Genomic DNA, 87263 nt, shown 5'->3' with positions numbered 1-87263 from the left:
ACCAGGGGAACGATCCCCGTCATGCTCCTGCGCCGCTGGCCGAATCAGCGCCGGGGCGCCGGTGGGGCGGGGGGGGTGGGGCCGGGGGACCCCCGCGGCGGGCGGGCCCCCCCCCCCCCGCCCCCTCACACCCGTCACCCCGGGGTGCGCCCACCCCACAGCGGTCCGAACCGCGCCCACTCGTAGCCCCACCGGTCGATACGGCGGCTCTCCAGGCGGCTGCGCAGGGCCCGGCCGCCGACGAAGGGCACGGACGCCGCGAACACGCCGACCAGGCCACCGACCAGGGCGGCGCGTGAACGGGCCTCCGACTCGGTGGCGGGCCTGGTCACGAGGCGGCCCTGGGCATCCGTCCAGACGGTGACCGGTGTGCCGACGCCACTACCGGGCCGGACTCGGGCCTGGCCGGTGCGCGAGGCGCCGTCGGGCGTGCTCCAGCGGACCTTCCCCCACACGCTCGCGCCGCTCGGCGTGCCGGGCCGCGAGGTGCCCGGCGCCTGCTCGCTGAGCAGGGCGACGACGGGCCGCCACTCGACGCGCTCCCGGGCCATCCCCCGTTCCACCGTGCCGGCCGTCGCGAGGCCGGTGAACACCCCGGTGAGGAGGGTGAGCGCCCACGCGGCGAGCAGCACCCAGGCCTCCACCGCATCGGCCCGGCGCTTGAGCGGGTTGCGCCGCCACCGCCACAGCCACACCTTCGGACCTCGGAACGCCATCGAAGGCTTCCTCCTCATGAGCGCACGAACCTGCCGGATGGACTCGCCCTCCCATACGGCGGACGGCCGCTGGATGCTCACGGCATCTACCCGGCCTCGACGGTGGCACGCGTCCTGCGGGCCCCGCGGGCGTTTTGGGGAAAGCGCCTCGCGGCTCCCGGCAGCGGTCCATCATCGCCGCGCTGACCTGCGACGCCAGCCTTTGCGGGGGTGACTGTCAGTGCCGGGGTGCAGACTGGCCGGTGTCTGGGACAAGGACGTCGCGGAGGTGATCGGCATGACCGAGGTACTGCTCGCCGTGGGCACGCGCAAGGGACTGTTCATCGGGCGAAGGCGAGGTGGCACCTGGGAGTTCGACGAGAGCCCCTACTTCAACGCGCAGGCCGTGTACTCGGTCGCCATCGACACCCGGGGCGAGCGACCGCGGCTGCTGGCCGGCGGTGACAGCGCGCACTGGGGCCCGTCGGTGTTCCACTCCGACGACCTGGGCCGGACCTGGACCGAGCCCGCCCGGCCGGCCGTCAAGTTCCCCAAGGACACCGAGGCTTCCCTGGAGCGGGTGTGGCAGCTGCACCCGGCGGCCGCGGAGCCGGACGTGGTCTACGCGGGCACGGAACCGGCCGCGCTGTACCGCTCCGAGGACCGCGGGGAGTCCTTCGAACTGGTACGCCCCCTGTGGGAGCATCCCACGCGCTCCAAGTGGGTGCCGGGCGGTGGCGGTGAGGGACTGCACACCGTGGTCACCGACAGGCGAGACCCGCACGCCGTGACGGTCGCCGTCTCGACGGCCGGAGTGTTCCGGACGACCGACGGCGGGGCGAGCTGGGAGCCCGCCAACTCCGGTGTCTCGGCGGTGTTCCTGCCGGATCCGAACCCGGAGTTCGGCCAGTGCGTGCACAAGATCGCGCAGGACGCGGTGACTTTGGACCGTCTCTATCTCCAGAACCACTGGGGCGTGTACCGCAGCGACGACGCGGGCGCGCACTGGACGGACATCGGTGAGGGTCTGCCGTCCACCTTCGGCTTCGCGGCGGCCACGCACCCGCACCGCGGCGAGACGGCGTACGTCTTTCCCATCAACGCGGACTCGGACCGCGTACCCGCCGACCGGCGGTGCCGCGTGTTCCGTACGGCGGACGCGGGCAAGAGCTGGGAGCCGCTGTCGGCGGGACTGCCCCAGGGCGACCACTACGGCACGGTGCTGCGTGACGCGATGTGCACGGACGACGCGGACCCGGCCGGCGTGTACTTCGGCAACCGCAACGGCGAGGTGTTCGCGTCGGCCGACGACGGCGACAGCTGGCGGCAGTTGGCCTCGCATCTGCCGGACGTGCTGTGCGTGAGGGCCGCGGTGGTCGGATGAGCCGTCCCGGCTCACGGGCCCGCCTCGGCCACCGGTGGATCGCAGCCGCCGACACGGCAGTAGGGTGACGCCCGTGCCACCACGACCCTTGCATGAAATCGTCGAACCGGGCTGGGCGAAGGCCCTGGAACCCGTTGCCGAACGGATCGCCGCGATGGGCGACTTCCTGCGTGCGGAGATCGCCGCGGGGCGCACCTATCTACCGGCCGGAGCGAACGTCCTGCGGGCTTTCCAGCAGCCCTTCGACGAGGTGAGGGTCCTGATCGTCGGTCAGGACCCCTATCCGACCCCGGGGCATGCCGTGGGCCTGTCGTTCTCCGTCGCGCCGGACGTCCGCCCGCTGCCCGGCAGCCTCGTCAACATCTACCGTGAGCTGAACACCGACCTCGGGCTGCCGCAGCCGTCCAACGGCGATCTGACGCCATGGACCCGCCAGGGTGTGCTGCTGCTCAACAGGGCGCTCACCACGGCCCCGCGCAAGCCCGGCGCCCATCGCGGCAAGGGCTGGGAGGAGGTCACCGAACAGGCCATACGCGCCTTGGCGGGACGCGGCAAGCCGCTGGTGTCCATCCTGTGGGGCCGCGACGCCCGCAACCTGCGGCCGCTGCTCGGCAACCTCCCGTCGGTGGAGTCGGCCCACCCCTCGCCCATGTCCGCCGACCGGGGCTTCTTCGGTTCCCGCCCCTTCAGCCGGGCCAACGACCTGCTGATCCAGCAGGGAGGACAGCCGGTGGACTGGCGCCTGCCATGACCGGCGTCCCGGGCCGGGTGGCCGGGGCCGGAGCAGCCGTGGGGCCGGTGGACACGGCCCCCGGATTCCTCGCCGTCGACTCGGGAGGATCCGGCCTGCGGGTGGCCGTCGGCACCGTCGGTCGTGGTGTGGCTGCCCGGCGGGAGTCCCCGGAGCCGGTGCGTACCGGCGAGCGGGGCATCGATCCCGGGCATCTGATGGAGCAACTGGTGCCTCTGGTGCGGGCGTCGATGGCCGAGGCGGGTGTCGCCCGGCTTGGTGCGGCGGCGGTGGGTGCCGCCGGACTCGCCACGCTGGGTGATGCCCTGCGGGCCGAACTGCCGCAGGCCCTGGAGCGTGAGTTCGGCGTCGGCCGCCTCGCGCTGGCCGCCGACGCCGTCACCGCCTATGTCGGCGCTCTCGGGTCCCGTCCCGGTGCCGTGCTCGCCGCCGGTACGGGACTGGTGGCGCTGGGCACCGATCTGACGCGCTGGCGCCGTGCGGACGGCTGGGGGCATCTGCTCGGCGACTGCGGCAGCGGAGCCTGGATCGGGCGGGCCGGGCTGGAGGCGGCGCTGCGGGCCCACGACGGGCGGCCCGGCGGGTCGGCCGGGCTGCTGGCCCGCGCCGAGGAGGTGTTCGGTCCGGTGCGGGACTTGCCCGGCAAGCTCTATCCCCGTCCCGACCGATCGGCCGTCCTCGCCTCCTTCGCGCCCCATGTGGCCGCCCGCGCCGACAGCGACCCGGTCGCCGCGGGCATCCTGCGCGCCGCCGCTCGGCACATGGCCGAGACGGTGGCCGCCGTGTGCCCCACCGAGGGTGAGCCCCAAGTCGCGCTCACCGGTGGCCTGTTCAAGATCGGCGCACCTCTTCTCGTGCCCTTGGAGGAAGAGTTGTCCGGGCTGCTGCCGCGGGCGCGACGGGTGCCCGCCTCCGGAGACCCGCTGGCGGGGGCGGTGGACATCGCGACCGAGTTGGCGGCCGGACCGCTGACACTGCCGGGTGACGAGGCACTGCTTTGCGTACTGACCCGAACGGGTGACAGATAAAACGGACTGATCCCCATACGTTGATCGGTTCTGAACCGCACGTAACTCATCAGACAAAACCGGACGGATACCGCTCACCTGCACCCTCCCCGAACAGGGGAGCCCAAGAAACCAGTAACATGCGGCGCCATGAGCTCCCCCACTGGGCCCGCGTCCGGCCTGCCAGTACGAATGCCGCGCCCCCGCCAGCCCGGGCGGCACCGCCGACCCGAGCCGCTGGCGGCTCCCGAGGGCGCGCCCGCGCTCGTTCTCGCGGTGCCGGGCACGCCGAGCGCCGCCACTCGCGGCCTCGCCGAGGAGGTCGTGAGCATCGCGCGCTCCGAGCTCCCAGGCCTCGACGCCCGGATCGGGTACGTCGACGGCGACGACGTGGAGTTCCCCACGCTCCAGTCCGTGCTGGTGCGCGGCGCGGAGGAGCGCATCGCCCGCTATGAGCAGGCGCTCGCCGCGGGTGTGGAGGCCAAGGAGCCCGAGGGTCCCGTCGCCGTCGTGGTGCCGCTGCTCGCCGGCCCGGACAGCGCGCTGCTGCGCGTCATCCGCCAGGCCGTGATGGACAGCCGGGTCGCGGCCGACCTGACCGATGTGCTGGGCCCGCACCCGCTGCTCGCGGAGGCGCTGCACGTGCGTCTGTCGGAGGCCGGTCTGGCCCGCGCCGACCGCGCGCGGCTGTTCACCGTGGCGACCGCGGCGGACGGCATCATCCTGGCCTCCGTCGGCGGCGAGGAGGCCGTTCAGGCGGCCGGGATCACCGGCATGCTGCTCGCCGCCCGCCTGGCCGTTCCGGTGATGGCGGCGGCCCTGGACCAGGAGGGCTCGATCACGGCCGTCGCCGAGCAGCTGCGCTCCTCCGGCTCGCAGCAGCTGGCGCTGGCGCCGTACCTGATAGGGCCGGAGATCGACCCGAGCCTGATCGCGGAGGCCGCCCGGGAGGCCGGCTGCTCCGCCGCCGAGGCGCTCGGCCCCTACCCGGCGATCGGCAAGCTCGCGCTGTCCAAGTACACGACGGCTCTGGGCATCGCCCCGCAGCAGCCGCAGGGCTCTGCGGTGCGCTGACCCGCACGTCGCAGCCGTAATGCCGAGGGGCCCGCTCCGCACCGGAGCGGGCCCCTCGGCGTTCGGTCACCTGCTGGCCGGCTCCGGGCCGATGACCACGCAGGACGCGGCCGGGACCTCGATCGAGCCCTCGTAGCGCGGAAGTCCGGTGTCCGGGTCCAGGGCGAACCAGGACACATCACCGGAGCGCTCGTTCGCGACGTACAGGAACCCTTCCGACTCGGTGATCGCGCGGGGCCAGTGGCCGGCGCAGGTGACGGTTCCCGTCAGCCGCAGTTCCTCGCCCTCGACGGCGAACGTCGACAGCACGTCCTCGCCGCGGATCGCGGTCCGGACGAAGCGGCCGTCGGGTGAGGCGACGATCCCCGACGGGTAGGCGTCGCCGTCCGGGGGGCCCGGGAGCACCGGTGTCTCGGCCAGGGGCTTCAGCGTGCCGTCGTCGGCGTCCCAGTGGCAGACGGTGACCGTGGGGGTGAGTTCGTTCAGGACGTAGGCGTACGGGGCGAAGGGGTGGAAGGCGAGGTGGCGTGGGCCCGAGCCGGGCCGCAGGGCGATCTCGCGGTGGACTTCGAGGGTGTTCCCGGCCGACGTGTAGACCCGCACCGAGTCGGCGCCGAGGTCGACGCCGACAGCCCAGCGGCCCCCTGGAGCGGGCAGCACCTGATGGGTGTGCGGGCCGAGCTGGCGGGGCGTGTGCGGGCCGGAGCCGGTGTGCCGCAGGACGGCCGACGGGGCGTCCGCCAGGGTGCCGTCGGGGCGGACGGGGACGGCGGTGACACTGCCGGATCCGTAGTTGGCGGTCAGGACGTGGCCGTCGAACAGGCTGAGGTGCACGGGCCCGCTGCCGCCCACCGGCACCGGCGGCCCCGCGAGCTCCGGCGTGTCCGCGCCCAAGCGGTACGCGGCCACGGTGCCCTCGGCCGTCTCGCTGACGGCGTAGAGCCTGTCGCCGTCGGGCGACAGGGCCAGGTACGCGGGGTCGGGTACGCCGGCCACGCTGCCGAGTACGGTCAGCGCGCCACTGCCCGGGGCCACGGATGCCGTGGTGATGCCCCGGCCGCCGGCCGCCGTGAACGATCCGATGTAGGCCCGTGTGCCCCGCCTGCCTGCGTCTGCCACCGCTGTCCCCTTCCGGTCGGGTGCCGTCGGCGGTGACGGTAGCAGCGAACGGCCATCGGTCTAGACCAAGTCGTTAGACCAAGTCGGCCGAGGAGAGTTCCGTGGCCCCGTCCCTGGGAGGACAACGCGCGGGCCGCGCGCCGATCGGTCCGCATGCCGCGAAAGACCTGGACGTGACTGAAGTCCCCGGACGACCAGCTCGCTCCTTGACCTGGGAGCCAGGAGCGGGACTTGCCACCCACCGCGGGAGCACCGGCGCCTGATCGCGTCCGGCGCCGTACCGGCCGTGTCCTTCCTGCCGGTCATGGGCGAGGGCTGGACGGCGGCACCGGGCCTTCCACGCCCTGACGCACCTGGAGGTGGCGGCCGGGCTGCTACCCACGGCGGCCGGGCCGGAGCGCACTGTCCCACGAGAGGCGACAGCAGCGCCGTCGTCACCGACCGCCCTCCTGGGCGTCCGGGGGCGGTCACCCGCCGGACGCGGAGCCGGCACGTCGGCCGCGGTCCCGGCGGCGAGGGCCCGGCTGCGGCCTCACTCCCCCACGCCGACCAGGGGCGATCGGGTCGGCGTGCGCAGGGGGTGGGCCAGTTCGGCCAAGGCCCGTTCCAGGCCGTGCAGGTGGGCGAGGGCGGGGTGCGACGCGGTCGGCCGGTCCGTGGGGACGGTGACGTCCGTGCCGCCGGTCAGCGCCTCGACGGCGGCCTCGACGCGCCAGCACGCGGCGGCCAGGCGGGCGTCGTGCGAGGCCTCCGGGTCGGCGGCGACGGCGACCAGGCCGCGGATCTCCCGGGCGCAGTCGTCGAGCAGGGCCAGCACACGACGGGCCCGGCGCTTGCGGGCCGGCATGGGGTTCAGCGGGTGGACGAGCGGGGCGACGGAAAGCCGTACCCGGCCGAGCAACTGCTCCAGCTCGGCCACGCGCGCGGCCGGGTCGGCGGTGCCGTCGCCGGCGAGGCGGGCGGCGGCCTCGGCGGTGGCCGCGTGGACACAGCGCAGGGCCCGCTGGATCCAGGCGTCGGTGATGGCATGGGTGGTGACGGGCAGCACGAACAGCACCGCGAGCACGGCGCCGAGCGCCCCGACACCGGTCTCGGCCAGCCGCAGTGCCAGCAGGGCGGGGTCGAGGACGCCGAGGAGGCCGTAGAGAAGCTCGGCGAGCACCGTGACGCACAGCATCATCCAGGTGTACGAGACGGCCGCCGTGTAGAAGATGCCGAAGACACAGAGGGTCAGGAGCGCGGCCGTCGGGAGGCCGGCCCCCTGCAGGGGGACGGCGACGAGCAGGCCGAGTCCGATGCCGATCACCGTGCCGAGGACCCGGCGGAAGCCGCGGACCAGGGTCTCGCCGCGCGAGGTGGTGTTGACGAAGATCCACCACGTGGCGCCGACGGCCCAGTACCAGCGCTGCCCCGACACCAGCTGCCCCACCACCAGGGCGAAGCCCGCACCGGCGGTGGCCTGGACGGCCTGGCGCGTGGTGACCCGGGCGAGGCCGCTGCCGCCCGGCGGTGCGGGCACGGGTGCGGGGGGCGTGCGGCGCTCGTAGCACCACAGCCCGAAGCGCACCGCGGCAGCGGTGAGCAGGGACAGCAGGACGGCGGCGTAGAGCTCGGGGAGCTGCCCCGGGGTCGCCTGCAGGAACTGCGCCACGAAGAAGGTCATGAACGCGAACACACCGAGGCTGTGCCCGCGCGGCCCCCAGCGGCGGGCGTACACGCCGGCCCCGACGACGGCGAGGAAGGTGAGGTCGCGGGCGACCGGGTGGTCGTGCAGCTCGGCCGCCGCCGCGAGGACGGGGAGGCCGACGAGCGGCAGCAGCGCGGTGGTGACCGCCTGCCCGCGGACCGTGGCGTCGGTGACGGTGAACAGGGCGAGCAGCGCGGCGAGGCCACCGGTGACGGCGCCCACGAGGGAGTGCCCGGCGAGGCCGCAGACCGCGACCGCCGCGCCGATGCCGAGGACGGCCCGCAGGGCGAACCGCAGCCGCGTCCGCCCCGGATCCGGAGCCATGAACACCCTCTTCAGCACCGCTTACCGCCCCCTCGCACTCTGGCTGGAAACCGACATGAAAAAGGCGCCGCGGGGTCCGCAGCGCCATCGACGCCTCCATATCAGCATCACCACCGCCACTGGCTCAAGCGGCTCCTTCTACACTGGTCCATTGGTACAGCACGGGCCGCCTCAAGGCGGTCACAGGAGAGCCAACGGACGAGGAGACCGGGCGGCATGGCCGTGGACGAGCTCGACACCCGCATCCTGCGACTGCTGCTGGAGCGGCCCCGTACCAGCGTGCGGGAGTACGCCCGCATCCTCGGTGTCGCACGCGGCACCCTGCAGGCCAGGCTGGACCGGCTGGAACGGGACGGTGTGATCACCGGCACGGGCCCCGCCCTCTCCCCCGCCGCCCTCGGCCATCCCGTGCTGGCTTTCGTGCACATCGAGGTCACCCAGGGCCATCTCGACGACGTCGGCGACGCGCTGGCCGCCGTACCGGAGATCGTCGAGGCCTTCTCGATCACGGGTGGCGGGGATCTGCTGACCCGCGTGGTGGCCCGCGACAACGCCCACCTGGAGGATGTGATCCAGAAGCTGATCAGCCTCCCCGGCGTGGTCCGCACCCGTACCGAGGTGGCCCTGCGTGAACGCGTCCCGCACCGGCTGCTGCCGCTGGTGGAGTCGCTCGGGCGGGCGGCGGCACGGAGATGACCTTTGACATGCTGGGGCCATGAGCGGTCTCGGCGGCATCTCGGTCATCTTCGATCTCGACGGCACGCTCGTGGACAGCGAGCCCAACTACTTCGAGGCCGGCCGCCAGGTCCTCGCCGAACACGGGGTCCCCGACTTCGCATGGACGGATCACGAGCGGTACGTGGGCATCAGCACGCTGGAGACGGTGACGGCCTGGAAGCGGGATTACGCCCTGCGGGCCTCCGTCGGCGAACTGCTCGCCGCCAAGAACCGCCGCTATCTGGAACTGGCCCGCGCCGGTACGCGCGCGTACCCCGAGATGCGCGCGTTCGTGGAGCTGCTGGCCTCGGAGGCCGTACCGATGGCCGTGGCGTCGGGTTCGTCGCGCGAGGCCATCGCGGCGATCCTCGCCGGTACGGGCCTGGACGGCCACCTGCGCACCGTCGTCTCGGCCGAGGAGGTCGAGCGCGGCAAGCCGGCTCCCGACATCTTCCTGGAGGCGGCCCGTCGGCTCGGCGCGGCACCCGGCGACTGCGTGGTCGTGGAGGACGCGGCCCCGGGCGCCGCCGCAGCGCACGCGGCGGGGATGCGGTGCATCGCGGTCCCCTACGTGGCCGCGCAGGCGGACGCCGCGGAGTTCGCGACGGCCGGTCTGCTGCTGCCGGGCGGACAGGCCGAGTTCACGGCACGGGGCGCGTACGACTGGCTCGTGCGTTCGGCGTCGCCCCGCTGACGCTCCCCACCCCCGCCGCCCCGTACGAGGCCCCCTACTCCTCTGGACGAGACATGGGCCGGGGGTGACGTTCAGCGGCAAGGGTGCGCTGAGGTCGCCTGTTGTGCTGGTGTCGTCGCGTGTTGCCGTCCACCGTGGTTGCGTGGGCGACCGCGGGCCGGGGCGGCCGGCCGCTACGACCGGCGGCGGGGCTTGCCCCGCCGTACGCCCTTCGCGCCCTTCGCTCCCTGCCCGCCCTTGGCGCCGCCGGAGCCGCCGCGTTGGCCGCGACCGGTTCCGGACTGCCGGCGCGGGCTGCCTCCGCCCTCGGGTCGTCTGCGCTTGGGCTGCTCCGCCGCGGCCTGGGGCTGGGACGGGGTGCGGCCCCGGGTGCTGTTGACCGTGCGGCCGCGGACGACGCCGATGAAGTCCTCGACCAGGTCGGTGGTCGCCTCCTCCGGCCAGGACAGCGCGACGCTCGACTGGGGGGCGTCGACCAGCGGCCGGTAGGTGAGGTCCTTGCGGTGGTGCAGCCGCGCCAGCGACTGCGGCACGACCAGCAGGCCGACTCCCGCGGCGACGAGTTCGACGGCGTCCGCGGTGGTCGCGGGACGCTCGAAGGCGGGCTGCCCCGGGGGCCGCTCCCAGCCGAGGACGTCGTCGAGGGGGTGGAAGACGACCTCGTCGGCCAGGTCCTCGACGGTCACCTCGTCGACGGCCGCGACGACGTGGTCCTTGGGGACGACGACGACCGTGGTCTCGGTGTAGAGGGGGATCGCGCTGAAGACCGTACGGTCGACCGGCAGCCGTACGAAACCGGCGTCGGCGTCACCGGCACGGAGCATGTCCGGCACCTCGGCCGCGGTCACCGGCACAAGCGTGACGGGGACGTCGGGATAGCGTTCGTCCCAGATCCGCGCCCACTTCGACGGGGTCACCCCCGGGACGTAGGCAAGCCGGAAGGACGGGGGTGCCGCCGGGGCTGGAGGGGCTGCTTCCGGGGACGACGGGGGTACTTCCGAGCCTGTCACCAGGCCAGGCTACCGGCCGTGGTCGCCGCGCCCGCGGTTGCGGTCGTGGTGGGCAGGGTGCGCCCGGTGCGCAGCGGTGAACGAGACGGCAGGCGCCCCCCGGCCCCCGCTCTCTTCGTGAGGATCGGCGCGCGCGGCACGTCGGCCCCGGCCAGGCAGTGCGCCTGATGGGGCACGGACAAGGCGTAGGACTACGCTCGGCGCGCGGGCCTGCGGTTTCGCCGCGGGGGCGGACCGGCGGGCGGATCGGTGCAGTCGTTACCCTGGACGGCATGACGTCGCACCAGAGCACCCAGACCATGAAGCCCGCCACCGCGGCGAAGAAGCTGGGTGTGTACCTCGAGGCCACCCCCGCCGAGTTCCGTGAGGGTGTGGTCTCGCGTGCCGAGCTGAGCGCGCTGCAGGCGGACCCGCCGGAGTGGCTGCGGGAGCTGCGGCGCAACGGTCCGCATCCGCGGCCGGTCGTCGCGCAGAAGCTGGGCGTGTCGATCGCGGGTCTGGCCCGCGGCGGCGTCACGGAACCGCTCACCACCGAGCAGATCGAGACGCTGAAGGCGCAGCAGCCCGAGTGGCTGCAGAAGGAGCGTGCCACCCAGGCCGAGGTCCGCAAGGAGGCGAACCGCCTCAAGGAGCGGGACGCGCAGCGCGCGGACCGAAGCGCCTGAGCCCGTCCTCACCGGGTCCGCGTCAGCAGGTTCCGCTGCCGGCGCGGGCCGCCCGCGAACGGTTCGGTGCGTGCCGGGCCGTCGCGGAATCGGTTCCAGGAGCGTGAACGGGCCGAAGTTCCGCGCCTCGCGGGAGTGCGGCCGATGACGAACGCCTGGTCTCGGGGCGGAAATGGGCATGCGTCCACGCGTCGCGCTCTGGGATCATCCCGGCATGGTCCACCGTCTGGAACCCCTGGTCGTCCGGCATGCCCACCGCCTCCCCGCCCCTAGCGGACCCGCCGGTGACGGCGCCGTCGCGGCACGGCAGTTCGACGCCGCGCTGATGTCGGTGGGCTTCAAGCTCTCGGCGCGGCTGCTGGCGCACCTGTCGGGGCTCGCCGAGGGCACGGTCGTCGGCACCGCCACAAGGACGCTGCGCACGGTCCGCGAGATGGTCGGCGATCACGTGCAGCACAACGCGTACTTCATCGACTTCCCGGCCAACGTGCTGGACACGTACGAGTTCTGGACGCGGTGCATCGCCGAGGCGCTCGCCGACGACGCGACCCGGCCGAGCGTGCTGGAGCAGTTGAGCACGGGCGTCGTCGACCTGCTCACCCTGCCGCCGTACGGCCGCTACCAGCACACGTACGCCCAGATGCTCGACCACCACGAGGAACTGATCGCTGCGGCGGGCGACCGGATGACGGTGCTGCACCTGGGCGGCGAAGCGCAGGACGAGGTCACCGGCCTCTACCTGGCGTTGGCGGGCAGCGGCACGCCGCTCGGTGAGGACGCCCTGCGTGACCTGGAGGCGCTCGCCGAGGCCTGTGCCGACGGGCCGCAGCCCGCGGAGATACCGGTCCGGGAGAACCGCGCGGTCCTCAACCGGGCTCGGCTGCGGACCGGTTCGGAGCTGCTGCTGGACACGGTCACGGATGTGCTGCGGCTGGCATGCGCGGTGTCGGGTGGTGATGTGACCCTGGTGGAGGCGACCCGGTTCCGGGGGCTGTCCCGTCCGGTGCGCCGCGCTCTGCTGGCGGGTCTGGACGCGGTCGTCGCCGCTGCACCCGCCAAGCTGGCGGACGTCCACGCCCATCGCGAGGACTTCAAGCGGCTCGGCGAGCGGCTGCACCCGCACGAGTACCCGCAGTGGCCGCACGCCGCCGACGTGTTCGCCGTCGCGCGCGGCGAGAAGCAGGCACGTTCCTTCGACAGTGTGGTCGAGGAGCTGCTCGGGAGGCACGACGTCATGGGCGCGGCGAAGCTCCTGAAGTCGGCGCCGGGCAAGTTGTTCCGCTGTCTGGACCGGCTGCTGCGCATGGCACTGGACCAGGAGGAGCGCGACGGCGTCACGGCCGCCGCCGAGGAGGTCGTGGCAGACGTCTCCGGCCGGGTCCTGCTGGCGGTGCGCGAACACCTCGCCAACCGTGCCCAGGAGACGGGCGAGCCCCGCGTGTTCGTGAACCGGCTCGGCCGCGCCTGGGTCACCGAGGACGAGCGTCCGCCGGTGCTGCCGCCGGAGCGGGAGCGCCTGATCGCCGCGGTCGACGCGGAGATACGGCGCCGGCTGCCCGACCCGGGCCATCTGCTGATCGACCCGGACGTCCTGGACGTCGCGCTGCCGCTCAGCGGCCGGACGGCACCGGCCGGGCTCGGCGTGCTGCCCCGCGGTTCGGTGTCGCCCGTGGACGGCGAGCTGCTGCGCTTCTTCGTGTACTGGAAGCAGTCCGGGAAGCGCACCGACTACGACCTGTCGGCGCTGATGCTGGACGCCGACTACGCGACGGTGTGCTGGCTGGCGTACACCAACCTCAAGGATCTCGAAGGCGAGCATTCCGGTGACATCACCGAGGCGCCCTGCGGTGCCTCGGAGTTCATCGACCTGCGCCTCGGCGCGGTGCGCGGCGAGTTCGTCGTCCCGCAGGTCAACATCTTCGCCGGGGAGGGGTTCGAGGAGGTCGAGGAGTCGTTCTTCGGGTTCATGCTGCGCGAGGCGGAGCAGCGGGGCCGGCCCTTCGAGCCGCGTACCGTCCGGATGAAGTCCGCCCTGCGCGGTCCGGGCCGGGTCGCGCTGCCGCTGGCGTTCCGGCGCGCTGCCGACGGCCGGTGGCACGCCAAGTGGCTGCACCTGTATCTGAAGGGTGCTCCCGCCGCCAACCGGGTCGAGGCGAACCAGGTGTCGGTGGCGACGCTGCTGCGCGGCATCGTGGAGCGCGAGCAGCTGACCGTGCGCTATCTGACGGGCCTGATGGACGCCACGACGACGACCCTGTGGGACGGTGAGACGGTTCCGGAGGGTCCCGTCACCTACATCGGCCTTCAGCGGCCCGACGGGTTGCACCCGGGGTCGCGGATCGTCGTCCCCGAAAATCTGCGCGACCTGATCCCCGCGTGACTGTTAGAGTCGGCCGTGGCGAGGCCATGAAGGGACTTCCTTCTCAACTCCTTCTTGAAATAGTCCTTTCGCTCTCCTCGCCACTCAAGCTTTCGGCGGCTCAGCTGTCGTAGTCCACCGTCAGCGTCTCCGACACCGGGTACGACTGGCAGGTGAGGACGTAGCCGGCGTCCACTTCCCCCGGCTCCAGCGCGAAGTTGCGCCGCATGTCCGCCTTGCCGTCGGTGACCAGGGCCCGGCAGGTGCCGCAGACGCCGCCCTTGCAGGCGAACGGCAGGTCGGGGCGGGTGCGTTGGGCCCCGTCCAGGATGGTCCGCTCCCTGGGCAGGGCTGCGGTGGTGGACCGGCCGTCCAGGGTGATGGTGACCTCGCTGACGGGTCCTCGGGGCCCGCTCTCCTCGTGGTGCGTCTCGCGTACCGGCTCGTCGTCGGCGTAGAACAGCTCCTGGTGCACCCGCTCGTCGGGGACGCCGAGGCCGCCGAGAACCCGCTGAGCGTCCCGGACCATGCCGTGCGGGCCGCACAGCCACCAGTGGTCGGCGGTGCGTACGTCGACCAGCGCGTCGATCAGCGTGGACAGCCGGTCGGCGTCGATGCGTCCGGAGAGCACCTCGGCCTCGCGCGGCTCGCGGGAGAGGACGTGGGCGAGCTGGAAGCGGCTCGGGTGGAGGTCCTTCAGGTCGGCGAGCTCGTCGGCGAACATCACCGTGTCGGTGCGGCGGTTGCCGTAGAAGAGGGTGACCGTCGAGCGGGAGTCGGCGGCCAGGACGGACTCGGCGATGGACATCATGGGTGTGATGCCGGAGCCCGCCGCGATCAGCACGTGGTGGCCGGGGGCCGTGAGGTCGGGGGTGAAGGCGCCGGTCGGGGCCATCACCTCGACCATGTCGCCGGGGCGTACGTCGCTGACCAGCCAGGACGAGAAGATGCCGCCGGGCACGACCCGTACGCCGATGCGCGGGCTCGTCCCGACCGGCGAGCAGATCGAGTACGAGCGGCGCTCGTCGCGTCCGTCGATCTCGCGCCGCAGTGTCAGGGACTGCCCGGGTGCGAAGGCGAACTCCTCGGTCAGCTCCGCGGGGATGTCGAAGCTCACGGTGACCGCGTCCGCGCACAGGGGCTGCACGGCGGCGACGCGCAGGGTGTGGAAGGCCGGACGGCGGCGGGTGCGCGGGGGCACCGCGGCGGCCGTCCGTGCTTCCCTCAGGCCTTCCATTCAGATCTCCTTGACGTACTCGAACGGCTCGCGGCAGGCGCGGCAGCGCCACAGCGCCTTGCAGGAGGTGGCGGCGAAGCGGGAGGTCTCCTCGGTGTCCGCCGAGCCGCAGCGCGGACAGCTCACCGCGTGCCGGGTGGGTGACAGCACGAGCGGAACCGGGCCGCCGCCGCGGGGCGCGGGGCCGGGCGGGGCGATGCCGTGCTGGGCGAGCTTGCGGCGGCCGGCCGGGGTGATCCAGTCGCTGGTCCAGGGCGGGTCGAGGACCGTGCGGATCTCCACGCGCGCGTATCCGGCGTCCCGCAGCCGCGCGGCCACGTCCGCCCGCATCTCGGCCATGGCCGGGCAGCCGGAGTACGTCGGCGTCAGGCTCGCCACGACCGTGCCGTCCTCGGTGGCCGTGACGTCCCGCAGGACGCCCAGGTCGGCCAGGGTGAGCATGGGCAGCTCGGGGTCCGGCACCTGTGCGGCGATGTGCCGGGCACGCCGGGCGTCGGACAGGGTGGTCGGCATGGTCACCACCTGGCCTCCGGGTGGGCACGGGCCACGCCCTGCAACTCGGCCAGCAGGGGCGGGAGATGCGCGGTGTGCTCGCCGGTGCGGCCGGAGCCGGGCAGCGGCCGGTAGACGGGCATGGGCAGTCCGGCCGCCTCGGTGACCTGCTTGAGCACCGCGACGACGCCGTCCCGTTCGTCGTGGGCGGTGAACAACTCGCCCACGTACGGGGCGACCTGCTCCAGCGCCCTGCGCGTGCGGCGGTGCGACTCGTCCGTGCCGTCGCCCAGGCGCACCGTCCACTCGGCGGCGTACTGCCGGTGGTAGCTCAGCTCCTTGACGCCCTTCGCGGCGATCGCCGCCAGCACGGGGTCGGGGTGCGACGCCAGCCGCTCGAAGTGTGCGAGGCGCCAGCTGGACAGGACGAGCAGCCGGACGACGCAGAACGCGAAGTCGCCGTCCGGGAGTTCGGCGAGGCGGACGTTGCGGAACTCGTCGGCGTCGCGGAAGTAGGCGTAGGCGTCCTCGTCGCGGCCGGTGCCGTCGACCTGGCCGGCGCGGGAGTACAGCAGGCGGGCCTGGCCGAGCAGGTCGAGGCCGATGTTGGCCAGCGCCACCTCCTCCTCCAGCTCGGGGGCGCGGGTGATCCACTCGGCCAGGCGCTGGGCCGAGACCAGGGCGTCGTCGGCCAACGCCACGCACAGGTCGGCCAGTTCACCGGTGTCGACGCCCTCGGGCACGGTGGTGTCGACGCCGTGCAGCGGGTCCTCGAAGCCGGTGCCGTACGCCCAGCGGGTGTCGTCCTCGTGTCCCTCGGCGAGGGTCAGGTAGACGTGGTCGTCACTCATGCCCTCTCCTTCAGATGTGCGGGACGTCGTCGGGGATGTCGTAGAAGGTCGGATGGCGGTAGACCTTGTCGGCGCTGGGCGCGAAGAAGGGGTCCTTCTCGTCGCGGGTGGAGGCCGTGATGTGCTCGGACCTCACCACCCAGATGGAGACGCCCTCGTTGCGCCGGGTGTACAGGTCGCGGGCGTGGGTGAGCGCCATCCGGTCGTCGGCGGCGTGCAGCGAGCCCACGTGGACGTGGTTGAGGCCGCGCTTGCCCCGTACGAACACCTCGTACAGCGGCCAGTCCTGCTTCCCGGCGGTCATGCCACCGCTCCCTTCTTCGCACGGGCGGCCTGCTTGGCGGCGTGGGCGGTGGCCGCCTCCCGGACCCAGGCGCCCTCTTCGTGGGCGCTTCTGCGCCGCTGCATCCGCTGGGCGTTGCACGGGCCGTCGCCCTTGATGACCCGCATCAGCTCGTCCCAGTCGGGGGTGCCGAAGTCGTGGTGGCCGCGTTCGGCGTTCCAGCGCAGCTCCGGGTCGGGCAGGGTGACGCCGAGCTTCTCGGCCTGCGGGACGGTCATGTCGACGAAGCGCTGGCGCAGTTCGTCGTTGCTGTGCCGCTTGATCTTCCAGGCCATCGACTGCGCCGAGTTGGGCGAGGCGTCGTCGGGCGGGCCGAACATCATCAGGGACGGCCACCACCAGCGGTTCACCGCGTCCTGCACCATCTCCCGCTGGGCCTCGGTGCCGCGCATCATCGTCATCAGCAGCTCATAGCCCTGCCGCTGGTGGAAGGACTCCTCCTTGCAGATCCGCACCATCGCGCGCGCGTACGGACCGTACGAGGAGCGGCACAGCGGCACCTGGTTGCAGATCGCCGCGCCGTCCACGAACCAGCCGATCACACCGACGTCGGCGAAGCTCAGCGTCGGGTAGTTGAAGATCGACGAGTACTTCTGGCGGCCCTCGATCAGCCGGTCGGTCAGCTCCGCGCGGTCGGTGCCCAGGGTCTCCGCCGCCGAGTACAGGTAGAGCCCGTGGCCGGCCTCGTCCTGGACCTTGGCGAACAGGATCGCCTTGCGGCGCAGCGACGGGGCCTTGGTGATCCACTCGCCCTCGGGCTGCATGCCGATGATCTCCGAGTGGGCGTGCTGGGCGATCTGCCTGATCAGCGTCTTGCGGTAGCCCTCCGGCATCCAGTCACGCGGCTCGATGCGCTGGTCGCGCGAGATCGTCGCGTCGAAGTGCTCCTGGAGTCGCCCCTCGGGGGGCGCCTCGGCGGCGTGTGATGTCGTCATCGGTACCAGCTTCCCCAACCGACCATTCGTTCGGTATCAGTGTGGCCTGTTTCCCCCGACGTAGGCAAGACCTTTCGAGCCGACGAGACCCGCCGACGACACCCCTGGGGGGTACCCATGCGCCTGCGCATCCCGTCCATGGTGAAGCCGCGCGGGCCCGTCCTGCCCGGCCGCTGCGGCAGCCACTCCCCTCCGCGACCGGGACCGCGCCCCCATCAGCGCGGTCGTACGGCCTTGGCGCCGCGGTCCCTCGTGGGGGCCCGGCGGCGCTGGACGAGGTTCAGGTGGGGCAGGCGTCCGACGGCGGGGGCGGGTTCGGCCGGCAGGCGCACCCTGCGCCCCGGCGGGTCCAGTTCCTCGACCCTCGGCAGGTGGCTTGAAGGTGGCGTGGCGATGCGCCCGGTACGCGACTAGCGTGATCGCCCGACTTCCGCACGGGACAAGGAGCGAGCGTGGGCACAGAGAGGTCGACGGCCGTGCTGGTGACCGGCGGCAGCGGTTTCGTCGGCAGCCATCTGGTCAGGCGGCTCCTGGAGCGGGGCTACGAGGTCCGCACCACGGTGCGCAGCACCGCCGACGCCGCCAAGGTGCGCCCGCTGTGGGAGTTGGACGAGGAGTTCCCCGGCCGACTGTCCTTGTTCGAGGCGGACTTGCTGACCGAGGGCTCCTTCGACGCGGCGATGAGCGGCTGCCGGGTGGTGTTCCATGTGGCGTCACCGTTCCTCATGCCGGAGCGGATCAAGGACGGCCGGCGGGACCTGGTCGAACCGGCCCTGCTCGGCACCCGCAATGTGCTGGCGGGCATCGAGCGGACACCGTCGGTCCAGAGGCTGGTCCTGACCTCCACGGTCGGCGCGATCTTCGGCGACTACACCGACGTCCTCGACATGACCGACCACGTGCTGTCGGAGCGGTACTTCAACACCACCAGCACGGTGGAGAACAATCCGTACCACTATGCGAAGACGCTCGCGGAACGCGCGGCATGGGAGGCGGAGGCCGCTCAGCAGCGCTGGCGCATGGTGTCCGTCAACCCCGGCCTGATCCTCGGCCCTTCGCTGACCCCCGCCTCCCGATCCGGCAGCCTCTTCCTGCTGGACGAGCTGTTCAAGGGCTACTTCTGCTACGGCGCCCCTGACTTCAGCTTCACCACGGCGGACGTGCGCGACGTGGCCGACGCGCACATCGCGGCGGCGGAGAAGCCGGAGGCGGAGGGGCGTTACATCGTCGCGGAACGGACCATGACGTCCTTGCACGACATGGCGCGCATCATCCGGAGCCGGTACCCGCGCGACCTCCGCCTTCCGCGCACCGAGCTCCCGCACTGGCCGGTAAGGATCCTGGGCCCCGCCTTCGGTCTGACCCAGGACTACATCCGCAAGCACCTCGGCATCCGGTTCCGGGTGGACAACAGCCGCAGCGTCAGCGAACTCGGCATCACCTACCGCCCCGTCGAGCGGACGGTCCTGGATCACTACGAGGTGTGGCGGAAGCATCGCAGCGCGAAGTGAATCAGAGGCCCCCCACGCCCGGGCGTCGAAGGTCACAAAAACGTATCGGACATTTCACACGTCAATCTTCACGTAGGGCACACAAGTTCGTTAGGTTACGGCTCAGGCCGCACGACGATCTCCGGCGAACCCCGCCGGGACGTGCGCCCTCCGCCGAGTCCGGTGCGCCCACGCGGGCCAGCGGAGCCGGGGACCCACCGAACTTGGGGTGAATCGACCCAACCGCCCTTCGGGGCAAGGGCCGTAGGGCACACCTTCCGGAGACGACCGCCCGATCCCTCCCCCGGAGCCTGAACGGCCTCGGGGTACCCCCATCGCTGACCCGGTAGGCGGAGCACGGAAGGAGTACGTCGCCCATGGCGCCGGAACGCACGGCGGGTCCGGGGGCTCTGAGCCTGCCCGGCATGCGCAATTCCGCACTCGCATCGGCGGCCCTCACCTCTGTGGCCCTCCTCGCGCAGACGGCCAATGCCGCCCCCTCCCTCGGGGATGAAGCGCCGAGCCGCGAGGAGGTCAGCCGAAAGGTCAGCTCCCTCTACGACCAGGCCGAGTCCGACACCGGCACCTTCAACGCCACCCGCGCGGCGGCGGGGGCGCGGGGGCGCGCCGACCGTCCGGCCGACGCCGGACGCAGACCGGCCGCGCCGCCCCGGAAGGACGAGGCCGGACGGGGTGACCCCGCGCTCGACAGCGTCGCCCGGCAGTGGTTCGACGCGGCCCGCTCGAAGCTGGGTCCGACGGTTCCGGCGATCCTGCCGAGGGACCGTGTGCCGGAGCGCCCTTCCGGCACACGGTCCGCGCGCACCGCCGAGCGAGCGCCGGGGAACCTCGCCGAGCTCGGACGGTCCACGTCGGACCGGCCGCCCCTGGAGTTGCCCGCCGCGCCGGTCGCCGAACCGACGTCCGCCGCCACCGGGACGTCACCCGTGGCGGAGCTGACGGCGGGCCCCCTCGCCGCCCTGCCGGCCGCTGCGGAGACCTCGCCGGAGACCACCGGGGCTCTCCCGGCCTTCCAGAACTCCCGGACCGCACAGTCCGCCCTCGCCCTGCCTGCGCCGACCACGCCGTCCGCCGAGCGGGCGGTGGAGGTGACGGCCGGGGCCACGGACGAGTCGCGACAGCGGTCCGCGCTGAAGGCGTCCAAGGAGCGGAACCAGCGCAAGATCGAACAGGCCCGGGCCCTGCTGTCCGCCCACACCGCACAGCGGACCGACCCGCCGACCGCGATCGAGCCGGCACCGACGACACCTCCGGTCTCACAGACCTGGGACTCCGCGGCGGCCCTGCCCGCGGACACGTGGAGCACCACGCAGACACCGGCCGCGGACATGGGGAGCAGCAGGCAGACACCGGCCGTCGGCACGTGGAGCAGCACGCAGACCCCGGCCGCCGGCACGTGGACCACCACGACTGCGCCCACGGACATGTGGACCACCACCGAGGCACCGGCCACGGGCACATGGGCCACCACCGAGACCCCGGCCACGGGCACATGGGCCACCACCGAGGCCCCGGCCACACCCGCCGACACCTGGACCACCACCCAGACCGCGGCCACCGACACCTGGACCACCGCCCAGACCCCGGCCACCGACACCTGGACCACCACCCCGGTCACCCCCGCGGACACGTGGGCCACGCCCCAGGCGCCGGCCGTCGAGAGCTGGAGCACCACACAGACATCGGCCGCCCTCGACACCCGGAGCACCACCCCGACCCCGAGCGAGTCCTCGACCGGCACCCAGTGGCAGGTGCTGCAGGACCTGCGCTCGGTCGAGGACCTCGCTCCCACCGCCGCCGCCACGTCGACCTGGTCCAGCACGGCGAGTCGGCCCGCCGAAACCCCGGTCGCCACTCCCGCGTCCGTTCCCCCGGTCACCACGAGCCAGACCTCCACCACGAGCCAGGGCCTGACCGCGGGCGCCCCCGCCCCAGCCCCCTCAAGCGCGCAGCAGGACAGTCGAGCCACCCGCGCCCTCGACTTCGCGCGGGCCCAGCTCGGCAAGCCCTGCGTCTGGGGCACGACCGGTCCGGAGGCGTTCGACGCCGCCGGGCTCACCCAGGCCGCATGGAAGGCCGCCGGGATCACGCTCCCCCGCACCCCGCAGGAGCAGGCCACCGCCGGTCGCGGCATCGCCGTCCTCTCCGCCGAACCCGGCGACCTGGTCCTCTTCCATGCCGGCCACGTCGGCATCTGTTCCGGGAGCGGCATGATGATCCACGCCCCCGGACCGGGCGCGGTCATACGCGAGGAGTCGATGCACTACGCCGGGGAGTCCGCGATCCACAGCGTGGTTCGACCCGCCTGATCCGCCGCTCGTCCGCCGCCACCCCGCCCTGTCAGGGCGGGGTGGGCGCGGGCTGCCCTCGATGGCATCGCCCCGCATCCGCGAGGAGCCGGCCGCGTAGAGGTGCTCAGGCGGCCTTGAGCGCGAGCGGCAGCGTCCCCAGGCCGCTGAGGAAGTTGGAGTAGACCGGCTTCGCGGGGCCGGTCTGCTCCATCTCCGCCACGAGGTCGCGCAGGCCCGCCAGCACGGCCCCGATCTCCGCCCGGGCCAGGTGGGCGCCGAGGCAGAAGTGGGGGCCGTAGGCGAAGGTGACGTGCTTGTTCGGGGTGCGGTCCAGGCGCAGTTCGCCGGGGGCGTCGAAGAGTTCCTCGTCGTGGTTGGCGGAGGCGTTCCATACGGTGATGATGTCCCCCGCCGCGATCGGCCGGCCCCCGATCTCGGTGTCGGTCGTCGCGGTGCGCCCGGCGTGCAGGGCGGGGGTGGTCCAGCGCAGGATCTCCTCGACGGCGGTGCCGATGCCGGCGTCGCCCCGCTTGAGGGCCCGCCACTGGTCGGGGTGTTCGAGGAGGGCGAGGGCGGCGCCCACCATGGACAGCCGGGCGGTCTCGTCGCCGCCGAGGATCAGGCTGTAGCAGTCCCTCCCGGGTGCGCTGCTCCCGGCACGTCGTGCCCTCGTGAGGCTCGTCGAACACGTGTCGGTCCAGTGCTGCTCAACGTAGTGCAGGACGTAGTGCAGGCGGCACCGCCGGTGTGACACCGCTCAGCGGCGGCTGTCGCCGGCGCGCCGGTCGGGCCTGCGCTGGGCGAGCCACAGGGCGACCGCCTCCGCGATCGGCAGCCCCGTCTCCAGCTCGACGAAGCCGAACTGGCCGCCCTGGTTGCACTCCAGGAACCACCAGATGCCGTCCTCGTCCTCGGCGAAGTCGAAGGCCGCGTACGCCAGTCCGGCGAGGTTGACGTACTCGTGCACCGACTTGGCGATGCGTTCCGGGGCCTGGACCGGCTCCCAGCCGTGCCCCGTGTCGCCGTAGCGTCCGTCGACCTGGCCGGGTTCGGCGGTCTTGCGCGCGGTGAACAGCCGGGTGCCCACGCAGGTCAGGCGGATGTCGGCCCGCTTGGGCACATACCGCTGGAGCAGCGCCGGACCGGCCGCGACGGCGGTGAAGTCCGCGTCGGGCCCGACGAGGGTGGTGGGCAGGGTCAGCCCGTCACCCGGTGGCGGTCCCGAGGCGGACTTCACCACCACCTGCCGGTACTCCTCGGCGAACTCCCGCGCCAGCCGGGGCGCCGTGGTGAAGACCGTCGGCGGTACGGCGAAGCCGCTGAGGTGGGCGACCCGCAACTGCCACGGCTTCAGGCGGGCCTGGTCGGCGTTGCGCGGGTGGTTCATCCACCGTGCGGCGGCGGAGTGGAGCATCCCGTAGAGCGCCTGCCGGGTCTCGGCGGTCAGCCACGGTGAAGTGTGCGCGGCGTGCGCGGCGGGTTCGCCGGGTCTGCGCACCCAGATGGAGCGCAGCCCTCCCATGCTGAGCACATGGCCGTTGACCGACAGGTGGCCCTCGAAGTCCCCGTGGGCGTAGTCGGCGGACAGCACGGCCTTGCCCGGCAGGTCGGCGGGGTCCAGCCGCATCACGGCCGTCCCCGTCCCGTGCAGGGCGGCCACCACCATGTCGGCGGTCACGTCCTCTTCGGACGTCAGGATCAGTACGGTCATGCGCGGCCGTTCGTCAGTCGTCGAAGTGGGTCGCGGAGCCCGCGGTGGACGTCGTCGTGCCGACCGCGAGCAGGAGGTCCGGGTCACTGACCGCCGGGCGGCCGTCCGGCAGCACGTTCAGCTGGCGGGCCGGGTCGAAGTGATACGGCGTCACCGCTTGGGAAAGTCCGCTGGGAAGCGTGTAGTTGAGGGTGAACGGACGCATGGGAACCTCCACGGTCGCAAGTCGATTGCGTTACCGTCCCTTACGGGCTCCTTGCGTAACGAATTCATCACTTGCCGCCACATCGGGGTGAAGGTCGTCACACCACGCACCCCGTTCTGCACCTCTTCCGCACATCTGTCGGCGTCCGTTCGAGGCACGTTCACCTTCGGTGGTGGCCTGGCTTCTCAGGGTGCAGGCATGCCTCCGCCCTGGAGACGTTCGAGGTCGGAGGGGCGGACCTGGATGACCAGGAGGGCGATCACCGCCGCGATGGCCGTGAAGATCGCGGCCACGACGAAGGCGGCGGAGACCCCGGCGGTGAGGATCTCGTCGGCGTAGGGCGGCGGGAGTTGGCCCGTGCGTTCGAAGCGCAGCCGCTCCAGGGGGGTCGCCTGCTGCAGGAAGGCGGGGACCTGTTTCTCGGCTTCGTTGTCGCTGGCCGTACCGAACATCGTGACCAGGATGGACAGTCCGAGGGAGCCGCCGACCTGCTGGGTGGCGTTGAGGAGGCCGGAGGCGGCGCCCGTCTCGTGGACGGCCACATTGGACAGCGCCATCAGGGTCAGGGACACGAACTCCATGCCCATGCCGAGGCTGAAGACGAGCATCGGGCCGAGGACGCTGCCCGCGTACGTGGAGTGCACATCGGTCAGGGTCAGCCAGGCCAGGCCCGCGGCGGCCAGGATCGCACCCGTCACCATGAAGGGTTTGGGGCCGTACCTCGGCAGGAGCTGGGAGGCCAGTCCCGCGCCGATCGCGATGACGGCGCTCACCGGCAGGAAGGCCAGCCCGGCCTGCAGGGGGCTGAAGTCCAGCACGTTCTGCACGAAGAGGGTGAGGAAGAAGAACATCCCGAAGATCGCCGCGGCGAGGCTCAGCATCATGCCGTACGTGCCCGCGCGGTTGCGGTCGGCGAACATGTGCAGGGGCGTGATGGGCTGCCGCGAGCGCCGCTCGACCAGGATGAACGCCAGCAGGCAGACGACGGCCGCCCCGAACGCGGCCAGCGTGAGCGCGTCCCGCCAACCGTCCTGCGCCGCCCGGATGAATCCGTATACGAGCAGCACCATGCCGATGGTCGAGGTCAGCGCACCGGCCACGTCGAAGTGCCCGGGATGGCGCTCGGACTCCCGGATCCAGCGGGGCGTGGCGAGCACGATCAGCAATCCGATGGGCACGTTGACGAACAGCACCCAGCGCCAGTTGAGCCACTCCACGAGCATGCCGCCCGCCAGCAGGCCGATCGCCCCGCCACCAGCCGAGACCGCGGCGAAGACGCCGAACGCCCGGTTGCGTTCGGGGCCCTCACGGAAGGTGGTGCTGATCAGGGCGAGCGAGGTCGGGGACGCGATGGCGCCGCCGACCCCCTGCAGGGCACGGGCGGCCAGGAGCTGCCAGGAATTCTGGGAGAGTCCGCCGAGGAACGAGGCGAGGACGAAGAGCAGGACGCCGAAGACGAAGACACGGCGTCTGCCGAGGATGTCGCCCATCCTGCCGCCGAGGAGCAGCAGTCCGCCGAAGGTGAGCGTGTAGGCGTTGACCACCCAGGACAGGCTCTCCGTGGAGAAGTCCAGCGAGCGCTGGATCTGGGGCAGGGCGATGTTCACGATCGTGATGTCGAGCACCACCATCAGCTGGCAGGACGCGATGACGAACAGCGCCATACCGCTGCCCCGGCCCGCACTCCGCTCCGTCTCCTGCGGGGTGGTGGCCCGTGCTTCGGGTGTCGGCTCGGGATTGCTCATGCCATCGTGCCGTCGGCGGGGGGTCGGTGCTGGTTCCCGCCACCATTCGACCGTACGCCGCCCCCGTACCGCCCTCCAGTCGATCACGGCGCCGACGGGGCGCTCCAGGTCAGCGGCGGATCAGGCCCGTGAGACAGCGCCACAGTAAGGAGCGCTGCCGGGCGGAGGCGTCGGGCAGGACCGGCTGCGGGGTGTCCGGTTCCGGTGCGGACGCTCGCTGCGGGGCCGGCGCCGGCCCAAAGGCCGAGGACCGCGCGGGCGGCGAAGCCGGTGCGTACCGTACGGGCAGGGAACTCAGGCCGCGCATGAAGGGCGATGAACGTCAGTAGCCAACGGCGCCCGCGGCCTTGTCCCAGGCGCCCGGCGCCGCCTGCCGACGGGTGGGGCGGACGTCAGCCGGGCGCCGGCGGGATGTTCTGGTTGGCGTGGAAGAAGTTGTACGGGTCGTAGGTGCGCTTGACCGCGGCCAGCCGGTCGTAGTGACGGCCGTAGGTGGCCCGGACGCGCTCCGTGCTCTCCGCCTCGCCGAGGAAGTTGACGTAGGAGCCGCCCATCGAGTGCGGGTGCAGGTCGCTCCAGTACGCCACGGACCACTGCCGGATCAGCTCGGCGTTGGCGGGATCCGGGTCGACCCCGGCGATCACCCCGGACCACACGGCGTCCCGGTACGACCAGGCGGTGTCGTCGGCGCCGACCTGGTGGGCCGCCCCGTCCACCGGGTACAGGTGCATCAGCGACAGCCCGGTGGGGAGGTTCTCGCCGTACTCGTGGTGCACCTCGATCGCGGCGTCGGAGATCGTGTCGAAGAAGTCGCCGCGCCAGTACCACTGGTAGCCCTTGGGGATCAGGGTGTCGAACAGGCCCTGCAGGCCCGGGTAGGGCAGGGGCGTGGTGAAGTGGAAGGCGGGCGGTGCCGGATCGTTCACCGCGGTCAGCGCCTGGTCCAGGCGGTCGGCCGCCAGGTCGCCGGTGTGGCACCAGACGACACCGCACATCTTCTGTCCGTGGATCGGCTCGGGGAACGGCGGTCCGGGCGGGATGGTGAACACGGTGAAGAAGCCGTAGAGGTCGTGCGGCGCGGCGGGCAGGAACTCCCGGTACCAGCGCAGCACTTGCGGTGTGCGGTCGATCGGCCACACCGTGACGGCGACCCCGACCGTGTCCACCGGGTGCAGCCGGAAGGTGAACGACGTGACGACGCCGAAGTTCCCGCCGCCGCCCCGCAGCGCCCAGAACAGGTCGGGGTGCTCGTCCGCGGAGGCGGTGACGAACGTTCCGTCGGCGAGGACGACGTCGGCGGACTGCAGGCTGTCGATGGTCAGGCCGTACGCACGGGTCAGGTAGCCGTGGCCGCCGCCGAGGGTGAGGCCGCCCACGCCCGTCATCGAGATGATGCCGGTCGGCACGCCGAGCCCGAAGGTGTGCGCGGCGTGATCCAGGTCGCCGAGCTGTGCGCCGCCCGCGACCTGTGCGGTCATCGCGCCGGGGTCCACGCGCACCCCGCGCATCGCCGACAGGTCGAGGACGAGCCCGTCGTCCACCAGGCACAGCCCGGGTCCGCTGTGACCGCCCCCGCGCACCGCAAGTTCCGCGCCGCTGTCCCTGGCGCAGGAGAGCACGGTTCGCACGTCCGCCACGTCCACGCACCGGGCGATGGCCGCGGGGCGTCGATCGATCATGGCGTTGTAGACGCTGCGGGCCTCGTCGTAGCCCGGGTCCTGCGGGGTGATGACCGGGCCCCTCAGCGCCTCGCGCAGCCCTTCGACAACCGTTCCGTTGATGCCGCCCATGACCGGCCCCTCTGTGTGCAGACGGTGAACCGCGGACGGAAGACGGCGCATGACGTCCGGGCGGTCTGCGGGGGCGCGGTGCGCGGTTTCCGTTCGCACCTCGTATGGATGTCGGCAAGGCTCACCGGCCCGCCGGGTCCCAGTCTTCACCCCCGGGTCGGCGGGCGCATGTCGGCCTCGGGCGCGCCCCGAGCCCCCGTGTCCGGCCCCGGGCCGGCTTCCGCCGCCGACTTCGCGCCCTGCGCGCGCAGCCACGCGACCAGCGCGGGGTGGCCCGAGCGGTGGGCGGCGTCGACCGCGGTCAACCGGTCGTATCCGATCCAGTTGATGTCGCCGCCCCGGCGCAGCAGGTAGTCGGCCGTCTCCTGCTGCCCCCCGTGGCAGGCGCACCACAGCGCGGCGGTGACGTCCCGCTCGGTGGGCTGCCCGGACGTGAAGCAGGCGGCGACCCGGTCGGCGTCGCCGAGGGCCGCCGCCTGCCACAGGGTGGTGCGGGCACCGCGCTCGACCAGCCGCCGCGCGCTGTTCCACTGCCCGAAGGCCACCGCGTCCGCCAGCGGTGTGCCGTCGGCGATGACGGCGCCGTCGGCCTCGATGTCCGCGCCCAGATCGAGCAGGGCGTCCAGAACGGGCACGTCGTCGCAACTGGCCGCCCAGTGCAGCGGGGTCTCGCGGTGGGCGCCGGTGAACCGCGCGTTCACGTCCGCGCCCGCGGCGACCAGCGCGGCCACCGTCCGTGGACCGTGCGGCAGATGCCCGGGCCAGTCGGTCACGACGTGGAGCAGCGTGCGCGTGGTCTCGATGGTGCCCAGCCGCGCGGTCGCCAGCGCCGGATGCGCGGTGAGCAGGTCCCGCAACGCGTCCACGTCGCCGGTCCTGATCGCCTCGACGGCGGCACGGGCCAGTGGGGCGGTCGTGTCGATCAGCATCGGGGCACCTCCGGAACTGCCTTCCTGGACGACCACCTGGATAACACGGCCCACTGACAACGCCCTTTCCCTGCGCGCTCTCCCCGCGCCCTCTCCCTGCGCGCTCTCCCCGCGCGAGCGCCTGTGCCGCCCTCGCCCACGGCCCGCGAAGGCCCGTCTGTTAGGCTCCCCGGGCCTCCCGCGGGGGAAGTCCGGTGAGAGTCCGGCGCTGACCCGCAACGGTGTGCGTGAGGACCGGTGGTCCGTCGCGCGAGCCCGATCGCCCGTGGTGGTACGACCCGTTGACTGCTCGCCGTGGACTGCGAGAGGGGACCACACGACCGGCACGGTCGTGCGGGCGGCCTCCCTGCTCGACGTCCGCAGGGGGCCCCAGGCGAAGGACCGCCCGCCCGTGCACCGAACCGCGACACGCAGACCGGTACCGAGTTCCGGTGCGTCACAGGTGTCCGTCGTCCCCCTCGTCCTGGGGCTGGGGCTGCTCCTGCTCGTCTCCCTCGTGTGCGGCGTCGGGCTCGGGGCCGCCGGGATCCGATGGCCGGACGTCCTGCGGCTGCTCGCGGCGGGGCTGACCGGCGGCAGCATCGACGCGGGGGACGTCGCCGCGTACACCATCGTCTGGGAGATACGGCTGCCGCGCGTCGTCCTCGGCGCCGTCGTCGGGGCCGGGCTCGCCGCCGTCGGGGTGGCCGTGCAGGCGATGGTGCGCAACGCGCTCGCCGATCCGTTCGTGCTGGGCATCTCCTCGGGCGCCGCCGTGGGCGCCAACGCCGTGATCCTGCTGGGGGCGTTGGCGGGGCTGGGCGTCTGGGCGCTGTCCCTGTCGGCCTTCGTCTCGGCGCTCGCGGCGACGGCACTGGTGTACGCCGTGGCCCGCTCCCCGCACGGGCTCACCCCACTGCGGCTGATCCTGACCGGGACGGCACTGGCGTACGGCTTCGAGGCCGTCACCACCGTCATGGTGTTCGGTGCGGCCCGGGGCGAGGCGGCCCGGTCGGCGATGATGTGGCTGCTGGGCAGCCTGGGCGGGGCGACCTGGGCACAGGTGCCGCTCGCCGCGGTGACCGTGGCGGCCGGGTGGGCGTGGCTGCGCCGACGGGCCGAGACGCTGAACGCGCTCGCGATGGGCGACGAGACCGCCGCCGCGCTCGGGGTGCAACCGGCGCGGCTGCGCAGGGAGTTGTTCCTCGTCACCGCCGCGGTCACCGGGACGGTGGTGGCGGTCAGCGGGGCCATCGGGTTCGTCGGACTGATGGTGCCGCACGTCGTACGGATGCTGGTCGGCGCCGACCACCGGCGGGTGCTGGCCGTGGCACCGCTCGCCGGGGCCGTGCTGCTGGTCTGGGCCGACCTGCTCTCCCGGCTCCTGCTCGCCCCCGCGGAACTGCCCGTCGGGGTGATCACGGCCGTCGTCGGGGTGCCCGCGTTCCTGCTGCTGATGCGGCGCGGCGGTTACGCGTTCGGAGGTCGGTGACATGCGGCTCGACATCGACGGCGTCTCGGTCGACGCGGCCGGGGCGAGGCTGGTCGACGACATCCGGCTGACCGTGGACAGCGGGGCGTTCGTCGGGCTCGTCGGCCCGAACGGCAGCGGCAAGTCCACCCTGCTGCGCTGCGTGTACCGGGCGCTCCGTCCGGCCCGGGGCGTGGTGCGGCTCGACGGGGAGGACGTGCACACCCTCCCGCCCCGGGCCGCGGCCCGGGTGCTGGCGGCGCTGCCGCAGGAGTCGTCGGCGGAGTTCGACTTCACGGTGGCCGAGGTGGTGGCCATGGGAAGGCTGCCGCACCGCGACCGTACGGCCGCTTCCGACCGGGAGATCTGCGCCGCGGCGATGGACCGGACCGGTGTCGCCCACCTCGCCGGCCGCGGGTTCCTCGCCCTGTCCGGCGGTGAGAAGCAGCGCGTGCTCATCGCCCGCGCGCTCGCCCAGCAGCCGGAAGTCCTCGTCCTGGACGAGCCCACCAACCACCTCGACATCGCCCACCAGCTGGACGTGCTGCGCCTGGTGCGCGGGAGCGGCCTGACCGTGCTGGCCGCCCTGCACGACCTCAACCTCGCCGCCGCCCACTGCGACGTCCTGTACGTCGTCCAGGGCGGCCGGATCGTCGCCTCCGGCGCCCCGCACGACGTCCTTCGACCCGACCTGCTCGCCGACGTGTTCGGGGTCCGTGCCCATCCGGTACGCCACCCCGGGACCGGCACCGTCCAACTCCTGTTCGACCTCCTGTCTGAAGGATCCTGATGCGCAAGCTCATTGCAGCGGCCCTCTGCCTCGCCGCGACCGTCACCGCGACCGGCTGCGGAGCCACCGTGGAGCCGGCGGACTCCAAGTCCTCCCGGTCCTCTGCGATCACGCTCACCAACTGCGGCCGCCAGGTCACGTTCGACAAGGTCCCCGAGCGGGTGGTCACCAACGACGTCGGTATCACCGAGCTGATGTTCGCCCTCGGTCTGGAGGACCGCATGGCCGGGTTCGCCATGCCCGACGACAAGGGCGATCTGAGCGGCGTGCCGTGGAAGGACGGCTACGACAAGGTGAAGTGGCTGTCGAAGGACCAGCTCACCAAGGAGAACGTTCTCGACGCCCGCGCGGACCTCGTCTTCGCCGGCTGGAACTACGGTTTCCGTGAGGACGGCGGCTTCACCCCGCAGGCGCTGAAGAAGCTCGGCATCCCCTCGTACATCCTCACCGAGTCCTGCCGCAACGGCCGTACGGACTCCTCCCGCGGCATCATGCCGCCCCTGGACGCCCTGTACGCCGACCTCACCAATCTCGGCAGGCTGTTCGGCGTCGAGAAGCGGGCCGCCGCGCTGGTCGCCGACTTCAAGAAGCGGATCGCCGAGGTGCGGGCGAAGGCCCCCACGGGCGCCGACCGGCCGAAGGTCTTCCTCTACGACAGCGGACAGGACCAGCCGTTCACCTCCGGCCGGTACGCCGCCCCCGAGCAGATCATCAGCGAGGCCGGCGGCGTCAACGTCATGCACGACGTGCCGGACTCCTGGACCACGACGGGCTGGGAGAGCGTCGTGGAGCGGAACCCGGAGGTCATCGTGATCTGCGACTACGGCGATGTGAGCGCCGAGCAGAAGAAGAAGTTCCTGCTCTCCTACCCGCCGCTGCGCAACGTCTCCGCCGTCGAGCACAGGCGGATCTTCGTCCTCGACTACGTCGACCTGGTCGAGAGCCCTCGCAACCCGTCGGCCGTCGCCCGGCTCGGCGCCTACCTGCGGACGGTGGCCGCGCAGTCGTGACCGCCGGCGTCCGGCCGCTCGAAGTGGCTGGGCCGGCCGTCGCGGTGGACGAGACGGCCGAGCCGCTCCGCCCGGGCCCGCGGCATCAGCGTCCAGCTGCCGTCGGGGCCGCGCAGGGCGGCCGAGTGCCAGGGTGTCGTCCAGGCGTCGGGGGCGTCCAGGAGGCGGATGCCGAACTTGGGGGCGCCGGCCGGTTGGGGGTGGATCGACAGGCGTACGGCGCGCGGATGGTGGTCGGCGATCAGCTCGCCCCAGGCCCGGCTGCGCCGGATGACGCCGTACGCCCGTCTGCGGCAGTCGCGTTGCAGGGCGGAGCGGGTGCCGGGGAACGCGACGGTGTCCTCGACGAGGAACCGGGTGATGCCCCGGTAGAGGGCGAGGCTCGGGCCGTCGGCGCGGACCTCGGCGCGCAGGGCGTCCAGGGTGGGGGCATAGCGGTCCTGGACGTAGGCGCGTCCGGCGTCCGGGGGCAGGTCGCCCAGGACGTCTCGCAGGTCGAAGACGCAGAGGTGGCGCAGGTCCGACTGGTCGATGAGGGTGCGCAGTTCGTCGGCGTAGGCGTCTATGTGCGCGTCGGGGACGCCGATCAGGTCGCCGAAGACATGGCCGTCGGAACAGATGACGACCCTGGCGCCGGGCGGGTGGATCCGCTCGATCCTCGCGCACAGGGTGTCGAGGAAGGTGAGGGAGAGCCGTTCGCCCATGTCCGGGAGGTGGCCCAGGGTCTTGGCCGGATTGGGGGACTTGCAGGGGAAGCCGGGCAGGGTGAGGACGACGGGCGCGCCCTCGCGCACGAAGGCGGTGATCCGGCGCAGTTGGTGCGGGAAGGACTCGGCCGGGGCGGGAGCCCGGTCGGTGGTGCGGTGGTACGGCAGGAGCAGGTTCAGGATCTGCGCGCCGGTGCGCTCGGCGAGGGTGTCCGGCGCGGTCGTCAGCAGCATCTCGTTCCTCCGGTGGGCATGGCTGCGTGGCGCCTTGGCGGGACAGGCGCCGGTGGCTCGGGTGAGCGGGTCGGGTCAGGGCGGGCGGGTGACGGTGGCGTCGGCGTGGCCCTTCCTCACAGCCGCCGGTCGTAGCCGACGGGCAGGTGCTGTGTGCCGCGGCCCAGGACGGACGGGATCCATGCGAGGTCCGCGTCCCTGATCGCCAGGCGCAGCCCGGGCAGGCGGGCGAGCAACGTACCCAGCGCGGTCTGGAGTTCGGCGCGGGCGAGGGCGGCACCGGGGCAGAAGTGGATGCCGTGCCCGAAGGCGAGGTGGGGGTTGGGGCTGCGGTCGAGGTCGAGGGTGTCGGGGTCGGGGAAGCGGCGCGGGTCCCGGTTGGCCGCGCACAGGGACACGATCACGGAGTCCCCGGCCGGGACGTCGGCGCCGTGCAGGTCGCTGTTCCGGTCGAAGAAGCGCCAGGTGGTCAGCTCGAAGGCGCTGTCGTAGCGCAGGAGTTCCTCGACCGCGCGAGGCAGGAGGCCGGGATCGTCGCGCAGACGGGCGAGCCGGTCGGGGTGGCGCAGCAGCGCGACCAGGGCCGTGGTGATCTGGTTCGTGACCGGCTCCTGGCCCGCGACCAGCAGCTGGAAGACCATCGAGTCCAGCTCCTGCGGGGAGAGTTCACCCCGGTCGCGGGCGGCGACGAGCCGGCCGAGCAGGCCGTCGTCCGCGTGCTCCCGCTTGTGGGCGACGACCTCGGCGATGTAGCTCTGCAACCCGTGCAACCGGGACTCGTACAGCGGCCGCCCCGGATCGGTCGGCCCGACCGGCTGGACGACCTTGCCCCAGTCGCGGTCGAAGTGTGCGGCCAACTCCCCGGGCAGGCCGATGACCTCGGCGAGGACTCGGAAGGGGAAGAGGGCGGCGAAACCGGTGACGAGGTCGGCCGGTCCGGTCTCCGGGAGCGCGTCGACGAGCGCGTCGGCCGTGTCCTGGAACCGGGGCCGCAGTCGCTCGACCCGGCGCGGTGAGAAGGCGTCCGTCAGCAAGCGCCTCATATGCGTGTGCTTCGGCGGGTCCTGGTGCAGGAGATGCACCTGGAGCCGGGAGTGCTGCGGCTCGGGCATGATCGAGGCGCGGGCGCGCCAGCGGTCGTTGCCGCGGTCGTGGTCCTTGCCGAGACGGTCGTCGTTCAACGCCGCGTGCGCTGCGTCGTATCCGGTGACGAGCCACGCCCGTACCCCGCTCGGGAAGAGGACGCGGTGCACCGGTCCGGCTGCGCGCATCCGCTCGTACAGCGGGTAGGGGTCGGCCTTGTAGGGGCAGCCCTTCAGCGGGACCGGGTCGGGGAGCTGCTCCGGGTCGGCGGCCGCGAGGGGTTCCTCGGTGGTCATGGCGGGGCTCCTCAGAGGGCGAGTTCGGGCCGGTGGTGGTCCAGCCACAGAGCGAGGTCGACGACACGTTCGAGGCGCAGGCGGTGTCCCCACTCCAGCCGCTCGGGCGGGATGTCGAGGAGGGGCTTGACGCGGGTCTCGTCGGCCAGCGCCCGGACCTGCTTGGCGGACAGCGCTTCGCGGGCCATGTCCTGCAGGCCCCGGTTGTAGCCGGGGTGGTGGGTGGCCGGGTAGTGGTTCTTCGGGCGGTGCAGCACCGAGTGGGGGGCCAGCCCGGCCCCGGCCGCGCGCAGGAGGCTCTTCTCGCGGCCGTCGAAGCTCTTCAGCGTCCAGGGCGTGTCGAAGGCGTACTGGACGAGCCGGTGGTCGCAGTAGGGGACGCGTACCTCCAGTCCCTGGGCCATGCTCAACCGGTCCTTGCGGTGCAGGAGCTGGCGCAGCCACCGGGTCAGGGACAGGTGCTGCATCTCGCGCTGCCGGTGCTCGGTGGCGGTCTCGCCGTCACGGTGGGGTACGGCGGCCAGGGCGGTGCGGTAGGTGTCGTCGCGGAACTCGCCGATGCGCAGGTCGAGTTCGGGGTTGAGCGGCATGGCGGCCTCGTCCTCGGTGACCAGCAGCCAGGGGAAGGTGTCGGCGGCGAGCGCCCGGGGGTCGTGGAACCAGGGGTATCCGCCGAAGACCTCGTCGGCGGCCTCGCCGGACAGGGCCACCGTGGAGTGCCGCCGTATCTCCCCGAACAGCAGGTACAGCGAGGTGTCCATGTCGCCGACCCCGATCGGCGAGTCCCGGGCCGCGACGACGGCACGCCGGTGCTCGGGGTCGAGGAGGACGAGCGGGTCCAGGACGACCGTGCCGTGGTCGGTGCCGATGAAGGCGCCCGCCTCGGTGGCGTACGGCGTGTCGTGGCTGGTGCGCAGGATGTCGCCGGTGAACCGTTCGGCCTGGTCGCTGTAGTCGACGGCGTAGGAGCGAAGGCGGGCGTCCGGGCCCTCGCGCAGGCGCAGTTCGTCGGCGAGCAGGGCGGTCAGGACGGTGGAGTCGAGGCCGCCGGACAGCAGGCTGCACAGCGGGACGTCGGCCTCCGACTGGGAGCGGACGGCCGTACCGAGCAGGGCGCCGATACGGTCCACGGTCGTGTCCCGGTCGTCCTCGTGCGCACCGGCCTCCAGCCGCCAGTAACGTCGCTCACGGACGCCGTCGCGGTCCAGGACCAGCAGGCCGCCCGGCTCGACCTCCCGTACGCCGGACCACACCGTCGGCCCGGTGTTGAACAGCAGGCTGTACGCCTCACGCAGCCCGTCCGCGTCCACCCGGGGCCGTATCCCGGGGTGGGCGAAGAGTGCCTTGGGCTCGGAGGCGAAGGCCACGCCACCGTCGACGGCCGCCCAGAACAGCGGCTTGACGCCGAGCCGGTCGCGCACGAGCAGCAGCCGCTGGACGCGTTCGTCCCATACGGCGAAGGCGAACATCCCGTCCAGGTGGTCGGCCACCGACTCGCCCCACTCCGCGTAGGCCCGCACCACCACCTCGGTGTCGCTGCGGGTGCGGAACTCGTGTCCGCGGGAGCGCAGTTCGGCTCGGAGTTCGTGGTGGTTGTAGACCTCGCCGCTGTAGCTGAGGACCACGGTCGGCGTGTCAGGCCGGTCGGTCATGGGCTGAGCGCCGCCCGCGAGGTCGATGACAGCCAGCCGGCGATGGCCGATCGCGGCCCGTTCACCGAGCCACACACCGCCCGCGTCAGGCCCACGAGGAGCGAGGGTGGCGGTCATGGCCTCGATCACCGGGGCCTGGGTGCGGGCGTCTTGGTGGAAGGACGCCCAGCCGGTGATTCCGCACATGAGGACTCCTGGATCGGTTCGGACGGTGTCGGTGGCCCGTTCGGGCACGGAGGCGGCACGTCGGCCAGGCAGGCGAGCTGGCGAGCAGGCGAGCTGGCGAGCAGGCGAGCAGGCGAGCAGGCGAGCAGGCGAGCAGGCGAGCAGGCGAGCAGGGCCACGGTGCGACAGGCCGCCAGGCGGCCAGGCGGCCGTGGTCAGCCCGGCCGACGCACCCGAGCCCGGCGCCCTGCCAGGGCCGGGCCGAGCGCGAAGTCGAGGCTGCGGGCGCCCCCGCATGAGCGGCGGCGGTACGGCGGCCTCGTTCCAGAGGTCGGGGGCGGAGGGGGCCGAGTTCCCGGGCATGACCGGAAATCAGAAGAAACGTGGAGTCGACGCCCCTGACGGCGCCGACTCCCGCCCCGCTACGGCGTCACGGCGCGCCGATGCCGTCCAGCTTGCCGGACTTGGCGTCCGCGACCAGCGACGAGAACTGGTCGGCGCTCATCTGCACCCGCTGCCCGAAGTCGTCCGTGAGGACGACCCGGCGCTCGGCCGGGGCGGCGGGATCGATGAACAGCTGGGGGCAGCCGCAGTCGCAGTTGCCGCAGAAGGTCGCCACCGGGTCCAGGCCCTCGGTGCCTGCGATGTCGCTCATGGTTCACAGCCTTTCGCGATCGTGGGCGCTCACCGGTGTGACCGCCCGGGACCAGCCCCCGAGACACCGCTCGGGGCCGACAGTGGGATACCCGCGCCATGCGGCCGGTCGGAGGTTCTCGGGCCGTCGACGCCGTCCGGACCGTCGACGCCGTCCGGACCGTCGACGCCGTCGGGACCGTCGACGCCGTCCGGACCGTCCGGCTGGTCCGGCCCCGCCGGCGCACGGTGATCGAAGGCGATCAGCGCATCGCCGGTCAGCGGATGGTCCACCACGGTCGCCCGTACCCCGAACACCTCGGCCATCAGGGCGGGTTGGAGCACCTGGCGCGGGGTGCCGGAGGCGACCACGTGACCGTCGTGCAGGACGTGCAGGCGGTCGCAGACGGAGGCGGCGGCGTTGAGGTCGTGCAGGGACACCAGGGTCGTACGGCGCCCGGCCCGGAGCAGGGCGAGCAGTTCGACCTGGTGGCGGATGTCGAGGTGGTTGGTGGGCTCGTCCAGCACCAGGACGTCCGGCTGCTGGGCGAAGGCACGGGCCAGCAGCACGCGCTGGCGTTCGCCGCCGGACAGTTCGGTGAAGCGGCGTCCGGTGTGCCGCTCCATGCCGACGTCCGCGAGGGCGCCCGCGACGACGTCCCGGTCGGTGGCGTCCTCCCCGGCGAAGGCCCGTTTGTAGGGCGTACGGCCCATGGCGACGACCTCGCGGACGGTCAGCTCGAAGTCGCCGCCCCGCTCCTGCGGGAGGGCGGCGACATGCCGGGCCGTCGCGAGCGGGCTCAGCCGGCGCAGGTCGGTGCCGGCCAGCAGCACCCGGCCGGCGGCCGGCTTCAGATGCCGGTAGACGGTGCGCAGAAGGGTGGACTTGCCACTGCCGTTGGGACCGACGAGGCCGGTGATCTCGCCCTCGGCCGCGATCACATGGGCGCCCGCGACGACCGTACGCCCGGCGTAGGTGACGTGCAGGTCCTCGATGTCGATCCTCAACTTCCGCTCCTCGCACGACGGTCGAGCAGGTACAGCAGGGTCGGCGCCCCGAGGAGCGCGGTGACCACGCCGACCGGCAGCTCCTGGGTGTCCATCGCCGTGCGGCAGACGATGTCCACGATCACCAGCAACAGCGCCCCGAACAGCGCGGAGAGCGGCAGCAGACGGCGATGGTCACCGCCGGCCACCAGTCGGCAGACGTGCGGCACCATCAGCGCGACGAAGGCGATCGCGCCCGAGACGGCCACCAGGACGCCGGTCAGCACGCTGGTCACGGCGAACAGCTCGCGCCGCAGCCGGGTGACGTCGATGCCGAGCCCGGCCGCGGTCTCGTCGCCCATCAGCAAGGCGTTCAGGCCGCGGGCGCGTGCTTGGAGGCACAGCCATCCGGCCGGTACGGCGACCGCCGGTGCGGCCAGCAGCTCCCAGTTCGCCCCGCTGAGGCTGCCCATGAGCCAGAACAGCACGCTGTGGGTCTGCTGCTCGTCGCCCGCCCGGAGCACCAGGTAGCTGGTGAACCCGGACAGGAACTGGCCGATCGCCACGCCGGCCAGCACCAGGCGCAGCGGCGCGAACCCGCCGCCCCTCCGGGCCACGGCCCACACCAGCGCGAGGGTGACCAGGGCACCGGCGAAGGCCGCCGCGGACAGCCCCAGGCCCAGTGCTGCACCGGCCCCGAACCCGAGTACGATCGCGGCGACCGCGCCCAGGGAGGCGCCGTTGGAGATCCCCAGGAGGTACGGGTCGGCCAGCGGGTTGCGCACCAGTGCTTGCACCGCCGTACCGACGACACCGAGCCCGGCGCCGACGAGCGCGGCCAACAGGGCGCGGGGCACGCGCAGTTGCCAGACGATGAGGTCGCTGGTGCCGGGACGGGGTGCCTCGCCGGACAGCCGCCGCCCCACCGCGCTCCACACCTCCGTGAGTGGGACGGACGTCGACCCCCAGGACACGGCGGCTGTCAGTGCGGCGAGGAGCGCCACACCGAGGACCGACGCCGCCACTCCTGCGGGCAGCGCGCGTGCCTCGGTGCCGGTCCCTTCCCCTCGGGCGGCCCGCCCTCGGCCGGCCGTTCCGCGAGCGGCTCGCGCGCCGGTGGCCGTGTCGCTGCCGGCTCGCGCGCCGGTGGCCGTGTCGCTGCCGGCCCGCGTGCCGGCAGCCGTGTCGCGGGGGGCCGTCTCGGGCCGCGACAGCGAGGAAGTCACGGCCGGCCGGCCTTGCCGGGGTGGATCGTCCTGGCGATCTCCTCGACCGCGTCGGCGTTCCGGACGCCCGCGATGGTGGTCCGCTCCGATCCGATGCGCAGGAAACGGCCCTCCTGGACCGCCTTCAGGCCCTTGGTCGCCGCGTCGGACCTCAGCCACTGCTCCGCCTCGTCGAACGCCTTCTCGTTCGCGGCCTCACTGCCCCGGTCACGCACGCCCAGCTGGATCCAGTCCGGGTTTTTCGCGATCACGTCCTCCCAGCCGACCTGTGTGAAGTCGCCGTCGCAGTCGGCGAAGACGTTGCGGGCGCCGGCGAGCGAGATGACCGCGTTGGCGATCTGGCGGTTGCAGACGGCCATGGGCTGCTTGGTGCCGGCGTCGTAGTCGAAGAAGAAGTACGTGGGCCGCTCGCCCTGCGGCACCCCGCCGACGGCCTTCCGTACGGCGCCCAGCTTCTCCTTCATCCCGGCGACGAGTTCCTCGGCCTTCGCGCCCGTCCCCGTGACGGCGCCCAGCGAGCGGATGTCGTCCTGGACTGCGGACAGGTCCGTGACCGGGCCCTTGCCCATGGCGGCGCAGGCCGTGGACTTCAGGTACGTGTGCTTGATACCGGCCGCCCGGAACTCCTCCTCGGTGGGCGCGTCCCCCATGCCGCCGCCCATGTTCATCGAGGCGAAGGTGTCGATGTACAGGTCGGCGCCGGAACCGAGGAGCTTCTCCTTGGGGATGACGCTCTCGCCGAGCACCTTCACCCGCTGTGCCCGGGCGTCGAGCCCGCCCGGCAGAGTGCCCTTGCCCGGCGGGAAGCCGGTGCCGATCACCTTGTCCCCGGCGCCCAGCCTCAGCAGCAGCTCCAGGGCGGAGGCGTTGCTGGTGACGATGCCCCTCGGGGCCGCGGTGAACGTGGTCTTCGCGCCCGCGCAGTCCGTGACGGTGACCGGGTAGCCGGTGGAGTCGCCCTTGCCCTTGCCCGCGGCGGGGCTCGACCTGTCACCGGCGCCGCTGTCGCAGCCTGCGGCCAGCAGGCCACCGAGCACCACGGCGGTCGTACTCCGCCACACACGAGAACGCATCGAAACTCCCCACGATCCACTGGACGCACGGGCTGATCCCCGTCATCCGATCCAGTAGTCGGGGCGAACGCGGTGTCAGTTCCCGGCGGCGGAACCGACACCGCGTTCCCCGTCAGGCGGCCACGGCGGCCGCTTCCGCCGGGGCGGCGGCACCGGCCCGGACTTGGGGGTGGGCCCCGGCCTCGGCGTCCGCGTCGGCGTCGGCGTCGGCGTCGGCGTCGGCGTCGGCGTCGGCGTCGGCGTCGGCGTCGGCCAGCAGTTCGACGAGCGTGGCCCGGGCGCGGGCCACGCGTGAGCGGACCGTCCCGACGGGACAGTCGCTCCGCTCGGCCGCCTCCGCGTACGGCAGGCCTACCAGCTGGGTCAGCACGAACGCCTCGCGGCGCTCGTCGGGAAGCGCGTCCAGCAGGTCCAGCAGGGCGATGCCGTCGTCGAAACCGGGCAGGTCGGTCGGCTGGGCGCGTTCGGCCAGCAGCGTCCAGTCGTCGGTGTCGCACAGCCGCGGGCGGGCGGCGGCGTACCGATGGCTGTCGATCACCGCGCGGCGCGCGATGGACAGCAGCCAGGCGCGGGCCGAGGAGCGGCCCTCGAACCGGTGCAGGCTGCCGAGCGCCCGCAGGAACGTGTCCTGCGCGAGGTCGTCGGCGGCCTGCGGATCGGCGGAGAGGTGCGCCACGTACCGCACGACATCACGGTGCAAGGAGCGGACGAAACGATCGGCCGCGTCCGGGTCGCCGCCGCGTGCGGCCAACGCCCACGCGGTCGTCGACTCGTCGCACGAGGCCGTTCTTGAGCTGTTGTCCGCCGTCGCTTGCCTCACGCGCGGCGCGCGTGAGGAGGGCAGGGCAGGAGTGATCACCTGAGTCCTTCTCGGGTAGTCCGGACTCCGGGGCGGCGGGCACGAGGGCATGCACGGCAGGCGCAGCGGGGTCGCCGCAGGGCGCCGGGGCACGCGAGGCGCGCGGAACGCCGTACCGGAGCGTCCGGGAATGCGGGACACGGCCGTACGGCAGGTACGGCCGCGGGCCCGAGGCACGGTCGGTGTCGACGTGTCGGTGTCGACGTGTCGGTGTCGATGTGTCGGTGTCGATGTGTCGGTCTCGACACGACGTCCGGCGCCGTCGACTAGTCGACATTCGCGGACGTCCGTTCGGCCTCGGGGAACCGGCTGTCTCAGACGACAGCGGTCCCCGCCGGAGGACCCCGAGAGGTGATCGTGTGGACGAGCGGGAGAAGCCGCGGCGACCGGTCGCAACGACCGCGACGTGGCCGTAGACGCGGACGGTGCGGCGGTGCGGGCAGCGCGAGCACCAGCCGCAGGGGGGCGGCCAGCCATCCGGCGACGGCCCGCAGGATGCGGAACGCGGCACGCTCACCGTGCCCCAGCCACAGACCGCACAGCAGCGCGGCGAGGGTGTGGGCGGCGAACATGCCGAGCGATGACGTGCCTGCCATGTCGTGGCCCATGCCCATGTGGCCCACGTCCATGTGGCCCATGCTCATGTGGCCGGAGTCCATGTGCCCCGCGGCCACATGACCGGCATCCATGGGGCGCACGCCCATGTGTCCCATGTCCATGGAACTCATGGCCGTGGAACCCATGGAACCCGTGGAACCCATTTCTTGGGAGCCCAGGGAGTACCTGGAGCCCATGTGTGTGGCGCCCATGTGTGTGGAACCCACATGTGTGGACAGGGCGCCTGTTCCACGCCAGGGCGAGGCCGCGGACTGGGCGAACTCGAAGGCCGCGTGCAGCCCGCCCTGGGCGACGACCACGACGGACACGACCAGCGGGAGACCGCGTTCCCGGCCCGCGAGGCACCAGCCCGCCCCTCCGGTGACGAGCGCACCGGCGGCGAGCGTCCACCACGGGACGGTGTCGCCCGACATCAGGACGTGGCCGAGGGCGGCGAGCAGCACGCACACGGCCGCGAACACCGCGGCCCGTATCGTGCGCACACCCCACCCAGCAGTCATGACGGCCCTCATCCTCGCATCCTGGGCCCGCTCGTCACGGAGGGGTACGCGCAACACCCCCACCCCACACTCAAGCCCAGAAGAGTGATACAGGACACATCGACGCGAGGGAACCTGGCGCGCACGCAGCCCGACTTCTAAGGGAGTGGCGGTGCCCTCATCCGACCCCGCCGGGGCGGACGACGAGCGCCTCCACCTCGATCCGTCCGGCATGCCGGAAGTGCAGCGTGAACGGCACGAACGTGCCCTCCTGCCACTCCGGCCGCGCCCGCAGCGTCACGTCCAGCCCGTACGGGGACATCACGAGGCGACCGCCGGCGGGGACGCGGGCCGAGTCCACCGTCCGCGCGGACGCCGCACTGTCGTTGACCATGCGGTGCCGGCTTAGTTCCGCGCCGTCCTCGGCCGAGGTCGAGGTCACCTTCAGCAGCCGGTCGTCGCTACCACCCGAGTTGGTGATCCGGAAGAAGGCGGCGGTGTCCCGGACCTCGCCGTACGGCAGGAAGACCCGCCCGTCGGTGACGGTGATCCGCGCCGGGGTGCCCGCGGCCCCGGTGCTCACCCACGTGGTCAGGCCGCCCAAGGCGACGCTGCACGCGGCGACCGGGGCGAGCGCGGCGCGCAGCCCATCGGCGACACGGCGGCGGCTGGGACGCCAAGGGCCTGGAGCGGCCGTTCGCTGGGCCGTGGGTGCGGTCATCGCGTACGTCCCTCCCGGCCCGCGCCGGTGCCACGCCGCGGGCCCCGGGCGGGCCCCGGCTGCCAGGCCCGCAGCCGCAGGCTGTTGCCCACGACGAGCAGGGAGCTCACCGACATGGCCACCGCGGCGACCATCGGGTTGAGCAGGCCGACCATGGCGAGCGGCACGGTGACCGCGTTGTAGCCGAAGGCCCACAGCAGGTTGGCGCGGATCGTGCGCAGGGTGCGCCGGGCGAGCCGTACGGCGTCCCCGAGGGCCTCGATGTCGCCGCGCACCAGGGTCACGTCGGCGGCCCCGATGGCAACGTCCGTGCCGGTGCCCATGGCGATCCCGAGGTCGGCTCCGGCCAGCGCCGCCGCGTCGTTGACGCCGTCGCCGACCACCGCGACCCGGCGGCCCCGCGCCCTCGACTCGCGCACGAGGTCGGCCTTGTCCTCGGGTGAGCAGCGCGCGTGGAACTCCTCGATGCCCAGGGCCGAGGCCACCGCCCGGGCCGGGGCCTCCCGGTCGCCGGTCGCCAGCACCGGCCGCACCCCGAGGCGCCTGAGCCGGTCCACGGCCCGATAGGCCCCGGGGCGTACCACGTCGCCGACCTCGATCAGTGCCTCCGCCACCCCGTCGACCCGGACGAGGACGGGCGTGTGCGCGGCGGCCTCCGCCTCCGGCAGCGCGTTCGCCAGCGGGGCGGGGATCTCGTCGTCGGGCGCGTGGACTTCGACCACTCGGCCCTCGACCAGACCGCGCACCCCCCTGCCCGCCTCCGCTCGAAAGTCGCGCACCTCGGGCAACGGCCCCTGTTCGCCCAGGGTTCGGCGGGCGTGGGCGACGACCGCGCGGCCCAGCGGGTGTTCCGAGCCCTGTTCGACGGCGCCGGCCAGCCGCAGTACTGCCTCCTTGCCGAGCCCGCCCGGCACGGCGGTCACGCGGCTGACGCTCATGTGCCCGGAGGTGAGGGTGCCGGTCTTGTCGAGGACGACGGTGTCGATGTGCCGGAGCCCTTCCAGGGCCTGCGGCCCCCGGACCAGGACGCCGAGTTGGGCGCCGCGTCCGGTGGCGGCCATCAGAGCGGTCGGGGTGGCCAGACCGAGGGCACAGGGGCAGGCGACGACGAGTACGGCGACGCACGCGGTGATCGCCGCCTGCGGTTCCGCCCCGGCCCCGAGCCAGAACCCGAGCACGGTGACCGCCAAGGCCAGCACGGAGGGTACGAAGACCCCGGCCACGGCGTCGGCGAGGCGCTGCGCCCGCGCCTTGCCCGCCTGTGCCTCGGCGACGAGCCGGGTGATCCGGGCCAGTTGGGTGTCCGCTCCGACGGCCGTGGCCCGTACGAGGAGCAGTCCGCCCGCGTTGACGGCGCCGCCCGCCACCGCGCTGCCGGGTCCGACCTCGACGGGTTCGCTCTCCCCGGTGACGAGCGACAGGTCCACGGCGGAGTTGCCCTCCACCACCTCGCCGTCGGTGGCGACCCGCTCGCCGGGGCGTACGACGAAGACCTGCCCGGCCGTCAACTCCTCGATGGGCAGGAGGCGTTCCGCGCCGTCCTCCCGTACCGACACCTCCTTGGCGGCGAGCCGGGCGAGCGAGCGCAGCGCCGCCCCGGTGCCGTGCCGTGCCCGCGCCTCCAGGAAGCGGCCGGCCAGCACGAACAGCGGGACGCCGACGGCCGCTTCGAGGTACACGTGTGCGACACCGTCGGAGGCGGAGGGCAGCAGGCTGAACGGCATCCGCATGCCGGGCGTGCCCGCGCCGCCGAGGAAGAGCGCGTACGCGGACCAGCAGAAGGACGCCGCCACGCCCAGGGAGACCAACGTGTCCATGGTCGACGCCGAGTGCCGCAGCCCGCGCAGGGCCCGCACGTGGAACGGCCAGGCGCTCCACACGGCGACCGGCGCGGCCAGCACGAAGCACAGCCACTGCCAGTTGCGGAACTGCCAGGCGGGCACCATCGACAGTACGAGGACCGGCAGCGCGAGCAGCGCGGTGATGAGGAGCCGGTCACGCTCGGAGGGGGGTTCCCCGGCCGGCCGGCGGTCGTCGTCCCGGCGTTCGGGTGGCTGCGGCGGCTCGGGCAACGCGGCCGTGTAGCCGGCCTGTTCGACGGTGGCCACGAGGTCCTCGGCCCGGACGTCCGGCGGGTGGCTGACCCGGGCGCGCCCGGTGGCCAGGTTGACCGTCGCGGTCACACCTTCCAGCTTCGCGAGCTTCTTCTCCACCCGCCGCACGCAGGCCGCGCAGGTCATGCCGCCGACGGTGAGGTCCGTGGTGGTCATCGGGGGTGCGGACTCGGTGGTCATCAGCCGCCGCTCCGCTGCCGCACGCCCATGTCGTCAGCGTCCGTCCGGCCCATGTCCCGCCGGCCCATGTTCGTCCGGCCCATGTTCGTCCGGCCCATGTCCGTCTCGCCCATGCCCATGTCGCCCATGTGCATGTCGCCGTGGTCCGCGTCCTTCTCGTCCGTGCCCGTGCCGTCGCCGCCCGTTCCGGAACGGTGCATGCCGGGCGCGACGGGACCTGTGGCGGCTCCGACGGCGTACGACACGGTGAAGATCAGAGCGAGCAGAACCAGGAACCCGCAGAGGGCGGGCGGCACACCTGGGGGTGGTTTCATCAACGGCCTCCTGACGCACGTACCGCTACAGGAGTCGGGCGCCCGGGGCGGAGAGTTCCCGCCGTCGTCGGTTCAGGAGGCTTTGCCGCTACGCCTTTTCAGCCACCACGCCCCGGCGCCGAGCACCACGACGGTCGCGCCGATGCCGAGCGGGAGGGCGACCGGCATGCCGTCGTCGTCCTCGGTGCCGTCCGCCGCCGCCTCGGCCGACGGGGCGGGGGGCGAGGGGGCCGACGGCGTGGCCGTCGTCGGCTGCTCGGTGGGCGTGGGGCTCACGGCCTTCGCGCCGGAAGCAGGCGGCTTCAGCGCGAGACGGGGCGCGGGGTGGCCGTGACCGTGGCCGTCGCCGCCGTTCTCCTGCTCCAGTTCGATCCAGCGGTCCACGCGGCCGTCGCCGTAGGTCTGAAGGGTCTTGAAGACCAGCGTCCTGACGTCGGGCAACTGCCGTACGGCGACGACGTATTCGGCGTCCTCGCCGACCGCGAGTTCGGGCCCCGACACGGTGTAGCCGCGGCTGGTGGAGGCGAACTTCCAGCCGTCGGGGCCGTTCTTGTAGGTGATGTCCGCCGGGGTGATGCCCTCGGGCAGGATCACTTCGAGTCCGCTGATGCCGGCGGTGCCCGACTCCGACTCGGCGGTGAAGGTCACCGCGACGTCCTGGTCGAGCGCTCGGGCGCCCTCCGCCTCGACCTCGGTGTGCGCCGCGGCCGGTACCGCGAGGGCTACGGCGGCCGCGCAGACGACCGCGGTGAGGGCGCCGGTGCGGCGCAGGCTGCGGAGCAGGATGGGGCGGGGCACGTGCGACTCCCTCGTACCGGTGATGTGGTCGGTGCATTCAAGCGCAGGGCAGGCCTCAAGGCGAGGGGCCCTCCGGCGGCCGCCGGCGCGGGCAGGAGGCGACGACCACGAAGGGCCACAGGGACTGAACGGCCGTCACCAGGCGTTCGGCGGCTCCGGCGGCCCGGCCCTGGTGCATCTCCACCATGAACCAGGCCGCGCCGAACACCATCACAGCGGTCGCCGCGAAGGAGGGCGCGGGCCGCAGTCCCCAGGGTGCGGTGCCCTGGCGGTCGGCGGCCAGCACCGGCCACACGGCCAGCAGAGCGAAGCCGACCGCGGCCACCGAACCGTGACGCAGGGAGCCCCCGCTGCTCGGAGGCGGGACCAGCGCGACCACGCACGCGGCCACCCCGCCGGCACCCAGCGCCACCCGTCCGGGCAGAGCGGCCGGCCGCAGCCCCCAGGCGGTGAGCATATGGCAGACCCCCAGTGCGGCCAGCGCCCCCGTCATCACCCCGGAACCCGGTGCTCCGTAGGCCGCGAGGACACTGATCGTCTGTGTGGCGGAGTCGTAGGCCGGTCCTTCGAGCAGCGCCGCGATCGTCCAGCCCGCGATCAGCACCACAGGCGCGCACCCCGAAGAAAGCAAGGCCCATCCAGGCACAAGTCGCATCAAGCCACCGTAGAACGCGCGAATCGGAACGCCGGTCAGGTACACACAGACGGCGCGACCGCCGTTCCGCAGCCTCCCCGGGCCGGACCTGCGAACTGCCGTGCCCGTCTCGCACACATCGACCGAAAGCGCCACCCTGCGCCAGACTGCGCCACCCCTTCCGGCGCATAGAAATATCCACCAGCATGAATGGCTCCGACCTGTTCGGCAGGGCCGAAAATGCTGGGGGTAGGGACATGCAGCGCACCATGGGGAAGCAGGCCGTCGAGTGGCTCGCCGCGGCTGCCAGGGATCCTCGGACGTGCAAGGAGCAGTGGGATCAGGGGGCGGACGCGGTGCTGTTGGAGGCCGGGCGGCTGTGGGACGTGCTCAGTGTTCCCGAGCATCTAGGGCTGGGCGCCGTGGACGTCCTCAGACGTACGCGGGCACGGGCGTCCGGCCCGGTGCTGGTGAACTGCGGGGCGCGCAGAGTGGGTTTCTTCCTTCCGCCCGACCCGGCTTCCGAGTGGGTCGGGCCCGGCGTACGGCATGTCGGCCGGGGCTCATGGGTCGCTGTGCCGCCGCCTCACCGGTCCACGGGCTGGCGCCTGGAGTGGCTGCTGCCACCCGACGGCACCGGGACCCTGTACAACCCCGATGTGATGGAGCTGGCGCTGCGCGAGGCCGGCGGCGCCCCTGCCGCGCCGACGCGCGTCAGTCGGCCGTAGGCGGGGCGCACGCCCGGACGCGTCCGTTGCTGCTGCTCCATTCCCACAGAACCGCCGGTCCGGGCAGGCCCCGGGGCACGACCACGGCCGGGACCCGTTCGGTCGCGCCGCCGTACTCACCCTCGACCGGTTCGGCATCGAGGGCCAGGGCGAGCCCACTCCACCGGCCCACCGCCCAGGAAGTGACGGCATGGCCGTCGGTGGCGCCGGCGGAATCCCGCCATGTGTCCCGACGCTCGGGAACGGCACGGCCCTTGGCGTGCCACTCCGCGACCAGCGCCGCGTAGATAGACGGCCGGCCCCGAAGGCCGGTGGCCGGTACGACGTACGACATGGGTGCGGCATCGCCTCCGAGCACACGCCGCGCCGTCTCACTGCTGTCCATGCCGGGGCAACGCCCAGGCGTGCGCCGGTGGTACGCCGACAGTGCCTGCCACCACCCGGTCGGGTGAGCGCATCCCCCGAATGGAGCCGTGCCGCGCTCGCTCCGCACCGGCCGTCCCGCCCCCAACCAGACAGGAGCGTTTCCATCGACGGACGAGAGCACGTTCTCGCGATCTCCCACATCCGGAACGACAGCGACGACACCGACGACTGTCCCTGGTGCGCCGCACTGCGCGAGTCGATCCTGCCTCCGGCACCTCAGTCAGGGTCCAGGCGCCGAGGCTACGACCCCTACGTCTCGGGAGCCCTGTACGACGCCGACGACTGGTGAGGCGCACGCCGCCCCCGATGCGCCGGGCCGCCCGGTATGTGCCGGGCGCTCGGGGGCGCGCGCCCTGCATATATCTGCCGGTTTGATGCGCGGGCGCTCGCCCCATACGGGGAATTGAGCCCCCGGCGGATGGTCGCGGCACCGGGCAGCCGGTGCACTGAGGACGCCAACGAACCGTGAACCGGCCCGCACCCTCGTCCGGCGGTGCACACAAGGAGGCTCCTGATGGCACTCACGGAGTGGACGAAGTCGATGGAGTGGCTGGCGGCCGCGTCAAAGGACCCGGGCGCCTGCAAGCACGAGTGGCAGAACGGCATCAGCGGCGTCACACTCCTGGCGGCCGGGCGGTTCTGGGACGTGCTGATCGTTCCGGAACAGCTCGGACTCCGCGTCGCCGAACTCCTGGAGGAGCTGCCGTTTCTCGACCCGGGGCCCTGCCTGCTGGACACCCGACGGCGTCATGTCGGCTTCCTGCTGCCCCCGGAGCCGCAGACCGTGTGGATCGGCACCGGCGTGCGCCTCCTCGGTGCGGGGACATGGATCACCGCACCGGCCCCGCACTGCCGCTGGGGGGCGCTGCGCTGGCTCGTCCCCCCGGACGGCACCGGGACCCTGACCATGCCCGATGTCCTGGAGGTGGCCCTCCAACGCTGCGCCACCGAACTGTCCCGCCTCCAGGGCCGCCCCGCACCGACCGCGCACAGCCTGCCGGCACCGGAGGACAGACCGGACGACGGACGCGTCGACGGGCGAGCCGACGGACCGGCCGACGGCTCGCCGGTGGTGCGCCAGTGTGTGGCACGGGGGTGCGTGGGGCCGTGACGGGGGCGGCTCCCTGGCTTCCTCTCGCTTCCGCTCTCAACCGCACCTGCCGGTTCGGGTACGGCTCTCCCGGCCCGGCACCTGCCCCCGGGAGCTACGGACCGCCCTAAAATGGAACAAACCATCCACCGACGATCGAGGGCAACGTGTCGGCCAACGGTGGGGCATCGAACTTGTACCCGTTCGGCGCCGCAAGTGTCGGCGAAGCGCCCGAGCGCGACGACGCGCTGGTCAGTGCCGTCGTCAGTGCCGTGGAGCTGACCGGAGCGCATGCCGGAAGCGTGTTCCTGCTCTCCGGCGACCACCGCTCGCTCGTAGTGGCCGCGTCGTGCGGTTCGCCACCCTCCCTGCTCAGTGGGTGGCGCCGGATCCCGGTGAACAGCGGTCTGCCGGTGGCGGAGGCGTACCGCTCCGGACGCATGATCCATCTGGCCGGCGCGGAGGAGACGATGCGGCGCTTCCCGCAGCTCTCGGTCGCCCTGCCCTACCCGTTCGGCTCGGCATCCGTCCCCGTACGGGCGGGCGAGCGGACCTTCGGCACCATGGCCGTGGTGTGGACGGCCAGGCCGGACGGGACAGGGCTGTCGAGGGCGCAGCGCAGGCAGCTTCGCTCCGCCGCCGACCGGCTGGGCACCACCCTCGCCGGACTGCGGGCCCGCGGCGCGCTCGGTGAGTACGACGAGCGGGCGGCTCCGGTAGTGGTTCCGCTGCCATCCGCTCCGGTGATCCGGGTGGGCCTGTTCGACTGGAATCTGGAGACCGGAGCGCTCACGGCCGACGACGAGCTGTGCGCGATCTTCGGAATGCCGCCCCTCGAGTTCGACGGACGGGCGACCACCCTGGCGGCCATGATCGAGCCCGCGGATCTGCCCGGCTTCCAGTCCGCCGCCCGTGCCGCGGTCCAGGAACGCCACGTACTGGCACACTGCCTGCGCATCCGGGACGGCCGCGGAGGCCACCACACCGTCGAGCTGTGGGGCCGGGTGCCCGAGAGCCCTGACGACCTGGGGGCCTCGGCCCGTCTGGTCGGCGCCGTACTCGACTCCGGGAGCCGCATGGCCGCCGTGGCGGCGATCGAGCGGCTCGCGGACGGCTTTTTCGCGCTCTCGCCCGACGGACGCGTCGCCTACGCCAACCACAGCCTGGAGAATCTGCTGCGGGTCCGCCAGGACGAACTGCTCGGCCGACGCCCCTGGGACGTCCTGCCCTGGCTGGCCGATCCCGTGTACGAGGACCGCTACCGGGCCGCCCTGGTCTCCCAGCAACCGGTCTCCTTCCTGGTCCGCCGCCCACCGGCCAGTGGGCTGGTCTTCTCCCTCCACCCGGGCGCCCAGGGCATGACGGGGTGGGTGGCACCCGTGCGACAGCCCGTACCGGCCGACACCGGCCCCGGTGCACCCCTCGCGGAAGGGGGGCCGCCCTCCACCTGGTCACCTCCGCCCGCGGCACCGCGCGTGGGTTCCCTCTACCGGGTGCTCACGCTGGGCAGCGCGCTCACCGAGGCGGTCACCGCGCACGAGGTGTTCGAGGCCGTCGCCGAGCAGCTGCTGCCCGCTTTCGGCGGCCAGAAGCTGGCGATGGCCGTGGTGGAGGAGCGGCGCCTGCGCCTACTCGATCAGCGCGGCTACTCGAAGCGCTTTCTCGCCCGGTTCGAAGGCACTCCGCTGCATGCCCGGCTGCCCGTGACGGACGCGCTGACCTCCGGAACCCCGTTGTTCGTCGAGTCCCGTGAGGAGCTTCTCGAGACCTATCCCGGGATCACGGTCAGTCCTTCCAGCTCCTGGGCGTTCCTGCCCTTGATCGCCTCGAACCGCCCGGTCGGCGTCTGCCTGCTCGGTTTCGACGACGTCCACCGATTTCCCGACGAGGAGCGCGGGGTGCTCACCGCGCTGGGCGGCCTGATCGCCCAGGCCCTGGAACGCGCCAGGCTCTACGACGCCGAATTCGCCCTCGCCCGCGGCCTGCAGAACGCGCTGCTCCCGCACCGGCTGCCCGCACTGCCGGGCCTTGATGTCACCGGGCGCTACCTTCCGGGCACCAGGGGGATGGACATCGGCGGCGACTGGTACGACGTCATTCCCACCGGCGACGAGGTCGCACTGATCGTCGGGGACGTCGAGGGGCACAACGTCGCCGCCGCGGCCGCCATGGGCCAGCTGCGCAGCGCGGTGCGGGCCTTCGCCACCGCCGGCCACCGGCCGAGCGACGTCGTCGCCAACACCAACCGGCTCCACATGGACCTCGACCCGGCGCTCCTCGCAAGCTGCTGCTACGCCCGCCTCCATCCTCGCTCGGGGGTCTTGCGCATCGTCCGTGGCGGCCACCCCCCGCCCTTGCTGCGCCTGCCCGACGGGCAGGCCGAAGTCCTGGATGTGCCCGGCGGCCCTCTGCTCGGCATCGACACAGCGGCACACTTTCCGGAGTCGGAGCTGCGCCTCGTACCCGGGTCGGTCCTGGCCCTGTACACGGACGGACTGATCGAGAGGCGTGACTCGGACATCGATTCCGACGTCGACCGGCTCCGGGCGTCACTGGCCCGCATGGGCGGGGGCCGCCTGGAGGATCTGGCCGACGCGCTGCTGCGGGACGCCCGCCGGTCCGCCGACAGGGCGGACGACATCGCCCTCCTGCTCACCGAGTACGCCCCGCCACCGCAGACGGCGGCGAAGTAGGCGTCCGCACACGCCGGCTCCGGCCCACCGCCGTGAGGCGGCAGGCTCTCCGACGCCGCTGGCCTGCCCCGGATCCTCCGCAGAGAGCGGCGCTCCGCCCCCTCACTCGGGGGCGGACGGCCGTTGTCGCAGGCCGGACGCCTGCGAAGAGAGTATCGGCCGGCGGATGGCGACATCAGCGCAAGTGGAGCCGCCGCTCCTGGCCGACGAGGTGAAGCCATCGGTTCGGGCGAGCGCGCCTTGGGCGCAGAACGGGCGTGCAGCACCGTCCGAACTCAGAGGGTGGGATCATCGAACTGCTCAAGGAGGACCTCGGCCGGTGTGCTGACCTTGGTGGTGGACGGGCTGCCGCCAAGAGGTTGTTCGGCCCAGATGACCTTGCCCCCGGATGTGTACCGTGTTCCCCATCGCTGAGCGTGCTGGGCCACAAGGAACAGCCCCCGCCCACCCTCGTCCATGGTGGCCGCCCGGCGCAGACGCGGCGAGATACTGCTGCCGTCCGACACCTCGCAGGTCAAAGAGCGCCCGTGCAGCAGTCGTACCCTGATCGGTGGTGATCCGTACCGGATCGCGTTCGTGACCAACTCGCTGATGATCAGTTCCGTGTTGAACACGATCTCTTCCTCCCTCCACTCATGCAACTTCTCCCTGCAGTGCGCCCGGACCGAGGCGACCGCTGCATGGTCCGGCGCCACGTCCCACTCCGCCACGCCCGGCGGCGGGAACAAACGGGTACGCGCGATCAGCAGTGCGATGTCATCGGAGGGGTGTCTCGGCACCATCGCGTCGACCACCGCCTGACAGGTCTCCTCGGGCGTGCGGTCCACCCCGGCTCGCTCCAACGTCCGACGCAGCCCGTTCAGCCCGACGTCGATGTCGCGGGTGCGGTCCTGCACCAGCCCGTCGGTGTAGAGCACCAGTCGTGAGTCCTCGGGCAGCTGCAGTTCACGGGTTTCGAAGGGGTGGCCACCCAGTCCGAGTGGGGGAGATGCCGGCACGTCCGCACAGCTGACGGTCCCGTCGGGGTGCACCACTACCAGGTCGGGGTGTCCGGCACGGGCCGCCGTGCACGCTCCTGCTATCGGGTCGTAGATCGCGTACAGACACGTCGCTCCCGTCACCCCCTGCCCCTCGTGCGCTTCCGTGGCCTCGCCGGCGCTCTCCTCGTTGTCCATACGCACGACCAGGTCGTCCAAGTACCCGAGCGCCTCGTCCACGGGGAGGTCCAGCGCGGAGAGATTCTGTACGGCGGTGCGCAGCCGCCCCATCGTCGCCGCGGCGTGCAATCCGTGACCGACGACGTCACCCATCACCAGCGCCACTCGCCCGCCCGGCAGCGCGATGAGATCGAACCAGTCCCCGCCCACCCCTGCCTCCGCCGGCAGATACCGCCAGGCCACCGCCAGTGCATCCTGCTCCGGTTGCCCCCGCGGCAGCAGACTCCGCTGCAACGTCACCGCCATCGCGTGCTCGCGGGTGAACCGTCGCGCGTTGTCGATGGCCACCGCCGCCCGCGCTGCCAGCTCCTCCGAGAAGGACAGGTCCTCCTGCTCGAACGCCGGCGACTCCCCCATCCGGTAGAAGTTCGCCACGCCCAGCGGAACACCTCGCGCCTGCAGGGGCACGGTCACCAGCGAATGCACCCCCAGCTCCAGCGCCCCGCGCGTGCGATCCGGGTTCTGCTCCTGCCACCCCCTCGCCTGTCGCAGGTCCGCCTCCAGCACCGCCAGGCCCCGCTCCAACGCCCGCATCTGCGGCGTCGCCGGGGAAAGCGGGATCTTTTCGTCCACCGGGTACAGCGGCAAAGCCTGCTGCTCGCCGCTGATTGCCGCACGCCGCAGCTGTCGCCATTTCTCCGCCGTCGGCTCATGGCCTTCCAGCACCGCATCCAGCAGATCGACCGTGACGATGTCGGCAAACCGCGGTACCGCCACCTCAGCCAGGTCCTGGGCCGTACTCACCACATCCAGCTGCGTCCCGATCCGCACCCCCGACTCATAGAGCAGGTCCAGCCGCCCCCGCGCCGCCTCTGCCCGCCCCGACACCACCGTCAGTTCCGTGGTGTCCCGCAACGTCACCACGCTGCCCCCTCGGGCCCGGTGCGGGAACGTGGGCCGCTTGTTCACCGCCAGCAACCGACCCTCCACCACGTGCACCTCGTCCGTGACCGCCTCCCCCGACGCCAGCATGCGCGTGATCTCCACCGGCAGACCCAGCTCCCGCACATGCCGTCCCTCCGCGTCCACCGACAGACTCAGCAGCCGCTTCCCCTCATCGTTGGCCAGCAGCAACCGTCCGTCGGCGTCGGTGATCAGGACCCCTTCCCGCACCGCGTGCAGGACCGCGTCGTGGTGCTCGTACAGGCGCGTGATCTCGGCCGGGCCCAGGCCACGGGTCTCCCGCTGCAGCCGCCGGGTCACCAGAACTGTCCCGCCGGCAGCCAGAGCCAGCGCGGCCGCACCGGCACCCAAGGTGATCGGCAGCTGCGGCATCCACAGTCTCGCCACGTTCTTGGCCGTGATCCCGGCGGACACCAGGCCGACGACCTCGCCGTCGGCATCGGTCACGGGGACCACTGCCTGGACGGCCGTTCCCCGGCCCGCCGGCAGGGGCGGCCCGCCCGCCTCCTCGATGGTGGTGCGGCCTTCCAGCGACGGCTGAATGGTGCCGACGAACTTCTTCCCGATCTCTTCCGGGTACGGGTATGTATAGCGAATCCCGTTGGTGTCCATGACAACGATGAAGTCCACACCCGCGCTCTTACGAGCCGCTTCCGCACGCGGCTGCAGCACCACCGTCGGGTTCGGGCTGCGCAGCGCCTCGGCCACGCCTGGGGCCTTCGCAAACGCCTGGGCCGCGACGACCGACTCCCGACGCCCCTGCTGCAGCGCGTCACGGGCCGCCTGAAGCACAACGGTGGTCATCCCGGCCGCGGCCAGCAGCACGACGATCAGGATCTCGATGAGGAAGACCCGCCCGACGATGCTGCGCGGGTTCAGCAAGGACTCGCGACGATTACGTGGCTGCCCGGCAAACGGATGGCTCGACGGCTTCCGATGCAGCCTAGAAGGTCCCTTCGCGTTTGCATTCATGGCGTCCGCTCCGGTTCGGCGAGACATCACCAGCGTATGCGCGCGCAGGCACGCCCGTCGCTACGGTGCTGGGACGGGTCGCGGCCACTGCCGTGCTCGACCGCTGCGCGTACGCCGGTGTCGTGGAGCACTCCGTGTACGTCCACCCCGACGCGCGCGGCTGAACACGCTCATCGACTCCACCGAGGCGGCAGGCATCTGGACGATTCGGTCTGGGATCTTCCCCGGGAGCACCGTCGGCCTCGCCCTGCACCAGCGCGCCGGTTTCCGCGTCATCGGCACCCGCGAGCGCATCGGCCGCCACCTCGAGAAGTCGGTGGAATGTCCGCCGGGCGCGCTCGCCGGTTTGCAGCGCCGTTCCCGACCGCTTCGGATCACACACCCCACAGCCCCTCAGCACCTGACGCGGCATCAGGTTCAGAAAGGTCCCGACTGCGAGGGCGAGCCGGACTCGTCGGGTACGGCCGGACTTCAGACCTACGGTCGGCACCCTCACCCAAGGAACGACAACCGCACCTCCCGACGAGGATTGTCCTTGTTCGTGTCCACGAGGCACACCGACTGCCACGTCCCGAGTTCCAGCCGCCCACCGAGCACGGGAAGGGTCGCGTGGGGCGGGACGAACGCCGGGAGGACGTGGTCGCGGCCGTGGCCGGGGCTGCCGTGGCGGTGCTGCCAGCGGTCGTCGGCGGGGAGGAGGGTGTGGAGGGCGGTCAGCAGGTCGTCGTCACTGCCGGCGCCCGTCTCGATGATCGCGACGCCGGCCGTCGCATGCGGCACGAACACGTTCAGAAGGCCGTCGCGATCCGCGGCGACGTCCCGCAGGAAGGCCTCACAGTCGCTGGTGAGGTCCACGACCCGCTCCGAGGAGCCGGAGGCGATGTTCAGGACTCGGGTGGTGAAGGCGTCTGACATGTCCTCCATCCTCACCCATGCTCGTGAACTCACACGTCAGGCGACGGCCGGGCGACTCACGGAAGTGATCCGCGGAGGTGATCCGCGGAGGTGATCCGCGGAGGCTGTTGCGGGGGAAGATCCGCACCCCCGACACCGTTAGTAGAAATGTGAACAACATCGAGGTGGCCGAGTTCGTCGACGTGGTCGTCATAGGCGCTGGTCAGGCAGGACTCTCCAGCGCCCATCACCTGCGGCGCACCGGCTTCGAGCCGGACCGTGACTTCGTGGTGCTCGACCACTCCCCCGGCCCCGGCGGCGCCTGGCAGTTCCGGTGGCCGTCGCTGACGTACGGCAAGGTGCACGGAATGCACGCGCTGCCCGGCATGGAGCTGACGGGCGCCGACCCCGGGCGGCCGTCGTCCGAGGTCGTCGCCGAGTACTTCGACCGTTACGAGCGCGCCTTCGACCTGCGGGTGCGGCGGCCGGTGGACGTGCGTGCGGTACGGGAGGGGCCGGAGGGGCGACTGCAGGTGGAGAGCTCGGCCGGGACCTGGTCGACACGGGCGCTGATCAACGCGACCGGTACCTGGGACCGGCCGTTCTGGCCGCGCTATCCGGGCCAGGAGACCTTTCGGGGGCAGCAGTTGCACACCGTGCAGTACCCCGGGCCCGAGCGGTTCGCAGGGCTGCGGGTCGTCGTGGTCGGCGGCGGCGCCTCCGGCACACAGCATCTGCTGGAGATCGCCCCCTACGCGGCCGCCACGACCTGGGTCACCAGGCGCCCACCCGTCTTCCGCGAGGGGCCCTTCGACGAGGGCGCGGGCCGGGCGGCGGTCGCGATGGTCGAGGAGCGGGTCCGGCAGGGACTGCCGCCGAAGAGCGTGGTCTCGGTCACCGGGCTGCCCCTCAACGACGCCGTACGGCAAGGGCTGGCGGACGGGGTGCTGGACCGACAGCCCATGTTCGAGCGGATCACCCCGACCGGGGTGCAGTGGAGCGACGGCCGGCACGTGGAGGCCGACGTCATCCTGTGGGCGACCGGATTCCGGGCCGCCGTCGACCATCTGGCCCCGCTGCGGCTGCGTGAGCCGGGCGGTGGAATCCGGGTGGAGGGCACGCGCGCGGTCGCCGACCCCCGGGTGCACCTGGTCGGCTACGGCCCTTCAGCCAGCACGATCGGCGCCAACCGGGCCGGCCGCGCGGCCGTGCGGGACATCAGGCGGCTGCTGGCCGAGGAGCCGGTGGCGGCGTGAGCCGACCGACGTGTGGCGCCGACGAGCGGCCCGGCTCCACGCCGCGCGCGAACAACCATCACCCTCGTCGGCCGTGCACAGCCCCCGCCCCCGCCCCCCGGCCCGCATGACACCCCGTCGGCTCATTTCGTGGGCCGCGGGCTCGCCTTCTGCTGGGCGTTGAACTCGGCGACGTTGCGCTGGTGTTCGGCGTAGTCGGCGGTGAAGCGGGTGTCGCCGGGCTTGACGGTGACGAAGTACAGCCAGTCTCCCGGGGTGGGGCTGATCGCGGCGCGCATCGCGTCCTCGCCCGGATTGGCGATCGGCGTGGGCGGCAGCCCCATGCGCTGGTACGAGTTGTAGGGGCTCTCGATCCGCGTGTCGGCCTCGGTGGTCCTGAGCGTGGAGCGGTTGAGGGCGTAGTTGATGGTCGAGTCCATCTGCAGCGGCATGCCGCGCTCGAGCCGGTTGAAGACGACCCGGGCCACCTTGCCCATGTCGGCCTTCGTGCCCGCCTCGGCCTGGACGATGCTCGCGATGGTGACCACCTGGTAGACGTTCATGGCATTGCGCTGCGCACCGGCGGCGATCGGGGCACCGTTGAACTTCTTGTTCGCGGTGTCCACCATGGCCGACAGCAGGGAATCCGGAGTCGCTCTCCTGCCGTCCCGCTCAAGCGGGTACGTCGCCGGGAACAGGTAGCCCTCGGGGTTGCCGTCCGCCTCGTTCGGCAGCTTGAGGTCGAGTTTCTCCAGGGACTTCTTCGTGCTGCCGGGCCGCAGGCTCAGCGCCTTGTCCACGGCGGCGTACACCTGGCCGGCGCGCCAGCCCTCCGGGATCACCAGCGAGGTGGGCTTCGCGGCCTCTTCCTCGCCCGTGCTCAGCAGCGGCACCGCCACGGCGGTGCCGGCGACGACGGCGCCGGCGGCGATGAGAGCGACACGGCCCCGGCGTGTCAGTCGAATCGTTCTCCGTGACGGAGTGTTGAAGTACATGCCGGAACGGTAACCCCCACATGGTTACAAATCCGGCATAACGTCACCCCGTCGGCTCCAGTTGGGCGTCCCGCCGGACCAGCCCCGCGTACCGCCCGCCCCGCTGCAGCAACTCCTCGTGCGTCCCGCGCTCGGCCACCCGACCGGCGTCCAGGACCACGATCTGGTCGGCGCCCCGAACGGTGGACAGGCGGTGCGCGATGGTCAGGGTGGTGCGGTTGGCGGACAGGGCCTCGATGGCCTCCTGGACGGCGTGTTCGGTGCGGGTGTCCAGGGCGCTGGTCGCCTCGTCGAGAATGAGGACCGGCGGATCGCGCAGGATCGTGCGGGCGATGGCGAGGCGCTGCTTCTCACCGCCGGAGAAGCGGTGGCCACGCTCGCCGACGACGGTGTCGTAGCCGTCGGGCAGGGCGGCGATGTGCTCGTGGATCTGGGCCGCCTCGGCCGCCGCCCGCAGTTCCGCGTCGGTGGCGTCCGGCTTGGCGAAGCGCAGGTTGTCGGCGACGGAGGCGTGGAAGAGGTACGTCTCCTGTGAGACGACGCCGACCGCGCGGGCGAGGGTGTCGAAGTCGAGGTCGCGCACGTCGACTCCGTCGAGGGTGACCCGGCCGCCCGTCACGTCGTACAGCCTGGGCACGAGGTGGCCGAGCGTGGACTTCCCGGCGCCGGTCGGGCCGACGATCGCGAGGCTGCCGCCCGCGGGCACGGCGAGGTCGATGCCGTCCAGGACGGCGCCCCGTTCGTCGTCGCGGCCGTCGTACCGGAACTCGACGTTCTCGAAGCGGATCTCGCCCTTGACGGCGTCGAGGTGGACGGGCTCGTCCCGTTCGGTGATGTCGACGGGAAGGTCGAGGTACTCGAAGATGCGCTGGAAGAGCGCGAGCGAGGTCTGGATCTGAACGCCGGTGGACAGCAGGCTGACGGCCGGCCGGAACAGACCCTGCTGGAGCGAGACGAACGCGACGATCGTGCCGATCGAGACCTGGGGGCCGCCGAGTTGGAGGGCCAGGCCGGCGGTCCAGTAGATGAAGGCGGGCATGGCGGCCATGACGATGGTGATGACGGCCATGCGCCAGCGCCCGGCCATGTTCGATTTCACCTCAAGGCCGACCAGCCGCTCGGACTCGTCGGCGAAGGTCTTGGTCAGCGAGTCGGAGCGGCCCATCGTGCGGCCGAGCAGGATGCCGCTGACGGACAGCGACTCGGTGACGGTGGCGGCCATCGCGGCCATCTGGTTCTGCCGCTCGGTCGTGATCTTCTTGCGTTCGTTGCCGACGCGGCGGCTGATCCAGACGAAGACCGGCAGCAGGAGCAGCGAGACGACGGTCAGGCGCCAGTCGAGGGCGACCATCGCGACGATGGTGGCGACCACGCTGGTGGCGTTGGAGACCAGGGAGGTCGCGGTGGAGGTGACGGTGGCCTGCATGCCGCCGATGTCGTTGGCGATGCGGGACTGGACCTCGCCGGTGCGCGTGCGGGTGAAGAAGGCGAGCGACATGCGCTGGAGGCGGCCGTAGACGGCGGTGCGCAGATCGTGCATGACGCGCTGGCCGACCGTCGTGGAGATCAGGGTCTGCAGGACACCGAACACGCTGGTGAGGACCGCGCTGAGGATCATGCCGAGGGCGAGCAGGCTGAGCAGGCCGGTGCGGCCCTCGGGGATCGCGACGTCGAGGATCGCCTTGAGCAGGAAGGGCGTGGCGACGCCGACCAGGGACGAGGCGCCGACGAGCAGGCCGACGACGGCCAGACGGCCACGGTAGGGGCTGAAGAGGCGCAGGATGCGTCGCACCTGCCGGGGCTGCTCCGAGCTGCCGGCGGGTGGTTTCCACTGGGGTTCGCTGTCGGGGTGCATGGGCTCCTACGGGGGGTGCGGCGATGCGGACTTACGGACTTTAGCTCATTGTTACCTATACTCACAATGAACGGCATCCTGATATTGTTCCCGCATGACCAGCCCCGACCCCGACGGCCCGCTCGCCGAGCAGCTCCTGCACCTCACCCGCAGGGTGCACCGCATCCAGAAACGGCATCTCCAGGAGTGCGGCCTCGGGATCACCCCGGCGCAGTCCCGTCTGCTGCGCACTCTCGCGCACTACGACGCGCCGCCCCGGATGGCCGATCTCGCCGAACGTCTGGAAGTGGTCCCGCGTGCCGTGACGACGCTGGTCGACGGGCTGGAGGCGAGTGGCAAGGTACGGCGGGTGCCGGATCCGACGAACCGGCGGGTGATCCGCATCGAGCTCACGGACGACGGCCGCAAGGCACTGCGCGAGTTGCACGGCGCACGGCGGTCGGCGGCGAAGGAGATCCTGGCCCCGCTGACGGACGGACAGCGCGCGGTACTGGGTGAGTTGCTGGACACGCTGATCGACGGAACCGCCACCCGCGGGTGCTGAGCGCACACATGGCCGCGGCCACCACTCCGTAGTGCCGGAGCGGTGGCCGCGGGCCGTGTGGCTGAAGGTCAACCGGCTTCGGGAGCCGCTTCCTTGCCCGTCTGGACCGGTACGGGGACAGGAACGACAGGACCTTCGACCGCGGACCGGACCGCCGCGGCCTCCCCGGAATCCGCCACCCCTGCCACCCCGGCCTTCCCGGAATCCGCCACCCCGGCCTCCCCGGCATCCGCCACCCGGGTCCCCCCGGAATCCGCCGCCCCGGCGTTCCCGGAGTCCTCCGCCCGCTCCTCGTCGTCCAGTCGGACCACGATCTCACCGTCCAGGACCTTCCGCGCCCGCTCCCTGTCCAGCGCGCCCTCCCAACGGGAGACCGCGAAGACGGCGACACAGTTGCCGAGCAGGTTGGTGACGACGCGCATCGAGTCCATGATGCGGTCCACGCCCAGGAGCAGGGCCACGGCTCCCGCGGGGATGGCGCCCAGCGAGGACGCGGTCGCCGACAGCGCGAGGAACGCCGAGCCGGGGATGCCCGCCATGCCCTTGCTGGTCAGCATCAGCACCAGGATCACGGTCACCTGCTGACCGAAGCCGAGGTCCACCCCGACGGCCTGGGCGATGAACAGCGTGCCGATGGACAGGTAGAGCGAGGCGCCGTCGAGGTTGAAGGAGTAGCCCGTCGGCAGCACCAGCCCGACGGCGTCGTCGCGGGCGCCGGCCCTGCGCAGCTTCTGCATCACCCGCGGCAGGACCGACTCGGTGGACGCGGTGCCGAGTGCGAGCAGCATCTCCTCACGGATGTAGCGCAAAAACTTCCACAGACTGAGCCCGGTGACCACCTTCAGGGCGACCGCGAGGAGCACGATGAAGAGGGCCGCGGCCAGGTAGCACAGCACGATCAGCTTGCCGTACGTCTCGATCACACCGAGGCCGTAGTTGCCGATCAGGACGGCCATCGCGCCGAACACCGCGATCGGGGCCAGCCGCATGACGAACCCGACGATCGCGAAGATGACCTCCTGGGCCTGCTCGACGGCGGGCAGCACCTGCGGCACCTTGGTGTGGCCGAGGTGCAGCAGCGCGGCCCCCACCAGGCAGGCCAGGACCAGGACTTGGAGCAGTGAGTTCTCGGCGAAGGCCCCGATGAACGAGGTGGGTATCGCGTTCAGGGCGAACTCGGTCGTCGAGGGCAGGTGCCCACCGTCCGTCTTGGCGTCGACCGCCGAGGCGTCCAACGTCGACGGATCGACGTTCATCCCCGACCCGGGCTGCACCACGTTGGCGGCGAGGAGCCCGATGACCAGCGCGAGCGTGCTCGCGACCTCGAACCAGATCAGGGCCTTCAACCCGATCCGGCCGAACGCCTTCAGGTCACCTGCCTTGGCGATGCCGACGACGACCACGCAGAACACGAGCGGCGAGATGATCGTCTTGATGAGCCGGATGAAACCGTCGCCGAGCGGCTGAAGATCCGCGGCGAAGCCGGGCCACAGCTTCCCGACGACGATTCCGAGCACGAGTGCGCAGCCGACCTGCGCGAAGAGAGAGGTACGCAGCATGCGTGCGACGCGTCGTGGCAGGGACGGTACGGACGGCGGCACGGGCACTCCTTGGGGACGGGGGCACACAGAAGTCACAAGGGGACGAGGGGACTTCTGCCATATGGAAAGCGCATTCCGTGCCGATCACTTTTGCGGGTGATGTTGCTCCCGCACAAGACCCCCGTGTTGCATCCGCGTAAATCACGCCCTGAGTGACGCATCGCACACAACCCGGCTCAGCAGCGGTCGCGTTGCTCCGTGAGCACCCCTTGAACGCTGGTCAGTGAGCGGTCGTGGCAGCCGCGCGAGCCGTACAGCCGGAAGCGCTCGCTCGTCGTGCCGACCGCATGCCGCTGCTCACGCGGCACGTTCAGCGTCCAGGACGCGTCACCCTCGACGGTGTCGTGGAGCCGCGACCACGCGGTTTGTCGCCCGCCCTGGAACGTGACGACGGTGGCACGGTCACCGAGGGTCAGCACGGTCCGCAGCCGGTCGGCCGCGCCGATCGCGACGGAGCCGTCCATGGTGTACGTCCGCTGTGTGCGCGTGGTGCGGGCCGGTCCACGTCCGTCGACGGTGACCGATTCGTCGTCCGTCCATGTGGCGTCGAGCGCGTCGGGGTTCTCGCCCTCGGCCCAGCGGTGGACGGAGGTGTTGCCGAGCGTCCGCCGCACGGTCGTCCTCACCCGGCCGTGCGAGGTGTCGACGTAGCCCGCGACGGTCAGCCGGTGACCACCCCGGGTGTCCACCCGATGCTCCGGACCCGGCGTGTACGTCGAGGAGTTGGTGAGGTCGCCGGCCCGGTGCGCGGTGAGCTCGCCGGTGACGTGCGCGCTCTTGGCGTCCTGCCACACGAGGACGTTCACCGGCGCGCTCCAGCCGCTCTGTCCCTCGGGGACACCGACGACCTGGACCTCGACGCGGTGCGGGCGGCCGTCGTTGAGCAGGCCGGCGAACGGCGTCAGGTCGTACTCGATCGGCTTCACGTCGAAGGCACGCGGTCCCGGGATGACGTACCAGAGGAAGGGGTTGGACCAGCCGCCCGTCCACACGTGCGGGAAGGGCGCGGCGATTCCGGCCGGTCGGCCGTCGACCTTGATCTGCACCTCGCGGTAGGGACCGCCGGCCGCCTTGCAGGAATACGGCGCCGGGTCGGGCACCGACAGGTACCAGAACTCCTCGCAGCCGCCGCCGGATCCGGTGGCGTACACCTCGGCGACGATGCGTTCGCTGTTGCGCGGGGTGGTCAGGGTCGTGCCGCCCTGGAGCGTCAGGACCCGGTCGGGTGGCGCTGCCGGATTCGCGGCGGGTTTCGCGGCGGGGCCGCCGGCGTGGAACGTCAGCGTGACCTTGACGTCGATGACGCCGGTGTAGGTGTCGTCGACGACGTTCCCGATGAGCATCTCCACGTCCTGGTCACGGCGGAGGGTGTCGCTGTAGCGCGTGACGTCCTTCTCCACCGACCACTCGATGCCGTCCGGTGACGGCTCGGGGGTCGAGGTACGGAAGATCTCGACTCCGCCGACCCGCAGATGTCCGAGCCGGTCGAACTGGCGTCCCTTGACCTTGCCGTCCATCCGCAGCACGACCTTGCTCCAGCGGTCACCGCACCCCGCTGGTGGGGTGTACGTGCCCTTGTACGGGGTGAAGTCGCGGAACTGCGCCTCGGCGAGGGTCACTTGGCAGGACGTGCCGGAGGGCTTGGGCACGGGAGGGGCCGCGGTCACGGGGTCGTGCCAGTCGGTACCGAACTCGGCGGGGACATCGATGGATCGAGGCCCGGCCACGGGTTGCGCCGAGTCGGCGGTTCGCCCGGCCAGGGCGGGTTGCGACGCGGGGGCGGGTTGCCTCGCGGTGGCGGGGCTCGCTCCGAGGAGGCTGCTCGCCAGGAGGGTCGCTCCCGCGAGCATGGACATGACTATCCGTCTCTTCATGGGCGGTGTTCTACGGTGAGACGGGCGCCGCCCGCAATGAGGCCTCTCCCGCCGGCGCTACCGCCCCAGTTCCGCCCTGTCGCCCATCACCACGACAGGACGCCGTTCGGGATCGAGGGTCCGCAGCAGGTACTCCATCGCCGATCCGGACAGGCTCACGCAGGCCGACGTACCGCTGCCGTGGTCCAGATGCAGCCAGATCCCGCCACCCTTGGCTCGGCCCTCGGGACGGGTGGGATCGTTGGGCGGCGTGCCCCTGACGCGGTTGTAGTCGATGGCGATGACGTGGTCGAAGTCGTGCCAGTGCGACTTCGACCACCAGCGCGGCGCCGCGAAGGCCGTCGACCGGGTGTACGGCAGCCTGGAGCCCGGGTCCCTCAGTACGCCGCCCGCGTCGCTCAGCGTGAACACGCCGACGGGGCTGCGGTTGTCGCCCTCGCGGTGGGCGGTGGTCCAGCCCTTCTTGCCGTTGTGCGCGGGCCAGTCGCGGACGCGCTCCCAGGTGGTGCCGTGCCTGGCGTAGAGCACCACGGTGGAGCGCGGGGAGTCCTTGCCGTCGCCGTAGACCGCCACGACCTGCCGGGAATCCGCGGGGATGCGCCGCTGCCAGCGGTCGGCCAGGCCCGGGACGCGGGTCGGGTCCGCGGTGGCGGACGGGCTCGTACGCGCGCCGCTGCCGGCGTTCGCGCCGCCACCCGGCCCGGCACCACCTCCCGGCCCGGAGGCGTCACAGGCGGTCATGGTCGTCAGGGCCGCCGAAGCCGCCAGGACCACCAGCGCCGCCAGGGCGGTCCCGCGGGCCGCTGCGGTGACCGTGACTCGCCGTGTTCCGCGGTTGCGCATCGCTCCATGGTCGCATCGCGCCACGACCCGCCACGGGAGCGACAGGGGGACCGGCCGGACCGGCCGCGGGACGGGCAGCCGGATCCGTGCGACGGCGCGGAAAACCGTTTGCGTCCGACCACGCTCCGACGCGAACCTGTCACGGTTTGCTGCCGCCGCACACCGCCGTCGCGCGCATCGGTGTCCGACCGACTCCCCTTCCCCGAACCCCTCCCTCTCCCCGAACTGACACGAGCCACTGGGACGTCATGCAGATCCAAGACCTTCCGTATCCCGACCCGGGCGTGCCGGACGCGCGCTCGGGCCCCCGATTCCTGTGGTGGCTCTTCCGGAACCAGCTGGGCGGACAGGTGAAGTCCCTGGCCTGGGGGCTGCTGCACTTCCTGTCCGTCTCCGCGCTGCCCTTCTGCGTCGGCGTCGCCGTACAGGCGGTGGTCGACCGTTCCGGTGAGCGACTCGCCCTCGCGGGCGGCCTGCTGGCCCTGTGCTGCGCCGGGAACGCGATCGGTGAGACCTTCCTGCACCGCACGGCCGTGACCAACTGGATCACCGCGGCCGCCCGTGTCCAGCAGGTGCTGGCCCGCAAGACCGCGTACCTCGGGTCAGCACTGACCCGCCGTGTCGCGGCAGGCGAGGTCGTGGCCGTCTCCACGGGCGACGTCGAGAAGATCGGCTGGTTCGTCGAGGCCTGGTCCCGGTTCACGGCGGCGGCGCTGACCCTGGTGCTGGTCACGGTCGGCCTGGTCGTCTACCAGCCGACGCTCGGCATCGTCGTCGCCGTGGGCCTGCCCGTGCTGGCGATCGCCGTGCTGCCGCTGCTGCCCCGGGCGACCAAGCGGGCCGACTTCCAGCGCGAGAAGGCCGGCCGCGCCACCGAACTGGCCTCCGACACCGTCGCCGGTCTGCGGGTCCTGCGCGGCATCGGCGGCGAGGAACTCTTCCTCGACCGCTACCGCAGCGCCTCCCAGGAGGTACGCCACGCGGCCGTGCGCAGCGCCCGGATGTGGTCGCTGATCTCCGCGATCCAGGTACTGATGCCGGGGCTGCTGCTCATCACGGTGGTCTGGTACGGCGTCCACCTGGCCCGGCAGGGCCGGGTGACCGTCGGCGAACTGGTCACCGTCTACAGCTCGATCATGATCCTCACGTATCCGCTCAGGCACTTCGAAGAGATCGCGATGGCCTACTCCTTCTCGCGGCCCTCGGCCCGCCGGGCCGCGCGTGTGCTGTCCCTGGAGCGGCCCACCGACACCGAAGGGTCGCGCGACGGGTCCGACCTGCCCTCCGGAGACCTGTACGACCCGGCCACCGGTCTGCTCGCCCCCGCGGGCCGGTTCACCGCCGTGGTGTGCGGTGACCCCGACGCGGCCGGCCGGCTGGCCGAACGGCTCGGCGGCCATGCCTCGCAGGACGGCGTGTCGGTGCTGCTGGGCGGTGTCCCGCTCGACGAGTTGCCGCTCGGCCGCGCCCGTGCCGCCGTCCTCGTGCAGGACAAGGACCCGGTGCTGCTCTCCGGCACGCTGCGCGAGCTGCTCGACGTCCCCCGGTCGGGTGACGTGGGCGCCGAAGAGGCGCTGGAGGCCGCGCAGTGCGAGGACGTCCTGGCCGCGCTGGCGCAGGGGTCCCTCGACGCCGCCGACCCGATGGACGCGCGCATCACCGAACGCGGCCGGTCCCTGTCCGGCGGCCAGCGCCAGCGCCTCGCGCTCGCCCGGTCGCTGATCACCGATCCGGAGGTGCTCGTGCTGGACGAGCCGACCTCGGCCGTCGACTCGCACACGGAGGCACGGATCGCACGGGGCCTGCGAAACCTGCGATCCGGGCGCACGACCGTGGTGTTCACCTCCTCGCCGCTGCTCCTGGACCGTGCCGACCGGGTCGTGCTCGTCCACGAGGGCGCGGTCGCGGCGGTCGGAGTGCACCGCGAACTGGTGCACGGCGAACCGCGGTACCGGGCCGTGGTGACGCGGGAGACCGAGGAGGAGACCGCCCTGGGCGAGGGCTCGGGCAGGCGCTCGGACACCGCCCTGGGCGCCAGCTCGGTCGAGCGGTTCGCCGACGACGACGTACTGAAGGAACTGGAAGAGATCGAGGAGTCAGCATGATCGGCGTGGCGCCACCGGCGTACGACCCGGCGGCACCGACGACGGCGAACACCCTGCCGGTCGGCTCGCCCGCCACCGTACGCGCCTACGTGATCGAGTTGTTCCGCCGGCACCGCCGTGCCTTCCTGCTGCTCATCACCGTCAACACGGTCGCCGTGGTGGCCTCGATGGTGGGGCCCTGGCTGCTGGGCGGACTGGTGGAGCGGGTGTCGGACAGCGACGGTCCCGGCGTCCCCGGCCGCAACCTCCATCTGGAGCTCACCGTCGGGCTGTTCGTGGCCGCTCTCGTCGTCCAGGCCGTGTTCGTACGGCAGGTGCGGCTGCGCGGCGCGATGCTCGGTGAGCGGATGCTGGCCGATCTGCGCGAGGACTTCCTCGTCCGGTCGGTCGGGCTGCCGCCCGGTGTCCTGGAGCGGGCCGGGACGGGCGATCTGCTGTCCCGGATCACGACGGACATCGACCGGCTGGCCAACGCGATGCGCGAGGCGGTGCCCCAGCTGGCGATCGGCGTGGTGTGGGTGGTCCTGCTGCTCGGCGGGCTCGTCATGACCGCGCCCCCGCTGGCCGCTGCCGTGCTGCTCGCCGTGCCCCTGCTGGTGATCGGCTGCCGCTGGTACTTCAGACGGGCGCCGTCCGCCTACCGCTCGGAGGCCGCCGGGTACGCCGCCGTGGCCGCCGCGCTCGCCGAGACCGTGGACGCGGGGCGCACCGTCGAGGCGCACCGCCTCGGTGAGCGCAGGGTGGAGCTGTCGGAGCGGCGGATCAGGGAGTGGACGGCCTGGGAGCGCTACACCCTCTGGCTGCGCTCGGTGCTCTTCCCGTTCGTCAACGTCACCCACGTGATGATCCTCGCCTCGGTCCTGATGGTCGGCGGTGTCTTCGTCCTCCAGGGCTGGATCGGGGTCGGTCAGCTGACGACGGGCGCGCTGATCGCGCAGATGCTGGTGGATCCCGTCGGGCTCATCCTGCGCTGGTACGACGAGCTGCAGGTGGCCCACGTGTCGCTGGCCCGGCTGGTCGGGGTCCGGGACATCGAGCCGGAGGACGGGGACGATCGGGTGACGCCCGACGGCCACGACGTGCACGCCGACCGGGTGCGTTTCGGCTACCTGGAGGGCGTGGACGTGCTGCGCAAGGTCTCCTTGCAGGTCGCGCCCGGTACCCGGCTGGCGCTGGTCGGCCCGTCGGGAGCGGGCAAGTCCACCCTGGGCCGGCTGCTCGCGGGCATCTACGCACCGCGCGAGGGCCGGATCACCCTCGGCGGCGCGGAACTCTCCCGGATGACCGCCGAGCGGGTCCGCGCGCACGTGGCCCTGGTCAACCAGGAGCATCACGTGTTCGTGGGCTCCCTGCGCGACAACCTCCTCCTCGCCCGCACCGACGCGACCGACGCCGAGCTGTGGGCGGCGCTGGGCGCGGTCGACGCGGACACGTGGGCCCGCGGGCTCGACGAGGGCCTGGCCACCGAGGTCGGCTCGGGCGGGTTCGCGCTCACTCCGGCGCAGGCCCAGCAGATCGCGCTGGCCCGTCTGGTGCTGGCCGACCCGCACACGCTGGTGCTCGACGAGGCGACCTCGCTCCTCGACCCCCGCGCCGCCCGCCACCTGGAACGGTCCCTCGCCCGCGTCCTGGACGGCCGCACGGTGGTCGCCATCGCCCACCGCCTCCACACCGCCCACGACGCCGACGTCATCGCCGTCGTCGAGAACGGGCGCATCAGCGAGATCGGCAGCCACGACGACCTGGTCAGGGCCGACGGAGCGTACGCGGCGCTGTGGCGGTCGTGGCACGGGTGAGTGAGGGCGGCGGCTCGGCCGGGGGCGGCGAGCGGGTCCGCGGCGGGTGCGGGTCCCGGTGAGGGCGGTGTCATCGGGACGAAGCGCTGCGCTTTCCCCGAGGTGAGCCCTGCCGTCCCGCGGGTGCGGACCCGTGCCGTTGCGCCGGAGCGAAGAGGGGTGGAAGGCTGGATAGCGGCACCGGTTCGGGGAGCACCCGGGAAGCGCGCGATCAGCGCCGGGTGCGGCCTGTGCCCCCGCACCGCGGCGGTCCGTTGCCGTCCACGGTGAGATCGGGCCCGTCCCCAGCACCTGGAGGTACCCGTGAACAGCGCCGACGGATGGGGGGACGACGTCTACCAGCCCGACGCAGACGATCAACGTGAGGACACGGGTCTGCTCGACGCGGAGGACACCCTGGACAACGACGGCGTCGACGACCCGCTGGACCGTGGCTGGTCCCCTCCGGAACGGCCGTGGGCGGTCGAGCACACCGGTGTGACGGCCGCGGAGCGTCACCAGGGCGAGACCCTCGACCAACGACTCGCCGAGGAACTGCCCGATCCGGTCCCACCCGACGGTGACGGCCTCGGCGATACCGAGGGCACGGACGGGGAACTTCTCGACAACGAGGTCGGGGCCATGCGCTCCGGCCGGCTGGTCGCGCCCGACGAAGGGGCTCACGAGGACGAGGAGAGCGCGCTCGTCGCGACGGACGTGGGCATCGACGGCGCGGCCGCGTCGGCGGAGGAGGCCGCCGTGCACATCGTGGACGAGGACGCGCTGTACGGCTGACCGCGCGGCCCGGTGCGGTGCAGCACGTGGCCCTTCGGCTCCGCACCCACGGTGCCCGACGACGCCGCCACAGGAGGAGTTCGCATGCAGCAGGACAAGCACCCCGACTACCGTCCGGTCGTCTTCCGCGACCGTGCCGCCGGCTACGCCTTCCTCACCCGGTCCACCGCGACCAGCGACCAGACGATCCAGTGGGACGACGGCGAGACCTACCCAGTGGTGGACGTCGAGATCTCCTCGGAGAGCCACCCCTTCTACACCGGCAAGGCGCGAACCGTGGACTCCGAGGGCCGCGTCGCCGCCTTCGAGCGTCGCTTCGGCGGCGCAGCGGGACAGGGCAGCGGATCGGGACAGGGCGGCTGATCCGGAAGGCGGCACCACCGGCGTCGGCGCTTCCGTGGTGCCCGCCGCCCCCGACCCTGGAGAGTCAGGACTGTCCGGCCCCGCCGTGCGGACCAGCCGGGCCTCACCTTGCCGCACGGGCACCGAGCCGATCCGCCCGGCCCTGACCGGGCTCCGACGCTGCCTCCCGCTCAGATGACGTTGAGCGCCGCCGCGCAGCCCACTCCGCCGAGCACCATGAACACCGGCATCAGCACCTTGAGCTCGACCCAGCTGCCCGCCCGGAACCGCATGGCCTTGGGCGGCCCCAGCGGATACCAGCGCTTGCGGCCCACGGGGATCGGCCACAGGATCGGGCAGCCGGACACCGTCAGCGCGTCGCCGATGTCGTGCACCAGCGCCCCCAGCACGATCGGCAGCCCCAGCCACAGGTACTCCTGGCCCGGTGCCGTGAACAGCCAGTCCGAGCCGTTGCCCGGCTTGTCCAGGACGCCGGCGATGATCCACGCGCTGGTCGCGGCCAGGAGCCACACCAGGACATCGGCGCTGGCGCCTCGGGTCGCGCGCCACAGCAGGCCCTCGATGGCCAGCACCAGGTGCGCGAAGAGGATCGCCAGCACCGCCCAGCGTCCGCCGGTGATCGCCAGCACGGACGCGCCCGCGCCGATCAGCACGGCCCACAACCAGGTGTGCGTGAGGGTGCGGTGCCCGCCCGAGCGGCGCGGGTCGCCCTGCTTCTTTGTCGCCTTGTAGACGGCGTAGGACAGCTTGTCGACGATCTCGCACAGCCAGCGCGACAGCGGCCCGAACGCCCGCGAGATGGTCGCCGCCTTGTGATCGAGGTCCGGGGCGAGGGCCGCACCGGCACAGATCAGCGCACCCGAAAGCAGGACAGGCCAGGGCATTCCATGACCGGCGGCCGTGGCGGCCGCTCCGACACCGAGCCAGGCGGCGGCGCCCGAGAGTGAGTGTGCTGGTCCCATCATCGCCGTTGCCCGCCCCATTCCTCGTGTACCGCTGTCCAGTTGACCTGGTTCGTCGACCTGTCGTCGGCGACACAGCGTAGCGTTCGCGATCTTCGGTCCCGCATCCGATTCCCCTGTGGGCCAGGAGGGCAGGCAAGATGGGTGGGTGACCCTCATCGATCATCTGCCGCCGACCGCCGATCCCGACGCCCTCTACGAAGCCTTCGAGTCGTGGGCCGAGGAGCGGGGCCTCACTCTCTACCCCCACCAGGAGGAGGCGCTGATCGAGGTGGTCTCCGGCGCGAACGTGATCGTGTCGACGCCGACCGGCTCCGGCAAGAGCATGATCGCCGCGGGCGCCCACTTCGCCGCGCTGGCGCGGGACGAGGTCACCTTCTACACCGCTCCGATCAAGGCGCTCGTCTCGGAGAAGTTCTTCGAGCTGTGCAAGCTCTTCGGCACGGAGAACGTCGGCATGCTGACCGGCGACGCGTCCGTCAACGCCGACGCCCCCGTCATCTGCTGCACCGCCGAGGTCCTCGCGTCGATCGCGCTGCGTGACGGCAGGCAGGCCGATGTCGGCCAGGTCGTGATGGACGAGTTCCACTTCTACGCGGAGGGCGACCGGGGCTGGGCCTGGCAGATCCCGATCCTGGAGCTGCCGCAGGCGCAGTTCATCCTGATGTCGGCGACCCTCGGCGACGTCTCGATGTTCGAGGAGGACCTCACCCGCCGCACCGGCCGGCCGACGTCGGTGGTGCGCTCGGCGACCCGCCCGGTGCCGCTCTCCTACGACTACCGGCTCACGCCGCTCACCGAGACGCTCACCGAGCTGCTGGAGACCAAGCAGGCGCCCGTCTACATCGTGCACTTCACTCAGGCCCAGGCCGTGGAGCGGGCGCAGGCGCTGATGAGCATCAACATGTGCTCGCGTGCGGAGAAGGACCAGATCGCGGAGCTGATCGGCAACTTCCGCTTCACCACCAAGTTCGGCCGCAACCTCTCCCGCTATGTGCGGCACGGCATCGGCGTCCATCACGCGGGCATGCTGCCGAAGTACCGGCGCCTGGTGGAGAAGCTCGCCCAGGCCGGTCTGCTCAAGGTCATCTGCGGCACGGACACGCTCGGCGTGGGTGTCAACGTCCCCATCAGGACGGTGCTGTTCACCGCCCTGACGAAGTACGACGGCAGCCGGGTCCGTACGTTGCGCGCCCGCGAGTTCCACCAGATCGCCGGCCGCGCCGGCCGGGCCGGCTTCGACACCGCGGGCTTCGTCGTGGCGCAGGCTCCCGAGCACGTCATCGAGAACGAGAAGGCGCTCGCCAAGGCCGGCGACGACCCGAAGAAGCGCCGCAAGGTCGTCCGCAAGAAGGCGCCCGAGGGCTTCGTCGGCTGGACGGAGAACACCTTCGAAAAGCTCATCGCCTCCGAACCGGAGCCGCTGACGTCCCGCTTCCGGGTCACGCACACCATGCTGCTCTCCGTGATCGCCCGCCCTGGCAACGCCTTCGAGGCGATGCGGCACCTGCTGGAGGACAACCACGAGCCGCGCAGGCAGCAGCTGCGGCACATCCGGCGCGCGATCGCGATCTACCGCTCGCTGCTGGACGGCGGCATCGTGGAGAAGCTCGACGAGCCGGACGCCACCGGCCGTGTCGTCCGCCTCACCGTCGACCTCCAGCAGGACTTCGCGCTCAACCAGCCGCTGTCCACCTTCGCCCTGGCCGCGTTCGAGCTGCTGGACCCGGAGTCGCCGTCCTACGCCCTGGACATGGTGTCCGTCGTCGAGTCGACCCTGGACGACCCTCGGCAGATCCTCGTCGCCCAGCAGAACAAGGCCAAGGGCGAGGCGGTGGCCGCGATGAAGGCGGACGGCGTCGAGTACGAGGAGCGCATGGAGCGCCTCCAGGACATCACCTACCCGAAGCCGCTGGAGGAGCTCCTCTTCCACGCGTACAACACCTACCGCAAGAGTCATCCCTGGGTCGGCGACCACCCGCTGTCGCCGAAGTCCGTCATCCGGGACATGTACGAACGGGCGATGTCCTTCACGGAGCTGGTGTCCTTCTACGAGCTGGCCCGCACCGAGGGCATCGTGCTGCGCTACCTCGCGAGCGCCTACAAGGCCCTCGACCACAACATCCCGGACGACCTCAAGTCCGAGGATCTGCAGGACCTGATCGAGTGGCTCGGCGAGATGGTGCGTCAGGTCGACTCCAGCCTGCTCGACGAGTGGGAGCAGCTCGCCAACCCCGAGGAGATGACCGCCGAGGAGGCCCAGGAGAAGGCCGACGAGGTCAAGCCGGTCACCACGAACGCGCGCGCCTTCCGTGTCCTCGTCCGCAACGCCATGTTCCGGCGCGTGGAGCTGGCCGCCCTCGACCAGGTCGAGGAGCTGGGCGAGATGGACGCCGAGGCCGGCTGGGACGCCGACGCCTGGGGTGAGGCGATGGACAAGTACTGGGACGAGTACGACGACCTCGGCACCGGCCCCAACGCCCGCGGGCCCAAGCTCCTGGTGATCGAGGAGGAGCCGGCGAACCGCCTGTGGCGCGTCCGGCAGATCTTCGACGACCCGAACGGCGACCACGACTGGGGCATCAGCGCGGAGATCGACCTCACCGCTTCCGACGCGGAGGGCCGCGCGGTGGTCCGGGTCACCGACGTAGGCCAGCTGTGAACACAGGAGATTCCCACCCATGACGACGAACCCGGCCGAGAGGCTCGTCGATCTGCTCGACCTGGAGCAGATCGAGGTCAACATCTTCCGTGGCCGCAGCCCGCAGGAGTCACTGCAGCGGGTCTTCGGTGGCCAGGTGGCCGGCCAGGCGCTGGTCGCCGCCGGGCGCACCACGGACGGCGAGCGCCCCGTGCACTCGCTGCACGCGTACTTCCTCCGCCCGGGGCGGCCAGGCGTGCCGATCGTGTACCAGGTCGAACGGGTGCGGGACGGCAGGTCGTTCACGACGCGACGGGTCACCGCCGTGCAGCAGGGGCGCACGATCTTCAATCTCACTGCCTCCTTCCACAAGCCCGAGCAGGGCGATTTCGAGCACCAGTTGCCGCCGGCCCGCCAGGTGCCGGACCCGGAGTCGCTGCCGACGGTCACCGACGAGATCCGGGAGCATCTGGGCGCACTGCCCGAGCAGTTGGAGCGGATGGCCCGGCGGCAGCCGTTCGACATCCGCTATGTCGACCGGCTGCGCTGGACCAGGGACGAGGTCGAGGACTCCGAGCCGCGCAGCGCGGTGTGGATGCGGGCGGTGGGGCCGCTGGGCGACGACCCGCTCGTGCACACCTGTGCGCTGACGTACGCCAGTGACATGACCCTCCTGGACGCCGTCCGTATCCCGGTCGAACCCCTGTGGGGTCCTCGTGGCTTCGACATGGCGTCGCTGGACCACGCCATGTGGTTCCACCGGCCGTTCCGCGCGGACGACTGGCTGCTGTACGACCAGGAGTCGCCGATCGCGGTGGGTGGTCGCGGGCTTGCGCGCGGGCGGATCTACGACCGTGAGGGGCGACTGGTCGTGTCGGTCGTGCAGGAGGGACTGTTCCGCAAGCTGGGCTGATCCGGCCTGAAGCGGGCTGCGCGGTCCGGGCCCGGGCCGTGTGTGACCGCGGGAGTGGTGGTCCGGGCAGCCGATGTGGCCCGGGGCGTTGCGGAACGGGGCGTCGCATCCCGGGGTGTTCTGCGCCGCAGCCATCCCCGCAGGCCACGTGACGGCGACGGCTCCTGCGGCCCGGGCGTACCGAGTCGTGCCGGACGGGCTGGGGCCGGGGGCCGGTTCGCGGGCGGACGTGGCGCGGGCCGCCACCTGCGCGCCTCCTCCATGGCCGCCGTCACTTCGGCGCGCAGCAGGCCGATCTCGTCCGCGTCGTCCGCCGTCATGAGCTTCTCGGCGAGGTGCGCTGTGGGCGAACCCGGCGCCCCGGACACCGGCGGCCCCGGGCGGAACCGGTTCAGGTGGGACCGCTCGTAGGGGTCGGGGACGATCTCCGCGATCTGAACGGGGGCGAGGAAGGCGGCCAGCGCTCCGGCGCTCTCCCAGGGGCCGTCGGCCTGACGCAGCAGGAACCCACGATGACGTCCGCGCCAGTTGCGCGGGCGCAGATCCACGCCCGCGTCCAGCATGCGGCGCAGTTCCTCGGGCATCCGACGGGCGTTGATCAGCGGGGCGTTTCGCTCGTCGGCCGCGAACTGCCTGAGCTCCTGAGCGAGATAGAGCCACACCACGGCTCGATACCGGTTGAGGTAGAAGGTCACCGGCACCAGCAGGCCCAGGCGTGCGAGACGCGTGAACCTTCCGGTGCTCACCTTGATGAGGTCCGCGCCCTGGGTCGTACCGGTGGCCTTCACCCGCTCCTGCAGCGAGCCGGGGAAGCCGGCGAGCGACCGCAGGCGGTCGATCTCGGAGAGAGGGATGCGTCGGCCCCCTCCCTCCTCGTCGGGCACGGTCCGGATGAGGCCGAGGTGGACCGCCAGGTCCAACTCGATGCGTCGAAGCCCCAGTTGGCGTGCGGCCCGACTCGGCGCACAGGCAGGCCGGGGTGGTTGCGTGATGGTGTCGTCCGACATGATCGATCTCCCCCGTACGGTCACCGACTCACGCTGAGTGCGTGCGCCGTGACAGAAAGGTAACCGATCGGGCCGATCACGCGCCGAGCCTGTGGAAAACCTCCGGAGGTTGACGAAACAGCAGGTCAGAGGTCCGTGAAGGGCCCACGCTCGGGGTGCCGGGCGTCCACGTCGAGGTGTTCGCCGACTCGGTTGACGAGCAGCGTCATCTCGTAGGCGATCTGACCTATGTCGGCTTCCGCACCGCTGAGCACGCACAGACAGCTGCCGGTGCCGGCCGCGGTGACGAAGAGCACCGCGTCGTCGAACTCGACCATCGTCTGTCGCACTCTGCCCGCACCGAAGTGCCGTCCCGATCCCTTGGCCAGACTGTGCAGTCCGGACGAGACGGCGGCCAGGTGCTCGGCGTCCTCGCGCCGCAGCCCCGTGCTCGCCCCCGTGACCAGACCGTCGTTGGACAGCACCAACGCGTGCCGCACGTGGTCGACGCGCTTGGTCAGGTCGTCCAGCAACCAGCCAAGTCCCTGATTCTGCGCCATGGTCCGTTCTCCCCGTGTTGATGTCTCCTCCCGCGCCGGAGGATCTCTTCGCCACCCTCCCCGACGATCCGGCCCCCGGGCAAGGAGGATGGGGGCATGGCGAAGAAGATGACCGATGAGGAATGGCGGGCGTTCGTCTCACACGGCACACGCACCGGAAAACTGTCGACCGTACGGGCTGACGGCAGCCCGCATGTCACCCCGATCTGGTTCGTGCTCGACGGGGACGAGGTGGTGTTCAACACCGGGAAGTCGAGCGTGAAGGGGCGCAATCTCGTCCGTGACGGCCGAGTGGCGTTGTGCGTGGACGACGACCGGCCGCCGTACGCCTTCGTGGTGCTGCAGGGGCGTGCCCGTGTCTGCGAGGACCTCGGGGAGTTGAGGCACTGGGCCGGTCGAATCGGCGGGCGGTACATGGGTGAGGAACGCGCCGAGGAGTTCGGCGCGCGCAACGGGGTTCCGGGGGAACTCCTCGTCCGCGTGAAGATCGAGAAGGTGCTGGCCGAGAAAAGCGTCTCGGACTGACGGCACGCCCACTTTGGCCGTCGAGCACCGGCAGCGGCCCCGGCGCCGGTCGGCGCGACCGTCGACCGGGGTCGAGAACCGGTCATCCCACGGAGTCGAGCAGCCGGGCGGTGTGCATCCGCCCGGCGTACTCGACGAGTCGGATGAGCACCTCCTTCCCCGAGTCGCGGTCCCGCGCGTCACAGAGCACCACGGGCGTTCCTCGTTCCAGGTCCAGCGCGCGTGAGACGTCCTGGGCCCCGTACGTCCTGGCGCCCGTGAAGCAGTTGACGGCCACGACGAACGGGATGTGCCGGTGCTCGAAGTAGTCCACCGCGGGAAAACAGTCCTCCAGGCGCCGGGTGTCCGCGAGGACGACCGCGCCCAGGGCTCCCTGCGACAGTTCGTCCCAGAGGAACCAGAAGCGGTCCTGGCCGGGGGTGCCGAAGAGGTAGAGGGACAGGCCGGACCGGATGGTGATGCGTCCGAAGTCCATGGCGACGGTCGTGGTGACCTTCTGGTCCACGCCGTCCGTGTCGTCCACCGACTGCCCGGCTTCGCTGAGCAGTTCCTCGGTGCGCAGCGGCCTGATCTCACTGACCGCGCCCACCAGGGTGGTCTTGCCGACACCGAACCCGCCGGCGACAAGTATCTTCAACGCCAGGGCGGTCGTCTCGCCATCGGATGCGTCGAATTGCTCGGAGACCATCGATTACTTCTCTCTGCTGGGCGGCATCGTTCGAGGCCACTGCGTGTCGGTGTCCGTACGGACGCACGCTCGGGTGTGGTGCGGGGGCGGGTGGTTCGGAAGAGTCATCTACAACGCCCGCAATCCTTCGATCACCTCACGCAGGATCCGTTCGTCGGGAAGCTGGGCGGGCGGTACCGGACGGCTGACCGTGACGCGGCCCAGTTCCAGGAGGTCGCCGACGAGCACTCTGACGACCCCGACGGGCAGATCGGCGTCGGCGGCGAGTTCGGCGACGGACTGCGTCTCCGCGCGGCACAGCTCGATGAGAGTCCGGTGCTCCGGACCGAGCACGCTGTCCTGGTCGGTGCCGGGCGCGGCGGCGTCCAGGGTGACGAGGGCGATCAGGTCGAACCGCACCCCGGTGGGGCCGGGCCGGGTGCGTCCGCCCGTCATGGCGTACGGGCGGACCAGGGGCCCGGCCTCGCTGTCGTACCACTGACTGCCCTGCTCGCGCGGGGTGTCCGTCGTGTCCTCGGTCATGTGCGCGGACCGCCTCCCCGGCTCATCCCGCGGCAGGCGGCCGCGTGGCGGCACGCGGCGGTGTGTAGAGGTGCTCGCCGACGCGTTTGACCAGCCGTGCCATCTCGTACGCCACGAGTCCGATGTCGGCGGTCACGGCGGTGAGGACGGCGAGGCAGGAACCGTCACCGGCGGCCGCGACGAACAGGAAGGCGTCGTCCATCTCCACCATCGTCTGGCGCACCCCGCCGGCCCCGAAGTGCCGGCCCGCGCCCTTGGCCAGGCTGTGGAAGCCGGAGGCGACCGCCGCGAGGTGTTCGGCGTCCTCCCGACGCAGGTCGGACGACGCCCCCACGGCGAGTCCGTCGTTGGACAGCACCACGGCGTGCCGCACCTCACGCACCCGCAGCACCAAGTCGTCGAGCAGCCAGTCGAGTTCCCCGGACCTCCCCCACTCTCGACTGTGCTCCAGCGGGGGTCCCCCCACGGCGGCCCTCGTGCTCGGGTCCTGCATCATGCGAGGTCTCCTTCGCTGCTGTCGCTGCGCGCTGTCGAATCGGGTGTGACGTCGCCACCGGGTCGCCTGCCGCCGCCTCGTGCCCAGCCGTCCCGGTAGGCCGCCATGCGGTCCCGGACCAGTTCGGGGGTGCGCCGCTCGTCGTCCTTCGAGACGGTCGTCCCGGGGGCTTGTTCCGGGCGCCCGTCTCGCAGTTGGGGGGCCAGACTGGCCTGCCGTACGCGGCGCGGGAGGTCGTCGGAGGGCTGGGAGTCGTCCGGAGGGCGGTGCAGTCGCAAGGTGGTGACTCCGGGGGGTGGGGTGTCGGTCGTGGTGCCTGCCGCGGCCGGTGCGGGAGCCACCAGTGCGGGCCGCTGAGCGACCGCGTGGACGGGTTCTTGGTGCCGGTCGTCCGCCGGCACGCGCGCGTGGTCACCGTCGACGGGGGGTTCGGGGACCGCCTTGGCGCCGCGGGAACGTTCCGCCGGGGCGTTGTGCAACAGGGCGGTGGGCAGCAGCACGACGGCCGTCGTGCCGCCGTAGGGAGAGGTGCGCAGGTGCACCTTGATGCCGTGCCGGGACGCGAGCCTGCTGACCACGAAGAGGCCGAGCCGGTCGCTGTCGAACAGGTCGAGCGCCTCGGACTGCTCGATGCGCCGGTTGGCCTCGGCGAGGGTCTCCTTGCCCATGCCCAGGCCGCGGTCCTCGACCTCGACGGCGTAGCCGTTGCCGACGGGTTCGCCGGTGACGCGCACGCGTGTGTGGGGAGGCGAGAACTGGGCGGCGTTCTCGACGAGTTCGGCGAGCAGATGGGTGAGGTCGGCGACGGCCGCGCCGATCACGGCCGCCTCGGGGAGTTGTCGTACCTCCACGCGCGCGTAGTCCTCGACTTCCGAGACGGCGGCTCGGACGACGTCGGTCAGCGAGACCGGCATGCGCCAGGCGCGGCCGGGTGCCGCCCCCGAGAGGATGATCAGGCTCTCGGCGTGGCGTCGCATGCGGGTGGTGAGGTGGTCGAGCCGGAAGAGGTCGCTGAGTTCGTTCGGGTCGTCGGAGCGCCGCTCCATGCTGTCCAGCAGGCTCAGTTGGCGGTGCACGAGGACCTGGCTGCGGCGGGCGAGGTTGACGAAGACCCCGGAGATGCCGCTGGCCAGTTCGGCGCGTTCCACGGCGGCGCGCAGGGCGGCGCGGTGGACGGTGCCCAGGGCCTCGCCGACCTGACCGGTCTCGTCCTCGGCGGGCGGCCCGGGCGGCGCCTCGGCCCGGATGTCGATCTCCTCGCCGGCCCGGAGCCTGCGCATGGCCTCGGGGAGTTTGCGCCGGGCGATCTCCAGGGCGCTGTTGCGCAGGCTGACCAGTTCGACGACCAGGCCGCGGCCGATGCGGACGGAGATCACGAGAGAGGCGGCCACGGCGGCGAGACCGAAGAGGACCGCGGCACCGGCCGGGGAGAGCAGACCGCGGGTGAAGGGGTCGGCGCGGTCCGCGACGCCGTGTGCGGCGTCCTGTTCGATCGTCCGCATTCCGCTCTGCACGCGCGCGTGCGCCTCGTTCCAGGTGGCTTCCGCCGCGGCGTCGATCGCCCGTGCGCCCGGTGCGGTGGCCAGGACCTTGTCCTCGACGGCGGCCAGGGTCGTGTAGGGGCCGCCTTCGGCGAGGCGCTGCCAGGCCGCGCGTTCGGGTCCCCGCAGGTCCGTGACGGCGGATGCGGTGAGGGTGCGGCGGGTCTCGACGGAGCCGGTGAACAGCCGCAACCGCTCGCCGTCCAGGCGTCCGGCAACGCGTGCGCTGTCGAGCACCGCCGTCTCCTGGGCCAACGACTCCCCCGCGCGGGCGAATTCGAGCAGCACGCGCGCGTCGGAGCCGAGCTCGGCGTCCTGGATGCCGCTGAGCGCGCCGCCCACCGAGAACGCGGTCGCGATGGTCCTCGTGTACCGCCCGTACGCCTCGTCCCAGCCCGAACGGCGATCGAGTACGGCGTCGCGTACGGTGCTCAGCCGCTCGGCTCCGATGACGAAGGCCGCCAGCCGCCGGGCCACCCCGGTGGGCAGTTCCTCGCCGTCGGCGACCGTGTTGCCGTCGCCGAGGCGGAGCCGCGCCACCGCCTCGTCCGTGTCCTCGGAGAGCTTCTGGTAGTCGCCGCCCCGTTCGGTGGACGGGCGCGACGCGTAGCGCACCGCGGCTCCGCGTTCGGCCTGGAGGGCGGCGATCGCGTCCGCGACAGGGGCCCTGATCCCAGCGTCGACACGCTGCAGCTGACGCAGTCTGGAAACGTCCTGGGCCGTGGTGACGGTGGCGTGGGCCCACAGGGCCAGCAGCGACACGACCGGCACCATCAGCAGGCAGACGATCTTGGCGCGCACGGTGCGCGGCCGCACGCGCCAGCGTTCCGCGCGCGTGGGCGGGTTCTGCGGTGTCACGCCGGAGGGTTCCTGCGGGCCTTCGTCGGCCGGCGGTCCGGCGTGGGCGCGGCGGCCGCGTACGAGGGGCGGGGGCGGCGTCTCGGCGCCGGTTGCGGTGGTCCTACGGGGTGTACGCATGGCCTCCTCGCTCGGAAGGGTTCGGGGCGTGCCGTCCGGGTCGTCAGCGGTCGGGAACCGCGGCTAGCCGACGGCGCCCTCGACCGGCCGCTGGGCCGAGGCGGATGCCCGGCGCTCCCCTGTGGTGGGCGACAGGGCGACGAAGGCCGAGGTCAGGAAGAGGTAGGACCCGAGGCCGACGGCGAGGGGGAAGACGAACTGCATCGCCGTGGCCCCGGGCAGGCTCGTGCCGGACGGGGCGACGTCGACGCCGACCGCGAACATCCCCGTGTAGTGCATGCTGCTGACCGCCGCGCCCATGATCAGGGAGGCGATGGTGACGGCGACGGGCGACTTGATGTTGAGCGCCGCCCACAGGGCCGCGGTCGCCGCGACGACGGCGATCAGGACCGAGAGCGCGACGAGGGCGGGGTCGTAGGTGACGTGGCCGTGCAGTCGTACGGCGGCCATGCCCAGGTAGTGCATGCTGGCGACGCCGAGTCCGGTGGTGAGCCCGCCGAGGAAGAGGGCGCGGGTCCGGTCACGGCTGTAGCCGACGGCGAAGACGCCGGCGCAGACGACGGCCATGGCGACGAGGAGGCTCACGATGGTGAGCGGCACGTCGTAGCGGATGTCGGTGCCGCTGACGCTGAAGCCGAGCATGGCCACGAAGTGCATGGTCCAGATGCCGGTGGCGATCGCCGAGGCCGCGGTGACGAGCCAGTTGCGGCGCGACCGGCCGGTGGCGCCGAGCGCGCGGACGGTGCAGCGCAGCCCGAGCGCGGCGCCGGTGCACGCCATCACGTACGACAGCACGGGGGTCAGCCACCCGAGGGCGGCGTGGTCCAGGTGTCCCATGGCCCCGGGACGCTAGCCGGGGCGTGGGCGCACAACCGGGGCGCATTTCGAAAGCTGCTGCAATATGGCGCCAAGATGCACCGGATCGATCGCCTCACGCTCGAACGTGTGCACAGCGGCGTCATCCGTGCCGGTGAGGGATCATGCGGAACATGAGCGACGACCACACACATGTGCAGGAGTTCTTCACCGCCCGCGCCGCCGGCTGGGACAGCCGGTTCCCCGACGACGGGCCCGCCTATGCGGCCGCGACCGCCGAACTCGGGCTGCGCGAGGGTGATCGGGTGCTGGACGCGGGCTGCGGCACGGGACGCGCTCTGCCACCGCTGCGGGCCGCCGTGGGGCCCTCGGGAGTGGTCCTGGGGGCCGACATCACTGAGGCGATGCTGGAGGCGGCCGTACGGGCCGGACGGGACGCGGACGGGCAGTTGCTGCTCGCCGACGTGGCCGCGCTGCCACTGCGGTCGGAGTCGCTCGACGCCGTGTTCGCGGCCGGACTCGTCGCGCATCTGCCACGCCCGGCGGACGGTCTGCGGGAGTTGGCCCGTGTGGTCCGCCCCGGCGGCACCCTCGCGCTGTTCCACCCGATCGGCAGGGCGGCGCTCGCGGCGCGCCAGGGCCGGCAGATCACCCCGGACGACCTGCGGGCCGAGCCGAACCTCCGACCGCTGCTGGCCGGTTCCGGTTGGCGCATGACGTCGTACGTCGACGAGGACGACCGGTTCCTGGCACTGGCCGTGCGGGAGTTCTGACGCCTCAGTCCCGCCCGGCGACCGCCGCCGCGAAGGCGTCGGGGTCGTCGAACATGACGTTGTGGCCGGCACCGGGCACGCTCACCACGCGCACACCCGCGGCCTCCAGGGCCTGTGCGCCCGGGAGTTCACCCGTGAGCTCACCCTGGAGGAGGACGCGGTCGATCGACAGCCCCTCGAGGATGTCACGCATGATCGGCTCGGAGCCGCGCCTGAGCCACACGGCGCTGCGGTACAGGGCCCGAGGGTCGGCCAGTCGCATGGTCGACGCCCACAGCGGTCCGACCGCTTCCAGCACGCGCGCGTGCGCGCCGCCGACGAACTGCTCCTCGTCGTGGGCCGTGATCCACGCGCTCCCCGCGGCGGGCGGCGGCGAGGCGTCGAGGTTGGGCTCGGTGAGCACCAGCCGGGAGACGAGGTCGGGCCGACGGTGGGCGAGCACGATGGCCACGGAGCCGCCCATGCTGTGCGCGATCAGCTCGGCGCCGCTCAGTTCCGCCGCGTCCAGGGCCGCCGCCAGAGCGTCGGCGTGATCCTCCAGCCGATAGCCGAAATCCCGGGGCCGGTCGCTGATGCCGTGCCCCGGCAGATCGACGAACAGGCTGCGCCGTCCAGTGAGTTCGGGCCGGGCCGCGATGTGGGCGTGGTACACGGAGGACACCGCCCCCAGTCCGTGCACGTACACCCGGGCCGGCTCCTCCCCCGGCGTCTCCGTCCAGCGGATGCAGCTGCCCTTGCCGTCGAACTCGGTCTGCCTCATCCCGTCCTCCTCCGCACCCTGATCTCCATCGACCGCCACCCTATACCTCGACCCCGATGTATCTCCATACCGATGTACGGTCCCGGGGATGTACAACGGATCTGAGCGAGAATGGTGAGCATGCTGGAGCTCGCCATCCTCGGATTCCTCTACGCCAGCCCGCTCCACGGGTACGAGTTGCGCAAGCGCATCGCGGCGCTGACCGGGCACGTGAAGCCGGTCGCCGAGAGCACGCTGTATCCCGCGATCAAACGGCTGGAGAAGGCCGGCCTGCTGGCACGGGCCACCGAGCCCGGCTCAGTGGCCGCTCCGCGGCACGTGCTGACGCTCACCGATGCGGGCCGCGAGGAACTGCGCCACCGGCTCGCCGAGCCCGACCCGCGCGACATCAGCGACGAGAACAGGTGGTTCACGGTGCTCGCCTTCCTGCGGCATCTGGACGACCCGGCCGCCCAGTCCGCCGTACTGCGACGCCGGCTGGCCTTCCTGGAGGAGCCCGCGAGCTTCTTCTACGACGGTGACCGGCCGCTGAGCGCCGAGGAGCTGGACGACCCCTTCCGGCGCGGCGTCCTGACCATCGCGCGGGCCACGTCCCGGGCCGAACTCACCTGGCTGCGCGACACCATCGCCTCACTCGGCGGCTGACGGGTCGATGTGCCGCACGGGACAGCCCCGGACACCGGGTACCGGTCGGGTGCCGAGCTCTTCCAGCCGGTAGCCGTTCGGGTAGCCCCTGATCTCCCGGTTCTGGCGCGCGAAGTGGGGTGACCGGCGCGGCGGCAGCAGACGCACCGCCCGCCCACGCGCGCGTACCGCTCGCCGCACCAGGGCGCGGGTCGCGGAGCTCGGCGCCGGGTAGCGGAACGCCCTCAGAAGCGGTTCGTCGAGCAGGGCGAGTGTCGAGGCGCGCAGGAGGGACGCGAGAGGGCGTGGATACCACGAGGCCATCAGGTCGATGGTCGCGTCCGAGACCCGCCGCGCACCCTCGTCCCAGCCGAAGTGGGCCTTCTCGTAGGTGTCGAGGCATGCCTCGAACTCCTCGTAGGACTCAGGGATGCCCTTGATGCCCATGTGCCGGCCGAGCGTGCGGTAGTGGACGGTGGAGGCGACGATCTCGTGGCGCGAGAGTTTGCGCCAGCCGTAGGCGTCGATCCACCGCTTCGGCATCACGACGAACGTGCACAGCACGTAGCGCATGTCGTCGTTGCTGATGTCGTAGCTGCGGTGCATCTGATTGATCCGGCGGATCGCCGTGCGGCCCTGCTCGCTGCCGAAGCCGTGTTCGACGACGGCGTCGAGGAGCAGCGAGGTGTCGTCGTACCGCTTCTGCGACCGGTCCGTGAGCTCGGCCGTCTCGGCGAGCAGCCGGCCGATGGAGGGCACGGCGTAGGTGCGGTAGAGCGCCAGCTCCAGCGCCCGGGTGAAGTCCCACGGGAACTCGTACGCCGCGGTGAGCCGGTAGATCTCCGAAGCCTCGTGGAACGGGTCCATCCGCCGGATCTGCTCAAGCCGCTCGAAGCGCTTCACCGCTCCGCCCCCTTCTGCCGCCGATGCTTCAACTCTACGTTGATGGGGGGAAGATGGATGATCAGACCGGATCAGGCATGAGGGGGAAGGTGGTCACCATGTGGGGCAGGCTGCGCAGCAGCGGTACGAGATTTCTCCGTGCGAAGCACACGGAGACCGACACCGGCAAGGACAGGCGCACGCACAATCTGTTCGAGGCCGCCGCCGTGTATGTGTCGGCGCGCGTGGAGGACGACCAGGAGCAGCTGGACGAGGCCGCCGGGTGGGTGTCTCCGGAGGCGCTGTCGTTCGGCGTGAGCGAGCTGGCGTGCCGGGCCGTCGTCGCGCTCGCGCGGGAACGCGGCGAGTCGCCGCAGACCGTGGCCCGCTCGCTGCTCGGGCTTCCGGCGGCCTGACCCTGCGAACAATCGCGGTCGTTTCGCCCCGTCGGCCGGAAAACTGCAGCTCCGGGGGTGTTTGGGAGTCGTGACAAGCGGCTTGCGGGCGCACTAGGGTGCGCCGACGGACGATCCGATGGGGAGGCTGGGATGGCAGGGACGGACGAGGAGGCCGTCGCCGCCGCGGACGATGCGCTCTACGTGCTCACGGCGGTGCTGCTGACGCCGGCGAAGTTCCCGGGCGTGCTGGGTGACGACTACCCGGAGGCGTGCGCGGCGCTGGGTCTTGCTCCGCTCGCCGAGGGATACGGCCTGGTGCTCGGCCAGGACGGCGACGGCGCCCGGTGGACGGTCGTCGTCGACGACGTCTCCCTGGTGGCCGTCGCCATCGCGTCCTGGGACTGCGGCATGGAGTACGACCTGTCGCCCGACGAGCGCTCGGTCGTGACCGCCCTGCCCGGATGGCCGCTGGCCGTCGCCGTCGCCGCCCCCAATGTGCCGGAGCCGCACGATCCGGACCCCGAGGTCGCCGGGGGCCCGCCGCTGACGCCCCCGGACACGAGCGTGTGGGGTCCGGCTCAGCGGCGCCTGGGCGCCGACGAGATCGCCTTGCAGTGGGCGACGTGGCGGGCACAGATCGACGACGCCGACTTCAGGAAGCCCGGCGGCGCGTCGGACACGGCCGCCGCCGACGCGGAGGAGAGCGGAGGGGAGAGCGGGAGCGAGGAGGCCGGGACGGGCCGGTCCCGGGTGGGCCGCAGCGGCATCCGGCGGGTGCTGGCCGAGGCACGCGCGTACGTGGACTCCCCGCCGCCGCTGGGCCGCGTCCGGTCGTCGTTCGCCTCGGGTGACGCGCGAACCCTGCGCGCGGACGGCCCCGGCTGGTCGCTCGTCGCCAGGACCGACGACATCGCCTTCGTGCTCCTCGACGACCGGCCCGGCGAGGTTCTGCCGGTGGGCCGCGGGCCGGAGCTGCCCGGGTTGCTCGAAGCGCTCGACAAGATGGCCGTGCGCCCCAGCTGAGCCGTCCCGGGCAGGGATCCGCACCGTTCCTGTGCGCATGAGGGCGGGGGCGCCCGATGGCCTGACGGCCTGGCAGGGTTCGGCACATGTGGAAGGCCCGCCTCGACTCCAGGACACCGGCACGGCCTTCGCGGCACCTCGCGACACCTCGCCCCGGCTCCATCGCGCCGTCCCCTCACCGCGCCCTGTCTCCGCACCCCATTCGGCGGCGGTGTTCCATGTGGTCCCACCCCATGGAAGGCGCGGAGCGCTCCCCGCACGATGAGGCAGCCCCGGCGGTACCGCTTCCTCAGCGGTCCCCACGTGGCTGTCCTTCGTCCCCCGCCTCCAGGAGGCCGTCGTGCGCCTGTCCCGATGCGTTCCCTTCGCCGCCGCCACGCTGCTGGCCGGCGCCCTCGGCTGGCCGGCACCCGCAACGGCAGCGGCCGGTGGCACGCACCACTGCGCCGGTCATGAACAGGTACGGGTGCCGGGGGCGGCCTTCCAGCGGAGCGCCTGTCTTCCGGACCTGACCACCACCGGACTCGCCGGAACCCCCTACACCGACATGGCCGATCAGGCCGGGCTGACGGCGCGGGGGACCCGCACACCGAGCGGGGTACCCGGCGTTCAGATCGACGGCTACTTCCCGGACTCCTCCCGCTTCAACACCACACACGGTTGGCGGCACGACGCCCAGTTCGTGATCAGGTTGCCGGACCGCTGGAACGGCGGACTGGTCGTCACCGGAGCTCCCGGGACTCGCAGGCAGTACGCGACGGACAAAGCGATCTCCGATCAGGTGCTCGCGCTCGGCTACGCGTACGCGGCGACGGACAAGGGGAACAACGGCGCCGACTTCCATCGGGACGGGAAGCGGCCGGGAGACGCGGTCGCCGAGTGGAACGTGCGGACCACTCAGCTCACCCGGGCGGCCCGCAAGGCGGTGGCCCAGCGCTACGGTCGCACTCCCCGCCGCACCTACATGACCGGTGTCTCCAACGGTGGCTATCTGACCCGCTGGCAGTTGGAGAAGCACCCCGAACTGTACGACGGCGGCGTGGACTGGGAAGGTGCCCTCTGGACCGCGGACGGCCCCAACCTGCTCACCTCCCTGCCCACGGCGGTGAGCCGCGCGCTCGGCTCCGCGCGGGACGAGGATCTGTACGCGGTCGGTTTCGCTCGCGGCTCCGAGTTCCTGTGGCCGTACCACGAGCGGGTCTACTGGGGGGTGACGCAGAAGATCTACCGCGCCGAGTTCGATCCGGCGTACGACCCGGACTGCCCGGGTCCGTCCGACGGGACCACGCCGGAACAGATCCTGGCGCCGTGCGCGTCGGACGCGGCCTACGACTACGCGTCGCGCCCGGCGTCCGTCCACCACGCGGTGGCCCGCGTCGCGCTCACCGGGCGCATCGGCAGACCGCTGATCACCCTGCACGGAGATCTGGACGCGCTCCTGCCGAAGGCAGCCGACTCGGACGTGTACGCGCGCATGATCGACCTCAGCGGCCGAGGCCGGCTGCACCGCTATCTCACGATCGCGGACGGCACCCATGTGGACGGGTTGTACGACACCCATCCCGATCGGCTCCGGCCGATCCTGCCCTGCTACCGGTCGGCCTTCGACGCGCTGGTGTCCTGGGTGGAGCGAGGCACTCCACCGCCCGCGGACCAGACCGTCGGCAGGCCCGCGAACGGCGATGTGCTGAACTCCTGCCCGCTGTCCGCCCCGACCGCACCCGCTGCCGAGTGAGGGTCAGCGACCGATCTCCTTGCGCGTGACGCGGCGCAGCCTGCGCCGCTGGGACGGGTCGAGCGTGAGGTACGCGGCGGCCGGGACTCCCAGGACTATCAGGAGCGCCGCCCACCAGGGCAGCCAGATCAGCAGGATGAGGCCGGCCGCCACACCTCCCGCGGCGATCTTCGCGTTCTTCGACATGTGCGTCGCCTCCTTCGCGGCCACTGCCGCTCTCTGTCCTGGAAACGGGTCCGCGCTTCCAGCGGTTCCGGACTCCGACCCTGAGACGACCCTGAGGTGCGGCCCTTAGTGGAGATACCCGCCCCAGCGGTCGAGTGACCCACGTCACGGCTCAGGTATGCCAGGTGCGCCGCTCGAGTGCTGTACCTTGACCACCTTGCGCGAGTAGTCAAATTTGAGGAGTGTCACAGAACTGTGCCGAGGCTTCCCGAGGCAACACTGTCCGAAGTTTCCGAACTGACCTCCTGCTGTGCCGTTTTCCTGCCCGGTGACCCGGCCCGCACCGGCCGGTTCGCCTTCTGGCGGGCCGAAGACGGCGCCGGCCCGCGCGTCCCGTCCGGAGCGGTCGAGGACCTGACCGTCGCCCTTCCCGGCGCGGACGGTGTCGAGCTGGTGAGCGTGCCGGCCGCCGTACTGCCCGTGCGTGCCGCCCTGCCTGTGCTCACACACGCGCGTACCCGGGCGCAGGGACACCGAGCGGCCGTCTTCTGGGGCGCGGCCGCGGTGCTGGCCCTGCAGCTCGTGGCGCGCGGCGCGCTCTTGCCGGGCCTCTCGGCGAGCGACCACGACGCCTGGCGGGTCGGGCCACTGCGACCGGAGGACATGGACCGCATCCGGGACCTCGCCGCCGCGATGCCGCCCGAAGCACACGCCGTGCCGCTGGGGGCCGCCGGTTCGCCCGGACTACCGGATCCGGAGCGACTGCTGCGGGCCTTCCTGGACGCGGTCGCGGACGCGCTGCCCCGCTCCCCCGCCGC

79 protein-coding genes and 1 pseudogene (1 of these 80 cut by a window edge) are annotated in these 87263 nt (G+C 72.2%); 32 read left to right on the top strand and 48 right to left on the bottom strand.

What is annotated here, in order from left to right:
• Positions 1-134: 134 nt before the first annotated feature.
• Positions 135-716 carry an Rv1733c family protein gene (locus ACWCPI_RS31190; RefSeq protein WP_451041295.1) on the bottom strand — a complete coding sequence of 194 codons (582 nt, stop codon included), beginning with the start codon at positions 714-716 and terminating at the stop codon, positions 135-137.
• A 220-nt stretch (positions 717-936) separates the two neighbouring features.
• Here ACWCPI_RS31190 and ACWCPI_RS31185 point away from each other — a divergent pair, with 220 nt between their 5' ends.
• The 4 genes from ACWCPI_RS31185 (at position 937) to ACWCPI_RS31170 (ending at position 4911) form a co-directional block, all read left to right on the top strand.
• Positions 937-2079, top strand: coding sequence for a WD40/YVTN/BNR-like repeat-containing protein (locus ACWCPI_RS31185; protein ID WP_451041294.1), 1143 nt, complete (start codon positions 937-939; stop codon positions 2077-2079).
• Positions 2080-2152: 73 nt separating this feature from the next.
• Positions 2153-2830 carry a uracil-DNA glycosylase gene (locus ACWCPI_RS31180; RefSeq protein ID WP_451041293.1) on the top strand — a complete coding sequence of 226 codons (678 nt, stop codon included), beginning with the start codon at positions 2153-2155 and terminating at the stop codon, positions 2828-2830.
• Positions 2827-3858 (top strand): N-acetylglucosamine kinase, encoded by a 1032-nt coding sequence (locus ACWCPI_RS31175; RefSeq protein ID WP_451041292.1) that lies wholly within the window; start codon positions 2827-2829, stop codon positions 3856-3858. Before ACWCPI_RS31180 ends, ACWCPI_RS31175 begins: the two co-directional genes overlap by 4 nt.
• 129 nt (positions 3859-3987) lie before the next feature.
• A complete protein-coding gene (locus ACWCPI_RS31170) occupies positions 3988-4911 on the top strand; it encodes a sirohydrochlorin chelatase (RefSeq protein ID WP_451041291.1) in 924 nt (307 codons plus the stop codon).
• Positions 4912-4977: 66 nt separating this feature from the next.
• Here ACWCPI_RS31170 and ACWCPI_RS31165 read toward each other — a convergent pair whose 3' ends face one another.
• Entirely contained in the window at positions 4978-6030 is a 1053-nt protein-coding gene (locus ACWCPI_RS31165) for a lactonase family protein (protein WP_451041290.1), read from the bottom strand.
• Positions 6031-6562: 532 nt separating this feature from the next.
• Positions 6563-8059: an FUSC family protein gene (locus ACWCPI_RS31160; RefSeq protein ID WP_451041289.1), complete on the bottom strand. Its 1497-nt coding sequence runs from the start codon at positions 8057-8059 to the stop codon at positions 6563-6565.
• Positions 8060-8257: 198 nt separating this feature from the next.
• On the opposite strand from ACWCPI_RS31160, the gene ACWCPI_RS31155 reads away from it, so the two are divergent.
• Complete coding sequence (locus ACWCPI_RS31155) at positions 8258-8737, top strand: Lrp/AsnC family transcriptional regulator (protein WP_451041288.1); 480 nt, start codon at positions 8258-8260, stop codon at positions 8735-8737.
• Positions 8738-8756: 19 nt separating this feature from the next.
• A complete protein-coding gene (locus tag ACWCPI_RS31150) occupies positions 8757-9452 on the top strand; it encodes an HAD family hydrolase (RefSeq protein WP_451041287.1) in 696 nt (231 codons plus the stop codon).
• 173 nt (positions 9453-9625) lie between these two features.
• Here the strand turns inward: ACWCPI_RS31150 and ACWCPI_RS31145 are convergent, their stop codons facing one another.
• A complete protein-coding gene (locus ACWCPI_RS31145; RefSeq protein WP_451041286.1) occupies positions 9626-10369 on the bottom strand; it encodes a LysR substrate-binding domain-containing protein in 744 nt (247 codons plus the stop codon).
• Positions 10370-10734: 365 nt separating this feature from the next.
• Between ACWCPI_RS31145 and ACWCPI_RS31140 the strand changes: the two genes are divergently transcribed.
• Both ACWCPI_RS31140 and ACWCPI_RS31135 read left to right on the top strand, forming a co-directional pair.
• A complete protein-coding gene (locus ACWCPI_RS31140; RefSeq protein ID WP_451041285.1) occupies positions 10735-11127 on the top strand; it encodes a DUF5997 family protein in 393 nt (130 codons plus the stop codon).
• Positions 11128-11341: 214 nt separating this feature from the next.
• Entirely contained in the window at positions 11342-13507 is a 2166-nt protein-coding gene (locus tag ACWCPI_RS31135) for a hypothetical protein (protein ID WP_451041284.1), read from the top strand.
• Positions 13508-13607: 100 nt separating this feature from the next.
• Here the strand turns inward: ACWCPI_RS31135 and paaE are convergent, their stop codons facing one another.
• The 5 genes from paaE to paaA are packed head-to-tail and all read right to left on the bottom strand — an operon-like array spanning position 13608 to position 17344.
• Positions 13608-14723: a 1,2-phenylacetyl-CoA epoxidase subunit PaaE gene (gene paaE / locus ACWCPI_RS31130; RefSeq protein ID WP_451041283.1), complete on the bottom strand. Its 1116-nt coding sequence runs from the start codon at positions 14721-14723 to the stop codon at positions 13608-13610.
• Positions 14724-15236, bottom strand: a complete 513-nt coding sequence (gene paaD, locus ACWCPI_RS31125) for a 1,2-phenylacetyl-CoA epoxidase subunit PaaD (RefSeq protein ID WP_451041282.1) — start codon at positions 15234-15236, stop codon at positions 14724-14726.
• 2 nt (positions 15237-15238) lie between these two features.
• Positions 15239-16066 carry a 1,2-phenylacetyl-CoA epoxidase subunit PaaC gene (gene paaC, locus ACWCPI_RS31120; RefSeq protein ID WP_451041281.1) on the bottom strand — a complete coding sequence of 276 codons (828 nt, stop codon included), beginning with the start codon at positions 16064-16066 and terminating at the stop codon, positions 15239-15241.
• Positions 16067-16076: 10 nt separating this feature from the next.
• Positions 16077-16370 carry a 1,2-phenylacetyl-CoA epoxidase subunit PaaB gene (gene paaB / locus ACWCPI_RS31115; RefSeq protein WP_019760239.1) on the bottom strand — a complete coding sequence of 98 codons (294 nt, stop codon included), beginning with the start codon at positions 16368-16370 and terminating at the stop codon, positions 16077-16079.
• Positions 16367-17344: a 1,2-phenylacetyl-CoA epoxidase subunit PaaA gene (gene paaA, locus ACWCPI_RS31110; protein WP_451041280.1), complete on the bottom strand. Its 978-nt coding sequence runs from the start codon at positions 17342-17344 to the stop codon at positions 16367-16369. Before paaA ends, paaB begins: the two co-directional genes overlap by 4 nt.
• A gap of 452 nt (positions 17345-17796) precedes the next feature.
• On the opposite strand from paaA, the gene ACWCPI_RS31105 reads away from it, so the two are divergent.
• Positions 17797-18855, top strand: coding sequence for an NAD-dependent epimerase/dehydratase family protein (locus ACWCPI_RS31105; protein ID WP_451041279.1), 1059 nt, complete (start codon positions 17797-17799; stop codon positions 18853-18855).
• 404 nt (positions 18856-19259) lie between these two features.
• On the top strand, positions 19260-21164 hold the full coding sequence (locus tag ACWCPI_RS31100; RefSeq protein WP_451041278.1) for an NlpC/P60 family protein: 1905 nt from the start codon (positions 19260-19262) through the stop codon (positions 21162-21164).
• 106 nt (positions 21165-21270) lie between these two features.
• Here the strand turns inward: ACWCPI_RS31100 and ACWCPI_RS31095 are convergent, their stop codons facing one another.
• The 6 genes from ACWCPI_RS31095 to ACWCPI_RS31070 all read right to left on the bottom strand — a co-directional run bounded on the left by ACWCPI_RS31095 (position 21271) and on the right by ACWCPI_RS31070 (position 27526).
• Positions 21271-21900, bottom strand: coding sequence for a cytochrome P450 (locus ACWCPI_RS31095; protein WP_451041277.1), 630 nt, complete (start codon positions 21898-21900; stop codon positions 21271-21273).
• 3 nt (positions 21901-21903) lie between these two features.
• Entirely contained in the window at positions 21904-22857 is a 954-nt protein-coding gene (gene tgmB / locus ACWCPI_RS31090) for an ATP-grasp ribosomal peptide maturase (protein WP_451041276.1), read from the bottom strand.
• Positions 22858-22870: 13 nt separating this feature from the next.
• The gene (tgmA, locus tag ACWCPI_RS31085) at positions 22871-23062 is read right to left on the bottom strand and encodes a putative ATP-grasp-modified RiPP (RefSeq protein WP_451041275.1); all 192 of its coding nucleotides are present in this window, start codon (positions 23060-23062) and stop codon (positions 22871-22873) included.
• A 185-nt stretch (positions 23063-23247) separates the two neighbouring features.
• Entirely contained in the window at positions 23248-24726 is a 1479-nt protein-coding gene (locus ACWCPI_RS31080) for an MFS transporter (RefSeq protein ID WP_451041302.1), read from the bottom strand.
• Between the two features lie 473 nt (positions 24727-25199).
• The gene (locus ACWCPI_RS31075) at positions 25200-26597 is read right to left on the bottom strand and encodes an FAD-binding oxidoreductase (RefSeq protein ID WP_451041274.1); all 1398 of its coding nucleotides are present in this window, start codon (positions 26595-26597) and stop codon (positions 25200-25202) included.
• A 146-nt stretch (positions 26598-26743) separates the two neighbouring features.
• Positions 26744-27526, bottom strand: a complete 783-nt coding sequence (locus ACWCPI_RS31070; protein ID WP_451041273.1) for an ankyrin repeat domain-containing protein — start codon at positions 27524-27526, stop codon at positions 26744-26746.
• 442 nt (positions 27527-27968) lie between these two features.
• Between ACWCPI_RS31070 and ACWCPI_RS31065 the strand changes: the two genes are divergently transcribed.
• From ACWCPI_RS31065 to ACWCPI_RS31055, 3 genes are read left to right on the top strand one after another with little or no spacing between them, the layout of a single operon-like run.
• On the top strand, positions 27969-28997 hold the full coding sequence (locus ACWCPI_RS31065; protein ID WP_451041272.1) for a FecCD family ABC transporter permease: 1029 nt from the start codon (positions 27969-27971) through the stop codon (positions 28995-28997).
• Between the two features lies 1 nt (position 28998).
• Complete coding sequence (locus ACWCPI_RS31060) at positions 28999-29766, top strand: ABC transporter ATP-binding protein (RefSeq protein WP_451041271.1); 768 nt, start codon at positions 28999-29001, stop codon at positions 29764-29766.
• Positions 29766-30776, top strand: a complete 1011-nt coding sequence (locus tag ACWCPI_RS31055) for an ABC transporter substrate-binding protein (RefSeq protein ID WP_451041270.1) — start codon at positions 29766-29768, stop codon at positions 30774-30776. The genes ACWCPI_RS31060 and ACWCPI_RS31055 overlap by 1 nt, the downstream gene beginning before the upstream one ends.
• Here the strand turns inward: ACWCPI_RS31055 and ACWCPI_RS31050 are convergent.
• From ACWCPI_RS31050 to ACWCPI_RS30985, 14 genes are all read right to left on the bottom strand, one after another.
• Positions 30746-31717: an L-tyrosine/L-tryptophan isonitrile synthase family protein gene (locus ACWCPI_RS31050; RefSeq protein WP_451041269.1), complete on the bottom strand. Its 972-nt coding sequence runs from the start codon at positions 31715-31717 to the stop codon at positions 30746-30748. The genes ACWCPI_RS31055 and ACWCPI_RS31050 overlap by 31 nt on opposite strands.
• Positions 31718-31833: 116 nt before the next feature.
• Positions 31834-33096, bottom strand: a complete 1263-nt coding sequence (locus tag ACWCPI_RS31045; RefSeq protein ID WP_451041268.1) for a cytochrome P450 family protein — start codon at positions 33094-33096, stop codon at positions 31834-31836.
• A gap of 11 nt (positions 33097-33107) precedes the next feature.
• Entirely contained in the window at positions 33108-34934 is a 1827-nt protein-coding gene (asnB, locus tag ACWCPI_RS31040; RefSeq protein WP_451041267.1) for an asparagine synthase (glutamine-hydrolyzing), read from the bottom strand.
• A 409-nt stretch (positions 34935-35343) separates the two neighbouring features.
• Positions 35344-35568 carry a hypothetical protein gene (locus ACWCPI_RS31035; protein ID WP_451041266.1) on the bottom strand — a complete coding sequence of 75 codons (225 nt, stop codon included), beginning with the start codon at positions 35566-35568 and terminating at the stop codon, positions 35344-35346.
• Between the two features lie 29 nt (positions 35569-35597).
• Positions 35598-36554, bottom strand: a complete 957-nt coding sequence (locus ACWCPI_RS31030; protein ID WP_451041265.1) for an ATP-binding cassette domain-containing protein — start codon at positions 36552-36554, stop codon at positions 35598-35600.
• Positions 36551-37570, bottom strand: a complete 1020-nt coding sequence (locus tag ACWCPI_RS31025; protein ID WP_451041301.1) for a FecCD family ABC transporter permease — start codon at positions 37568-37570, stop codon at positions 36551-36553. Before ACWCPI_RS31025 ends, ACWCPI_RS31030 begins: the two co-directional genes overlap by 4 nt.
• A gap of 185 nt (positions 37571-37755) precedes the next feature.
• A complete protein-coding gene (locus ACWCPI_RS31020; protein ID WP_451041264.1) occupies positions 37756-38832 on the bottom strand; it encodes an ABC transporter substrate-binding protein in 1077 nt (358 codons plus the stop codon).
• 112 nt (positions 38833-38944) lie between these two features.
• Complete coding sequence (locus ACWCPI_RS31015; RefSeq protein ID WP_451041263.1) at positions 38945-39691, bottom strand: sigma-70 family RNA polymerase sigma factor; 747 nt, start codon at positions 39689-39691, stop codon at positions 38945-38947.
• 314 nt (positions 39692-40005) lie between these two features.
• Positions 40006-40809 (bottom strand): hypothetical protein, encoded by an 804-nt coding sequence (locus ACWCPI_RS31010; RefSeq protein WP_451041262.1) that lies wholly within the window; start codon positions 40807-40809, stop codon positions 40006-40008.
• Positions 40810-40966: 157 nt separating this feature from the next.
• On the bottom strand, positions 40967-41509 hold the full coding sequence (locus ACWCPI_RS31005) for a copper chaperone PCu(A)C (RefSeq protein WP_451041261.1): 543 nt from the start codon (positions 41507-41509) through the stop codon (positions 40967-40969).
• On the bottom strand, positions 41506-43803 hold the full coding sequence (locus tag ACWCPI_RS31000) for a heavy metal translocating P-type ATPase (RefSeq protein ID WP_451041260.1): 2298 nt from the start codon (positions 43801-43803) through the stop codon (positions 41506-41508). Before ACWCPI_RS31000 ends, ACWCPI_RS31005 begins: the two co-directional genes overlap by 4 nt.
• Positions 43803-44117: a hypothetical protein gene (locus ACWCPI_RS30995; RefSeq protein WP_451041259.1), complete on the bottom strand. Its 315-nt coding sequence runs from the start codon at positions 44115-44117 to the stop codon at positions 43803-43805. The genes ACWCPI_RS31000 and ACWCPI_RS30995 overlap by 1 nt, the downstream gene beginning before the upstream one ends.
• Before the next feature lie 72 nt (positions 44118-44189).
• Positions 44190-44915, bottom strand: a complete 726-nt coding sequence (locus ACWCPI_RS30990) for a DUF1775 domain-containing protein (RefSeq protein WP_451041258.1) — start codon at positions 44913-44915, stop codon at positions 44190-44192.
• Between the two features lie 55 nt (positions 44916-44970).
• A complete protein-coding gene (locus ACWCPI_RS30985) occupies positions 44971-45570 on the bottom strand; it encodes a DUF998 domain-containing protein (protein ID WP_451041257.1) in 600 nt (199 codons plus the stop codon).
• A 236-nt stretch (positions 45571-45806) separates the two neighbouring features.
• Here ACWCPI_RS30985 and ACWCPI_RS30980 point away from each other — a divergent pair, with 236 nt between their 5' ends.
• Positions 45807-46277 (top strand): hypothetical protein, encoded by a 471-nt coding sequence (locus ACWCPI_RS30980; protein WP_451041256.1) that lies wholly within the window; start codon positions 45807-45809, stop codon positions 46275-46277.
• Here ACWCPI_RS30980 and ACWCPI_RS30975 read toward each other — a convergent pair.
• Positions 46264-46662 (bottom strand): hypothetical protein, encoded by a 399-nt coding sequence (locus ACWCPI_RS30975; RefSeq protein WP_451041255.1) that lies wholly within the window; start codon positions 46660-46662, stop codon positions 46264-46266. The two genes, ACWCPI_RS30980 and ACWCPI_RS30975, sit on opposite strands and share 14 nt — an antisense overlap.
• Before the next feature lie 555 nt (positions 46663-47217).
• Between ACWCPI_RS30975 and ACWCPI_RS30970 the strand changes: the two genes are divergently transcribed.
• Together ACWCPI_RS30970 and ACWCPI_RS30965 are read left to right on the top strand one after the other, a co-directional pair.
• Positions 47218-47814, top strand: a complete 597-nt coding sequence (locus ACWCPI_RS30970; RefSeq protein WP_451041254.1) for a hypothetical protein — start codon at positions 47218-47220, stop codon at positions 47812-47814.
• Between the two features lie 173 nt (positions 47815-47987).
• A complete protein-coding gene (locus ACWCPI_RS30965; protein WP_451041253.1) occupies positions 47988-50486 on the top strand; it encodes a SpoIIE family protein phosphatase in 2499 nt (832 codons plus the stop codon).
• A 275-nt stretch (positions 50487-50761) separates the two neighbouring features.
• On the opposite strand, the gene ACWCPI_RS30960 is transcribed toward ACWCPI_RS30965, so the two are convergent.
• Positions 50762-53578 (bottom strand): SpoIIE family protein phosphatase, encoded by a 2817-nt coding sequence (locus ACWCPI_RS30960; RefSeq protein WP_451041252.1) that lies wholly within the window; start codon positions 53576-53578, stop codon positions 50762-50764.
• 65 nt (positions 53579-53643) lie between these two features.
• Here ACWCPI_RS30960 and ACWCPI_RS30955 point away from each other — a divergent pair.
• Positions 53644-53882, top strand: a pseudogene (locus ACWCPI_RS30955) (N-acetyltransferase family protein); the annotation flags it as partial.
• A 188-nt stretch (positions 53883-54070) separates the two neighbouring features.
• On the opposite strand, the gene ACWCPI_RS30950 reads toward ACWCPI_RS30955, so the two are convergent.
• Positions 54071-54493 carry a YjbQ family protein gene (locus tag ACWCPI_RS30950; RefSeq protein ID WP_451041251.1) on the bottom strand — a complete coding sequence of 141 codons (423 nt, stop codon included), beginning with the start codon at positions 54491-54493 and terminating at the stop codon, positions 54071-54073.
• Positions 54494-54642: 149 nt separating this feature from the next.
• Here ACWCPI_RS30950 and ACWCPI_RS30945 point away from each other — a divergent pair, with 149 nt between their 5' ends.
• Positions 54643-55728 carry an NAD(P)-binding domain-containing protein gene (locus ACWCPI_RS30945; RefSeq protein WP_451041300.1) on the top strand — a complete coding sequence of 362 codons (1086 nt, stop codon included), beginning with the start codon at positions 54643-54645 and terminating at the stop codon, positions 55726-55728.
• A 122-nt stretch (positions 55729-55850) separates the two neighbouring features.
• On the opposite strand, the gene mltG is transcribed toward ACWCPI_RS30945, so the two are convergent.
• Positions 55851-56702: an endolytic transglycosylase MltG gene (gene mltG / locus ACWCPI_RS30940; protein ID WP_451041250.1), complete on the bottom strand. Its 852-nt coding sequence runs from the start codon at positions 56700-56702 to the stop codon at positions 55851-55853.
• Positions 56703-56745: 43 nt separating this feature from the next.
• Positions 56746-58557 (bottom strand): ABC transporter ATP-binding protein, encoded by a 1812-nt coding sequence (locus ACWCPI_RS30935; RefSeq protein ID WP_451041249.1) that lies wholly within the window; start codon positions 58555-58557, stop codon positions 56746-56748.
• Between the two features lie 94 nt (positions 58558-58651).
• On the opposite strand from ACWCPI_RS30935, the gene ACWCPI_RS30930 reads away from it, so the two are divergent.
• Positions 58652-59101, top strand: coding sequence for a MarR family winged helix-turn-helix transcriptional regulator (locus ACWCPI_RS30930; RefSeq protein ID WP_451041248.1), 450 nt, complete (start codon positions 58652-58654; stop codon positions 59099-59101).
• A gap of 68 nt (positions 59102-59169) precedes the next feature.
• Here the strand turns inward: ACWCPI_RS30930 and ACWCPI_RS30925 are convergent, their stop codons facing one another.
• From ACWCPI_RS30925 to ACWCPI_RS30915, 3 genes are all read right to left on the bottom strand, one after another.
• A complete protein-coding gene (locus ACWCPI_RS30925) occupies positions 59170-60702 on the bottom strand; it encodes a cation:dicarboxylate symporter family transporter (protein ID WP_451041247.1) in 1533 nt (510 codons plus the stop codon).
• Positions 60703-60878: 176 nt separating this feature from the next.
• The gene (locus tag ACWCPI_RS30920; RefSeq protein ID WP_451041246.1) at positions 60879-62576 is read right to left on the bottom strand and encodes a peptide-N4-asparagine amidase; all 1698 of its coding nucleotides are present in this window, start codon (positions 62574-62576) and stop codon (positions 60879-60881) included.
• 57 nt (positions 62577-62633) lie between these two features.
• A complete protein-coding gene (locus ACWCPI_RS30915; RefSeq protein ID WP_451041245.1) occupies positions 62634-63419 on the bottom strand; it encodes a hypothetical protein in 786 nt (261 codons plus the stop codon).
• Between the two features lie 248 nt (positions 63420-63667).
• On the opposite strand from ACWCPI_RS30915, the gene ACWCPI_RS30910 reads away from it, so the two are divergent.
• The 4 genes from ACWCPI_RS30910 to ACWCPI_RS30895 all read left to right on the top strand — a co-directional run bounded on the left by ACWCPI_RS30910 (position 63668) and on the right by ACWCPI_RS30895 (position 68457).
• Positions 63668-65524 carry an ABC transporter transmembrane domain-containing protein gene (locus ACWCPI_RS30910; protein WP_451041244.1) on the top strand — a complete coding sequence of 619 codons (1857 nt, stop codon included), beginning with the start codon at positions 63668-63670 and terminating at the stop codon, positions 65522-65524.
• Complete coding sequence (locus tag ACWCPI_RS30905) at positions 65521-67320, top strand: ABC transporter ATP-binding protein (protein WP_451041243.1); 1800 nt, start codon at positions 65521-65523, stop codon at positions 67318-67320. The genes ACWCPI_RS30910 and ACWCPI_RS30905 overlap by 4 nt, the downstream gene beginning before the upstream one ends.
• Positions 67321-67623: 303 nt before the next feature.
• Positions 67624-68094 (top strand): DUF5709 domain-containing protein, encoded by a 471-nt coding sequence (locus tag ACWCPI_RS30900; protein WP_451041242.1) that lies wholly within the window; start codon positions 67624-67626, stop codon positions 68092-68094.
• An 84-nt stretch (positions 68095-68178) separates the two neighbouring features.
• On the top strand, positions 68179-68457 hold the full coding sequence (locus ACWCPI_RS30895) for a type B 50S ribosomal protein L31 (protein WP_451041241.1): 279 nt from the start codon (positions 68179-68181) through the stop codon (positions 68455-68457).
• A 170-nt stretch (positions 68458-68627) separates the two neighbouring features.
• Here ACWCPI_RS30895 and ACWCPI_RS30890 read toward each other — a convergent pair whose 3' ends face one another.
• Positions 68628-69422 carry a metal-dependent hydrolase gene (locus tag ACWCPI_RS30890; protein ID WP_451041240.1) on the bottom strand — a complete coding sequence of 265 codons (795 nt, stop codon included), beginning with the start codon at positions 69420-69422 and terminating at the stop codon, positions 68628-68630.
• Between the two features lie 145 nt (positions 69423-69567).
• On the opposite strand from ACWCPI_RS30890, the gene ACWCPI_RS30885 reads away from it, so the two are divergent.
• A complete protein-coding gene (locus tag ACWCPI_RS30885) occupies positions 69568-72081 on the top strand; it encodes a DEAD/DEAH box helicase (RefSeq protein WP_388794602.1) in 2514 nt (837 codons plus the stop codon).
• A gap of 19 nt (positions 72082-72100) precedes the next feature.
• Positions 72101-72973 carry an acyl-CoA thioesterase gene (locus ACWCPI_RS30880; RefSeq protein WP_451041239.1) on the top strand — a complete coding sequence of 291 codons (873 nt, stop codon included), beginning with the start codon at positions 72101-72103 and terminating at the stop codon, positions 72971-72973.
• Here the strand turns inward: ACWCPI_RS30880 and ACWCPI_RS30875 are convergent.
• Positions 72907-73980 carry a DUF6397 family protein gene (locus tag ACWCPI_RS30875; RefSeq protein WP_451041238.1) on the bottom strand — a complete coding sequence of 358 codons (1074 nt, stop codon included), beginning with the start codon at positions 73978-73980 and terminating at the stop codon, positions 72907-72909. The genes ACWCPI_RS30880 and ACWCPI_RS30875 overlap by 67 nt on opposite strands.
• A 125-nt stretch (positions 73981-74105) precedes the next feature.
• The gene (locus tag ACWCPI_RS30870) at positions 74106-74519 is read right to left on the bottom strand and encodes a roadblock/LC7 domain-containing protein (RefSeq protein WP_451041237.1); all 414 of its coding nucleotides are present in this window, start codon (positions 74517-74519) and stop codon (positions 74106-74108) included.
• Positions 74520-74615: 96 nt separating this feature from the next.
• On the opposite strand from ACWCPI_RS30870, the gene ACWCPI_RS30865 reads away from it, so the two are divergent.
• Complete coding sequence (locus tag ACWCPI_RS30865; RefSeq protein ID WP_451041236.1) at positions 74616-75044, top strand: PPOX class F420-dependent oxidoreductase; 429 nt, start codon at positions 74616-74618, stop codon at positions 75042-75044.
• An 82-nt stretch (positions 75045-75126) separates the two neighbouring features.
• Here the strand turns inward: ACWCPI_RS30865 and ACWCPI_RS30860 are convergent, their stop codons facing one another.
• The 5 genes from ACWCPI_RS30860 to ACWCPI_RS30840 form a co-directional block, all read right to left on the bottom strand.
• Complete coding sequence (locus ACWCPI_RS30860; RefSeq protein WP_451041235.1) at positions 75127-75732, bottom strand: GTP-binding protein; 606 nt, start codon at positions 75730-75732, stop codon at positions 75127-75129.
• Positions 75733-75840: 108 nt separating this feature from the next.
• Entirely contained in the window at positions 75841-76254 is a 414-nt protein-coding gene (locus ACWCPI_RS30855; RefSeq protein WP_451041234.1) for a DUF742 domain-containing protein, read from the bottom strand.
• 22 nt (positions 76255-76276) lie between these two features.
• On the bottom strand, positions 76277-76750 hold the full coding sequence (locus tag ACWCPI_RS30850) for a roadblock/LC7 domain-containing protein (RefSeq protein ID WP_451041233.1): 474 nt from the start codon (positions 76748-76750) through the stop codon (positions 76277-76279).
• Positions 76747-79269, bottom strand: coding sequence for a sensor histidine kinase (locus ACWCPI_RS30845; RefSeq protein WP_451041232.1), 2523 nt, complete (start codon positions 79267-79269; stop codon positions 76747-76749). Before ACWCPI_RS30845 ends, ACWCPI_RS30850 begins: the two co-directional genes overlap by 4 nt.
• Before the next feature lie 63 nt (positions 79270-79332).
• A complete protein-coding gene (locus ACWCPI_RS30840; protein ID WP_451041231.1) occupies positions 79333-80106 on the bottom strand; it encodes an MHYT domain-containing protein in 774 nt (257 codons plus the stop codon).
• A 152-nt stretch (positions 80107-80258) separates the two neighbouring features.
• Between ACWCPI_RS30840 and ACWCPI_RS30835 the strand changes: the two genes are divergently transcribed.
• Positions 80259-80858 carry a class I SAM-dependent methyltransferase gene (locus ACWCPI_RS30835; RefSeq protein ID WP_451041230.1) on the top strand — a complete coding sequence of 200 codons (600 nt, stop codon included), beginning with the start codon at positions 80259-80261 and terminating at the stop codon, positions 80856-80858.
• 4 nt (positions 80859-80862) lie between these two features.
• On the opposite strand, the gene ACWCPI_RS30830 is transcribed toward ACWCPI_RS30835, so the two are convergent.
• Positions 80863-81618, bottom strand: coding sequence for an alpha/beta fold hydrolase (locus ACWCPI_RS30830; protein WP_451041229.1), 756 nt, complete (start codon positions 81616-81618; stop codon positions 80863-80865).
• A gap of 120 nt (positions 81619-81738) precedes the next feature.
• Here ACWCPI_RS30830 and ACWCPI_RS30825 point away from each other — a divergent pair, with 120 nt between their 5' ends.
• Entirely contained in the window at positions 81739-82263 is a 525-nt protein-coding gene (locus tag ACWCPI_RS30825) for a PadR family transcriptional regulator (protein WP_451041228.1), read from the top strand.
• Here the strand turns inward: ACWCPI_RS30825 and ACWCPI_RS30820 are convergent.
• On the bottom strand, positions 82249-83145 hold the full coding sequence (locus ACWCPI_RS30820; protein WP_451041227.1) for an oxygenase MpaB family protein: 897 nt from the start codon (positions 83143-83145) through the stop codon (positions 82249-82251). The two genes, ACWCPI_RS30825 and ACWCPI_RS30820, sit on opposite strands and share 15 nt — an antisense overlap.
• A 98-nt stretch (positions 83146-83243) precedes the next feature.
• Here ACWCPI_RS30820 and ACWCPI_RS30815 point away from each other — a divergent pair, with 98 nt between their 5' ends.
• The 3 genes from ACWCPI_RS30815 (at position 83244) to ACWCPI_RS30805 (ending at position 86280) form a co-directional block, all read left to right on the top strand.
• Positions 83244-83540, top strand: coding sequence for a hypothetical protein (locus ACWCPI_RS30815; RefSeq protein ID WP_451041299.1), 297 nt, complete (start codon positions 83244-83246; stop codon positions 83538-83540).
• A 132-nt stretch (positions 83541-83672) separates the two neighbouring features.
• Positions 83673-84545, top strand: a complete 873-nt coding sequence (locus ACWCPI_RS30810) for a hypothetical protein (protein WP_451041226.1) — start codon at positions 83673-83675, stop codon at positions 84543-84545.
• Between the two features lie 340 nt (positions 84546-84885).
• Positions 84886-86280, top strand: coding sequence for a tannase/feruloyl esterase family alpha/beta hydrolase (locus tag ACWCPI_RS30805; RefSeq protein WP_451041225.1), 1395 nt, complete (start codon positions 84886-84888; stop codon positions 86278-86280).
• A gap of 3 nt (positions 86281-86283) precedes the next feature.
• On the opposite strand, the gene ACWCPI_RS30800 is transcribed toward ACWCPI_RS30805, so the two are convergent.
• Positions 86284-86466: a hypothetical protein gene (locus tag ACWCPI_RS30800; protein ID WP_119105388.1), complete on the bottom strand. Its 183-nt coding sequence runs from the start codon at positions 86464-86466 to the stop codon at positions 86284-86286.
• Between the two features lie 234 nt (positions 86467-86700).
• Here ACWCPI_RS30800 and ACWCPI_RS30795 point away from each other — a divergent pair, with 234 nt between their 5' ends.
• A protein-coding gene (locus ACWCPI_RS30795) for an SNF2-related protein (RefSeq protein WP_451041224.1) crosses the window boundary here: on the top strand, positions 86701-87263 show its beginning. The gene runs 2290 nt beyond the window's last position; only the first 563 of its 2853 coding nucleotides appear in the window; the start codon lies at positions 86701-86703; its stop codon lies beyond the right edge, outside the window.

The organism is Streptomyces sp. NPDC001920 (assembly GCF_053594495.1).
Note: the sequence above shows the minus strand (reverse complement) of the source record. Positions and strands in the feature narration are given on the sequence as shown.

Bases quoted from the DNA above. Each gene is read 5' to 3' on its own strand.
- ACWCPI_RS31190 (WP_451041295.1), bottom strand. From the start codon at position 716: ATGGCGTTCCGAGGTCCGAAGGTGTGGCTGTGGCGGTGGCGGCGCAAC.
- ACWCPI_RS31175 (WP_451041292.1), top strand. From the start codon at position 2,827: ATGACCGGCGTCCCGGGCCGGGTGGCCGGGGCCGGAGCAGCCGTGGGG.
- ACWCPI_RS31170 (WP_451041291.1), top strand. From the start codon at position 3,988: ATGAGCTCCCCCACTGGGCCCGCGTCCGGCCTGCCAGTACGAATGCCG.
- ACWCPI_RS31155 (WP_451041288.1), top strand. From the start codon at position 8,258: ATGGCCGTGGACGAGCTCGACACCCGCATCCTGCGACTGCTGCTGGAG.
- ACWCPI_RS31150 (WP_451041287.1), top strand. From the start codon at position 8,757: ATGAGCGGTCTCGGCGGCATCTCGGTCATCTTCGATCTCGACGGCACG.
- ACWCPI_RS31140 (WP_451041285.1), top strand. From the start codon at position 10,735: ATGACGTCGCACCAGAGCACCCAGACCATGAAGCCCGCCACCGCGGCG.
- ACWCPI_RS31135 (WP_451041284.1), top strand. From the start codon at position 11,342: ATGGTCCACCGTCTGGAACCCCTGGTCGTCCGGCATGCCCACCGCCTC.
- paaE (WP_451041283.1), bottom strand. From the start codon at position 14,723: ATGGAAGGCCTGAGGGAAGCACGGACGGCCGCCGCGGTGCCCCCGCGC.
- paaD (WP_451041282.1), bottom strand. From the start codon at position 15,236: ATGCCGACCACCCTGTCCGACGCCCGGCGTGCCCGGCACATCGCCGCA.
- paaC (WP_451041281.1), bottom strand. From the start codon at position 16,066: ATGAGTGACGACCACGTCTACCTGACCCTCGCCGAGGGACACGAGGAC.
- paaB (WP_019760239.1), bottom strand. From the start codon at position 16,370: ATGACCGCCGGGAAGCAGGACTGGCCGCTGTACGAGGTGTTCGTACGG.
- paaA (WP_451041280.1), bottom strand. From the start codon at position 17,344: ATGACGACATCACACGCCGCCGAGGCGCCCCCCGAGGGGCGACTCCAG.
- ACWCPI_RS31100 (WP_451041278.1), top strand. From the start codon at position 19,260: ATGCGCAATTCCGCACTCGCATCGGCGGCCCTCACCTCTGTGGCCCTC.
- tgmB (WP_451041276.1), bottom strand. From the start codon at position 22,857: ATGACCGTACTGATCCTGACGTCCGAAGAGGACGTGACCGCCGACATG.
- tgmA (WP_451041275.1), bottom strand. From the start codon at position 23,062: ATGCGTCCGTTCACCCTCAACTACACGCTTCCCAGCGGACTTTCCCAA.
- ACWCPI_RS31080 (WP_451041302.1), bottom strand. From the start codon at position 24,726: ATGGCGCTGTTCGTCATCGCGTCCTGCCAGCTGATGGTGGTGCTCGAC.
- ACWCPI_RS31075 (WP_451041274.1), bottom strand. From the start codon at position 26,597: ATGGGCGGCATCAACGGAACGGTTGTCGAAGGGCTGCGCGAGGCGCTG.
- ACWCPI_RS31070 (WP_451041273.1), bottom strand. From the start codon at position 27,526: ATGCTGATCGACACGACCGCCCCACTGGCCCGTGCCGCCGTCGAGGCG.
- ACWCPI_RS31060 (WP_451041271.1), top strand. From the start codon at position 28,999: ATGCGGCTCGACATCGACGGCGTCTCGGTCGACGCGGCCGGGGCGAGG.
- ACWCPI_RS31055 (WP_451041270.1), top strand. From the start codon at position 29,766: ATGCGCAAGCTCATTGCAGCGGCCCTCTGCCTCGCCGCGACCGTCACC.
- ACWCPI_RS31050 (WP_451041269.1), bottom strand. From the start codon at position 31,717: ATGCTGCTGACGACCGCGCCGGACACCCTCGCCGAGCGCACCGGCGCG.
- ACWCPI_RS31045 (WP_451041268.1), bottom strand. From the start codon at position 33,096: ATGACCACCGAGGAACCCCTCGCGGCCGCCGACCCGGAGCAGCTCCCC.
- asnB (WP_451041267.1), bottom strand. From the start codon at position 34,934: ATGTGCGGAATCACCGGCTGGGCGTCCTTCCACCAAGACGCCCGCACC.
- ACWCPI_RS31035 (WP_451041266.1), bottom strand. From the start codon at position 35,568: ATGAGCGACATCGCAGGCACCGAGGGCCTGGACCCGGTGGCGACCTTC.
- ACWCPI_RS31020 (WP_451041264.1), bottom strand. From the start codon at position 38,832: ATGCGTTCTCGTGTGTGGCGGAGTACGACCGCCGTGGTGCTCGGTGGC.
- ACWCPI_RS31010 (WP_451041262.1), bottom strand. From the start codon at position 40,809: ATGACTGCTGGGTGGGGTGTGCGCACGATACGGGCCGCGGTGTTCGCG.
- ACWCPI_RS31005 (WP_451041261.1), bottom strand. From the start codon at position 41,509: ATGACCGCACCCACGGCCCAGCGAACGGCCGCTCCAGGCCCTTGGCGT.
- ACWCPI_RS31000 (WP_451041260.1), bottom strand. From the start codon at position 43,803: ATGACCACCGAGTCCGCACCCCCGATGACCACCACGGACCTCACCGTC.
- ACWCPI_RS30995 (WP_451041259.1), bottom strand. From the start codon at position 44,117: ATGAAACCACCCCCAGGTGTGCCGCCCGCCCTCTGCGGGTTCCTGGTT.
- ACWCPI_RS30985 (WP_451041257.1), bottom strand. From the start codon at position 45,570: ATGCGACTTGTGCCTGGATGGGCCTTGCTTTCTTCGGGGTGCGCGCCT.
- ACWCPI_RS30980 (WP_451041256.1), top strand. From the start codon at position 45,807: ATGCAGCGCACCATGGGGAAGCAGGCCGTCGAGTGGCTCGCCGCGGCT.
- ACWCPI_RS30975 (WP_451041255.1), bottom strand. From the start codon at position 46,662: ATGGACAGCAGTGAGACGGCGCGGCGTGTGCTCGGAGGCGATGCCGCA.
- ACWCPI_RS30970 (WP_451041254.1), top strand. From the start codon at position 47,218: ATGGCACTCACGGAGTGGACGAAGTCGATGGAGTGGCTGGCGGCCGCG.
- ACWCPI_RS30960 (WP_451041252.1), bottom strand. From the start codon at position 53,578: ATGAATGCAAACGCGAAGGGACCTTCTAGGCTGCATCGGAAGCCGTCG.
- ACWCPI_RS30950 (WP_451041251.1), bottom strand. From the start codon at position 54,493: ATGTCAGACGCCTTCACCACCCGAGTCCTGAACATCGCCTCCGGCTCC.
- mltG (WP_451041250.1), bottom strand. From the start codon at position 56,702: ATGTACTTCAACACTCCGTCACGGAGAACGATTCGACTGACACGCCGG.
- ACWCPI_RS30935 (WP_451041249.1), bottom strand. From the start codon at position 58,557: ATGCACCCCGACAGCGAACCCCAGTGGAAACCACCCGCCGGCAGCTCG.
- ACWCPI_RS30930 (WP_451041248.1), top strand. From the start codon at position 58,652: ATGACCAGCCCCGACCCCGACGGCCCGCTCGCCGAGCAGCTCCTGCAC.
- ACWCPI_RS30920 (WP_451041246.1), bottom strand. From the start codon at position 62,576: ATGAAGAGACGGATAGTCATGTCCATGCTCGCGGGAGCGACCCTCCTG.
- ACWCPI_RS30915 (WP_451041245.1), bottom strand. From the start codon at position 63,419: ATGCGCAACCGCGGAACACGGCGAGTCACGGTCACCGCAGCGGCCCGC.
- ACWCPI_RS30910 (WP_451041244.1), top strand. From the start codon at position 63,668: ATGCAGATCCAAGACCTTCCGTATCCCGACCCGGGCGTGCCGGACGCG.
- ACWCPI_RS30905 (WP_451041243.1), top strand. From the start codon at position 65,521: ATGATCGGCGTGGCGCCACCGGCGTACGACCCGGCGGCACCGACGACG.
- ACWCPI_RS30895 (WP_451041241.1), top strand. From the start codon at position 68,179: ATGCAGCAGGACAAGCACCCCGACTACCGTCCGGTCGTCTTCCGCGAC.
- ACWCPI_RS30890 (WP_451041240.1), bottom strand. From the start codon at position 69,422: ATGATGGGACCAGCACACTCACTCTCGGGCGCCGCCGCCTGGCTCGGT.
- ACWCPI_RS30880 (WP_451041239.1), top strand. From the start codon at position 72,101: ATGACGACGAACCCGGCCGAGAGGCTCGTCGATCTGCTCGACCTGGAG.
- ACWCPI_RS30875 (WP_451041238.1), bottom strand. From the start codon at position 73,980: ATGTCGGACGACACCATCACGCAACCACCCCGGCCTGCCTGTGCGCCG.
- ACWCPI_RS30870 (WP_451041237.1), bottom strand. From the start codon at position 74,519: ATGGCGCAGAATCAGGGACTTGGCTGGTTGCTGGACGACCTGACCAAG.
- ACWCPI_RS30865 (WP_451041236.1), top strand. From the start codon at position 74,616: ATGGCGAAGAAGATGACCGATGAGGAATGGCGGGCGTTCGTCTCACAC.
- ACWCPI_RS30860 (WP_451041235.1), bottom strand. From the start codon at position 75,732: ATGGTCTCCGAGCAATTCGACGCATCCGATGGCGAGACGACCGCCCTG.
- ACWCPI_RS30855 (WP_451041234.1), bottom strand. From the start codon at position 76,254: ATGACCGAGGACACGACGGACACCCCGCGCGAGCAGGGCAGTCAGTGG.
- ACWCPI_RS30850 (WP_451041233.1), bottom strand. From the start codon at position 76,750: ATGATGCAGGACCCGAGCACGAGGGCCGCCGTGGGGGGACCCCCGCTG.
- ACWCPI_RS30845 (WP_451041232.1), bottom strand. From the start codon at position 79,269: ATGCGTACACCCCGTAGGACCACCGCAACCGGCGCCGAGACGCCGCCC.
- ACWCPI_RS30840 (WP_451041231.1), bottom strand. From the start codon at position 80,106: ATGGGACACCTGGACCACGCCGCCCTCGGGTGGCTGACCCCCGTGCTG.
- ACWCPI_RS30835 (WP_451041230.1), top strand. From the start codon at position 80,259: ATGAGCGACGACCACACACATGTGCAGGAGTTCTTCACCGCCCGCGCC.
- ACWCPI_RS30830 (WP_451041229.1), bottom strand. From the start codon at position 81,618: ATGAGGCAGACCGAGTTCGACGGCAAGGGCAGCTGCATCCGCTGGACG.
- ACWCPI_RS30825 (WP_451041228.1), top strand. From the start codon at position 81,739: ATGCTGGAGCTCGCCATCCTCGGATTCCTCTACGCCAGCCCGCTCCAC.
- ACWCPI_RS30815 (WP_451041299.1), top strand. From the start codon at position 83,244: ATGTGGGGCAGGCTGCGCAGCAGCGGTACGAGATTTCTCCGTGCGAAG.
- ACWCPI_RS30810 (WP_451041226.1), top strand. From the start codon at position 83,673: ATGGCAGGGACGGACGAGGAGGCCGTCGCCGCCGCGGACGATGCGCTC.
- ACWCPI_RS30800 (WP_119105388.1), bottom strand. From the start codon at position 86,466: ATGTCGAAGAACGCGAAGATCGCCGCGGGAGGTGTGGCGGCCGGCCTC.